Raw genomic sequence first — 115,343 nt, forward strand, 5'->3', positions numbered from 1 at the left:
CTGGGCACGGCTGGAGACGGGACTCACCGGCTCGGACGCCGCCCCGCCATGGGCGGCGGCGGTCGCGCTGGCCGATCTCACCTACGGGATCGGCGCGGCCCTGCCGCCCGACCGTTACCGCTGCGTGAACGTGGATCTCACCGTTCATCTCCTGCGACCGCCCGTCGGCGAATGGATCGCCCTGCGCGCCCGTACCCGCACCGGTCCCTGCGGACGGGGAATCGCCGAGGCCCTGCTGCTCGACGACTCGGGCGCCTTCGGCCGTTGCGTACAGACCCTGCTGATCAGCGAGGAGTGAGATGTCGACAGGTCTGGACCGAGCCGCCGCCGTCGCGGCGATCGGCTCGATGCTCCGGCGGACCAGGTCCACCGCACAGGCGGTGGGGGACCGCTTCCCGCTCTATGCCGACCCTGCCGGCGGACGCTGGACCACCACGCGGCGCGGATCGTGGACGGGCGGTTTCTGGGGCGGGTTGCTGTGGCTGGCGGCTGAGGAGTACGGGGACGAGGCCGAGGACGCGAGCGGCCGCGCCGAGGCCCTGCAGCGGGCGAGGGACGTCACCGTACGGCTGCGCGAGCGGGCCCTGGACGACACCGACACCCGGGGCATGACGTTCTGGTACGGAGCCGCCCAGGGGCAGCTGCGCTGCGGCGACCCCACCGCGGCGCGCGTCGCCGCCGAGGGAGCGGCCGCCCTGGCCGCGGCCGCGCACCCCCGGTACGGCGTCGTCCCGGCCGGTACGGCCCTGGGGCGCGGAGCGCGGGGCTCGGCGGAGCTGACGGTGGACTCGGCCGCCGCCGTGCTGGCCCTGCTGTGCTGGTCGGGCCGGGAGCATGGGCACCAGGACCGGGTGGACCTCGCTCAGCGGCACGCCGCCGCCGTACGCGACCGCTGCCTGGCGAAGGACGGTGGCGTCCGCGCGGGCGTCCACCTGGACGAGGCGACGGACGAGGCGCCCGCCGGTCACTGGGCACGCGGCCAGGCGTGGGGCCTCCTCGCCCTCACCACGGCCGCGGCGGCCGAGCGGGACTTCCCCGTCCAGGACGGCGGATACCTCGAGGCGGCCCTGCTGGCGGCGGACCACTGGCTGGACCGGACAGGCGACGCCGTTCCCGCCTGGAACTTCGAGGAGCCCGACGGGTTGCGTGACACCTCGGCCGCCGCCATCGCGGCGCAGGCCCTGCTGGAACTGGCGGACCTCACGCCGGGCCCGCGTGGCCGCGCCCTCAGGGACACGGCGACGCGGCTGCTGGGCCGGCTCGTCTCCGGCCACCTGACCGGAACCGCGGGCATGCCGGACGGTCCCCCGCCCGGCATGCTCCTCGACGGCTGCTACGACATCGCCTCGGGCACCGCGGTCGCCCACGAGCTGATCTGGGGGGACTACTTCCTGCTGTCCGCTCTCAAGCGCCTCGCGTACGAGCACCCGGCGCCGACCAACTCCCCGGACGCCCGGGGAAAGGGCCCCGGCTGAGTCCGACGGCCGTCTCCTGAGCCGGTGCCGGGCCCTGTCCGATCCCCCGTCGGGGGCCCGGCACCTCTTCTCCTTCCGGCCGCGCGCTCCCGGCGCCGCGCCCGGACGGCTCACCGGCCGGTCAGAAGACGTCCGCCTCGATCTCCGGGTCACCCGCGTACGCCTTCAGCAGGCGCTTGGCCACCGTGTGGACGTGGAGTTCGTCGGGCCCGTCGTAGATCCGGGTGGCCCGCGCCTTGCGGTACATGCGGCTGAGCGGGGTGTCGTCGATCAGCCCCTCCGCTCCGTACACCTGCACGGCCCGGTCCAGCACCTGGCAGAGGGCCCGCGACGCCAGCACCTTGGCGGCGGCGACCTCGGCGTAGGCACGGCGTCCGGACTGCACGGCCGCCGCGGCGCGCAGCACCTGGGAGCGGGCGGCCTGGATCTCCACGTACGAGTCGAAGACGTGCTGCTGCATGAGCTGCTTGGCCGCCAGGCGCTCCTGGAAGGCGGTGCGCTGGTGCAGCCGCCGGCACAGCAGGCCGAAGGCGCGCCGGGACTGCCCGAGCCACTGGACCGCACGCAGGGTCCGGCCGAGGTCGAGCCGCTCACCGGCGACGGCGAACCCCGCTCCGCGCTGCCCGATCATGTGCTCGTCCGGCACCAGCACGTCGTCGAGGCGGACCTCACGGTGGTCACCATCCGTGCCCAGCACCGACAGCTCCCGGACCTGCTGGAAGCCCGGTGTGTCGGTGGGCACCAGAAACATGGTGAACGCCTGGGAGTTCGACAATCCGAGCGGCTCCGTGCGGCAGATGACAGTCATGAAGTCGGCCTTCGCCGCGCGGCTGAACCACTTGCTGCCCCGGATCTTCCAGCCGGTCGCCGCGGGCTCGGCCCGCGTGGTCATCAGCGAGGGGTCCGAGCCGGAACGGCCCGGCTCCGACATGCCGTAACACGGGGTCGTCCGGCCGTCGAGCACACCCGGCAGATAGCGGTCGCGGACCGCCGGAGTCGCGTGGCGGTGGAGCATCAGGGCGTCGAGCAGATGCTCCGAGCCGAGGACGGCCGGACCGAACTCCGACTCGCCCTCGGCCTCGCCGATGTGCACGTAGTCGGCCAGCGGCAGGCCCCGGCCGCCGATCTCAGCAGGGTGGGACAGACCCCACAGCCCGTTGGCCCGGGCCTTGGCGCGCAGGTCGTCGAGGGTGGTGCGGGCGGTGTCGCCGCCGCTCAGGAGCGCAGGCTCGGCGGGAATCACCTCGCCCCGCACGAACTCCCGTATGCGGTCGCGCAGAACGCGCACGTGGTCCGGGAGAGCGAAAGGATCAGCGGTGATGACCGGCTGCGATGCTGTGTCCATGAGGTGCGTGTCCTTCGGCAGGGGCCCGCGGCCGTCTCCGGTCGGCAGCCGCGGGCGGTGGAGAGGGAACGGGAGGTGCCGGGCCCCGCCCCGGGGGAAGACGGGACCCGGCACCGGCTCAGAGGGCGGCCGTCACCGGCTCAGGAGGTCTCCTTCGCGGTGACCGACGCGCGCAGGGCGTGCTTGTCGACCTTGCCGGCCGGGCTGATCGGCAGCTCGTTGATCACGTGGAACACCTCGGGCAGCTTCGCCCGCTCCAGCCCCTGCTCCTCGTACAGGTAGCGCCGCATGCCTTCCAGGTCCGGCACCTCTTGCCCCGGGAGCGGGACCACCCAGACGCAGACCCGCTCGCCGAGCGTGTCGTGCGGGACGCCGAGGCAGACGGCGCTCTTGACGGAGGGGTGGGTGTTGACCATCTGCTCGACCTCGGCAGGGCTGATGTTCAGTCCGGCGCGGATGATGATCTCCTTCTTGCGTCCGGTGACGTTGAGCCGGCCCGACGCGTCGATCCGGCCGAGGTCACCGGTGCGCACCCACCCGTCCGGGGTGCGGTACTGGCGGTCCAGCTCGGGCGCGTTGACGTAGCACAGCGGACTCATCGGCCCCCGGGACCAGATCTCGCCGATCTCGCCGGGCGCGGCCTCCCGCCCGTCGTCCCGGGTGATCCGGATCGTGGTCACCTTCGGGTTCGGGCGGCCGGCAGTGGTCTGCACGGTGAGGAGGTCGTCTTCGATCTGCGTATGGCAGTTGACGCCGTCCGCCGATCCGTACAGGTTCACGAAGGCGCAGCCGAAGGCACTGACGCAGCGCTCGACGGTGTGGGGGTCCACTCCGGCCCCGCCGCACACGAGGGCGGTCAGCGAAGAGGTGTCGACGCGGTCCGGGGCGCCGGGCTTCAGGCGCGGGTCGGCCAGCATCTCCTGGAACATGGTCGGCACGCCCATGATGTGGGTGGGCCGGTGCTGTCCGATCGCGGTGACCGCCTCGGCGGCGTCGAACCTCGGCAGCACCACCAGGGTGCCGCCCAGCACCGCCAGGGTGACCGACGTACCGGTGGAGCCGAACGACGAGGCCAGCGGGACCAGGAACATGATGCGGGGCGGTGCCTCAACCCGGACCAGGGAGCGCACGAACTCGCCGCGCCCGCCCGCCAGCGCGTTGTGGGAGTACGCGACCATCTTGGGCTCGGCTTCCGAACCGGAGGAGACCAGGATGCGTGCGGCGGAGTCGGGGTCCGGGCGGAACGAGGGCCGGCAGGGCTCCGGCGGATCCGCCAGCACCGCGTCCAGCGACCGCATACCGGCCGACGGCCCGCCGAGTACGAACACCTGGCGCAGGTCAGGGAGTTCAGGCCGCAGCTCGTCCAGCATCAGGCCGTAGTCGGTGCTGCCGACGTGCCGGGTCACCACGGCGACGGCGGCCCGGGAACGGCGCAGCATGGCGAGCGTGTCCTGGCGGCGCCGGCCCACCGGGTACGGCAGGCACACCGCGCCCAGGGCGGCCACGGCCAGGTCCACGGCACAGGCCAGCCGCCCGTTGGCCAGGTTCACCGCGACCACGTCACCGGGCCGGGTACCGGCATCGGCCAGGGCACGGGCCAGCCCCAGGGCGGTGCGGTGCAGGTCGGCATAGGTGATCGTGCCCTCGCCGTCGACCACCGCGGGCGCCAGGGGGCGGGCGCGGACCTGCTCCTCGAACAGCTCGAAGAGGGTCTTGCCCGGATAGCGCCCCTGCTCGGCCCACTGGGTGCGCAACTCGGCGGGGATCAGGTCGTGGAACACGGTGCTCATGCCTCGAACCTCCAGGGTGCGGTGACGAAGACGCACTCGGCGCGGGTGAGCGCGTGACGGGCGACGGGAGAGCGGTCGAGTCCGCAAAGGTCCGTGAGGACCTCGGTGGCGGTGACGCCGGCCTCCGCCAGGAGCGCGGCCCATGAGCCGGCGGACCGTTGCAGCAGCCGAGCGGCGAGCGCCGTGCGCAAGTCCTCCGCGGTGAGCGCGGCGTCGACGCCGAGCGCCGAGCACAGCCGGCCGACGGCGGTGTGCGACGTGGCCGACAGCGCGAGCCAGCCGTCGGCCGTGGGCCACGGTCCGGTCAGGTCGGTCAGCGGAGGGTTCGCACAGCCGGTCGGGCGGTGCTGAGCCCCCTGCTCCAGTGCCTCGTACTGGAGCACGGTCGAGGCGGACAGCAGGGAGGAGTCGACGCGCGTGCCACGGCCGGTGCGCTCGCGCAGCAGCAGCCCGGCCAGGACGCCCTCGGCGGCCACCAGGCCGCCCAGCACGTCGATCAGCGTCATCAGGGAGGGGCGGGGCACGCCGTCGGCCGTCATCATGTGCGCGAGCCCGGAGTGCGCCTGGGCCATGAAGTCCGTGCCCAACGGCGGCTCGGGCCCCAGGGCGTCGCCCCAGCCGGACGAGTAGGCGTACACCAGGCGTGAGTTGACGGCGGACATCTCGTCCGAGTCCAGCCCGAAGACCGCGGCTTTGCCCGGCGCCCAGTTGTGCAGGAAGGCATCCGCCTCGCGGACGAGGTCCAGCACACCGGCCCGTCCCTGAGGGGTCTTCAGGTCGGCGTGCAGAACACGCTTGCCCCGGTTGAGGGCGAGGAAGCGCGCCGAGCAGTCGCCGGCCACCGGGGGCATGCCGCGCAGCGGATCGCCGCCCGGCGGCTCGACCCGGACGACGTCCGCCCCGAGCAGGCCGAGGACGTGCGTGGCGAGCGGGGCCTGGATACGGCGGCCCGCCTCCACGACGGTGATCCCTTCCAGGGGACGGTCCGTGGCGGGGGCCCGGACCGCCGAAGCGGGCGGGTTCCCGGTCGCGTTGTCGTACGGAGCGATCCGCCACGGTGCGACGACGGTGCCGTCGACCACGAGGCCCGGGTCGGTGCGGCGCTCGGCCACAGTGCGTACCCGGCACAGGCTGATGCCCGCCCGGGCCGCCACCTCGGAGATCTCCGCGAAGTCCCGGGCCGCGACGGCCTCGGACAACGAGCGGGGCAGAGGAGAGACGGCCTTGGGGTAGCGCAGTACGAAGGGCTGCCAGCCGCGGCCGATGTCCGCGATCGGAACGCCCAGTTCGGACCAGAAGGAGCGCCAGGGGCGCGGATCGAGGGCCTCCGCCTCGAACCAGACGCCGTCGCGGCTGCGGAACGGCGGGCCCGCCTCCGGGTCGTCCTTCGGCAGCACCTCGTCCTCTTCAGCGGTGGCGGCGGCCAGGTACTGCGACACCGTCAGCAGCGCGGCATGGCTGACCGAGGTGCCGGTACCGCTCAGGGCGGCGCCGCGTTCCCGCGCTATGAGCGCGGCCAGCACTCCCTGGACCGCCAGCACGCCGGCACAGGCGGAGGCGTAATCCAGCGGAAGCCGTGCGGGAGCTCCCCGGCGCCGGCCGTGCACCGCCATGATCCCGGTAGCGGCCTGCACGGAGATCTCGTCGCCGAGGTGCGGGGTGTCGCCGCACGACCAGTCCACGCGGCACCTCAGGGCGGGTTCGCCGTGGCCGGGAGGGACGATGTCCAGCGTCTTGGGATCGCCCCCGGCGTCCGGACGGCTCAGCGTCCGGGCGCCGAGACAGGACAGATGCCGCAGAGCCACGTCCAGCGCTCGGGAGCGGCTGGTGTAGAGCACGGTGTAGCCGGACAGGGGCCCCGAGACCGGCACGTCACGGGGGCGAGGAACCCTGACATCGATTGCTTCAGCGAAGTCTTTCTGTGTAGTCGTGCTCATCTGCAAGAGAATTCCCTTCACCGAGCTGTCGCCCGTTTCTCACGGATGATTCAGAGGTGGAAATCAGATCTCGGCTCCGCGAAAGGCGCATGGCGGAGCTCAGAAAAAAGGCGCAGGGCGAAACGTTGACAGACTTCCGCGACGGGTATGCCGACCGGATACGACGGCGCACTGCGGAACAGGCCATGCGTGTGTGGAGACCAGGAGTACGGCGGCGAGGAGCCGCGTCAGCCCAGCGGCAGGCCGTCGGCCAGCTCCAGTGAGCCGTCCATGCGCAGCTGACCGAGCCGCCCGGAACGCAGGGTGTGGTCGCTGAGGCTGCGCACCACGGTGCCGTCGCGCAGCAGGAGCTCGTGCGGCAGCGCGCTTCCCTCGGCGCACACCTCGCCCATGAGGCCGGGTGGCAGGGAGCGCCCCGACTCGTCCAGGACGCGCACATGGACGTTGGCCGACGGCCGGCCCGCCCCCGGCAGCAGCCTGCACTCCGCGTCCGCGGGCGCCAGCTCACGGGCGGTCCAGGGCAGCGGCCCGCCGTCACCGGCGAACTCCGCCAACAGCCGGGTGTCCGAGGACCGGGCGAAGTGCTGCTTGACCAGGTCCGCCGAGCAGGGGGCGCCGCACACGACCACGGAGCGGAACGTCTCCAGTCGCCCCGCCGGGTCGAGCGTGTCGAGCAGGCGCCGGTACCACTCGGGTGAGAAGAGGGCATCGGGGTCGGGGCCCCGGGAGGCCCGGCGAGGCACCCAGGGAAGGGCGAGCGGGTCCTCGGAACCCAGTGGCCGCAGCCTCGCGCCGCAGGCGAAGGCCCACCACATCGCGGACAGGGCGACGGGGCCGGCCGGATCGCCGCCGGTGACGACTTCGGCCGACACATGGCCGACGCGCTGGATCCGCGCGGCGATGGCGGAGGTCCACGCCGTGTGGGCCGACAGCTGGGCCCTCAGGGGGCGGCGGGTGCCGCCCTCGACGAGCAGGAAAGCGGCCTCGCTGAAGTCCGACCGCGGAAGGGATCCTTCCACCGGAGGTTCGTCACGGCCGGGCACGACCCGGGGAACACCCAGCACCCGGCAGTGGCGTTCCCAGACGCTGCGTGAGGCCGCGTCGCACAACGCCCAGCGGGCCCCGCTGAGCGCGGCGATCCCGCGGGCCTGCTCCGGGGTGACCCGGCCGACGGGAACGCAGACCGCGCCGGCCTTGAAGACCGCCAGCTGATCGACGACCGTACGAGCCACGTTCTCGCAGACGACGACCACGGGCTCGCCCAGCTGCACCCCGGCCTTCACCAGCACCGAGGCCAGACGCATCGCCTCCGCCTCGGCCTGCCCGTAGGTGAGCCGCCGCGCCGCAGGCGCCTCGCCGGGGCCGACCGGGAACTGCACGGCGGTCCGCCCGGGACAGGCCCGCGCGATCCTGGCGAAGGCGCGGTCCAGCGTGGTGGCAGGCGCCGGGGCCGGGTTCCGCTCCCAGGTGAGCAGGTCTTCCTCGTCGGCCGGGCAGGCGACAGGGACCTCCCGGACCGTGGACTCCGGGCGGTACTCGTGGCGCAACGCGTGGACCAGGCGGTCCATCTGCCGCTGGGCACAGGTGCCGCGCAGCGCCAGGCCGCCGTCCTCCCCCGGTCCGATCTCCAGTTCGATCTGCTCAGGGAAGTCGGACTCGGGATTGGGTGTGGTGGCCGTGATCCGGGTGGCACCGGCCAGCTGCCGGCCGATGCGCCCGGCCGCCTCACCGAGCGGGAGTCCGGGCGGGAACGCCAGCCGGACGGAGGCTCCTTCACCGGCCCTGACATGGGTGGCGCCGTCAGCCGTCTGACGGGACAGTGCGGCGAGCACCACCGTGAGGGCAACCTGGGTCCGTGTGGTGTTCCAGCGCGCGGCGAGGACGCCGAGGCGGTCCGTGCAATCGCTGAATAAGTTCCTACAGTGGCCAGCTATTTCGGCATCCTGGCTCATCTGTGTAGCCCCCCGGTATGTCGCTCTGCATGACTACTGATGGATGTCGTTCATCTGCATCGCTGACGAGGCTGCGCGCCGCCTCAGTTGTGACTAAATCTCTACTCTAGTGGGCGGATCCAGTCAAGAAGTTTATAAGTTTACCTGTGCGAACACTTGACGCCGAAAGCAAATCGGGTCCGCCCGCCCAGGCGCTTGAATAGTGCCTCACTCTAGTGACATTCTCTAGTGCGAGACTCGCATGAGGGATGGCCGACTGGGAGGAGGGGCCGTGACGGCCGTGCTGCAGGGCAAGAGAGGTGTGCTGTTCTTGCTCACCTCGGTGGAACTCGTGGTGTTCCTGGACGTGTCGATCGTCAACGTGGCGCTGCCTGCCATAGGGACCGCCCTCGGGCTCACCGTGGTGGGGCTCGCCTGGGTCGGCACCGCCTACCAGGTGACCTTCGGCGGTTTCCAGCTGGGCGCCGGCCGGGCAACCGACGTGCTGGGACGCCGCCGCCTGTTCCGGGCCGGACTCGCCGTCTTCACCCTCGGGTCGCTGCTCGCCGGCATCGCCGCATGGCCGTGGCTGCTGATCGCGGCACGCGCCCTGCAGGGCGTGGGGGCCGCGATCCTGGTGCCCGCCGAGCTCTCCCTGCTCACCGCGATCTTCACCGATCCGGTCGCCTATCGGAGGGCGTTCGGCTGGTGGAGCGCGATGGGAGCGGTCGGGGCCGCCGGCGGCGTCGTACTGGGCGGCCTCATCGTCGAACTGCTCAGCTGGCACTGGATCTTCCTGATCAATGTGCCGATCGGCGTCACCGGGCTGGTGCTCAGCGGCCGGCTGCTGCCCGCCGACGAACCCGTGACCGGCTCCCGGGCACGCCTGGACCTGCCCGGCATCGCGGCGGGCACAGGGGCCCTCCTGCTGCTGGTGTACGTGGTCACCGTCGCGGCCGAGGGAAACCTGGACGGCTTCACGGCCGTCCTCGCCGTGGCCGGGCTGGCCCTGGGCGCTGCCTTCGTGTGGATCGAGATCCGGTCGAGCGATCCGCTGCTGCCCTTCCGGTTCTTCCGCAACCCCGACGTCTCCGGATCCACCGTGGCCAGCGCCATCGTCGGTGCCGCGCATGTACCCGCCTTCGTCTTCCTGGCCCTGTACTTCCAGGAAGTCCGCGGCTACAGCGCCCTGGAGAGCGGACTGGCGGTTCTTCCCGTCGCGGCCGTGAACCTGGTCGTGTCGCGTACGGTCGTACCGCCCGCGCTCGCCAAGTGGGGCCCACGATGGGTCCTCACCGCGGGGATGGCCCTGCTGTCCCTGGGGCTGCTCCTGCTCGGCGGGCTCCCGGTGGACGGCTCGTTCCTGACCGACTACCTGCCGGGCGCGCTGATCTTCGCCGCCGGTCTGCCGGCGGTGTTCGTCGGATCGACGATGCCCGCGGTGAAGGCGGTGGCGGAGCACGAGACCGGCGTCATGTCCGCGGTCGTGAACACCGCACAGCGCATCGGCGCCGGCCTGGGCGTCGCCGTGCTCGCGGCACTGGCGGCCGACCGCACGGACGCGACCGGCGGCCCGCACCGGGCCGCTCTCAACGAGGGCTACCAGTTCACCTTCCTCGGTGCCGCCGCGCTCGCCGCCGCCGGCGTCCTCGTGGGCCTCTGGCTGGTCCGCCGCGGCCGCCAGGCCGACACCGCCGACGGCCCTCCGGCGAGGGAGACCACCGACTCGGCCGACCCCGCTCGGGCGCGAACTCGGCTCGGCCGCTGAAACACCGTGTCGGACAGATGACGGACGCACGCCCGAGGCCCGCACTCCGTACGACGTCGTCACATCAGGTCAACGCACCGCTCGCCCCCAGACAGGTGACCGCCGGCAGGCGGCACCCCGGTGAGACCGCGCGGGGAGACAGCAGATGAGCAACAGCCACGAGCCGGACTTCCGACGCGATCGTCCTCGGCGCCGGGTTCGCCGGAGTCACCGCCGCCCGTGAACGGCGGGCCCGAGGTGCGCAGTGCCCTCCTTCTGGAAGCACGGCACCGGCTCGGCGGGCGCACCTGGACCGACACCTTCGCCGGTCGGCAGATCGAACTCGGCGGTGCCTGGGTCCACTGGAGCCAGCCGCACATCTGGGCCGGACTCACATCCCCATCGTCGAGGACGCCTTCCCGGAACGCGCGGTCCTGCCGGGCAAGCAGCTCACCGTCAACAAGGCATCCGGCCCCAGGGTCGGGGAGCGCGTCAGGAAATGGGGAACCAGGTCGAGAGGCGCTTGGCGATGACCGGTACATCGATGGTGTCCTGTGCGACCTCCTCGACGAACGGGCCGGCAACGGAGACGGGTGGCGGGACGGTACTGGCACTACCGCCGTTGAACCGCAGGCAGACACGCATGGCGAGCCAGGCGGTGCGCTTGTTGCCGTCGATCAGCGCGTGATGGCGGGCCACGGAGTGCAGCAGCGCCGCCGCCTTCTCGTGCAGCGTGGGATACAACTCGGTCCCGAACACGTTTGTCCGAGGTCGCTCGACGGCTGACACGAGAAGTCCCATGTCACGCACGCTGTGCTCGGTACCGTTGACCGTGCGGGCGATGGCCAGGATCTCGTCGATCTGGACGTAGCGCACTTTGGTCACTTCAGGTAGTCCAAAATCTCCGCATCGCTGTCCATGAGTTCCGCGAGAACGTCCTCGACCTTCAGCTCAGCCCGCTCCTGAGCGTCGCGAATGGCCTCGATGGCGAGTTCCTGCTTGCTGCGGCCCTCCCGACGAGCACGTTCGGTGAGCTTCGCGTCAAGGTCGTCGGGGAGTCGGAGTGTCATTGCCATGCAGCCATGATACCGAACTGGTATCAAGGCGGCCGGGATGGCAACTCGCACCGCCGCTGGGGAGGCGAAGCGGGACGCCCCGTGTCAGGCGCCCTTCCCCGCAGGCTCCAGAATCGCCACGCACTCCACGTGGTGCGTCATCGGGAACAGGTCGAACGCCCGCAGTGTCCGCACCCGGTAGCCGCCCTCGCGGAAGTACGCCAGGTCGCGCGCCAGGGCCGCCGGGTCGCAGGCGACGTAGGCGATGCGGCGGGCGCCGAGGCCTGCGAGGTGGGAGACCGTCTTGCGGCCCGCGCCGACCCGCGGCGGGTCGAGGACGATCAGGTCGACCTCGGTGATGCCGGTGCGCGGCAGGACCGACTCGACCTTGCCCTGCTCGATGCGGACGCGGGGGAAGTCCGCGAGGTTGTGCCGGGCGTCCTCCACCGCGCGCTTGCCGGACTCGATGCCGAGCACCGCGCCCTGGTCGCCGATCCGGTCGGCCAGCGCGCCCGCGAAGAGGCCGACGCCGCAGTACAGGTCCAGGGCCATGTCGCCCTTGCGCGGCAGCAGGCCCTGCATGACGGCCTTCACCAGGGTGTCCGCCGCCTTGGGGTGGACCTGCCAGAAGCCGCCGCCGCCCACCCGGTAGGTGCGGTCGTCGGCGCGCTCGCGGACGAAGGGGCGGCCGTGCACGCGGTGGACGCCGCCGGTGCGCTCGTCGACGCGGAGCACCGACACCGGCCGGTCCAGTTCCACCAGCGGCAGCCGGGCGCCCGGCTTCGGCGTGAGGACGACCTGCCGGTCCTGCGAGCCCGCCGCGGCGATCGCCTCGACGGAGTCCATCCCGGTCCAGTCGCGCTTCTCGATGCCCAGCTCGCTGACGCCCTCCGCGGCGATCAGGCAGCGCTCGATCGGCTCCACCTCGTGCGAGCGGTGGCGGCGCAGACCCGCCCGGCCGGCCGGGTCGACCGCGTAGGTCACGCGCGTGCGCCACTGCGGGACCTCCCCCGCCGGCACCTTGTCGCCCTCGGCCGGCACCACGGTGCCGTCCCAGCCGGCCTCCTCGGGGGTGAGGCCCGCGAGCCGCCGCAGCTGCTCGGCGATCACCTCGCCCTTGAGCCGGCGCTGCGCCCCCGGCTTGGCGTGCTGCCAGTCGCAGCCGCCGCAGCGGCCGGGACCGGCGTACGGGCAGGGCGCGTCGATGCGGTCCTTGGACGCCTCGAGCACCCGCACCGCGTCCGCGCGCAGGAAGCGCGCCCCCTCCTCGCCCTCGGTGACCCGGGCCACGACCCGCTCGCCGGGCAGCGTGTGCCGGACGAACAGCACCTGGCCCTCCGCGGTGCGGGCGATGCAGTGGCCGCCGTGGGCGACGGGACCGATCTCGACCTCGTACTCCTCCCCCACCAGGGACTTCCTCGGTTCTGCCTGCATGGCGGGGTGACTCCAGATCGATGACGGGGGAACGGGCGGACAACAGCCCACCAGTCTACGTGCTCGCCGCGCGCCTCAGCTCCGCGTGCCGCTCTCCCGCTGCGGGTGGGAGCCGGCCTGGGCCGGGCCGCGCCGCACCGAGCCGGGCGCGTTCCACTCCTGCCGCCTGCGGGCGCGCAGCTTCGCCGCCTCGGACGAGGCCAGCTGGTAGGGCACCGAGGTCACCATCACGCCCGGCGTGAACAGCAGCCGGCCCTTCAGGCGCAGCGCGCTCTGGTTGTGCAGCAGGTGCTCGTACCAGTGGCCGACCACGTACTCGGGGATGATCACGGAGACGGCGTCGCGCGGGGACTCCCGGCGCAGGCTCTTGACGTACTCGATGACCGGCCGCGTGACCTCGCGGTAGGGCGAGTCCAGCACCTTCAGCGGTACGTCGATGCCACGCCGTTCCCACTCCTCGCGCAGCGCCTTCGTCTCCGCCGGGTCGACGTTGACGGTCAGCGCCTCCAGGGTGTCGGAGCGCATCAGCTTGGCGTAGGCCAGGGCGCGCAGGGTGGGACGGTGGATCTTGGAGATGAGGACGACGGAGTGGACGCGGGAGGGCCGCACCATGTCGTCGCTCGGGCCCTCGGGGGCCGCGATCTCCTCGGCGACGCGGTCGTAGTGCTTGCGGATCGCCGTCATCGTGGCGAAGAAGATGCACATGCCGAGCAGTGCGACCCAGGCACCGTGCGTGAACTTCGTGACGAGGACGACGACCAGCACCAGGCCGGTGAAGAAGGCGCCGAAGGTGTTGATGGCACGCGAGCGCACCATGTGGCTGCGCCTGGCCGGGTCCCGCTCGGTGGCCAGGTGGCGGTTCCAGTGCCGGACCATGCCCGTCTGGCTGAGCGTGAAGGACACGAACACGCCGACGATGTACAGCTGGATCAGCCGGGTCGAGTCGGCGCCGTAGAGGACGACCAGCAGCATCGCCGCGCCCGCGAGGAGCACGATGCCGTTGGAGAAGGCCAGGCGGTCGCCGCGGGTGTGCAGCTGCCGGGGCAGGTAGCGGTCCTGGGCGAGGATCGAGCCGAGCAGCGGGAAGCCGTTGTAGGCGGTGTTGGCGGCGAGGAAGAGGACGAGCGCGGTGGCCGCGGCCAGCACGACGAACAGGAAGCTGCCGTTGCCGAAGACGGCCTCGGCGACCTGCGAGATCACCGGGTCCTGGACGAAGCCGGAGCCGACCGGGACGCCGCCGCGCAGCAGGTCCGCGGCCGGGTTCTCGGCCATGCGGACGTTCGTGGCCCTGGCGAGGCCGATGATGCCGCAGAACATGGTCACGGCGAGCAAGCCCATCATGGCCAGCGTGGTCGCCGCGTTCTTCGACTTGGGCTTGCGGAAGGCGGGGACGCCGTTGGAGATCGCCTCGACGCCGGTGAGCGCGGCACAGCCGGAGGAGAAGGCCCGCAGCAGCAGGAAGACGAGGGCGAACCCGGCTAGTCCCTGGTGTTCGGCCTTGATGTGGAAGTCGGCCGTGGGTGCCCGCATCGTGTCGCCGAGGACCAGCCCGCGGAACGCCCCCCACAGGATCATGATGAAGACGCCCGCCACGAAGACGTACGTGGGGATCGCGAAGAGGGTGCCCGACTCCTTCACTCCGCGCAGGTTCATCAGCGTGAGGAGGACGATCACGGCGACGGCGCAGAACACCTTGTGCTCGACGACGAACGGGATCGCGGAGCCGAGGTTCTCGATGCCGGAGGAGATGGAGACGGCGACGGTGAGGACGTAGTCGACGAGCAGGGCGCTCGCGACCGTCAGACCGGCCTTGGGCCCGAGATTGGTCGTCGCCACCTCGTAGTCGCCGCCGCCGCTCGGGTAGGCGCGCACGTTCTGCCGGTAGGAGGCGACGACGGTGAACATCAGCACGACGACCGCGACGGCGATCCACGGGCTGAAGTGGTACGCCGACACGCCCGCGACGGACAGCACCAGCAGTACCTCTCCGGGGGCGTAGGCCACGGAGGACAGCGGGTCGGAGGCGAAGACGGGGAGGGCGACGCGCTTCGGCAGGAGCGTTTCACCCAGCCGATCACTGCGCAGTGCGCGCCCGATCAGGAGGCGTTTGGGCACGTCGGTCAGTTTGGACACAAGAAAGGATCGTAGGCCTTCGAACAGAGGGTCGCCCACCCGCCACCCGAGATCTGCCTCACGGGTGAAATCCGGGCCGGTCGGCGCTACGGATCCCGCAGGTGGCGGACGCGCCGTGGCTGGATGGCCGCACCCCGCACCACGTCGGCCCCGGAGGTTGCCATGCCCACGACCGCAGAACTGATCGGCGCCGCCGCCGGGCTGCTCGGCCTCGGATTCCTGACCCTGTTCAGCGTGCGCAGCATCAGTCGGCGCGGGGCCTCCGGCGCCGACTGAGACGGTGGTGGGGACCGCCGCGGCGGGTCCTGGACCGGCCGCCGGGGTACGAGGGTGCCCACCCCGTACCGCGCATGTGTAGCTTGTCCCTCTGTCTGAGACCCTGATGTGGCCGAGCAGTAGCTGTTGACACCGGAAGGACGGTCGTGCACATCGTCATCATGGGCTGCGGGAGAGTGGGTTCCGCTCTGGCCCAGACCCTGGAGCAACAGGGGCACACGGTCGCCGTGATCGACCGCGACCCCACCGCCTTCCGCCGACTGGGTCCCGGGTTCGGCGGCCGCCGGGTCACCGGGATCGGCTTCGACCAGGACACCCTGCGCGAGGCGGGCATCGAGGAGGCCGGCGCCTTCGCGGCCGTCTCCAGCGGTGACAACTCCAACATCATCTCCGCGCGCGTGGCCCGGGAGATGTTCGGCGTGGAGAACGTCGCGGCCCGTATCTACGACCCCCGCCGCGCCGAGGTCTACCAGCGTCTCGGCATCCCGACCGTGGCCACGGTCCGCTGGACGGCCGACCAGATGCTGCGCCGTCTGCTTCCCTCGGGCGCCGAGCCGCTGTGGCGCGACCCCACCGGCGGCGTCCAGCTCGCGGAGGTGCACGCCTCCCCGAAGTGGGTCGGCCACAAGATCAGCAGGCTGCAGGAGGAGACGGGCGTCCGGGTGGCGTTCGTGACCCGCCTCGGCGAGGCCGTCCTGCCCACCTCGCAGACGGTGCTGCAGGAGGGGGACCTCGTGCACGTGATGATGCGGACGGACGACGTGGAGAAGGTCGAGGCGGCGTTCGCCGAGGGCCCCGAAGAGGAGAGCGGTCACTGATGAGGGTCGCCATTGCCGGTGCCGGCGCGGTCGGTCGCTCGATCGCGGGCGAGCTGCTGGAGAACGGCCACGAGGTCCTTCTCATCGACAAGGCGCCGACCGCGATCTCGGTCGAGCGCGTCCCGCAGGCCGAGTGGCTGCTGGCCGACGCCTGCGAGATCACGTCCCTGGACGAGGCGGCGCTCCAGCGCTGCAACGTGGTGATCGCCGCCACGGGCGACGACAAGGTCAACCTGGTGGTCTCGCTGCTGGCGAAGACCGAGTACGGAGTGCCGCGGGTGGTGGCCCGCGTCAACAACCCGAAGAACGAGTGGCTGTTCAACGAGGCCTGGGGCGTGGACGTGGCCGTGTCGACCCCGCGCCTGATGTCGGCGCTGGTCGAGGAGGCGGTGAGCGTGGGCGACCTGGTCCGCCTGCTCCGCTTCAGCCACGGCGACGCCAACCTCGTCGAGCTGACGCTGCCGCCCGAGTCGGCGCTGGCCGGCACGCAGGTCGGCGACGTCGAGTGGCCGCAGGACACCTCCCTGGTGACCATCATCCGCGGCGCGCGGGTGCTCACCCCGTCCCAGGAGGACTCCCTGGAGGCGGGCGACGAGCTGCTGTTCGTGGCCGCCCAGGCCCGCGAGGAGCAGCTGGAGGAGCTGCTGTCGGTGCGGCGGGCGGACGAGGCGGGCTGACCCGCCGGGCGGACGACGAAAGGGGTGCCCCGTCCTGACGGGGCACCCCTTTTCCGTACCGCGTCGGGGCCTCCTGCGCGAAGAGGCCCGGGAGGGCGAGGGCGGGGCCGTCCGCCCTGGAGGAGGCCGGTCGCTCAGGGCTCGCGCCGGTGGCGGCCCGGCGCCGCCCCCTGCGCCCCGCCGGCGGCCGCCCGCTCCTGCTCCGCCTTCTCCTCCGCCTCCATCTCCGCGAACACGTCGATGGGCGCGGGCGCCTTCGCCAGGAACAGCCAGGTCAGCCAGACGGCCAGCAGGAACGGCGGGATCTTCAGGGCGATCAGGACCCAGCCGAGCTGGGTGGTGTCCGCCCACCAGTACAGCGGGAAGAGGATGGCGCACTTGGCGAGCAGGATCAGGCCCCAGGCCCAGCTGGCCTTCGCGTAGGCCTTCTTGCGGCCCGGGTTGCGGGTGCGCCAGGAGAGGTTCTCCTTGAAGACCGGTCCGAGGATCAGGCCGATCAGCGGGACCCCGGCCAGCGTGCTGACGATGTACGCCAGCGCAAGGCCCAGGGTGTAGAGCATGCCGGGCAGGTAGAAGTCCTTGGCGTTGCCGGTCATCATCGCGAAGACCACGCCGAAGGCCACGCCGAAGACGCCGCTGAACGCGTGCTTGACGGTGTCCCTCATCGCCAGCCGGACCACGACCAGGACCAGCGACACGCCCAGCGCCGCGAGCGCCGACCAGTGCAGGTTCTTGTTGATCGTGAAGATGGTGACGAACAGCAGGCCGGGGAGCACCGTCTCGACCATGCCCCGCACCCCGCCGAACGCCTCGAACAGCGCGGCCTCCGTCACCGCCCGGGCGTCGTCCGCGGATGTCTCTTCGGTCGGCTTGTCGAGGGACGTCACCGGCTACTCCCGTCCGAGGGGTCGCAGTTCGTACTTCGGGTTGAACAGCACCCGGCGGCCCCGGCTCATCGAGATCCGGCCCGATGCGATCAGCTTGCGCCCCGGTTCTATCCCGACGATGGAGCGCCTGCCGAGCCACACCACGTCCAGGGCGGCGGTGCCGTCGAACAGTTCGGCCTCCAGGGCCGGGACTCCGGCGCGCGGACGCAGGGTGACCGTGCGCAAGGTACCAGTAACGGTGACGATCTGCCGGTCGTGGCAGTCGCCGATGCGCGTACAGCCCGTGGTCTCGGCGTCCTCCCGCAGCTCCTCCGACTCCAGGTCCTCCTGGGACGTGGAGAGCCGGTCGAGCATGCGCCGGAACCGGCCCACCGGCTTCTCGGAACGAGGGACAGCACTCATATCTGAAGCGTACCGGGACGCCCCCGGGGTGACGCACCCGCGGCCGGGCCCGCCGGTGCGGCCCGGGTCAGCGCTCGACGATCTCACCGTCGCTCAGCTCCAGCACCCGGTCGGCCAGATCGAGCAGGGTGCTGTCGTGCGTGGCGACCAGCGCGGTGACGTTCTCGCTGCGTACGACGGCGCGCAGCAGCTGCATCACCTCGTGCCCGGTCTCCGCGTCGAGCTGCCCCGTCGGCTCGTCGGCGATCAGCAGGGCGGGCTCGTTGGCGAGGGCGCGGGCGATCGCGACCCGCTGCTGCTGGCCGCCGGACAGCTCGCCCGGGCGCTGCGCGGCGTGGCCGGCGAGCCCGACGAGCCCGAGCAGCAGTCCGACGCGTTCCTCCCGCTCGCGCGGCGGGATCCGGCGCAGCCGCATCGGCACGCCGACGTTCTCGGCGGCCGTGAGGATGGGGATGAGCCCGAAGGACTGGAAGACGAAGCCGATGCGGTCCCGGCGCAGCGCGAGCAGCCCGTCCTCGCCGAGGCGCGACAGGTCGGACCCGTCGACCTCGACGCGTCCGCGGTCCGGCTCGTCGAGCCCGCCGACGATGTTCAGCAGGGTGGTCTTGCCGGATCCGGAGCGCCCCTTGAGGGCGACGAGCTCGCCGCGCGGGACCTCGAACGAGACCCCGCGCAGGGCGTGCACGGCGGCCGCTCCGTGCCCGTGGGACTTGTGGACGTCCTCGACCCGCACCATGGTCCCGGTGGCGACCTGGCTCATGTTCCCTCCCCGGTGGTCCCCCGTGGACCGGGCGCCAGTATCACCAGGGCGCCCGGTCCGTTCAACGGTCCAGTCTTCCACCGCGTGGATCCGCACGGCGGGCGGGACCGCCGGCCGGCGGCTCAGGCGGGATCGTCCCCGTGCGTGCGGGTCTCCCAGGCGGCGAACAGGTTGTTGCTGCCGGCGGGGCGGTTCTGCTCGGTCAGCGCCTGGGTGTTGGTCATGGCGACGCCCAGCCGGTTGTGCAGGGCGTTGTAGCCGACCTCGGTGACCGGGCCGAGCCCGCGGTTGACGGAGCCGCCGCACAGCCGGCTGGGGACGGCGGCGCCCAGCTCGTACCCGGCCTGGAACCCGAGCGCCTGCCGCAGCCGCTCGCCGACGTCGGTGCCGTACAGGTCCTGGCCCTGGATGCGGCTGGTCTCGGCGATGTGGGAGATGGCGGAGATGCCGTATCCGGTGTGCGTGACGTCGCGGCAGGTGTCCTGGGTGAGGCCGGTGACGAAGGTGGACTGACCCTGCCAGTGGGCGACGATGGGGGGGGTCGCGCGCGGCCGTGGGGCGGGACGCCGTTCACCTGCCGGGCCCGGACGTGACGAAGGGCCGCATCCCCGCGGGGTGCGGCCCTTGCGTGTGCCGGTCAGCGGACCTCGGTGATCTCCGGTCCGCGCTGCAGCTGACCCATGCCGCCCGCGAAGCGGGACTGGCCCTCGTCCTGCTGGACGCCCTCCGGCACCATCTGGGCGTCGTTCGGCAGCTTCAGGACGATCGGGTCGCGGGGCGCCATCGGCCCCTCGCCGCGGACCACGACGGTGTCCCGGAAGATCTGCTCGAGCAGTCCGGCCGCCTGCGGCTGCACCGCGCCCTGCCCGGAGATCACCCCGCGCAGGAACCAGCGCGGGCCGTCCACGCCGACGAACCGGACGACCTGGAAGCCGCCGGTGCCGTCCGGCAGCTGAACGGGCACCTGGGCCCGCAGCTCCCAGCCCAGCGGGCCCTCCACCTCGTCGACGATGCCGCCCTGCTGGGTGATCCCGGAGGCGATCTCCTCGCGGACCTCGCCCCAGATGCCCTCGCGCTTGGGCGCGGCGAAGGCCTGCAGCTGGATGGCGCTGTCGCGCAGCACGACCGTCGCCGCCACGATCGCGTCACCGGCGACCTCCACCCGCAGCTCCATGCCGTCGACGCCCGGCACGAACAGACCGCCCAGGTCCACGCGGCCCTCGGCCGGGTCGCGCACCTCGGAGCTGTCCCAGGGCCCGTCGGGCCGCGGCTCGGGCTCGAGCCTCACGCGCTCGCGCTCGCCCTCGTCGTCCGCCTCGGTGTCGACACTGTCGACGACCTGCTCGGCCTCGCCGGCCGCGCCCTCGGCGGCACCCTTCTTCTTGCGACGTCCGAACACGTCACTGTCCTTCCCGGTCGGATACGACCGAAGCGTATCGATACCCACCCGCCTCGCCGCCCACGGCGGCCTGACCGCTGGTGCCGCCCTTGCCGTCCACCGCGGCGTGGCCGCCGGTGGACCCGAAGCCGCCCTCGGCCCGCGCGGAGCCGGGAAGCTCCGCGACCTCCTGGAAGCGGACCCTCTCGACCTGCTGGACGACCAGTTGGGCGATCCGGTCGAAGCGCTCGAACCGCACGGACTCGCGCGGGTCGAGATTCACCACGATCACCTTGATCTCCCCACGGTACCCGGCATCAACCGTCCCCGGGGCATTCACGAGGGCGACACCGCACCGCGCGGCAAGCCCGGAGCGGGGATGCACGAAGGCCGCGTACCCCTCCGGCAGCGCCACCGACACCCCCGTGGGCAGTACGGCCCGTTCACCGGGTCCCAGTTCGCAGGCCCGCGTGGTGCGCAGGTCCGCCCCCGCGTCGCCGGGATGGGCATACGTCGGAAGCGGCACCTCCGGATCGACGCGCCGGATCAGCACGTCCACCGGGTCGCGGCTCACGGGTTCACCTCGAAGGCGCGGGCCCGCCGGACCTGGTCCGGGTCGCTCATCGCGGCCTGGATCTCCTCCTCGCGGCCGTGGTCGACGAAGTGGTCGACCTTGACCTCGATGAACAGGGCCTCGGCGCGGACCGCGACGGGCCCGTCCGGACCGCCGACGCGGCCGGTGGCCCGCGAGTAGATCTTCCGCCCGGCCACCGCGGTGACCTCGGCCTCCAGGTACAGCGTCGTACCGACCGGGACCGGCCGCACGAAGTCGGTCTCCAGCCGTCCGGTCACGGCGATCGTCCGCAGCAGCCAGTTCAGCGAGCCGAGGGTCTCGTCCAGGGCGGTCGCGAGCACTCCCCCGTGCGCGAGGCCGGGCGCTCCCTGGTGGGCGGGCTGCACGGTGAACTCGGCGGTGATGCCGACGCCGTCGCCGGCCCGGGCCTGCAGGTGCAGTCCGTGCGGCTGCTCTCCGCCGCAGCCGAAACACCGGTCGTAGTGCGCGCCGAGGAGTTCGCCGGGAGCGGGGGCGTCGGGATGCCGCACGGGCCGCGCGGCGTCGGCGGGGGGCTGAAGAGCCGGGGAGGTACCACTCACAGCCGCAGACCTTACCCGTCCGGCGCTCCCGGGCCGCCGCCCCGCCCGGCGCCGGCGGCCCTGACCGGGGTGGCCCGCCCCCACCGTGCCAAGCTTGGCTCCATGCAGCTCTCCGCCCCTCCGTACGAAGAACGCCTCACCGCGCCCCGCTCCTGGTGGGTGATCAGCTTCCTGACCGGCGTCGCCTGCGCCCTCATCGTGCTGCCCTTCGGCACCCTGCCGATGCTCGGCGGCCTGGTCGGCGGCACCGCGGTCGCGGCCGTCGCCGCGAGTTCGTACGGTTCGGTCCGTATCCGGGTCGTCGGCGGCTCCCTGATCGCGGGCGAGGCGAAGATCCCGGTCACCGCGCTCGGCGAGGCGGAGGTGCTGGACGCGGAGGAGGCCCGCGCCTGGCGCACCTACAAGGCGGACACCCGCGCCTTCCTCCTGCTGCGCGCGTACATCCCCCGGGCGCTGCGCGTGCAGGTCACCGACCCGGACGATCCCACGCCCTATCTGTACCTGTCGACGCGGAACCCCGAGGGCCTGGCGGAAGCCCTGGAGAAGGCACGCGCGGCCGCCGTGTGAACGGCTGACCGGGCGCGCGTCCCGGCTGGGGTACGGGACCCGAGGCTGCTCATGGCTCGGGCTGCGGCTGCGGCCCCGTTCCGGGCTTCGGCTGCCGTCCGGACTCCGGCGCCGGTCACGGCTCGGGCTCCGCTCCGAGCGGCTGCGCCCCACGGGCTCCGGGGCGCGCGGGACCGGCCGCGGTCTGGGGCGGGGCGGGCGAGATCCGCTGCGGTCGGGAGCAGGGCGGGCCGGACCGGCTGTGGTCGCCCGCTCAGGAGCGGGACGTGCGGGACCGGCTGCGGTCAGGAGCGGGGCGGGTCGGCCGCCGACCAGAAGCGGGGCAGGTGCGGTCGGCCGCCGGTCAGAGGCGGGGCCGGTGCGGTCGGCCGCCGGTCAGAGGCGGGGCCGGTGGGGCGGGCGAGGTCCGGCCGCCGGTCAGGTGCCGGGCGCAGGGGTGTCACCCAGGTCCAGCGCGTCCGCCGGCCGCTCCAGGGGCGAGAGCTCGGGCAGCGCCTCCCAGGGCACCCGCACCTTGCGGAGATCGTCTCGGATGCGCGCCGCGAGTTTCCTGGTCTCCCGCCGGTTCATGATCGCGCCGACGGCCGCGCCCACCATGAACGGCAGCAGGTTCGGCACGTCGCGCACGGTCCGCTTCATGATCTGCCGGCGCAGCCGGCGTCTCATCCCGCCGCCCAGCGCCGTGCTGATCGTCGACGGCCTGAGCACGTCGATCCCGCGCTCCCCCGACCACGAGGACAGATACGCGGTGCTGCGGTCCTTCAGCTTTCCGGGGGGCCGCACCCCGTACACCTCGTGGAGTTCGGCGATCAGCTTCAGCTCGATCGCAGCGACCGAGATGATCTCGGCGGCCAGTTCGGCGGGCATCGCGGGCGGCACGGGCAGCATCGCCGCCGCCCCGACCCCGGCACCGACCGTCGACGTCGCCTTCGACGCGCCCGCCACCAGCTTGTCCGCGAGCTGCTCGGGGCCCAGGCCCGGGAACTGCCGGCGGAGCGTCGCCAGGTCGCGCACGGGCACGCGGGGGGCGATCTCGATGATGCGCTCGGTGACGTACGTCAGTCCCGCACGGCCGCGGGCGCCCCTGCGGGCCGCCTCCCGGACCCTGTCGCGGATCTCCGCGGACCTGCCCGTCCGGTGGGCGGGCGCGGGATCCGGTGGGGGTGCCGCACCCTCACCGCGCCCGGACACGGATGCGAGCGAGGCCGGTCCTGCCGTACCGGACGTGCCGGATGGACGGGACCGGCCTCGCTCGTCGTCACGCGCGCCGTGGGAGCCGTCGGACGGCTCCGGGTCCGCCTTCCCGCGGGAAGAGCGGCGCTTCCAGGGAGGGGTCGAGCCGGTCACGGCCGACCCTCCCTCAGTCGCAGTCGCGGCAGATCGGCTGGCCGTTCTTCTCCCTGGCCAGCTGGCTGCGGTGGTGCACCAGGAAGCAGCTCATGCATGTGAACTCGTCCTGCTGCTTGGGCAGTACCCGGACGGCCAGCTCCTCGTTGGAGAGGTCGGCGCCGGGAAGCTCCAGGCCTTCGGCGGCCTCGAACTCGTCGACGTCCACGGCGGAGGTCGACTTGTCGTTCCGCCGGGCCTTCAGCTCTTCAAGGCTGTCCGAGTCGACGTCGTCGTCGGTCTTGCGTGGGGTGTCGTAGTCGGTTGCCATGTCGCTCTCCCCCTCTGGGTGTCTGCGGTGTCTCCAGCGCACGTAACGCGTGAGAGGCCGGACTTGTGCCCGACCCGAGGCGGAGATTTTGCCTCACATCAAGGTCTGTTACTCAATCGACACCCAACCGGACCCCTCAAGAGTGATCGGCTTGGATGGCGATGGGGACCGTACACGGTCCGGATGCCGTACTTCAAAGCGGCCCCACCGTGTACTTCCCGTGATGGGTACCCCTGAAAACCAGGAGTTTCCCGGCTTTCCGACCCCTCACATGATCACTGAGAGTGGATGGCCGGAAAACCGCTCATGTGATCGATCACACAGGGCGGAGCGTGTCGCGCGCCCGGAAAATTCCGCGCAGGGCGGAAACCGCCGGGTGTCGCGGCTGGACCTCAGAGGGGCAGGGTGACCCGCATCACCAGGCCGCCGCCCTCGCGCGGCAGCGCCGAGATGTGGCCTCCGTGCGCCCGCGCGACGGAGCGGGCGATGGACAGGCCGAGGCCCACTCCCTTGTCGCTGCCCGTGCGCTCGGTCCGCAGCCGGCGGAAGGGCTCGAAGAGGTTGTCGATCTCGTACGCCGGCACGATCGGCCCGGTGTTCGTGACGGTCAGCACCGCCTGGCCGTGCTGGACCTGGGTGGCGACCTCGACCCAGCCGCCGCCCTCCTCGCCGCCCATGTTGTACCGCACGGCGTTCTGCACCAGGTTCAGCGCGATCCGCTCCAGCAGCACGCCGTTGCCCTGGACGACCGCGGGTTTGCACTCGCCGCGGATCTCGACGCCCTTGGCCTCGGCCTCGGCGTGCACCTGGTCGATCGCCTGCGTGGCGACCTCGGCGAGGTCCACCGGCTTGCGCTCGACGATCTGGTTCTCGCTGCGGGCCAGCAGCAGCAGCCCCTCCACGAGCTGCTCGCTGCGCTCGTTGGTGGCCAGCAGCGTCTTGCCGAGCTGCTGCAGCTCCACGGGCGCGTGCGGATCGGACAGGTGCACCTCGAGGAGCGTGCGGTTGATCGCGAGCGGCGTGCGCAGCTCGTGCGAGGCGTTGCCGACGAAGCGCTGCTGCGCCGTGAAGGCCCGCTGCAGCCGCTCCAGCATCTCGTCGAAGGTGTCCGCCAGCTCCTTGAGCTCGTCGTCCGGGCCGTCCAGCTCGATCCGGCGGGACAGGTCCGAGCCGGCCACGGCGCGGGCGGTGCGGGTGATGCGGCCGAGCGGGGACAGCACCCGCCCGGCCATGGCGTAGCCGAAGGCGAACGCGATCACGGCGAGGCCCAGCAGGGCCAGCAGCGAGCGGCTGAGCAGGCTGTCCAGAGCGTGCTGGCGCTGCTCGTTCACGCACTGGTTCATCGCGTGGTTCAGCTCGGTCGCGGTCGTCTCGGCCGGGAAGTTGCAGGTGTCGCTGGTGACCCGACCGGAGATGATCTTGAAGGGCAGCTCGCTGCCCACGTTGAGCGCGTTCGCGGCGAGCAGGTAGATGATCGACAGCAGCAGGATGCCGGCGATCAGGAACATGCCGCCGTACAGCAGCGTCAGCCGTATCCGGATGGTCGGGCGCAGCCACGGGAAGGGCGGCTCCGGCCTTCTGGGGTCCCAGGTGGGCTTCGGGGGCGCCTGGACGGGCGCGGGTGTGGCGGCCACGGCGGATCAGATCCGGTAGCCGGAGCCGGGCACGGTGACGATGACGGGGGGCTCACCGAGCTTGCGGCGCAGGGTCATCACGGTGACGCGCACGACGTTGGTGAACGGGTCGGTGTTCTCGTCCCAGGCCTTCTCCAGGAGCTGCTCGGCCGAGACGACGGCACCCTCGCTGCGCATCAGTACCTCCAGGACGGCGAACTCCTTCGGCGCAAGCTGGACCTCCCGGCCGTCGCGGAAGACCTCGCGGCGGTTGGGGTCGAGCTTGATGCCGGCCCGCTCCAGGACGGGCGGCAGGGGCACGCTGGTGCGCCGGCCGAGGGCGCGCACGCGGGCGATCAGCTCGCTGAACGCGAACGGCTTCGGCAGGTAGTCGTCGGCGCCGATCTCCAGGCCCTCGACACGGTCGCTGACGTCGCCCGAGGCGGTGAGCATCAGCACGCGGGTGGGCATGCCCAGCTCGACGATCTTGCGGCAGACGTCGTCGCCGTGCACGAGCGGGAGGTCGCGGTCGAGGACGACCACGTCGTAGTCGTTGACGCCGATGCGCTCCAGGGCGGCCGCACCGTCGTACACGACGTCGACGGCCATGGCCTCCCGGCGCAGTCCGGTGGCCACCGCATCGGCGAGCAGCTGCTCGTCCTCGACGACGAGTACGCGCACGTCGCTTGTCCTTCCTCTGTCCACCCGCGTAGCGCCGCTCGGGCGCGCGCGGGCAGGGGTCTTCCTGGGTGTGTGCCTCCATCCTGCCCTTTTCGGCCATAAGTCGGCTGTAAGCCGGGGAGGCGGCCGCCGCGGGACGGGTGCGACGCGGGGGAAGCGCCGGGAAATGCCGAATTTTCTCGGGCGGCCGAGGTTTCCCCGGCATGCGGCGTGGGGAGGACGGCTTTACACCCCGCGATCACGCTCTGCATGTGCCGTACCACCATGCGGCACGCCGCGTTCCGCTTTGCCGCAGAGTGGGCGTGGGTGTCCGGCACCGCCGCCGCCCGGCCTGGGCAGCGCTGGGCACCCATGGGAGACGTGATCGCCCCTTCCGCAGGCACACCCCCGTGCCACCGACCCACCCGACCCAGGACGAGGGGGCGCAGCATGGACGCATTCACCGCAGGACTTCTGCAGCGCATAAAGGCGACCGAGTCCGATCTCACCCGGGCACGTGACGAGGGCGACGACTTCCTCGTCGACGTGGAGCTGGCGGAGCTCGACGACCTGCGCCGCCTCGCCGCCGAACACGGTGTCGAAGTCGGCGTGTTCGGCGTCTGATCCACCAGCGCACAGCGGCGGGACCCCGGCGAATCCAGCGCCGGGGTCCCGCCGTGTGTGCGCCCGGGCACGAGCCCGGCGTCAGCCGGACGTGTGCCCGTCGGACGTCCGGCGCCCCACCCGCCCCCGTCGCGCATCGCGCGGGTGGCCGTCCCGCGCCCCACCCGCCCCCGTCGCGCATCGCGCGGGTGTCAGTCGTGCCAGGCGCCCAGGTCCTCCAGGAGGGCCTGGAGCGGTTCGAAGACGCCCGGGGTACCCGCGACCGTCAGGTCGCGCGACGGACGCTCCCCCGGGCGCCCGCCGGTCAGGACGCCCGCCTCCCGCGCGATCAGGTCGCCCGCCGCGTAGTCCCAGGGGTGCAGGCCGCGCTCGTAGTAGCCGTCCAGCCGGCCCGCCGCCACGTCGCACAGGTCGACCGCGGCCGAACCGCTGCGCCTGATGTCGCGCACCCGCGGGATCAGCCGCCGGGCCACCTCCGCCTGGTGCGCGCGCACCTCGGCCACGTAGTTGAACCCGGTCGAGACCAGGGCCTGGTCCAGCGGCGGGGCCGGACGGCAGGCCAGCTTGCGCTCGCCCGCCCAGGCGCCGGTGGCCCACGCCCCGCGGCCGCGCACCGCGTGGAACGTCTCCGAGCGCATCGGCACGGCCACCACGCCGACGACGGTCTCGCCGTCCTGCTCGGCCGCGACGGACACGGCCCAGGTCGGCAGGCCGTACAGGTAGTTCACCGTGCCGTCGAGCGGGTCGACCACCCAGCGGATCCCGCTGGTGCCCTCCGTGGCGGCGCCCTCCTCGCCGAGCAGGCCGTCGTCGGGACGGCGGCTCGCGATCAGATCGGTGATCAGCTTCTCGGCCGCGATGTCCATCTCGGTGACGACGTCGATCGGGCTGGACTTGGTGGCGGCCACCGCGAGGTCGGCCGGGCGGCCGGTGCGCAGCAGGTCCCCGGCGCGGCGGGCCGCCTCCCGGGCGAGTTCGAGCAGTTCGGCGGTCAGGGCGTCGATCACGGGGCTCCTCACGCGTAGGGGCTGTCGGCCCCGGCGGCGGCCGGGCGGGGGGTGCGTGCCGGGCAGCAGCCCACCGGGCAGACGTCGTGGCTCGGGCCCAGGGCGCCCAGGGCACAGGGCGTGACCCGCTGCCCGCGCTCGGCGGCGGCGCGCTCCAGCACGAGGTCGCGGATGGCGGCGGCGAACCGCGGGTCGGCGCCGACGGTGGCCGAGCGGCGCACCGGCAGGCCCAGCTCCTCCGCCTTGGCGCCGGCCTCGGTGTCGAGGTCGTACAGGACCTCCATGTGGTCCGAGACGAAGCCGATGGGGGCCATCACGACGGCCGGCACCCCGGCCGCGTGCCGCTCCTGGAGGTGGTCGCAGATGTCGGGCTCCAGCCAGGGGATGTGCGGGGCGCCGGAGCGGGACTGGTACACCAGCTGCCAGGGGTGGTCGACGCCGGTGCGCTCGCGGACGGCGTCGGCGACGAGCCGTGCCACGTCCAGGTGCTGCCGTACGTAGGCGCCGCCGTCGCCGTGGCCCTCGACCGGGCCGGAGGTGTCCGCGGCCGAGAGCGGGATCGAGTGGGTGGTGAAGGCGATGTGCGCGCCGTCGCGGACGTCCTCGGGCAGGCCGGCCAGGGACTCGATCACCCCGTCGACCATGGGCTCGACGAAACCCGGGTGGTTGAAGTAGTGGCGCAGCTTGTCGACCTGCGGCAGGTCCAGGCCCTCGGCCTCCAGGGCGGCGAGCGCGTCGGCGAGGTTCTCGCGGTACTGCCGGCAGCCCGAGTAGGACGCGTAGGCGCTCGTGGCCAGGACCAGGATGCGGCGGCGGCCGTCGCGGACCATCTCGCGCAGCGTGTCCGTCAGGTACGGCGCCCAGTTGCGGTTGCCCCAGTAGACCGGCAGGTCCAGGCCGTGGCCGGCGAAGTCCTTGCGGAGGGCGTCCAGCAGGGCGCGGTTCTGGGCGTTGATCGGGCTGACCCCGCCGAACAGGAAGTAGTGCTGCCCGACCTCCTTCAGTCGTTCCTTGGGGATGCCGCGTCCGCGCGTCACGTTCTCCAGGAACGGGACCACGTCGTCGGGCCCCTCGGGGCCGCCGAACGAGAGCAGGAGCAGGGCGTCGTAGGGGCTGGCATCGAGCGCGTCTGGCATGTCTCGATCCTGCCACCCGGCACGGACAGCCGGGAAACGGCGGGGTGTCGGGCCCGCGGCCCCCCGCCTTTTTCACCGGTGCGCCGCAGGCCGTCCCGCCCGTAAGCTGTGTCAGCCATCTTCACGCCTTACGAGCCCTCTGCGTCCCGCGCGCGATCCGTCGTGCCCGCGGGACGGGACCCACCGGAGACCCCGTGCCCAGCCCCTACCGCGCCCTGTTCGCCGCCCCCGGCTCCCTGGCCTTCTCCGCCGCGGGGTTCCTCGGCCGGATGCCGCTGTCGATGATGGGCATCGGGGTGGTCACGATGATCTCCCGGCTCACCGGGCGCTACGGGCTGGCGGGCGCGCTGTCGGCCACCATCGCGCTGGCCGCCGCGGTGATCGGCCCGCAGATATCCCGGCTGGTGGACCGGCACGGGCAGAGCCGGGTGCTGCGGCCGGCGACGGCCGTCGCGCTCACCGCGGCGGCCGGGCTGCTGCTGGCCGTCCGCCTGGGGTGGCCGGACTGGACGCTGTTCGTCTGCGCCGCCGGCATCGGCTCCGTGCCGAGCCTGGGCGCGATGGTCCGGGCCCGCTGGGCGGCCGTCTACCACGGCACTCCCCAGCTGCACACCGCGCACTCGTTCGAGTCCGTGGTCGACGAGGCGTGCTTCATCATCGGGCCGATCATCTCGATCGGCCTGTCCACGGCCTGGTTCCCGGAGGCGGGGCCGCTGCTGGCCGCCTGCTTCCTCGCCGTGGGCGTCGGCTGGCTGACCACGCAGCGCGCCACCGAGCCCGCGCCGCACCCGCGCGAGCAGCACGGCGGCGGTTCCGCCCTGCGCTCGCGGGGCCTGCAGGTGCTGGTGACCACCTTCGCGGCGACCGGGGCGATCTTCGGGGCGGTCGACGTGGTCACCGTGGCCTTCGCCGACGAGCGGGGGCACCAGGGCGCCGCGAGCGTCGTGCTCGCCCTGTACGCGGCCGGATCCTGCCTGGCGGGGGTCGTGTTCGGGCTGCTGCGGCCGGTGGGCGCGCCCGCGCGCCGCTGGCTGCTGGGCGTGTGTGCGATGGCCGTGAGTATGATCCCCCTCCTACTGGTCGGAAGCCTGCCGTTTCTGGCCGTGGCGCTGTTCGTTGCGGGGCTGTCCGTCGCGCCCACGATGGTGACGACGATGTCCCTCATCGAAGAGCACGTACCACGCGCGTACCTGACCGAGGGCATGACCTGGGTGAGCACCGGGCTCGCGGTCGGCGTGGCGCTCGGCTCCTCCGTGGCCGGCTGGGTGATCGACGCCGCCGGCGCCCGGGCCGGGTACGGGGTTCCGGCGGTGTCCGGGGCCGTCGCGGTCGCGGTCGGTTTCCTCGGGTACCGCCGGCTCAGCAGGCCGGCCGCGGGTCGGGGAGGCTCCGTTGGGCAGCACGGCGAGCGCGAGGAACGGCACGTGGCGTAACTGGGGCGGCAACGTCGTCGCGCGGCCCGCGCGGGAGGTCAGGCCCGCCTCGGTCGACGAACTGCGCGCCGCCGTGCGCAGGGCCGCGGAGGACGGCCTGAGGGTAAAGCCGGTGGGGACGGGGCACTCCTTCACGTCGATCGCCGCGACGGACGGTGTGCTGATCCGCCCCGACCTGCTGACCGGGATACGCCGGATCGACCGCGCCGCCATGACGGTCACGGTCGAGGCCGGCACCCCGCTCAGGCGGCTCAACGTCGCCCTGGCGCGCGAGGGGCTGTCGCTGGCCAACATGGGCGACATCATGGAGCAGACGGTGTCCGGCGCGACCGGCACCGGCACGCACGGCACGGGCCGCGAGTCGGCGTCGATCGCCGCGCAGATCAAGGGCCTGGAGCTGGTGACGGCGGACGGCTCGGTGCTCACCTGCTCCGAGGAGGAGAACGGCGACGTCTTCGCGGCCGCCCGCATCGGACTGGGCGCGCTGGGCGTCGTCACGGCCATCACGTTCTCGGTGGAGCCGCTCTTCCTGCTCACGGCGCGCGAGGAGCCGATGCCCCTCGACCGGGTCCTCGCCGAGTTCGACCAACTGTGGGCGGAGAACGAGCACTTCGAGTTCTACTGGTTCCCGCACACCGGCAACACCAACACCAAGCGCAACAACCGCAGCTCCGGACCCGAGCGGCCGGTGGGGCGGCTGGCCGGCTGGTTCCAGGACGAGTTCCTCTCCAACGGCGTGTTCCAGGCGGCCAACTGGGCCGGCCGCGCGGTGCCCGCCGTCGTCCCGGCCATCGCCCACGTCTCCAGCCGCGCCCTGTCCGCCCGCACGTACACCGACATCCCCTACAAGGTGTTCACCTCCCCGCGCCGGGTGCGCTTCGTGGAGATGGAGTACGCGGTGCCGCGCGCCGCCCTGGCCGAGACGCTGCGCGAACTCAGGGCGCTGGTCGACCGGTCGGGCCTGCGGGTGAGCTTCCCGGTCGAGGTGCGCACCGCGCCGGCCGACGACATCACCCTGTCCACGGCCTCCGGCCGCGAGAGCGCCTACGTCGCCGTCCACATGTTCCGGGGCACCCCGTACCAGCGGTACTTCACCGCCGCCGAGCGCCTCTTCACCGCCCACGGGGGCCGGCCGCACTGGGGCAAGCTGCACACGCGGGACGCGGAGTACCTCGAAGGGGTGTATCCACGCTTCGGCGAGTTCACCGCGCTGCGCGACCGCCTCGACCCGGACCGGCGCTTCCAGAACGACTACCTGCGCCGGGTGCTGGGGGCGTAGCGGGCGTCCCGGAGGCGGGCATCCGGGACCTTTCCGGACCCCCGCGCCGTTTACGCCTTTTCATGAACGTACCTGGTCGGCCCGCCACTTCACCGGCCCACCCGGGCAACCGGCCCCCGTCCGGGCGAAACCGTCACTTCCGTTTCCTGGGGGTACGTGAAGTACGCCACCGTCACGGTCGATAAAAGCGGCCATGGGTGGCCAAGTCCCGCCCCTCGCGGGAACTTCGGCGGCGCGCCAATCCACGCAGGTGGCCCGAATGGAGTACTCTGGCGAGCCCTGGGTACGGTCTCCCACCAGGGCGTCCGGACCTCGCCGGACCCGCCGGGAGGGAGCTGGTTGCACAGGGTGACGCAGTTGGTCACTTAGCGTTGTGAACAGGTAACCGTGCCATAACGGCGGTCCGGGGCCCGCGCCCGACACGCCGGGCAACTCGGCAAGGTTGTGGCAGGCTGCACCCGGGCAGGCCACACTCGACTAGCGGAAGCAGCGACGCACGTGACGTCGGCAGGCACCACCCGGGAGGTCCCCATGCCCGAACTGCGTGTCGTGGCCGTCTCCAATGACGGCACACGGCTGGTGCTGAAGGCTGCGGACAGCACGGAGTACACGCTTCCGATCGACGAACGGCTCCGCGCCGCCGTGCGCGGCGACCGTCCCCGCCTCGGCCAGATCGAGATCGAGGTGGAGAGCCATCTCCGCCCCCGCGACATCCAGGCGCGCATACGAGCCGGCGCCACCGCGGAAGAAGTCGCCCAGCTCGCCGGCATCCCCGTCGACCGGGTGCGGCGCTTCGAGGGCCCGGTCCTGGCCGAGCGTGCCTTCATGGCCGAGCGGGCCCGCAAGACGCCCGTGCGCCGCCCCGGTGAGAACTCCGGCCCCCTGCTCGGCGAGGCCGTGCAGGAGCGGCTGCTGCTGCGCGGCGTCGACAAGGACACCGTCCAGTGGGACTCCTGGCGCCGCGACGACGGCACGTGGGAGGTCCTGCTGGTCTACCGCGTCGCGGCCGAACCGCACTCGGCGAGCTGGACGTACGACCCGCCCCGGCGGCTCGTGCAGGCCGTCGACGACGAGGCGCGCGCCCTGATCGGCGAGTCCGACGACCTCGGCACGCCGGAGCCCAGCTTCCCGTTCGTGCCGCGCATCGCCCGGCTGCCGCGCGAGCGGTCCTTCGACCGGGACCGGCCGGCCGTGCCCGCCCAGGCACCCGAGCCGGCCGAGGAGAGCACGGGCGAACGGGACTCGCTGACCAGCCTGCTCGAGGCGGTGCCCAGCTTCCGGGGCGACATGGTGGTGCCGGAGCGGGTGTCCGAGCCGGACGAGGAACCCGACGACGAGGCGGTCGCGGAGGAGCCCCCGGCGCCCGCGGCCTCCGCCGGTTCCGCCTACGCGGACGTCCTCATGCCGCGCTCCGTCGGCAGCCACCGCGACCGACTCATCGGGGCCACCGACCGCCAGGCCGAGGCGGACGGCGTCCGCCCGGGCCGCCGGGCGGCGGTCCCGAGCTGGGACGAGATCGTCTTCGGCACACGCCGCAAGAAGCAGGAGTAGCCCGGCCGCCGGGCCGTACGAGCGGAATGCACCCGGCCGCCGGGCCGTACGAGCAGCAGGGCCGCCCTCGTCGGGGGCGGCCCTCCGCGCGTGGGCGCGGGCCGGCCGCGCGGAGCCCGCACCGGGGACCGGCCGGCCAGTGCAGGCCGGGGCCCGCGGGCGAACGACACCGGGGCGAGCACCCGCGCGCACGGTCAGGGCCCACGGCAGCGGCACCCTGCGGGCCGCCGCACCTACGCACGCCGGCCTGCGCCGTCGGCAGCACGCCGGCCTACGCGATCCCCGTCGTCCGGTCGACCAGCGGCAGCAGGACGCATGCCACGGTGCGGGCCCGATCTCCGCGGGCCGACGGCCCGGGGCCCGGACCCTCGGAACCGGCCGGCTACGGCGGGCCGAGGCGGACCCACCGGCGCGGGCCGGAACGCTGAGGGCCGGCGGCGCGGAGCCCGCACCCGGGGAACCGGACGGCTACCGCGGGTCCAAGCGGACCCCACCGTCGCAGGCGGGAACACTGCGGGCCGGCCGCGCGGATCCTGCCGGCCACGGAAACGGCCGGCTACTGCGGGTCGGGGCCCGTCGCGATCGGGCGGGCCGGGTCCGAGGACCATTCCGACCAGGAGCCGGCGTACAGCGCCGCCGGGATGCCCGCGACCGTCAGCGCCAGGACCTCGTGCGCGGCGGAGACGCCGGAGCCGCAGTAGACGCCGACGTCCCGGCCGCCGTCCGCCCCCAGCGACTCGAACCGCGCGCGCAGTGCGTCGGCGGGCAGGAACCGCCCGTCGGGCCCCACGTTCTCGGTGGTGGGCGCCGACACCGCCCCCGGGATGTGGCCGCCCACGGGGTCGATCGGCTCGACCTCGCCCCGGTACCGCTCCCCCGCCCGGGCGTCGAACAGCAGCCCGGAGCGGGCCAGCGCCCCGGCCGCGTCCGCGTCGAGCAGGGGCAGCGCGCCCGGCGCCGGGGAGAAGTCGCCCTCGGCCGGCTCGGGCACGGCCGTCTCCAGCGGCCCGTCCCAGGCCGTCAACCCCCCGTCCAGCACCCTCACGTCCGGGTGACCGGCCCAGCGCAGCAGCCACCAGGCGCGGGCCGCCGCCCAGCCCTGCCCCCCGTCGTACACGACGGCCGGCCGCCCGGACGACACCCCGGCCCGGCGCATCGCGGCGCCGAACGTGTCGGCGTCGGGCAGCGGATGCCGGCCGCCGGCCCCCGGCGGCGCGGCCAGCTCCCGGTCCAGGTCGACGTACACGGCGCCGGGGAGGTGCCCCGCCCGGTAGTCGGTACGTCCGTCGAAGGGCGGCTCGCCGGCCGCCTTGCCCGCACTGAGCTGCCAGCGGACGTCGAGCAGGACCGGCGGGTTCGGTCCCGCGAGCTCGGCCGCCAGGTCCGCTGCGGAGATGATGGCGTTCATGGCGACCATCCTCGCGCACGGGGTGGCCGTGCCGCCCGCGTCCGGCTACTGTGCTCGGCCGGGCACGTCCGATCACGAGGTGTACCGGCTCGGCCACATGCCGTACAGGTGGCCGCATCGGACGGTCAGCGCGCGAACACGAGCAGGACACGGCACACCGGGCGCCTGCCGGGCCGGCGACCGTCGCCCAGGGCGCCGCGGTTCCCGGTGGTGCGGGCAACCGGCTCGTGGGCAGGGAAGCGGAAGCGACGCGGCCGCCGCGAGGGGCCGGGAGAAGAGTGACGATGACCGAGGCAGCGCGGCCGCGCGACTCCAGCGACGGGGAAGACGCCCGGTATGCACCCGGCGTGCCGTGCTGGGTGAGCCTGATGGTCCGCGACCCGGTGTCAACGCAGGCCTTCTACGGGGCACTCTTCGGCTGGCAGTTCGAGCCGGGGCCCCGGCAGTTCGGGCCCTCGGTGCGGGCGCTGCTCGGCGGCCGGGACGTCGCGGGCATCGGCCGGCTGTCGCCCGACCGCCCGCGCCCCGTGGCCTGGACGCCGTACTTCGCCTCCGGCGACGTGGAGCGGACGGCCGAGCGGGTGCGCTCGTGCGGCGGCACGATCGGGGTGGGACCGCTCGACGCGGGCGGCGCCGGACGGCTGGCGATCGCCTGCGACCCCTCCGGCGCCGTCTTCGGCATCCGGCAGGCGGCGGCACCGCGGGCCTCGGCGGTCACCGGGGTGCCCGGCTCCCCCGGCCGGCACGAGCTGCTGACCTACGAGGCCGCCGGCGTCGCCGCGTTCTACGCGACCGTGTTCGGCCTGGAGAAGACGCCGGGCGCCGACGGGCAGGCGGACCCGGCCGGTGACGGGCAGGCGGCCCTGTCCCTGAGCGGCCGCCCCGTCGCCGCCGTCCACGGTCTCGGCCGCGCCCTCCCCGCGGACCTCGGCCCGCACTGGCTGACCTACTTCGACGTGGCCGGCCTGGACGACGCGCTGGGACGTGTCGTCCGCCTCGGCGGCCAGGTCCTCGTACCGGCCCACGACGGGGCCCACGGCCGCGTGGCCCAGGTGACGGACCCGGACGGCACGCGGTTCGCGCTGCTCCAGCGCCCCCGCCGACGTCCGGGCCCCCAGATGGCGACCAGCCGTTGAAGGGGCCGGCCGGCCTGCGCACGACCGCGGGTGCGGCACGCACGGACGTACGCCGTGGCCTCAGGAGCCGGTCCGCTTCTCGATCCGCTCCAGGGCCTGGCCGAGGTACTGCGCGAAGCGCGGGTAGTTCTCGCTCATCGGGAAGTGGCCGATCTCCTTCATCTCGATGAACTCCGCTCCGCGGATGGCCTCCGCGGTCCGGCGCCCGTCCTCGGGAGTGGTGAGGTAGTCGTACTCGCCGGTCAGCATGATCACGGGGCACCGGTCGCCGTCGATGTCGTCCAGCCGGTCCCTCAGATCGTGGTCGACCGAGTAGAAGTACAGGTCGCCCTTGAAGGCCTCCGATCCCTGGGTGTAGTAGAACCAGGTCGCCCAGCGGTCCCGCTCCGGGGACTGCGGTGCCATGAGGTCCCACACGCCGCTGGCGCACACCTGGGCGGCGTTGGCGTGGGGATGCTGCCACCAGTCGAGGTAGAAGCCGGGTGAGTAGTCCGCGCCCTCGACGGGGATCACCGCCTTGAACCGGTCGGGGTGCCGCAGGGCGAGCTGCAGGGCCACGTTCCCCCCGAACGACGACCCCATGAAGATCGGGTCCCGCAGTTCGAGGGCGTCGCAGAAGGCGACGATGAAGGACGTGAAGTGGTCCGCGGTGAGCCGGTACTCCTCCTTCCACCACTCCTGGTTCCACGGCGGGTCCGACTTGCCGTGCCGGGCGAGGTCGTAGGCGATCACCCGGTACCGGCCGGTGATCTCCTCGTCCTCCAGGAGGTCCCGCCACTGGTGGTTGTGGCAGCCCGCGGTGTGCTGGCACACCAGGGGCGTGCCCTGCCCGTTCTCCAGGTAGAACACCCTGTACTGCGCGTCCTCCACGTCGATGGTGACGTAGTGGCCGGTGACCGGGGAGATCCTGCCGCTGGCCATGGGGAGCTCCTATGTCTCACGAAGAGGATGGGGCGGGCCCGGCCTCGTCCGCCGGCCCGAGGGGGCCCGTGACGCGCAGCAGCTCCAGCTGCCGGGTCACGCAGCGCAGGTTCTGCATGAGCACGAGCAGGTCGCCCTCCAGGCGCATGCCCCGCCGGAACGTGGCCGCCCAGATGCCGTGGCACATCGGCGGGGGCGTCTCCTGGCAGAAGCCCTGCCAGGTCTCCGCGTCCGCGCGGATCGCGAAGTCGTAGGCCACCAACGGCTCGGGGTCGGTGACCAGTTCCTCCACCTTTCCCCTGTGCATCCGCACGAGGAACCGGTGGGGGTCCATGTCCAGCAGGAAGCTGCACGAGTAGTACGTGCCGTGGGCCCGCAGTTCCGGGTCGTCGTCGCTCAGCCGGCGGAACTCCTCCGCCGCGTCGGTCGTCGTCGCTGATGTCATGTGCCACCTCGGGACGTGTCGCCGCTGCCGTACACCGGGCACCGGCACGGTGACCGGCCGGTCGCCGGACGGCGCGGCCGGCGACCGCTTCCCGGCCTCGCTCCTTCCAGCCTGGGCATCCTGTCGGCCGCCTGCAATCCGGGTGCGGGCCCGCCCCCGGAGCCGTCGCACGACGGCAGTGACGACGCCGGGGATCCTCTCCTCGGGGCGAGCGGGGTCCCGGCTCACTGCCGGGGCGGCGACGGGAGCGCGTACTCCGCCCAGACGGTCTTGCCCGGTCCGTCCGGGCGTGGGTGCCAGGACCAGCGGACCGCGAGTTGCGACACGAGGAGCAGCCCGCGACCGGCCTCCTCGGTGCCGGCGACGCCCTCCGGAACCGCCGGCCGGCGGGGAAGGCGTTCGGTGCGGGTGTCGGTGACCTCGACGCGCACGACCCGGCCGCCGGGCGCGGCGTGGAGGCGGAGGTGGAAGTCCCGGCCGGGGACGTGCCCGTGCCGCACGGCGTTCGCGGTGAGCTCCGCGACGATCAGCACGATCGCGTCGTGGGGTTCGGCGCCGTACGGGATGCCCCACGCGTCCAGGCGGACGGCGGCGAGGCGGCGGGCGAGACGGGCCCCACGGGGCGTGGAGGTGAAGCACATCGCGAAGTCGCGGTCCGGCGCGGGGGCCGGCGCGGGGGTGAGGGCGGCTCTCAACGGGGTGTCGGGCGTGGCGGGGCGGAGGTCGCCGACGGGAGGGACGGGTCGGGTCGTCATGCCGTCCACGGTGCCGCCGGTCGCACAGCGTGACCACCGGTGACGCGGCGACAGGGGGCCGCTGTACGCGGGGTGTCCGCGCGCGTACGTGCCGCGCACCGTGACGGCGTCCCTCGACTCGCCTCGTTCCTGCTGTGGGCAAGATCCGTTCGAAGACGGACCCTAGATCCGCCGGTGGCCGGGGTCGCCCGCCGCCGGGCCGCCCTCCAGTACCGGGCGCCGGCACAGTCGTACGGCGTTCAGTATGTGCTCACCCAAGGGGTCGGATTCCAGGTGGGGATGGGCGTCGATCCGCAGGCGGTGCCCGTCACGGGTGATCACGTGGTAAGCGAGCACCTTGCCGCCGAAGAGATTGGCTCCGTGGGCCTGTCGTGAGAGCACTAGGCGGTCGACATCGTTCCAGGTCACAGCGCGAGGGCGGCCGTAGGAGGTGTACACGAGCCCGCCCGCGTACAGATGCGTGCGAACGAATCCCTTGGGCGTTCTCCACAACAGAACCGGGAGCGCGATGATCAACAGGACGAGCGCCGCGAGCAGACAGAGCACCACGGTGGTCACCAGTTTCTGGAGGCCGGGGATGTCGGTCCCGGTCTTGCCGAGGACCCAGTTCACGCCCCACAGCGCTCCCACTATCACGGCGCCGATGGCCACCGTGCCGGCCAAGATATCCAGCGGGCTGGTGTTCTTGCGGGTGAAGACGTGATCGCCCATCGAACGTTCGGCCGCCAGGCGGGTGACGCGTGCCGACGGGGCGTATCCCTTCGTCTCCACGGCATTGGGGAACCGCTTGATGACGGCGACGCCCAGGACCGAGGCGGCCAGGCCCGCGAGGAGGACGGTGACGGCGGACGAGGCCGGGGTGTCGCCGAAGATCAGCACTCCCAGCCCGTACAGCATCGTCGCCAGGCCGCCGAACACCACCAGCAACATCAGGCAGCCCAAGTTCAACAGGGGCCCAGGCTCGGAGTGTTGCTGCGGTTCATCTGTCATGGCATCCCCCAGGAACTCGTGGTTGGCGTGCCGAATCTAGCCGTTGCAGAGGAGGCTCCCCACTTCAGGCCTGCCTCCGAGCAGTGCACCTTGTCCTTGCTCGTGCCGATCTGGGACAGCTTGCCGATGCCGTCCCTCAGGGAGGGCGCTGTCGGCCTGAATGGCCAGGGCCCGGCGCCCTCTGGCCTTGATCTGGTCCACCACCTGGGTGGCGCGTTCCGCGCTGTTCTCATAGGCCAGGACGACGTCGGCGCCTTCTTCGGCCAGTCGTAACGCCACAGCGGCACCGATGCCCCGGCTGCCGCCCGTGATCAGGGCCACGTTTCCTTCAAGTCGGTTGATGACGTCGAGCATGGCCGGCGCCGGCGGCTGGCGGGAATCCGACCTGGTATTCGACCTCCGGGAAGGCAACACCATTCTGATCACGAAACCGCACTGGAGTACTAGGAGCTCGTAACACGATCTTGGAAGTGGTCGTCGAGGGATGGCGATCGTCGGATCCGTGCCGGCCGCTCTGCTGAGGTGCCGACCGTTCCTGGAGCGTCGCTCTCCGATGGGTGGCCCGATGGCTTCTTGGTGCTGCGGCTCAGGCTTCCGATACCTTGCGTGGCATGAGTGGCAGCTTCGACGTGGCCGAGGCTCTGGACGGCGGGATTTCCGATCGGGAGCGGGTCTGGGCATGCATCCGCAGTTTTGCTGGTGCTTGGGGTGATCCGTTGACCGAGGGCGACGGCACGCCCGGGGTGGAACTGGCGCAGGCGGAGGCGGTTCTCGGCTGCTCGCTGCCGACTGCGCTGCACGAGTTCTATACGCTCGCCGGAGCCCGGACCGACCTGGTCGCCAACCAGGACCCCCTGCTGCCGCCTCATGAGATGTTCGTGCATGACGAGTGCGGCGGTGTCCTCGTATTCCGCAGCGAGAACCAGGGCTGCGCCTTCTGGGGCGTGCGCCTTACCGACCTTGACCAAGACGATCCCCCAGTGCTCCTCCAGGCGCGGCACGGCTGGGTGCCGTTCATGGACCAGGTATCCATGGCCTGCGTCGAGCTCGTACTGAGCGAGGCGCTGTTCGGCGGCGGGGGACGGCTGTACAACGCCTGCGAGCTGCCGGCAGACCTGCTGGATGCGGTGCCCGAACACTTTCAGCGGATCCAACTGCCGGACTACCCGATGTGGACCGGTCCGGAAGAGTTTCCCGTGCGTTGGTTCTCTGCCCCCGGCAAGCTGCTGCGCCAAGACGGCCTGGGCGTCCACAGTTGGCTTCACGTCCGGGGCCGGACACGCGCCGATTTGGATGCGATCTGCGAGATCGTTCCTGGACGGTGGTCCCTGGGATACACCGAGTCACTCAGCTCCGAGCCGCCGCCCTTCTGATCTGGTGCGGACCTTCTTGAGACGTCTCCGCAAATGAGGCCGCAGGCAAGTGAGACGAGGGCCTCGTGCAGGTCGAGGCGTGGGGCAGCGGAGGCGATGACGGGCCGGAGGGCGCCGGGGGGTGGGGTGGGGTACGTCGACATGCCGACCACGGTCCCGGCGGTCCCTCGATGTGACCAGCGGTGACGCGGTGACAGGCCCGGGTTGTACGAGCGCTGTCCGCGCGCGTCGGAGCCGCGCGCCGTAACGGCATCCGCACCGGGGGCGTTGGGGCAGGGAGGCGGTGATGCACATGAAGCAGCGCGAGGGCGCGGAGGCGGTCGCCGAGGCGACGTCCGGCGAGGATGAGGGCGACGGCGCGGGCGCGGTGGTGAGTCTTGGAGACGGGTGGGACACCGACGACCGGTCCTCTGCCGGGCGGCGGCCCGAGGACGAGGCCGGGCGGGGCGTCGTGGCCGCGTTCGGGCAGACCATGAAGACGCTTCGGGTGCGGGAAGGGCTGGAGCGCGAGGAGTTCGGCCGGCGGCTCGGGTACTCGGCGTCCACCATCGCCTCGTTCGAGCAGGGGCGGCGGATCCCGTCGGCCAGGACGATCGAACGGGCCGACGAGGTGCTGGGGGCGGGCGGGTTGCTGTGCCTGTGGAAGGAGCAGGTGGAGCGAGCGCAGTATCCGGCGTTCTTCCAGGGGATGGCCTCCTTGGAGAAGCAGGCCATGGAACTTCTCGTGTACGACACCCTTGTGGTCAACGGCCTGCTTCAGACCGAGGAATACATGCGAACGCTGCTCACCATGCGACGTCCGCCGCTGAAGCAGGACACCATCGAGCAGCGAGTGGCGGCGCGACTGACTCGGCAGGACCTCCTCGACCGGGAGCCGGCCCCGCTGCTGAGCTTCGTGATGGACGAGTCGGTGCTGCGACGCAGGTACGGCGGGACGGACGTGCAACGGGGGCAGTTGGAGCACCTCCTCCTCATCGGACAGAAGCGCAACGTCGAACTGCAGGTCATGCCGCTCAGTTGCGTGGAGAGTGCAGGTGTGGACGGGCCCTTCACCGTGGTCGTCCGCCACGACGGCAAGCAGTTCGCCTACGCCGAGGCGCAGGGGAACAGTGCGCTTGAGACGGACCCTTCACGCGCTGCTCTCGCGGCTTCCCGCTATGGGATCATCCGATCGCAAGCTCTCACTCCGCGAGAGTCGATGGCGTTCGTCGAAGGGTTGCTGGGATCGCTATGAACAACGCTGAGTCCTCAACCGCCGCTTCTGGCCTCCTCTGGTTCAAGAGCAGTTACAGCGGGGCCGAAGGCGGGCAGTGCGTGGAGGTGGCACCTGCCACGGCAGTGGTGCACGTCCGGGACTCCAAGGTTGCCGCCGGCCCCCTGCTCACCGTGTCCCGTGAGGCCTGGGCCGGGTTCGTCGCGCTGGCCTCGGCGGAGTCGCGCGTCTGACGTTCGTACCGTCGCGCCGGTGCGGCTGGCCGGGACTGCCCGTTTCGGACGGCCGTCCGGGGCTATGGTGCTGGACATGGGGCTGGGACAGCCGCCGGGGGGCGGGCGGGACCTCAACGACCACGATTCGTATGGGCAGCCCGGACGGCCGCGGTCGCCCGGCGGAGGGAAGCGGGCCAAGGCCGCCGCGGTGGCCGCGGTCACGACCGTGGTCGTGGCCGCCTGCGTCACCGGTGTCCTGCTCCTGCGCGGCGGTGAGGTCGACGCCGCCGGCGGCGGGAGCACGACGGCGCCGGTGAGCGCCTCGGACGACGCGACCGCGACGGCCCCGGCGTCCGGCGGCCCGCCGGCCGGCGCGCTGGGCAGGCCGACCGTCCCGGGCTGGAAGGTCGTCGTCAATCCCAAGTGGGGCACGATCTTCGACGTGCCCCCGGACTGGGACGTCCGGTCGCCGGACCTGCTGCTGGGCTTCGACGACGACGCGGTCGACCAGAGCGACCCCGACAACTGGGGCAAGCTGATCATCGTCATGGGCGCACCTGCGGTCCTCCGCGACGACTGGTGCCTGTCCGACAGCGACAAGGACGGGCGGGTGGACGGCGCCCTGCTGGCGGCGGCGGGCACCAAGGGCGCCGAGGGTGCCAGGAGCACCGGCGACATCGCCCTGAGCCAGTCGGAGCGATGGGTGTACGGCGGTTACACGCAGCCGGACACGAAGAGCGTCGTCACCGATCCCAGGGCGAGGCCGTACACGACCCGGTCCGGCGTCAAGGGCAGCATCGCCTGGGCCAGGTCCAGGAACGCGCCCCGGGACGACAGGTGCGCGACCGACGGCAAGGCCCTCACGTTCGGCTTCAGGAACCTCTCGGGGGGCTTCGTCGCATGGAGCCTGTTCAGCGCCACGGGCGTGCGGGACGAGGTGCCGGACGCGACGGCCATGAGGATCCTCAGCACGGTGCGCCTCCTCGGACAACCGGGACCGTCCCGATCGGAGGCCCCAACTCCCCTGCGCTGAGAACCGTTTCGGACCGCCGGCTCTGCCTCCGTCGGTGCACCCGTGAGTACAGTGGGACGGGCGACGACGGGGGCGGACGGACATGGCGAGGCAGACGGACTCCGGCGACCGGCCGCACATCGTCAACACCGCGGTCGACTGCACGGCCGAGTACCTGATCCAGATCGGCGTCCTCCAGGGCGACCTCAACCTGACCCTGCGTCAGCAGGCCCCGCCGCCCGACGACGCTCCGCTGGCCGCGGCCGAGCGGAGGCTCGCGCGCAGTCTCCTGCACCGGTGGCGGGCCGAGGCCGACGCCTGGGACATGACCGACCCCGAGCCGCTGCCCGTGCGCTGGACGGCCAGCCGGCGCGTGGCGTCCGCCGGGGAGCACGTGCCCGCGGGGTCCGGGGCGGACACCATCGCCGGGACCTTCCTCGGGCTCCGGCCCCGGCGGCGGCTGGTGGTGCTGGGCGCCGCCGGGTCCGGCAAGACCGTGCTCTCCGTCCTGCTCACCCTGGAACTCCTCGCCCGCCGGCTCACCCAGGGCGAGGACGACGTGCCGGTCCCGCTCGTGCTGTCGCTGGAGTCCTGGGACACCCGGCGGCAGCCGCTCACCGAGTGGCTGGTGGACCGGCTGCGCCAGGACCACCCCGGTCTGCCGCCCGTGGACGGCGTCCACCCGGCCCGGCGGCTCGTCGTCGAGCGGCGGGTGCTGCCCGTCCTGGACGGCCTCGACGAACTGCCCGCGCACCGCCGCACCGAGGTCCTCGACGCGCTCAACGCAGGCCTGGGCGGCACGGGGGACGCGGTGCTGGTGTCCCGCACGGCCGAGTACGAGCACCTCGACCGGGAGGGCCGGGGGCTGCGGCACGCGACGGTGATCGAGTCGCTGCCGCTGCGTCCCGACGAGGTGGCGGACCACCTGCGCAGGGCCCGGCCCCCGGCCCGCGCCGCGGTCTGGGCACCGCTGCTGGAGACCCTCCGCGGGGAACCGTCCGCGCCGGTCTCCTGGGCCCTGACCAGTCCGCTGATGGTGTGGCTGGTACGCCGGTCCTACGAGCGGCATCCGGCGGATCCGGGTGAGCTGACGGACCGGGAGCGGTTACCGGACCGGGAGGCCGTCGAGGCGCACCTGCTCGACCGGATCGTGCCCGCCGCGTTCCCGCCGCGTCCCCCGGACCCCGCCCGGCTGCACCCGCCCCGCACCTGGGACGCCGAACGGGCCGGTGCCTGGCTCTCGCACCTGGCGCTGCTGCTGAGCCGCCGCGAGGAGTCCGAACTGGCCTGGTGGCGGCTGTACGCGGCGCCGCTGCCCCGTCTGCTCACCCTGCCCGCGCTGCTCGCGGCCGGCATCCTGCTCTCCCTGGTCATCAGGGCGGCCATGTCGGGTGTCGCCCGGGACGCCGTGCTGGGCGACCTGAGCGTGACGATGTACGTGACCGGCGGGACCATCTTCGCCGGCATCGCGCGGCAGGTGACCGCGATGTGGTTCGGGCAGCGGTTCGCCGAGCCGCGGCGCAGCGCGAACCCGCTGCTGTTCGTCCACGCCCTGCGCTCCCTCGACCGGCACGCGCGGGTGGGCCCCCTGGTCCGTCTCGCGGTCCTCGCGGGCGGTCCCGCCCTCGTTGCCGTCATGCTGTGCTCGTACCTGCTGGTGACGCCGAACCCCGCGCTGGTCTGGTTCTCCGTCGGCGGCCTGCTGCCCGTCCTGCTGATGATCGTGTACGCGGCTCCCGCCGACACCGTGGACGCCGCCACGCCCGACGAGCTCCTGCGCGGTGAGCGCAGCGCGCTCGTCACGACGCTGACGCTGGTGGCCCCGCTGATCGGAGCCGGCGCGGGCGCCTTCTTCTGGCTCGGCGGCGCGAGCGGCGGCTGGGGCGCGGCCGTCGGCGCCTGGGCGGGCGCCGCCGCGGTGCTGGTGCTGCTCAGTCCGTGGAGCCGCTGGATCCTCGCCAAGTGCTCCCTCGCGGCGGCGGGCCGCGTGCCCTGGCACCTGATGACGTTCCTCGGGGACGCGCGCACGGCGGGCCTGCTGCAACGGTCGGGAGGCACCTACCGCTTCCGCAACCGCAGGCTCCAGGACCACCTGGCGGGCTCGCCCGCCGCGCGGCGGCACGCCCCGCTGGGGGAAGCGCTCTCGGCCGTGACCGGGACCGTCCGCGTCCCCGGCCTGGCGGATCCCCGGCACGCGACGGTGGAACGCACCGCGGACCACTGCCGGTTGCGCAGCCGGCCGCGGAGGCTGCCGCTGGCCCACTGGGCCGCGCTCGGCCCGCTCATGGGCGTCTTCGCCACCCGGATGACCGTGTCCGGGCAGTGGCGGGACCCGCTCGCCTGGCTGGCGCTGCTGTTCTGGCCCTTCGTCGGTGCCCTGATCACCGGGTCCGGGTTCGTGCTGCCACGGCAGCGGCTGGAGCTGGAGGTGACCCGGGACGGCGTCACCTCCGTCAGCGGGCGCGGGCGGCTGTCCTACGAGTGGCGGCACGTCGAGGAGATCGCCGTGCGCCGGGCGGCACTGCCGGGCAACCTGCACCTGCACGCGCTCCAGGTCCGGCTGCTCGCCGATGCCCCGCGCCAGCCCCGCCGGGCCCGTACCGGCCGGGGCTGGTTCCTCGTCCTGCCGCTGGGCCTGTCGCCCGTCCTGGATCCCCGGATCGACGCGGCCCTGGCCGACTTCGCCGGACCGCGCTGGACGTCGTCGTCCGCTGGCTCCTGACCCTCAGCACAGCGGCTCGGCGGCCCCGGAGGCGGTGAGCAGGGCCAGGCAGCGTGACGTGACCGTCCGGCCGTCCTCGGTGACGTCGACGGCGTAGGCGACGGGGACACGGCCGGTGGCTCCCCGCGGGGCGGTGATCCGCCAGCGGGCCTGGTAGGTGTCATGCGCCTTGAGCGTGCGGGGCGGCCGTCCGACCAGGGTGGCGTGCCAGCCGGCGGGCAGCAGGGGCGGCCGTACGGTGAGGGCGAGGTCGCGTGCGGTGGTGTTCTCCACGGTGAGCCGGCCGCCGTCCGCCGGGCGCAGGCGCAGCGCGTCGGAGCTGCGCCAGCGGAGGGTCAGCCGGCGCAGGTGGAGCCGCTCGGCACGGTCCTTGTCCAGCGCGGAACTCAGACCGACGCGGACGGAGTCGACGGGCTCCGGGACGGTGACGTCATGGCCGTGGATCTGGGTGACGAACGGCCCGTCCTTGCGCTGGCGCTGGTGCCGTCCCGTGAAGTGGACCGTGCGGACGCCGACCTGGCCCTCCAGGGTCGCGCCCATCCCATAGACCACGTACTCGGGGTCGGGGTCGTAGTCCACCGAGACCTCGCTGAGCGGCAGCGGCATGCCGAAGTCCAGCCTCAGCCAGTTGTCCTGGTGCGGGGAGCCGTTGGGCGACCAGTACCCGGCACGGCCGGACAGCACGGCGGACGGCGGATGGCCCGGCGCGGAGTAACTGGCGCTGAGCCTGGGCCAGTCCGAGGACGCGCCCAGGGCGGTCTGGTGAACCGAAGCGGTCAGTGGGTGGCGCCACTTGTCATAGGCGCCGGGTATGCCGAAGAGGGCGGCCGGTGGCAGGGTGCCCGCCTCCAGGAGCAGCAGGGCCAGCGGCACGGCCAGGTACCCGGCGAGATGGGCGAGCAGGAGGGTGCGGCGGGCCACGGGGTGCCGGGGGAGGCGGAGGAGGTTTTCGGGCGCGCGCGCGGGCGGAGGCGCGATGCGCTCAGCGGGGCCCGTGGTGCCCGTAATCCCGGCGAGCCATCCCAGCGTTCCCGCCGGCGCGGAGGCCGGGACGCAGCGGAGCGGGATGTCCGTGGCGTCCAGCGCGCGCAGCAGGTGCCCGCCGCCGGCCGCCTCCAGCCGGGCCCGGACGGCGGCGTCGTCACCCTCCGCGGCGCGGGTGTACAGCAGCGCGAGCGCGCGCGGACGGCGGCGCGCGGGCAGGGCGACGAGGACGTGCAGGACCCGGGTGACGGCGCCGGCCGCGTCGCTGTGCGCACCGGGGTCGTCCACCACCAGCAGCAGTCCGCGGGCCCGGCGCAGGACGTCGAGCGCCGCCACCGCGTCCTGGCTGCCGTAGGCGTCACCGGGCGGGTCGTACCACAGGACGGGTGTCCCGCCCGCGCGCACGAGCGGCGGCTCGGTCCCGGGCGGGACGCCCAGCTCGGTCAACCCCCGCAGGTGCACTCCTTGGCGCTGCGCGTCCGGGCCCCCGACGAGCACCACGGCCCGTGCCCGTTCGTATCCGGCGGGCAGGGCCTTGCCGCAGTGCGGGCAGCAGGCGTCCAGGCGCCGCACGCCGAGGGCGGCGGGCAGCCGGGTGCCGCAGCGGCAGCGGCGGTACAGGGCGCCGTACCGGCCCGGCACCAGCCGCCGGTGCCGGGCCCCGCACACCGGGCACAGCCTGACCGGGCGGTCGACGGTGCGCCCGCAGCCCGGGTACGGGCAGGGCGCCGGCCCGTGGCGCAGCGTGCGCCCCGCCCACGCGACGGCCGCCCACACCGCCCACCACAGGGTCCACAGCGCGCAGCACAGCGCCCACAGCACCAGTGCGAACAGCAGCGGGAGGACGCTGAGCGCGGTCGCGGTCAGCACGACGGCGACCGCCGTGAGCAGGAAGGCCGGGCGCAGGAAGACCATCAGGCAGCCCTGCCCGCCGCCCCCGCCCGGCCGCGCCGGGTCGGAGCCCGCCTCGATCCGGCCGGCCAGGAAGCGTTCGGCGTCGCCCATCAGCCGTTCGTACTGCTCCAGTCCGTCCCACCAGGCCGCGCGCAGTTCGCGGGGCGCGGTGCCGCGGAAGTAGGCGGGGGCGGCCGGCTCGCCGTGCGGGTCGGGCGGGGTGGGGGCGGCCCGGCCGAAGGTCCGCCAGAGGGTGCGCAGTTGGGTCCACACCATCCGGGGCAGGGTGACGGCGACGCCGTGGCCGACGGTCAGGACGATCAGCAGGGCGGCCGCGAACAGCAGCACCACGGGATTCTCCATGGCTCACCCCTCCTCCGGGGCCGGGCCGCGCCGCCAGGACCGCCGCGGTGCCCGCCGCTTCGCCGCCGGCTCCGCGCGCAGCAGGTCGTACAGGACGTCGCAGGTCTCCGTGTCGTCCCACAGCCCCCGCCGGTGCAGCCGCAGGACGCGCAGCGCGGCCGGGCGGGGCTCTCCGGGTGCGTGGCGCAGCACGTGCAGTGCGGTGGCGGGGGCGGCGGCGAGCAGGTCCGGTGCCTCATCCGCGAGGGAGGCGAGGAAGGCGCACGCCCGCGCGTCGAGGGCGTCGGCACGCAGCGCGGCGGAGGTCTCCAGGGCGTCGAGCAGTCCGGCGAGGACGGCCGACCGGTACGGCTCGGGCAGGGGGGCGAGCGTGGCCCGTACGTCGCCGAGGGGCGCCGTCCCGCCGGCGAGGCGGTGCGCGGCGGTCTCCCGCAGGCGGTCGGGCGCCAGGCCCGCCGCCTGGAGCCGCAGCTCCGCCACGGCCCGCACCAGGTCCGCGAGGCGGGAGCCGTCCCCGCCCGCCGTGCCGGTCCCGCCGTCCGGTGCCAGCAGCTCGCACCCGGTGCGCAGCCGCCGTACGCCCGCCTCGCCGCCGTCCGCGTGGCCGGCGTCCCACAGATCCGCGACGGCGTCCAGGACGTCGAGGCGCCCGTCGCCCAGCGCGTCCGCGAGGAACCGCGCCGCCGGGCTCGGTTCCGGGCAGCCGTCCCAGGCCGGCCGGTCGAGGTGGAAGACCGGGCCCGGTGCCCGCTCCCCGGTCTCCGGCCGTGTCCCGGTCAGATGGCGGTCGCCGTCCTGCGGCCGCGCGGTGTAGGTCGTGAACGTCAGCCGGGCGGCCAGTCCGGCGGGCAGGGTGTAGGAGACGGCGGCGATCCAGTCGACGATCCGGTCCGGGTCCCCGGAGACCAGGACGGCACCGGGGCCCTCGCCGGCCAGGGCCCGCAGGGCCGCGGTGAGCAGCCGCTGAAGGAGGCGGGCGCCGGGCTCGCCGAGGCCGGCCAGGACGCGGCTCACCCGGTCGGGGCCGACGGCGCTGCCGGGGACGAGCTGCGGGAGGTCGGGCAGGTCGTCGCCGTGCGCCGGCTCCGCGGCCCAGTGCGGCGCGTCCCACAGCTCGACGGGGCGCAGACCGGCCAGCTCGCCCGGGGCGGCGTACAGGACGTGGCAGAAGTGGTTGCCCCAGCGGCCGGTGTAGTCCCGGCCGGTGAGGCGTGTGCGGGTCAGCACGGCCGTGTCCTCGTCCGGCCGGTCGTAGGCGAAGGCCACGGGGAAGCCGTGGTGGTCCTCCGCGCCGGGAGGACGCGCGTACGCCGTCAGCGGGCGCAGGACGTCCAGAGCGGGGCGCGCCGCCGGGGAGACGGCGGTGAAGCGGAAGCCGCCGTGGGGTGCGCCGGCCGAGGGCGGGGCGGACGTGTAGTGCGCCTGTCCTGCCACCCTCCTCACCCCCGTGCCCGGTCGAGGGCGCCGAAGCGGTGCAGCAGCCACATCAGGGGGTCCTCCACCCGGTGCGGGCGTACGACGCCGCCGAGCCCGAGGCCGCCGTCCCGCGCGGGCGCGGTGCCGAGCGTGGACAGCGCGAACAGCTGGTGGTCGGCGCAGAACCGCTGGAGCCGGGCGTCGAGCTGCTGTTCCTGCCAGCGCCGCAGCAGGGCCCGCAGCTCGGCGTGGACGGCGGCCCGGTCGTCGGCGTCGAAGACGGGGCCGGGGCGGCGGGTGCGGTGCAGCGGGGAGCTGTCCGGCAGGTGCGGCCACAGCAGGTCGGCCTTGGTGAGGGCGACCGCGACCGGCACGGTCACCTTCCCTCCGCCGCCGAGGTGGCCCAGCACCCGGGCGAGCACCTCGCCCGACCGGCCCGGCACCCCCGCGCCGGCCTCCACGGGGGCGCCGGGCAGGTCCTGCGGGTCCACGAGGACGACGACGGCGTCGGCCGCGAGCAGGTAGCGAAGCTGGGTCTCCATGCGGGCGCGTGAGGCGAAGTGCTCGCCCGCGGTGTCCAGGAAGACCAGGGTCAGCACGTGCTCGCGAGCGCGCCCGAGACGGCCCCGGCGGGTGCGGCTGAGGCGGTACACGAGAGGGCGGCCCGCGTCGTGCTCGGCGGTCTTGGGGACGGTGCGCTGCCCGTCGTACAGGTGCTGTTCGTACTGTTCGCGGTAGTCGGCCATCGTGTCGTCGTCGCAGGGCAGCAGCGCGGCGTCGAGTTCGGCGCCGAGGCGGTGCAGCAGTTCGTGGACGAGGACGCCGACGTAGGTGCTCTTGCCGGAGCCGACCGGTCCGGCGAGCGCCACGAGCTTCCCGGGGGTGCGCAGGTAACCCTCCGGCAGCCGGCCCGCGCAGGCGGTGCAGCGCAGCCGGGTGGTGGTGCGGCCGCAGGTGCCGCACACCGCCGCACCGGCCCGGGGGTCGGCGGAGGCCAGGTGCCGGTCGTCGGCGCAGGCCGCGCCGCTCGGGCAGACGTACGCGATCCGCGCACGGGAGATGCTGCGGAAGCAGTGCGGGCACACCCAGGTGCGGCGCCACGGCGTTCTCACGTCCACTTCCCCTCAGGAGACCTCGAGCGTGCGCTGCGGCGGGTCGCGCAGCACGAGCGCCTCGCCGACGGCGAAGCAGCGCAGCGGGCCGCCCGGGCCGCGGGCCAGGCGCGCCGACAGCCGCATGTCCCGTCCGGGGCCGAGCGTGACGTCGGCGGCCTCCGCGAGGACGTCCCCGTCGGCGGGGTCCAGCGGCCGGAGAGGGCCGCGGGCGCGCACCAGCAGCAGCCGCTCGGCGCGTACGGTGGCGCGGGCCGTGAACACGGCGGTGACGGTGCGGCGCCCGGGCAGGCCGTGCCGCTCCAGCCGGTAGTCGACGTCGGTGCGGGCCGGCAGGGCCGCCGTGCTCGGCGGGCCGTACGCGGGCAGGCCGCCGAGCACCGCGACCGGCCGCACCTCGACCTCCACCCCGGCGCCGTCCGCGACCGGCAGCCGTACGCCCGCCTCGTGCCGGTACGCGGCGCGGGTGACGACGCGCCGCGTGGCGGCCTCACCGCCGGGGGTCCGCCAGGTGACCTCCACCTCGCCGCCGCTGTCGGGCGGCCAGTCGAAGACGGCCGTCACGCCCGTGCCCCCGTGCCGGGTCAGCGTGAGGGCGCCGAGCGCCGGCACGGCGGCCGCGGCGTGCGCTCCCACGACGGCGCGGTCCCCGGCGACCGTGACGGCGAGCACCAGGGTGGGCCGGTCCGGCGGCGCGAACCGCAGCCCCCGCGGGTCGGGCCGCGCCACGATCGGGCGTCCGGGGAGCTCGGCCGTGCGCAGCCGGGTGCCGGCCGGCCACGGGGGCACGTCCGCGAACCCGTACAGGCGCACCTCGCCGCCGGGCGGCGGGTCGAAGCACGCCAGGAGGTGGCCGTCGGCGAGGCGGACGTCCAGGCCGGTGACCGGCTCGGGCGGGGCGAGCGGTGTCGCGGTGCGCCGGACGCCGTCGGTGCGCACGGGCCGTCCGTCGTCGGCGCGGTGGACGACGCGGATGCGGTAGCGGTACGTCGTGCCGTTGGCGAGTCCGCCGTCGGTGAAGCCGTCGCGGCGGACAGTGACCCGCGCCTCCTCGCCGTGCGGTGAGCTGCGCGTGACCTCGACGGCCAGGGCCCGGTCCGGGCAGGTCCAGCGGGCGGCGACCTGGCGGTCACCGGAGTGCAGGCGGACGTCGGTGACCTCGGGCCAGTGCACGACGGGCCCGCGCGTCACGAGCGGCGAGGGCGCGCCGCCGGGGTCGGCGGCCCGGCGGACGGCGACCGCGTAGTACAGCGGGACGCAGGCCGGGGGCGAGGCGTCCGTGTACGAGGTGGCACGCGGCGACGGCAGCGGCAGCACCGTGCCGTCGGTGACGTCGCGCGGCGGGCGCCGTTCGGTGCGCAGCAGCACGTACTCGGGCTCGCCCGCCGTGGACGGCGAGGGCCGCCACAGGACGGTGACGCCCGCGCCGTCCCCGCTCGCGGTGAGGCCGGACACCGGGCTCACCGCGAGGCCGCGGCGCACGGCGTCGATCTCCGGCAGGTCGCGGACGGCCGCCTCCGCCTCCTCCAGCAGGTCCCAGGCCCGGTCCGCCTCGGCCGGCGGCAGCCGGCGCGCGCGGTCCACCGTGCCCCGCGCCTCGGCGAGCTTCCCGCGCAGGTGCTCGGCCAGTGCGCGCGCGTCCGGGGTGAGCGCGTCCGCCGGCAACCGGTCCGCCACGGCCGCCGCCTCGGCGAGCCGCCCGGCCGCGGCCAGACGGCGCAGCCGCTCCGACACCGGATCCCCGGCCGCCTCGTGCAGCACCGCGAACACCAGCCGCCGCGCGTCGTCCTCGGCTACGGACAGCTCGTCCACCGCGCAGGCGAGGAGCGTGGCGGGGGTGGCGCGGGCAGCGTGCCGGGTCCGCAGCGGCATCGCCAGTTCGTGGAGCAGGATCCGGGCCGGTCCCGCGGGGCCCTGCTCGGCCAGCACGGTGCGGACGGCGGTGACCACGGCCTGCGCCGCCGTGTGCGCGGCGCCGTGCGGCAGCCGTCCCCAGCGGCGTGCCGCCGCCTCGACGGCGGGCCGGTCGGCCGGTGCCGCGCCGAAGACGCGCACGGGCTGCCCGGTCCGCCCGCCGGGCGTGCCCGTCGCCAGGAAGTCGGCGAGGTGCCGCAGTCCCAGGACCTCCAGGTGACCGGCGCAGCGCGCGTACGCGGGGTGCGGCACCGACCACGGCAGCGGGTCGGGCTCGGCGACGCGCAGCCGGAGGCCGGGCAGGAGGTCCCGTACCGCGTCCTCGGGGGCCCGGTGGGCGGCGGCGATCTCCGCGAGCGTGCCCGCGGCGAGTAGGCCGAGCCCGCCGGCGGCCTCCTCCAGGGCCGTGCGCAGCCGGGCCCGTTCGGACTCGGCGTGCCGGCCGTGCGCCTCCAGCGCGGCCCGCAGCGGTCCGGGGTCCCCGGCGGCGGCCGCGTCCAGCAGCGGCCGGTGGACGAGGTAACCGGCCTCAAGCTGCTCGATGACCGCGCGGTACTTCAGCCGGTTCCGGTTGCGGCGCCAGCAGGCGCGGACCGCGGCGACCGCCTCGGCGACCGCGGGCCCGTCGACGCGCCGCGGCAACTGGTAGCGCGTGCGCAGGTCCTCGGTCACGGGCACCCCGGCGTCGAGCACCTCGCGCCGGTAGCGCACCTCGTCGAAGTCCACGGCCCCGCTCCCCCGTCCTGCCGGTGATCAGCCGATCCGCTGGCGGCTCATCGCGACGCGCGCCTCGTCGACCGCTTCCTGGGACAGACCCCCGATCTGCACGGAGATCTCGATCTGCTCGCCGGTCTCCCGCTCGGTGGCGACGACGGTGAGGAGTCCGGAGGCGTCGAGCGTGAAGACGCACTGGAAGGGCCAGCGCGCGGGTTTGCCGGGCGGGATCCGCAGCGTTCCCCGCGCGACGGCCGTGTTGTGCTCCAGTTCCTCCGACTCCACCGCGCCCGACTGTTCCATCACCTCGATCCGGACCTGGCGCTGGCCGTCGCGAAGGGTGTGGAAGTCGTCGGTCACCGACGCCGGCAGCGTGTCGTTGGCGTGCACGAGGTGGGTGACGTACTCCCGGCCGGTGTCGATGTCGGTGACCCGGATGCCGTAGCCGCGCGAGGCGACGGTGGAGATCTCGTACGGGCGGTGGGTCAGGCCGGTCTCCGGCACCTTTGGTGCCTGCCCGGCGGGCAGTTCACCGCTGGAGACGATGTAGGCCGCCCGGTCGAGGGCGTAGAGCGCGGCGCCGCGGGCCACCGCGAGGTCGGGGTTGTGCAGCCGGGGTTCGAAGCCGAACTGGGCGCGCAGGGCGGCGGCGACGGCGGGCATCTTGGTGGCGCCGCCGACGAGCAGGACGTCGTGGAAGGCCGACACGCCCCGCTCCGCGGCCAGTTCGACGGTGCGGCGGGTGATGTCGACGGTGCGGTCGAGCAGGTCGCGGGTCAGTTCCTCGATCAGGTCCCGGGTCAGTTCGACCGGTTCGACCCGGCCCTGGTGCATGACGCGCACGGTGTAGCGCTCGCGGAAGGACAGCGCCTTCTTGGCCTCCTCGGCGTCCTTGCGCAGCTGCGTCTCGGACTGCGGGTCGGACAGCGGGTCGCCGGCGTCCGGGAAGCGCTCGCGGAACCGCTCCACCAGGTGCATGACGACGCGGTCGTCGAAGTCGCTGCCGCCCAGTTCCTTCGCGCCGTCCGTGCACAGCACGGTCAGCTCGCGCCCGCGCAGGGTGAGCACGGTGGTGTCGAAGGTGCCGCCGCCCAGGTCGTAGACGAGGACGGCCCGGTCCCCGCTGCTCTCCTCGCCCTCCAGTGCCCCGTAGTCGAGCGCGGCCGCGATGGGCTCGGCGACCACGTCCAGGACGCGCAGTCCGGCGATCTCGCCGGCCTTGCGGGTGGCGTCCCGCTCGGCCAGCCCGAAGTAGGCGGGCACGCTGATCACCACGTCGCGCACCTCGCCGCCGCCGGCGGCCTGCGCGTCGTCGACGAGTTTGCGCAGGATGCGGGCGGAGATCTCCTCGGGCGTGTAGGTGCGGCCGTGGAACTCGCGCGGCACCGTGTCGCCCATGTCCCGCTTGACGAGCTGCACGACGTGCTCGGGGTCGAGGACGGCGGCGTCCTTGGCGCTCTGGCCGACGACGACGCTGTCGGCGCTCTCGAAGTAGACGACGGACGGGGTGGTGTCCGTCCCTTCGAGGTTGCGCAGCACGGTCGGTCTGCCGACGTCGTCGATGCGCGCGACACACGAGTAGGTGGTGCCCAGATCAATGCCGTACACGGCCATACGGTCTCCCGCCACCGGGACGGCCGCGCGGTGCGCCGGCGCCGTCCGTTGTCCGTCAGTTGTCCTTGCCGGCCCGGCCCCGTGCCGGTCGCGCCCGGCAGGCGCGCCGGGGGCGGAGGCGCTCACTCTGCATCCGGCTCCCACCGGGACACCACGACCTCGGCCTTGCGCACGACCCGCTCGCCCTGGCGGAATCCGGCCGCCACCACCCGCGCCACCGTCCGGTCCGCCTCGGGCCCCTCGGCGGCGGCGCGGCCCACCGGACGCTGCACCGCCCTGTCGAACGGCTCGCCCGGCCGGGGGACGTACCGCTCCACGCCGGTCCTCGCCACGGTGTCCGCCGCCTCGTCGGCCAGCGCGGTCAGCAGGGCGCGCAGCTCGCCGGCGTCCAGCGGGCCGGTGATGTGCTCTGCCTGGCGCAGGATCTGGTCGTGGAGCCGGATCAGGGAGTGCCGCACCAGGTCGAGCGCCGTCTCGATCTCGCCCCGGCGCAGCCGCTCGACCTCGTCGTGCAACCTGGTGACGATCTCCTCACGGCGCTCGGCGAGCTGTTGCTGGCGAGCGAGTGCTGCGGTCAACTCGCTTGCGAGAGCGCAGGGTTCGACCCGTTCCGACACGTCGCTCACAGTAGACCAAGAGGCCACGGCCTGTCAGCGGGAGCGTGCCCCGCGGCCGTCCGCCCGACGAAGCGGCCGCGCCGCCCGGTTCCGCCGCGGGCGCCACCGCCCGGTCGTGCGGCGCCCCGTCGCGCGGCGCCCCGTCGCGCGGCGCCTCGTCAGCCGCCGAGGTTGATGCCACCGTGGACGTCCCGCGCCTGGACGACCGTGCCCTGCGTGCCCCCGGAGACCACGTTGCGCACGTCGCCCGCGCCGCTGCGCGTGCCCTCCAGCGCGTCGGCCTCCCGCCGCCAGGCCGCGAGCGCCTCGGCGAAGGCGGGGTCCTGCCGGGCCCGCAGGGTCAGGGCCTCGGCCAGCTCCGCGGCACGGTCCGCCCGGTCGGCGCCCTCGGTGAGGGCCGTCAGCTCGCCCCCGTCGTGCGCGGCCGCGTCCGGCGACCGCCGTCTGACCAGGTTCAGCAGGGACGTCCAGAGCTGCTCCCCCGCCGCGCCGGCGGTGCCTCCGGCGAGGGCCATGAGCAGTTCGGGTGCGATCGGGACCACGACATCCTCCACCGTCTCCCACACGGGCCGTGGGTCGAGCGTAGAGCACGGCGGGCCCGCGGGGGGGCGCGAAGCCGGAGGCGGAACCCGCCGTCAGGCGGAGGCGACCGGCAGCACGTCCGGTGACAGCGCGCCCGCACGGGCCGTCGCGGCCGTCATGCGGCGGCGGTGGTGCCGGCGGCACAGCACCTCGTAGCCGACCTCGTCCGGCGACCGGCTGACGTCGCCGACGACGACCTGGGCGCCCTCGACCACCATGACGCCGCCGACCGTGCGGGCGTTGTGCGTGGCCCGGGCGCCGCACCAGCACAGGGCCTCGACCTGGAGCACCTCGACCCGGTCGGCGAGTTCGACCAGGCGCTGCGAGCCGGGGAAGAGCTTGGAGCGGAAGTCGGTCGTGATGCCGAAGGCGTAGACGTCGATCTCCAGGTCGTCGACCACGCGTGCGAGCTGGTCTATCTGCTCCGGGGCGAGGAACTGCGCCTCGTCGGCGATCACGTAGTCGGCCCGCCCGCCCCGGGAGAGGTGGTCGACGATGTAGGCGTACAGGTCCGCCCCGTCCTCGACCTCCACCGCGTCCGTGACCAGGCCGAGGCGGGAGGACAGCTTGCCCTCGCCCGCGCGGTCGTCCCGGGTGAAGATCATGCCCACGAGCCCGCGCGCCGAGCGGTTGTGCTCGATCTGGAGAGCCAGCGTCGACTTCCCGCAGTCCATGGTTCCGGAGAAGAACACCAGCTCGGGCATGGGAGAAAAGGAACCTTTCGGCAAGTTCGGGGGCGGACACGCTCGCGGGCGCCGCGCGGGTGACGGCGTCAGGAGCGTACTTCGAGCAGGGGGACGAGCTGCTCGGCGGGGGTCATCGAGCCGTGGTTGCCCACCATCGACGACTCCTTGGGCTCCCGCTCGGAGGCGATGAGCAGCACGTCGTCGCGTGCCGCCGCGATCACGTCGCCGAGCCGCCCGTACACGCGGTCGTCGATCCGGGGCCCGAACCAGCCCGCCGCGATCGCCTCGTCGCGCGACGCCACCCAGAACTGCTCGCCGAGCACCTCGCGCCAGCAGGTCAGCACGTCGTTCTCGGCGCCGGGATGGGCGTACACGTGCCGGGCGCGTCCCTCGCCGCCCAGCAGGGCGACCCCGGCGCGCAGCTCCCAGTCCTCGTCGAAGTCGATGCGGTGGTGCTCGTCGAAGGGGATGTCGAGCATGCCGTGGTCGGCGGTGACGTAGAGAGCGCTGCGCGCCGGGAGCTGCTCGGCCAGACGCTGGACGAGCCGGTCGACGTGCATGAGCTGACCGCGCCAGGTGTCGGAGTCGACGCCGTAGCGGTGGCCGGCGCCGTCGAGCTCGGAGTAGTACGTGTACACCAGGGACCGGTCCCCGGCGGCGAGCTCCTCGGCCGCGACATCCATGCGGTCCTCGCCGGTGAGCCGCCCGCGGAACGTTCCGCCACTGAGCGCGATCCTGGTCAGCGGGGTGTTCTGGAAGGTCGGGGACGACACCTGGGCGGCGTGCACCCCGGCCGCGTCGGCGAGCTGGAACACGGTCGGGTACGGCTGCCAGGCGTGCGGGTCGGTCCACGGCTGCCAGCGGAGCTGGTTCATCAGCTCGCCGGTCGCGGGGTCGCGCACGGTGTAGCCGGGCAGGCCGTGCGCGCCCGGGGGCAGGCCGGTGCCGACGGAGGCGAGGGAGACCGCGGTGGTCGCCGGGTAGCCCGCGGTGATCGGGCGGCCGGTGCCGCCGCGCGAGCTGCCGAGCAGCGAGGTGAGGAAGGGGGCGTCCTCCGGGTGCGCCCTGAGCTGTTCCCAGCCGAGGCCGTCGATCAGGAAGACGCAGTTGCGGTCGGCGGGCGTCAGCTCGGGCATGGCGGCGGACGTCCCGGGCACACCCATGCCCGCGGCCAGCGTGGGCAGCAGGTCGGCGAGCGAGCCGGAGCCGTACTCGGGGACGGGAGCGGTCCCGACGGCGAGGGGTTCCGGGTGCTCCCACGCGGTGATCTGCGTCATCAGCCGGCCAGGTCCGCGGTCGCCTCCGAGACGGCCTGGGCGAAGGCGAGCGCCTGGCGCACCGTCTCGGGGCCGTCCCCCGCCTCGCTGACGCGCAGGCTGAGGTCGTCCGCCGTGGAGTTGCCCGTGTAGCCGTGGTCCGCCTCGCAGTCGGGGTCGCCGCAGGCGGCGGGCTCCAGGTCGATGCGGGAGACGGCGCCCCAGCCGATGGTCAGCACGACCTCGCGGGGCAGGGTGCCCGGCTTGTACTGCTCGGGGTTGGCGACGACACGGCTGACCACGACCGACGAGATCCGGCCGAGCTTCACCGACTCGGTGGAGGTCGTCGCGTACGGCGTCGGGGAGGTGCTGTCGGCGGCCTGCTCGTCGGTGTGGCTGACGATGAAGCGGTTGCCGGTCAGGACGAGCACGGTCACGTGCCGCCGCACCTCGTTCTGGTCGAACGTCGTCTCCTGGTGGACCAGGTACGACCGGACGGGCTCGCCGCCCACGGCGGCCTCGACCGCCTCGGCCACGAGAGCCGGGTAGTAACCGCTGCGTTCGATCGCCGCCCGCAGCCCCTGGGTCGTCGTACTGGTCTTGGCCATGCCGTCCATCCTACGGGGGCGCGCCGACTGCGAAGCACCGCCGCGAGCGGGGGAGGTCACTCAGTACACCGGGAGCGTACGCGGGCCGAGGTCGTCACGGGCGGGCGGCGGCGCGAGGCGCACGCTGGCGCCGAGGACGCTCAGCCCCTGCGGCGCGACGACGACCGGCTCCAGGGTGACGGCGACGACCTCGGGGTGGTCGTCGACGAGCCGCGACACGCGCAGCAGCAGCTCCTCCAGGGCGGGCGTGTCGACCGGCGCGGAGCCGCGCCAGCCGAACAGCAGGGGCGCCGTGCGGATGGCGCGGATCATCGAGGCCGCCTCGCGGTCGGTGACCGGAACCAGCCGGTGCGCCATGTCCCCGAGCAGCTGTGAGGGCGCCCCGGCCAGCCCGAAGGAGAGCACCGCGCCGGCCGCCGGGTCGATGACCGACCGTACGACGGTGTCGACGCCGCGCGGTGCCATGGCCTGCACCACCGGGCGCAGTTCGTGCGGGTGTCCGAACAGCTCGGACAGCTCGGCGTAGGCCCGGCGCAGCTGCTCCTCGTCGGCGAGGTCCAGGCGCACGCCGCCGAGGTCGGCGCGGTGCCGCAGGTGCGGGGCGGTGGCCTTGAGGGCGACGGGGTAGCCGAGGGTGCGGGCGGCCTCGACGGCCGCGTCCGGGGAGGGCGCGGGGATGGCCTCGCGCAGGGCGATGCCGTAGCGCCCGAGGAGTTCGCGGGTCTCCTCCGTCCCCAGCGTGAGGCCCTGCCCGCGGGCGAGCAGCCCGTGGATGAGTCCGGCGGCACCCTTCTCGTCGATGTCGTCGTACTCGGGCACCTTGCCGGGGTCGGCGGCCTCCCGCCGCCACTGGGCGTACCGCACGGCCTCGGCGAGAGCCCGCACGGCACGCTCGGCGGCCGGGTAGGCGGGGATGAGCCGGGACCGGGTACCGGCGTCCGCGGGCGCGCCGGGGTCGTCGGGGGCGGGTGCTCCGGGGCCGGTGGAGGCTGCGGAGCCGGTGAGGGTTCCGGGACCGGCGGGGGTTACGGGGCCCGCGGGGGTTCCGGGGCTCGTGCGGGTTACGGGTCCGGTGGAGGCTCCGGGGCCGGTGGAGGCTGCGGAGCCGGTGAGGGTTCCGGGGCCATCGGGGGTTAGGGGGCCCGCGGGGGTTCCGGGGCTCGTGCGGGTTACGGGTCCGGTGGAGGCTCCGGGGCTCGTGCGGGTTACGGGGCCGGTGGAGGCTCCGGAACCGGCGACAGGAACGGAGGAGGCCGCGGCCGGCGGCTGGGCGGGGACGGCGACCGGAGCCGGACCGGCGGCCGGAGCCGGACCCGCAACCGGACCCGGACCCGGACCCGCAACCGGAGCCGGACCCGCAACCGGGCCCGCAGCCGGAGCCGTGTCGCTGCCGGAGTTCCGCCGGCCGCTCGCACGGGCCGTCGACACCGGGCCGGTCTGCGGACCCGTGCTGGCCGCGGCCGACAGCGCCTCCGCCAGTCCGCCCAGCTCGACGTGGACGACGAGCACCGGCTTGCCGGGGAACGCCTCCGCCGCCGAGCGCAGCGCCTCGGCGAGGGCCGCGTCCTCCGCGGCCTTCTCCCCCACCGCCGGGATGGCCGTGACGACCACCGCGTCGTTCCTGTCGTCGGCCAGCGCGCGCGTGAGCGCCTCGCGGAAGTCGTCCGCCGAGGCCGCCGTCGTCAGGTCCACCGGGGGATGGGGCCGCAGCCCCTCGGCGAGGCAGCGGTCGTAGGTGAGCACCCCGAGCGACTCGGAGTTGCCGAGGATCGCCACCCGGGGCCCGGTCGGCAGCGGCTGCCGGGCGAGCAGCAGACCCGTGTCGACCAGCTCGGTGATCGTGTCGACGCGGATCACCCCGGCCTGCCGCAGCAGCGCGGACACCGCCGCGTGCGGCAGCCGCGTCGCCCGCACGGCGTGCCCCTGGGGGACGGAGCCGGCGCTCTGCACCACCACCAGTGGCTTGGCGGCCGCGGTCCGCCGGGCCAGGCGGGTGAACTTGCGCGGGTTGCCGATGGACTCCAGGTACATCAGGGCGACGTCGGTGTCGGGGTCGTCGTACCAGTACTGCAGGACGTCGTTGCCGGAGACGTCCGCCCGGTTGCCGGACGACACGAAGGTCGACACGCCGGTGACGCCGGTGACCCCTCCCCCGCGCCGGTGCAGCCGGGACAGCAGCGCGATGCCGATGGCCCCGGACTGGGCGAACATCCCGATGCGGCCGGGCCGGGGCATCTCGGGGGCGAGGGAGGCGTTGAGCCGGACGTCCGGCGAGGTGTTGACGACGCCGAAGGCGTTGGGCCCGACGATGCGCATGCCGTACGAGCGGGCGTGCCGGACGAGCGCCCGCTGGCGCTCGCGGCCCTCGGGGCCGCTCTCCGCGTACCCGGCGGAGATGACGACGAGTCCCTGCACGCCGTGCTCGCCGCACTCGGTGACGACCTCCGGGACGCGCTCGGCGGGCACGGCGACGACCGCGACGTCGACGGGGGCGGGGATGTCGCGCACGGAGCGGTGGGCGGGCACCCCGTCGATCTCCCGCTGCCCCTCGGGGAAGGCCCGGTTCACGGCGTGCAGCCGGCCGGTGAACCCGGCGTCGCGGAGGTGGTCGAGCAGGCTGCGGCCCACTCCTCCGGGCGTGCGGCCGACGCCGATGACGGCGACCGAGCCGGGGGCGAGCAGCCGCCGCACCGACCTGGCCTCGGCGCGCTGTTCGCGTGCGCGCTGCACCGCCAGGGAGCGGTCCGTCGGCTCGATGCCGAACTCCAGGTGGACGACGCCGTCCTCGAAGCTGCGCTTCTGCGTGTAGCCGGCGTCCGTGAACACCTTGATCATCTTGGTGTTGGCAGGCAGCACCTCGGCGGTGAAGCGGCGGATGCCCCGCTCGCGGGCCACGGCCGCGATGTGCTCCAGCAGGGCGGAGGCGACCCCGCGGCCCTGGTGCGCGTCCTGCACCAGGAAGGCGACCTCGGCCTCGTCGGAGACGGCGGGGGGCTCGGATCCCCCGTCGGCTGCGGGCGAGGGGTGGGACGAGGCGGGCCTGCCGTCGGCGCCGATGCGGTCGTAGCGGACGGTGGCGATGAACTCCCCGCCGACCGTGGCCGCGAGGCCCACCCGGTCCACGAAGTCGTGGTGCGTGAAGCGGTGGACGTCCTTGGCGGACAGGCGCGGGTAGGGCGCGAAGAAGCGGTAGTACTTCGACTCGTCCGAGACCTGCTCGTAGAAGCTGACCAGGCGGTCGGCGTCGTCGGCGGTGATGGGGCGGATGCGCGCGGTGCCGCCGTCGCGCAGCACCACGTCGGCCTCCCAGTGGGCGGGGTATGCGTGCCGGTCCGGCGAGGTCTGCATGGGCCCCAGCGTAAGGCTCGCGCCGGACGGCGCGGCGAGGCAGTCTGCTGGGGGAGGCGGACGCCGATCGAGGCCGCGGTCCGGCGCCGCCCGTGAGCGGGCACCGGCCGTTCACGGCCCACTCCCACAGGTGTGGGAAACTGGTCTAGACAACCCTGGACACCTGAAGGGCAGCATCGCATGGCTGAGCGCCGCGTCAACATCGGCTGGGCCGAGGGCCTCCACGCCCGCCCCGCCTCCATCTTCGTCCGGGCCGCCACGGCCTCGGGCGTCCCCGTGACGATCGCCAGGGCGGGCGGCGCCCCCGTCAACGCGGCGTCCATGCTGGCCGTGCTCAGCCTGGGCGCCCAGGGCGGCGAGGAGATCGTCCTCGCGTCCGACGCCGACGGCGCGGACGCCGCGCTCGACCGGCTGGCCAAGCTGGTGGCCGAGGGTCTCGAGGAGCTTCCCGAGACCGTCTGACCGGATTGGCTCGTTCCAGCGGCGAGGCCGCGTCGTCCCGTGCACGGGCGGCGCGGCCTCGCCGCTCCTGCGCTACAGGGAATGCGCCGTTCCGGACACTCCCGCGCTGCTCGTCGGTCCGGACACTCGGGGGCATGTACCGGCCCGGGCGCTTCGGGGCCGTCCTCGTTCCGGGCGCTCCGGAGCATTCGGGCGCGGTCCGGGAAGCGGTGCATTCACCGGGTATTCCCCGTCCGGAATTCCGCACGGCACGCCGCCGCCGCTCATACGCGGGCGCGCGAGATGAGCAGCCCGGAATTCCACCCGCGTCGAATTGCCTCTTCTTGCACGTCCTGTATACGGCCCTCCTGTTAATTACGGGGACCCGGTATGTTGACGGGCCGTTGCGAGGTCCTCACGCGGGCGGCGCCCTCGTGCCGCCCGGGGACGCGCAGCCGGTGCGCGGCGGCCGCGCGCTCGGCGTGCAGGGCGGTGACCGCCCGCGCCCGCTCCCCGTCGCCGCGGGCGACGGCGTCCACGATGGCGCCGTGCTGCGCCCAGGACTCCACGGGGTCGGCCGGCGCCTGCACCGTGTACATCCAGGCGATCTTGTGCCGCAGCTGGGTCAGCACCGACGTCAGCGCGGGACTGCCGCAGGCCTGGGCCAGCGTCTCGTGGAACCAGCCGCCCAGCGAGCGCAGTTCCTCCCGGCTGCCCCGCCCGGCCCGCTCCTGCCCCAGCCCGACCAGGCCGCGCAGCACCTTCAGATGGGCCTCCGTGCGCCGCTGCGCCGCCCGGGCGGCCCCCAGCGGCTCCAGCAGCGCGCGCATCTCCAGCAGGTCCGCCGCCTCCCGCTCGGTCGGCTCGGCGACGCACGCGCCCGCGTGCCGCCGGGTCACCACGAACCCCTCCGCCTCCAGCGTGCGCAGGGCCTCGCGCACGGGGACGCGCGAGACGCCGTAGCGGCGCGCGAGGACCTCCTCGGTGAGCCGGCCGCCGGGCCGGTGAATGCCGGCGACGATGTCGTCCCGGATCGCGGTGCACACCGAGTGCGCCGGAATACGCATACCGACCTCCGCCTCGATTCCGCCGTGAAACGCCGACGCTGGACGCTTGTTCCGTGACTCTATGGCACCGGGCCGGAATTTCCGACGGCGCGACGAAATCCGTGCACGTTCCCGGACAGCGGACGTGCGGGGCACGACGGACGTCCGGAAAACACGAAGCCCCGGCCGGGCAGCCGGGGCGTTCGGAGTGTTCGGGGCGTTCGCGGGGTCAGACGTCGAGGCCGTGCTTGCGGAGATAGGCCACGGGGTCGATGTCGGAGCCGTACTCCAGGGACGTACGGGCCTCGAAGTGCAGGTGCGGTCCCGTGACGTTGCCGGTGGCGCCGGAGACGCCGATCTGCTGGCCGGGGACGACCCGCTGGCCCACCGAGACGCCGATCGACGACAGGTGGGCGTACTGGGTGTACATGCCGTCGGCCATCCTGATCACGACCTGGTTGCCGTACGCCCCGCCCCAGCCGGCCTCGACGACGGTGCCGGCGCCGACCCCGTGCACCGTGCTGCCGCTCGCGGCGTGGAAGTCGATGCCGGTGTGCGAGCCGGACGACCACAGGCTGCCGCCGGTCTTGTAGCCGGTGGAGACGTAGGAGCCGGAGATCGGCAGGACGAACATGTTCAGGCGCCGGCGCTCCGCCTCCCTGGCGGCCCGCTCCTTGGCCTCGCGCTCCTTCTTCGCCAGCTCGACGGCCCGCAGGCGGGCGGCCTCCTCGGCCGCCTTCTCCTCGGCCGCCTGCTGCTGGGCGGCAGCCTGGGCGTCGATCTGCGCGGCGACGGAGTCGCCGATGGTGACCACCGGGGTGAGGCCCGTGTCCTCCGGGCTGGGGGTCTCCGTAGCCAGCGCCGGGGCGGCGGCGAGACCGCCGAGGACGCCGGTGGTGGTGAGGGCCGCGACACCCGCCGCGCGGGCGGTGGTGCGGTGTACCCGGCTGGGCCGGCGGTGCTTGCCGGTGGCACGGCTGAACGCCATGGACAGGCTGGTCCTTTCCTTCCCTCTCGCCTACCGGGTTAGCTGACGGGTTCGGAGCAGGAAGGTCTCCTACGGGCCCCCTCGCACCAGGCGCGGGCGTCCGATTCACCCCAGGGACGGTGGGTCCCCGGCTCCCCTGGCTCGCGCCGTACGGGGACTCGGCGATGGCTGTCCGGTGCCGCGGGTGCGGCGCACTGCCTGACGGACAGCCGGCATGACGCTAATCGGGCCCGCCTTCAATTCCCAAACGGAAGACGGGTTTTGTAGCGCACGCCACAGCGCAGACAGGCAGCCTCTCCCTCAATTCGGACAACAGGGAGCCCTGGTGACACTCCGGTCACCAGGGCTCCCCGCGCGCGTGCTCCCCCGGCCCGCCATGACCGGGGGACGCGCTTCTAGTCGGCCGTCACCACCGAGACCGGGCCGATGCCGAGGTCCTGGAGGGGCGCCTTGATCTGCGCCGCGTCACCGACGAGGACGGTCACCAGGCGGTCCACCGGGAAGGCGTTGACGACGGCCGCCGTGGCCTCGACCGTGCCGGTGGCGGCGAGCTGCCGGTACAGCGTCGCCTGGTAGTCGTCGGGCAGGTGCTGCTCGACCTGGTCGGCGAGCGTGCCCGCCACGGCCGCCGCGGTCTCGTACTTCAGCGGCGCCACCCCGACGAGGTTCTGCACGGCGGTGTCGCGCTCGGCGTCGGTGAGGCCCTCGGCGGCGAGCTTGCGCAGCACCGTGAACAGGTCGTCCAGGGCCGGGCCGGTGTTCGGCGTGTCGACGCTGCCGCTGATCGCGAGCATCGCCGCGCCCGAGCCGTCGGGGGCCGAGCGCAGCACCTGGCCGAACGCCCGCACGCCGTAGGTGTAGCCCTTCTCCTCGCGCAGGACGCGGTCCAGGCGGGAGGTGAGGGTGCCGCCGAGGCAGTAGGTGCCGAGCACCTGGGCGGGCCAGACCCGGTCGTGCCGGTCCGGGCCGATCCGGCCGATCAGCAGCTGGGTCTGGACGGCGCCGGGCCGGTCCACGATCACCACGCGGCCGGTGTCGTCGGCGGTGACCGGCGGCACCGGCCGCGGCTCGGCCGGTGAGCCGGTCCAGGTGCCCAGGGTCTCGCCGAGCAGCGCGTCGAGGTCGACCCCGGTGAGGTCGCCGACGACCACGACGGTGGCCGTGGCGGGGCGGACGTGCCGGTCGTAGAAGGCGCGGACGGCCGCGGCGTCGATGCTGCGGACCGTCTCCTCGGTGCCCTGCCGGGGGCGTGACATGCGCGAGTCGGCCGGGAAGAGCTGCCGGGACAGCTCCTTGGCGGCGCGGCGGGAGGGGTTCGCCATCTCGTGCGGGATCTCGTCGAGCCGGTTGCGCACCAGCCGCTCGACCTCGCTGTCGGCGAACGCCGGGGCCCTGAGGGCGTCGGCGAGCAGGCCGAGCCCCTTGGCCAGGCGGGAGGCCGGCACCTCCAGGCTCAGGCGGACCCCGGGATGGTCGGCGTGCGCGTCGAGGGTGGCGCCGGCCCGCTCCAGCTCGGCGGCGAACTCCTCGGCGGAGTGCTTGTCGGTGCCCTCGGAGAAGGCGCGCGCCATGATCGTGGCGACGCCGTCCAGGCCGGCCGGCTCGGCGTCCAGCGGCGCGTCCAGCAGCACCTCGACGGCGACGACCTGCTGGCCGGGGCGGTCGCAGCGCAGCACCGTCAGGCCGTTGCGGAGGCTGCCGCGCCCGGGTGCGGGGAAGGCCCACGGCTTCGCCTCGCCGGCCTCGGGCCGGGGGTGGAACTCCATCGTGGTGAGCTCGGTCACTTCGCCGCCTCCTCGGTGTCGTCGGTGGCCGCGGCCTCGGCGGCGTCCGGGTTGTCGGTGGCGTCCGCCTGGCCGGCGACGGGCTCGTAGACGAGCACCGCGCGGTTCTCCGGGCGCAGCCGGGCCTTGGCGATCTCCTGGACCTCCTCGGCCGTCACCTCCAGCACCCGGTGGACGGCGGTCAGGGCGAGCTGCGGGTCGCCGAACAGGACGGCGTAGCGGCACAGTTCGTCGGCGCGGCCCGCGACCGTGCCGAGCCGGTCCAGCCACTCGCGCTCCAACTGGGCCTGGGCGCGCTCCATCTCCTCGGCGGTCGGGCCCTCCGCGGCGAAGCGGGCGAGCTCCTCGTCGATGGCGGTCTCGATGACGGGCACCTCGACGTCGCCGGAGGTCTTCACGTCCAGCCACCCCAGCGAGGGCGCCCCGGCCAGCCGCAGCAGGCCGAACCCGGCCGCGACGGCCGTGCGGTCCCGGCGCACCAGCCGGTTGTACAGGCGGGAGGACTCGCCGCCGCCGAGGATGGTCAGCGCCAGGTCGGCCGCGTCGCACGCACGTGTGCCGTCGTGCGGGAGCCGGTAGGCGGCCATCAGGGCCCGGGCCGGGACCTCCTCCTCGACGACCTCGCGCAGCTGCCCGCCGATGACCTCCGGCAGCGAGCCGTCCCGCGGCTCGGGCTTGCCGTCGTGGGAGGGGATGGAGCCGAAGTACTTCTCGATCCAGGCGAGCGTCGCTTCCGGGTCGATGTCGCCGACGACGGAGAGGACGGCGTTGTTCGGCGCGTAGTACGTGCGGAAGAACGCGCGCGCGTCCTCCAGCGTGGCCGCGTCCAGGTCGGCCATGGACCCGATGGGCGTGTGGTGGTAGGGGTGGCCCTCCGGGTAGGCGAGGGCGGTCAGCCGCTCGAACGCGGTGCCGTACGGGACGTTGTCGTAGCGCTGGCGGCGCTCGTTCTTGACGACGTCGCGCTGGTTCTCCATGGACTCCTCGTCGAGGGCGGCCAGGAGGGAGCCCATGCGGTCGGCCTCCAGCCAGAGCGCGAGCTCCAGCTGGTGGGCCGGCATGGTCTCGAAGTAGTTGGTGCGCTCGAAGCTGGTGGTGCCGTTGAGCGAGCCGCCGGCGCCCTGCACCAGCTCGAAGTGACCGTTGCCCTTGACCTGGGCGGAGCCCTGGAACATCAGGTGCTCGAAGAGGTGAGCCAGACCGGTGCGCCCCTTGACTTCGTGGCGCGAGCCGACGTCGTACCAGAGGCACACCGCCGCGACCGGGGTCAGATGGTCCTCGGAGAGCACCACGCGCAGGCCGTTGGCCAGGCGGTGCTCGGTCGCTGTCAGGCCGCCGGAGCCTGCCTCGGCTGTGGCCGTGTGACCCATGGGCATGTACGTCCCTTCGATCGCGGAGGCGGCTTGTGGAACCGCCGTTTTCCTGCCGTCCTGCCACTGTATGCAAGCGCGCGCACGCTGGCGAAGTTCCGCGGGCCCGTACGCCCAGAGCGAGAATGCCGGACGCGGGCGGCGCCGGCCCGGTCACCCCGCGCGAGCGTGCCGGCGCCCGCCGGGGAGGCGGACCGGACGGCCTGAGCCCGGGTCCTGGTCCGCGCTGTCGGTGCCGAGGTCCACAATGGTCGGCGTCAGATCCCGTTTCCACGCCCCAGCAAGGAGCCGGCAGCGATGGCCCGCCGCAGCACGAAGACCCCGCCGCCCGACGACCCGTACGAGGAGAAGATCCTCGACATCGACGTCGTCGACGAGATGCAGGGCTCCTTCCTCGAGTACGCGTACTCGGTCATCTACTCCCGCGCCCTGCCGGACGCCCGGGACGGTCTCAAGCCGGTGCACCGCCGCATCGTCTACCAGATGAACGAGATGGGGCTGCGGCCCGAGCGCGGCTACGTCAAGTGCGCGCGCGTCGTCGGCGAGGTCATGGGCAAGCTGCACCCGCACGGCGACGCGTCGATCTACGACGCACTGGTGCGCATGGCGCAGCCGTTCTCGATGCGCGTGCCGCTGGTCGACGGCCACGGCAACTTCGGCTCGCTGGGCAACGACGACCCGCCCGCGGCCATGCGGTACACCGAGTGCCGGATGACCGCGGCGACGAGCCTGATGACGGAGTCCATCGACGAGGACACCGTCGACTTCGCGCCCAACTACGACGGCCAGGAGCAGGAGCCGGCCGCCCTGCCCGCCGCCTTCCCGAACCTGCTGGTGAACGGCGCGTCGGGCATCGCCGTCGGCATGGCCACCAACATGCCGCCGCACAACCTGACCGAGGTGATCGCGGCCGCGCGCCACCTGATCCGCCACCCGAACGCGGACCTGGACGCGCTGATGAAGCACGTGCCGGGCCCCGACCTGCCGACCGGCGGGCGGATCGTGGGCCTGCCCGGCATCCGCGACGCCTACGCGACGGGCCGCGGCACCTTCAAGATCCGGGCGACCGTCTCCGTGGAGACGGTGACGGCCCGCCGCAAGGGCCTGGTCGTCACGGAGCTGCCCTTCACGGTCGGCCCGGAGAAGGTGATCGCCAAGATCAAGGACCTGGTCGGCGCCAAGAAGATCCAGGGCATCGCGGACGTCAAGGACCTCACCGACCGCGAGCACGGACTGCGCCTGGTCATCGAGATCAAGAACGGCTTCGTGCCCGAGGCGGTCCTGGAGCAGCTCTACAAGCTGACGCCGATGGAGGAGTCCTTCGGCATCAACAACGTCGCGCTGGTGGACGGCCAGCCCCTCACGCTGGGCCTGAAGGAGCTGCTGGAGGTCTACCTCGACCACCGCTTCGAGGTCGTGCGGCGCCGCAGCGAGTACCGGCGCGGCAAGAGGCGCGACCGGCTGCACCTGGTCGAGGGCCTGCTCACGGCCCTGGTGGACATCGACGAGGTGATCCGGCTGATCCGCTCCAGCGAGAACTCGGCACAGGCCAAGGAGCGCCTGATGCAGCGCTTCTCGCTGAGCGACGTCCAGACGCAGTACATCCTCGACACCCCGCTGCGCCGGCTCACGAAGTACGACCGCATCGAGCTGGAGGCGGAGAAGGACAAGCTCACCACCGAGATCGAGGAGCTGACCCGGATCCTGGAGTCGGACGCCGAGCTGCGCAAGCTGGTCTCCGCCGAACTGGCCACGGTGGCCAAGAAGTTCGGCACCCCGCGGCGCACGCTGCTGCTGGAGGCGGCCGACGTCCCGGCCGCGGCCGTGCCGCTGCAGGTGGCGGACGACCCGTGCCGGGTCCTGCTGTCCTCGACCGGTCTGCTGGCCCGCACCGCGACCGGCGAGCCGGTCCCGCGGGACGCGGGCGGCAAGCGGCACAAGCACGACGTGATCGTCTCGGCCGTCCCGGCGACGGCCCGCGGCGAGGTCGGCGTGGTGACCTCCGCCGGCCGGCTGCTCCGGCTGAACGTGGTCGACCTGCCCCAGCTGCCGGAGACGGCGTCGGCACCGAACCTCTCCGGAGGGGCGCCGCTCGCGGAGTTCGTCTCGCTGGAGGACGACGAGACGGTGGTCTGCCTGACCACGCTGGACGAGTCCTCGCCCGGGCTGGCGCTGGGCACGGAGCAGGGCGTGGTCAAGCGCGTGGTTCCGGACTACCCGTCCAACAAGGAAGAGTTGGAGGTCATCACCCTCAAGGAGGGCGACCGGATCGTGGGCGCGATGGAGCTGCGCACCGGCGAGGAGGACCTGGTCTTCATCACGGACGACGCCCAGCTCCTGCGCTTCCAGGCCTCCCAGGTCCGCCCGCAGGGCCGCCCCGCCGGCGGTGTGGCGGGCATCAAGCTCGCCGAGGGCGCCAAGGTCATCTCGTTCACGGCCGTCGACCCGGCCGCGGAGGCGCTGGTCTTCACGGTCGCCGGTTCGCGCGGCACCCTGGACGACTCGGTCCAGACGACGGCCAAGCTGACCCCGTTCGACCAGTACCCGCGCAAGGGCCGCGCCACCGGCGGCGTCCGCTGCCAGCGGTTCCTCAAGGGCGAGGACTGCCTGTCCCTGGCCTGGGCGGGTCCCGCGCCGGCCCGGGCCGCGCAGAAGAACGGCAACCCGGCCGAACTGCCGGAGCTCGACCCGCGCCGCGACGGCTCGGGCGTGTCGCTGGCGAAGACGGTGTGGGTGGTGGCGGGACCCGTCTTCTAGGCCGTCCCGGCCGGAACGGCCTGAGCCGTAGGCCCGTGACCGCCGGTCCGTCCTGCGGCCCGCGCCGCGGGACGGACCGGTTACCGGCCGCTCCGAGTCGTCCCGAGCCGTCCCGAGCGGTCCCGGGCCGTTCCGTCCGTCGGGTCCGGGGCCCGGGGTCCGGGGCCCGGCTAGGAGAGGTCCGCCTCCTCCGGGCGGAGCTCCCCGAAGTCCAGGTCCTCCGGGTTCGGCTCCCCGGAGGCCGGGTCCTGCGGGCGCCGCTCCCGCAGGTCCTGGTCCTCAGGGTCCTGCACGTAGCGGAGGACGCCCCACATGCCGTGCTCGTCGGCGTGCGGGGCGTCGCTCGTGCACGCCTCGAGTTCCCCGCCGAGCGCGGAGGCGTCGATGCCCGACCCGATGAGCACGAGCTGGGTGAGCCGGTCGTCGCCGGCGGGCCAGGGCTCGGGGTAGAAGCGCAGGAACCGCCCGACGGCGTGGACGGTGTAGCGGTTGCGGGGGTCGTGCGGACCGAAGTCGACGAACCCCTTGATGCGGTACAGCCCGGCCGGGCGGCTGTCGAGGAACCGGATCAGCCGACGCGGATCGAGGGGCCGGCCGGAGACGAAGGAGACGCTGTCGTAGCCGGCGTGCAGGTGGCCGGCGTGCCCGGACGCGTCCCGGTGCCCGTGCTCGTGCTCCTGCTGGTCGGCGGGCTCCTCCGTGCGGTGCAGGTCGTCGAAGGACAGTTGTCCGACGCGCTCCTCGCTGGGCCGGCAGTCGAAGAGGAACTCGGGATCGACGCGGCCGTAGGAGGCGGGCACGACGGCGGCCCGGTCGACGAGCGTGCGCACGAGGCCGAGCACCCTGTCGCCGTCCGCGACGCGATCGATCTTGTTGACGACGACGAGGTCGGCCAGGGCGAGGTGCCGGTCCAGCTCGGGGTGGCGGGCGCGGGTGTCGTCGAACTCGGCGGCGTCGACGACCTCGACCAGCCCGCCGTAGACGACACGGGGGTTCTCGCTGGCCAGGACCATGCGCACCAGCTCCCGGGGTTCGGCGAGCCCGCTGGCCTCGATCACGACGACGTCGACGCCGGTGGACGGCCGGGTGAGCCGGTCGAGGTAGAGGTCGAGTTCACTGACGTCGACGGCGCAGCACAGGCATCCGTTGCCGAGGGAGACGGTGGAGTCGCCGAGCGCGCCCGCGACAGCCATCGCGTCGATCTCCACGGCGCCGAAGTCGTTGACGACGGCACCGATGCGGCTGCCACCGCTGCGGTGCAGGAGGTGGTTGAGGAGCGTCGTCTTGCCGGCGCCGAGGAACCCGGCGAGAACGACGACGGGGATCTGCCGGGTGCCGGGGAGCGGGCCGGGGGCGACGGAGCCGGCGTCGGTTCCGGCTCCGGGGCTCCGGTGCCACGAGGCGGTGTCCGCCGCGGTGCCGGGACTCGCGTCCCACGAACCGGCGTCCGCGTCGGCGTCGGCGTCGGGACCCGGGTCGCACGAACCGGTGTTCCCGTCGGCGTCGGGACCCGGGTCGCACGAACCGGCGTTCGCGTCGGCGTCGGGGCTCGCGCCCCAGGAGCCGGCGTTCGCGTCGGCGTCCGGGGCCACGCCCGGGCTCGGCGGGCCCGTGTTCCCGTCGGCGTCGGGGCTCGGGCTCGGCTGGCTCACCGTGCGACCTCTCTCACGTCGACCGCGCGCCGGCTCACGCCGCCGGTGCGCCCACCAGGACTGAATGCCGACCCAGGATACGAGCGGTCACCTCCGGGCCGGCACGGGAACCGGCGCGTCGGGACCCGTGCAGCGGGCCGCCGTGAGCCGGTGCCCGAAGCGACTGCCTGTCAGGGAGCCGGCGGTGCGGCCGGTCCGATGACGACTTCGGCCGCCCGGCCGGCCTGCCGGACCACCCGCCGCCTCCGGCGCCGCAGCCTGGAGCGAGCCGCTGCTACCAAGGGCCGGCGGAGCCGAACGGCCGTCCCCTCGCGGCCCGGAGCGGTCCGCCTCCCACCGCCGCCGAGGTGCGGTTCGTCCCCGTACAAGCCCGGAGGCGTCCGCCTCCCACCGGCGCCGGAGTCGAGCGGCTCGCCCCTCGCGGCCCGGAGCGGTCCGCCACCCACCGGCGCCGAACTGGAGCGGCTCACCCCACCACGGGCCTGGAGGCGTCCGCCTCCCCGGCTGCCGGACGGGCCGCGGCTCCCCTCCCCCGCGGCCGACGCGGAGGCTCGCCCCCATCCCCTGACGGTTACCGAGGGCCGACTCAGGTTAGGCTCACCTGTGTGAGTACGTGCGCGAACGTCTCCCGGGACCTCGACGAGCCGATCTCCGGGACTGCGGCCACGGCGACGACGTGGCTGCTGCTGGAGCAGCCCGGGCCGTGGGGGCCCAAGGCTCTCACCTCCAGCCACCTGGACCCCGCTCTCGGACGGGCCCTGGAAAGGGCGGCGGAGGGCACCGGAGTCCGCATCGCGCTCATCCGCCGTCCCGGGCGGCACGCCGACTGCCGCACGCCGTCCGTGCGCCAGGTATTCGCCGCCCACACCCTGCCGGGCAACGCGTGGCTGCACAGCGCCACCACGTGCGACCCGGAGGACCTCCTCCGGCTCGACTTCGACGCGCTGGGCAGGGGTGACCGGCGCGCCTTCGACGAGGCGCTGCGGGGCGGCCCCCACACCGGCGATCCGCTCGCGCTGGTGTGCACCAACGGCAGGCGCGACCGGTGCTGCGCTCTCCTCGGCCGCCCGCTCGCCGCCGAGCTCGCCTCCTCCGGGGTGGAGGGCGTCTGGGAGGTCACCCATCTCGGCGGCCACCGCTTCGCGCCGACGCTGCTGGTGCTGCCCCACGGGTACGCCTACGGCAGGGCGCAGGCCCACGCGGTCAAGAACGTCCTGCACGCCGTGCAGGAGGGCCGGATCGTCGTCGACGGCTGCCGGGGCCGCTCGGCCTGGGACCGGCCGGCTCAGGCCGCCGAGCTGGCGGTGCGCACGGCGGCGGGCGAGTACGCGGCGGACGCGCTGACCGTCGTCTCCACGGACGGTGCCGCGCCGCACTGGGAGGTGACCGTCGGCCACGTCGACGGGCGCCGCTGGAGCGTGCTGGTGTCCCAGGGCGCCTCCGAGCCGCCCCGCCCGGAGAGCTGCGGCGCCTCGGTGCTCGGCACCCCCGGCCGGATGGACGTCGTCGCGGTGCGCGAACTGGCGACGGTGCGGAGCTGACGGCCCGCCGCCCGCGAGCGGCCCCCGGCCGTGCGCCGGCCCGTGGCCACCGGCCCTCCCCCGGAACCTGCCGGAGATCCACACCCCACCCCCTGGGGCAGCCGGGGGCCGCCCCCGTACCGTCGTCCGCATGACCCGCACTCCCCCCTTGCGCCGCCGGCGCCTCGGTCTGCCCCGGCGGGTGTTCTCACAGGTGCTGCTGATGCAGCTGGTGATCGCCGCGGGCGTCGCGGTGCTCGCGACCGGGCTGTTCCTCGCGCCGCTCAGCCACCAGCTGGACGACCAGGCGATGCGCCGCGCACTCGCCATCGCGCAGACCACCGCCCAGAACCCGCGGATCACCGAGGACCTGCTGCGCACCTCCCCCACGGCCGGCGGGCCCGTGCAGCGGGAGGCGGAGCGGATCCGGCGGGCCACGGGGGCCGAGTACGTCGTGGTGATGGACGCACGAGGCGTGCGGTGGTCGCACACCGACCCGGCGCGCATCGGCGGGAGGGTGTCCACGGACCCCGCCCCGGCCCTGGCCGGCCACGAGGTCATGCAGATCGACAGCGGCACGCTCGGCCGCTCGGCCCGCGGCAAGGTGCCGCTGCTCGACGCCCGCGGGCGGATCGTCGGCGCCGTGTCGGTGGGCATCGCCTACGAGAGCGTGCGGGCCCGGCTGATCAGCGTCATCCCCGGCCTGCTCGCGTACGCGGGCGGAGCCCTGGCCGCCGGCGCGGCGGCCGCCTGGCTGATCTCCCGCCGGGTCCAGCGGCAGACCCGGGACCTGGCCTTCTCGGACATCGCCGCCCTGCTCGCGGAGCGCGAGGCGATGCTCCACGGCATCCGGGAGGGGGTCGTGGCCCTGGACCGCGCGGGCCGTATCCGCCTCCTCAACGACGAGGCGCGGCGCCTGCTCGGCATCGGCGACGAGGCGGCCGGCCGGACGCCCGAGGAGGCGCTCGGCGCGGGACGCACCGCCGATGTCCTGGCGGGCCGGGTCACGGGCACCGACCTGCTCACCGTGCGCGGGCACCGCGTCCTCGTCGCCAACCGCATGCCGACGGGCGACGGTGGCGCCGTCGCGACCCTGCGCGACCGCACCGAGCTGGAACGGCTCGGCCGCGAACTCGACTCCACGCACGGCCTGATCGACGCGCTGCGCGCCAAGGACCACGAACACGCCAACCACCTGCACACCCTGCTCGGGCTGCTGGAACTGGAGCTGTACGACGACGCCGTCGAGTTCGTCGGGGAGGTCGCCGGCGACCACCGGGCCACGGCGGAGCAGGTCACCGGGAAGATCCACGACCCGTTGCTGGCGGCGCTGCTGGTGGGCAAGGCGACGGTCGCCGCGGAGCGCGGGGTCGCGCTGCGGGTGTCGGACCGGACCCGGCTGCCGGACCGGCTGGTCGACCCGCGCGGGCTGGTGACCGTCGTCGGCAACCTGGTGGACAACGCGCTCGACGCGGTGGCGGGCACCCCGCACGCGCGGGTGGAGGTGGAGCTGCGCGCCGAGGGACGCACCGCCGTGCTCCGGGTGCGCGACACGGGACCCGGGATCCCCGCGGACCGGCGCGAGGTGATCTTCACGGAGGGGTGGTCGACCAAGACGCCGCCCGCGCACGGCAAGCGCGGCATCGGGCTGTCGCTGGTCCGCAGGTTCGCCGAGCGGCAGGGAGGCACCGTGACGGTGGGCGAGGCGGCCGGTTCCGGCGCCCAGTTCACGGTGGTGCTGCCGGAGGCACTGGCCGAGCCGGGCCTGGCGGCACCGGCCCGCACCGCCGCCGACTCCGTCGCCGACACCGCCGAGGAGGCCTCGCGATGATCGGCCCCCCCTGGGCGTGGACGGCGCCGCCCGGGCCGCGCGGCTGCCGCCTTCGCCGCCTTCGCCGCCTTCGCCGCCTTCGCCGGGAGCTTCCAGCCTTCCGCGTCGTCGCGCGGCACCGCCACAAGTGGGCGACCCGCGTCTCACCGGGCCGGACCGCACCGACGGACGGACGGGGGCGCCGGGCACGGGAACGGCCGCGCCCGAGCGAAGCGGACCGGGGACGGAACCGGCGCGCGATCGGGCGGACCGGGGATGGAACCGGCGCGCGGTCGGGCGGACCAGGCTGGAGACGGGCCGGCCTGCGCCCGAGCGCACCGGACCGGGCACGGACCGCCCCGCGCCCGAGCGGACCGGACCGGGGACGGGACGGGCCCACGCCCGGCGGACCGGCCGGGGCGGGAACGGCCCCGACCGGGCCGGCCGGGCCGGGGACGCCATGGCCGCGTCCCCGGCCTGCCGCGTGGCAGGCCGATGCCGAAGGTCTGCTTCACGGTCACGGGGCCGGCCACGCGAACCGGCCGCCCGGCCACCAGCCAGGGCTTGGCGGCGTAGCGGGAGGCGGTCCAGCACCTCGCCGTCGGTGGGTTCCTCCAGGCCGCTGACCAGGGTCAGTGTGGTCGACTTGCCGCAGCCGGTGGGGCCGACGACGGCCACGAACTCGCCGCGGGCCACGGTGAGGTCGAGGTCCCGGACCGCCGTGTGCAGGCCCCCGACGGGGTCCTGAACGTCTTGCTCGCGCCCCGCAGTTCGATGGCGGGGCTGGTGTCCGCGCTCATGGGCCGGGACGGTAGGACCGGATCCGGCCACCGCAGCAGTCTTGTAGGCGCAAGCCGGTCTTTTGCTCGCAGGCACCTGTTGTGCTCGTTTTGCTCGCGCTACAACAACGAAGCCGAAACGCGGGCCGAGCGCTCGCCCGGCCTTGGAGGAAGACGCCCGATGATTGACGTCCTGGTGGTCGACGACGACTTCCGTGTCGCCGAGATCAACGCCAAGTACGTGGGGAAGGTCCCCGGCTTCCGGGTGGCCGCCCGCGCGCACAGTGCCGCCCAGGCCCTCACGGCCGTGCAGGGCGGGGGCATCGACCTGGTCCTGCTCGACCACTACCTGCCCGACCGGACGGGCCTCGAACTCGTCCACCGGATGCGCGAACAGGGCATCGGCACCGACGTCATCATGATCACGGCGGCATGCGACGTGACGACCGTTCAGCAGGCCATGCGCCTGGGCGCGCTGCACTACCTGGTCAAGCCCTTCACCTTCGCCGCGCTGCGCACCCGTCTGGACTCCTACGCCGCCCTGCGCCGCACCGTCGACCGCGTCGGCTGCCACGGCGTCGCCCAGGAGCAGGTGGACCGCATCTTCGGCGCGCTGCGCACCACGCCGGCGCCGTCGGCGCCGGGCCTGCCCAGCGGCCACTCCGAGCCGACCACAGACCTCATCTGCGGCGTCCTCCACCGCGCCGACCACCCGCTGTCGGCCCACGAGGTGGCCGCCCGGACGGGCCTGAGCCGCTCCACGGCCCAGCGCTACCTCCGCCACCTGGAACAGGCCGGCCGCCTGCGCCTGTCGCTGAGGTACGGCGACACCGGGCGTCCCGAGCACCGGTACGCGTGGGTGGCGCCGTAGCGCAGCCAGTGCCGGTGCGACCGGCGGCTCCTCGCGGAAGTGCCTCTCGCGAGTCCTATCCGCTCAAGGCCCCTAGACAGCACCCGCCCCCGTCAGCGACCGCACCTCGGTCTCCGCGTGCTTGGCCTCGTCCGGCGGTTCGGCCGAGGTGACGGTGCCGAGCCAGCCCGCGAGGAAGCCCAGCGGGATGGAGACGAGCCCGGGGTTGTCCAGCGGGAAGAACTGGAAGTCGGCGCCGGGGAACAGCGCGCCGGGGCTGCCGGACACCACCGGGGACAGCACCACCAGGACCAGCGCCGGGAGCAGCCCGCCGTACACGGCCCACACCGCGCCGCGGGTGGTGAAGCCGCGCCAGAACAGCGAGTACAGCAGGACGGGCAGGTTCGCCGAGGCGGCGACGGCGAAGGCGAGGCCGACCAGGAAGGCGACGTTGAGGTCCCGGGCGAGCAGCCCCAGCCCGATCGCGAGCACGCCGATGCCGACGGCGGCGACCCGGGCCACGGCGACCTCGCTGCGCCGCCGGGAGCCGCGCCGGCGCAGCGAGGCGTACAGATCGTGGGCCACGGACGCCGAGGAGGCGAGCGTGATGCCCGCGACCACGGCCAGGATCGTGGCGAAGGCGACGGCCGCCACCACCGCGAACAGCACGGTGGCACCGGTGGAGTCGGCCCCTCCGCCGAGGTCGAGGGCGAGCAGGGGGACCGCCGTGTTCCCCGCCGCGTTCGACCCGCGCACGGCGTCCGGGCCGACGATCGCGGCGGCACCGAAGCCGAGGACGACGGCCATCAGGTAGAAACCGCCGATCAGGCCGATGGACCAGATCACAGAGCGGCGGGCGGCCCGCGCGGTCGGCACGGTGTAGAAGCGCGAGAGGATGTGCGGCAGCCCGGCCGTGCCCAGCACCAGCGCCAGCCCCAGGCTGATGAAGTCCAGGCGCGCGCTCCAGTCGCCGCCGTACTTCAGTCCGGGGGCCAGGAAGGCCGCCCCGTGGCCGCTGCGCTCGGCCGCGGTGAGCAGCAGCCGGTCGACGTCGCCGTGGAAGCGGACCAGCACGAGGACGGTCAGGACGACGGTGCCGCCGAGGAGCAGCACCGCCTTGACGATCTGGATCCAGGTGGTGGCCCGCATCCCGCCCAGGGACACGTAGATCACCATGAGCGCGCCGACGCCGATGACGGCCCAGGCCTGCGCCGCCTCGCCCGTCCGCCCGAGGAGCAGTCCGACCAGGCTGCCCGCACCCACCATCTGCGCCACCAGGTACAGGACGGACACGGTCACCGAGGAGGTGCCCGCCGCGATACGCACCGGCCGCTCGCTCATCCGTGCCGCGACCACGTCGGCGAGGGTGAACCGCCCGCAGTTGCGGACCAGTTCGGCGACCAGGAGGAGCACGACCAGCCAGGCCACGAGGAAGCCGACCGCGTACAGCAGCCCGTCGTACCCGAACAGCGCGATCAGCCCGGTCACGCCGAGGAAGGAGGCGGCCGACATGTAGTCGCCCGCGATGGCAAAACCATTCTCCATGGGCGTGAAGAGCCGCCCGCCCGTGTAGAACTCCTCGGCCGAGCCGTGCCGGTTGCGGCCCACCCAGGTGGTGATCGCCAGCGTGCCCGCCACGAAGACGCTGAACAGCAGCAGTGCCAGGGTCTGGTGATCGCCGGTCACGAGGCACCGCCCCGCACGCCGCGGGTCAGCTCCTGGGTGTCCCAGCGCAGTTCGAGCGCGGCCCGGTCACGGCGCAGCCGGGCGTGCCGGGCGTAGGCCCAGGCGAGGAGGAAGGTGCTGAGGAACTGGCCGAGGCCGGCCAGCATCGCCACGTTCACCGCGCCCGCCACCCGCCGCGCCATGAACTCGGGCGCGGCCGTCGCGGCCACGACGTACCCCACGTACCAGACGAGGAAGGCCGTGGCCGCCGGGACCACGAATCCGCGGTACCGCCGGCGCACCTCCTGGAACGCGGCGCTGCGCTGCACCTCGAGGTACACGTCGGCCGCCGCGCCGGCGCCCGGGCCGCCGCACGGCTCACGGCGCGAGGCCTGGGCCGGTGCCGTGGCCGCGCCCGTGCTGTCCGCCTCGCCCCAGCCGGAGGCCAGCGCGTCGTACCAGGGGTCGCGGTACCTCATGTCCGCGGGCCGGGGGGCCAGGGGCCGTCCGGCGTAGTGCTCGGCCACGTCCTCACCGCCGCCCCCTCGGGGACGACCGTTGCTTGACTGCATGCCCAAGCATGGACAGACCGGGAGGACCCGTGCCGTCCTTTCACCCTGCTCTTCACCCCATCAGGTGACCCGCCCCTGACCAGCACCCACGGCACCGGCAACGCGACCCGCACCGGACCGGGCGTCGCGCCGCCCGGTGGCGGCCCCGCCCGGCCGAGCCCTCCGCCCGCCCGGCCCGGGCCGGCCCGCTACGCGGGGCCGATGCCGGGCGGACCCGGCCCGGCGGCCCCGCGGCGGCTACGCGTCGATGCGCGAGCGGTCGAGCGTCGCCGCCGAGCCCGCGATGAACTCCTTGCGGGGCGCGACGTCGTTGCCCATGAGCAGGTCGAAGACCTGTTCCGCGGCCTCCAGGTCGGAGAGGTTGATGCGGCGCAGGGTGCGGTGGCGCGGGTCCATGGTCGTCTCGGCCAGCTGGTCGGCGTCCATCTCGCCGAGACCCTTGTACCGCTGGATCGAGTCCTTGTACCGGATGTTCTTGCTCTGGAACTCCAGCAGCTTGTCGCGCAGCTCGCGGTCCGAGTACGTGTAGACGTACTTGTCCTGGCCCTTCTTCGGCTGGACCAGCTCGATGCGGTGCAGCGGCGGCACGGCCGCGAAGACCCGGCCCGCCTTGACCATGGGCCGCATGTAGCGGTGGAACAGCGTGAGCAGCAGCGTGCGGATGTGGGAGCCGTCGACGTCGGCGTCGGTCATCATGATGATCTTGCCGTAGCGGGCCGCGTCCAGGTCGAAGGTCCGGCCGGACCCGGCTCCTATGACCTGGATGATCGCGCCGCACTCGGCGTTCTTCAGCATGTCCGTCACGGACGACTTCTGGACGTTGAGGATCTTGCCGCGGATCGGCAGCAGGGCCTGGAACTCGGAGTTCCGGGCGAGCTTGGCCGTGCCGAGCGCGGAGTCGCCCTCCACGATGAACAGCTCGCTGCGGTCCACGTCGTCGCTGCGGCAGTCCGCCAGCTTGGCCGGCAGCGAGGAGGACTCCAGGGCCGTCTTGCGGCGCTGGGCGTCCTTGTGCTGGCGGGCCGCGATGCGCGTGCGGGCGGCGGCGACGGCCTTCTCCAGCACCACGCGGGCCTGCTGGGCGGCGTCGCGCTTGGTGGAGGTCAGGAACGCCTTCAGTTCCTTGCAGACCACGTTGTTGACGATGCGCCGGGCCGCCGAGGTGCCGAGGACCTCCTTGGTCTGGCCCTCGAACTGCGGTTCCGCGAGGCGGACCGTGACGACGGCCGTGAGACCTTCCAGGGCGTCGTCCTTGACGATGTCGTCCTCGGCGACGCGCAGCAGCTTCTTGGCGCGCAGCACCTCGTTCATCGTCCGGGCGACGGCCTGCTCGAAGCCGGCGACGTGGGTGCCGCCCTTGGGGGTGGCGATGATGTTGACGAAGGACCGCAGCGTCGTCTCGTAGCCGGTGCCCCACCGCAGCGCGACGTCCACGCCCAGTTCCCGGGTGACCTCGGTGGGCGTCATCTGCCCGTGTTCGTCGAGGACGGGGACCGTCTCCTTGAAGGTGCCCTGACCGGTGAAGCGCAGGACGTCGCAGACCGGCCTGTCGCTCGCCAGGAACTCGCAGAACTCGCTGATGCCGCCGTCGAAGCGGAAGGATTCCTCGCCCTTGCTGCCGCCCTCGCCGAGCCCGAACTCGTCGCGGACGACGATGGTCAGGCCGGGCACCAGGAACGCGGTCTGGCGAGCACGCTGGTGCAGGTTCTCCAGGGAGAGCTTGGCGTCCTTGAGGAAAATCTGGCGGTCGGCCCAGTAGCGCACGCGCGTGCCGGTGCGGCTCTTGGGGATCTTCCTGGCCTTGCGCAGGCCGCCCTTGGCCTCGAACGTGGCGTCCGGTCCCCTGCCGCCGAACGCCCCGGGCACGCCGCGCCGGAAGCTGATGGCGTGGGTGTGGCCGCCGCGGTCGACCTCGACGTCCAGCCGGGCGGAGAGGGCGTTGACGACGGAGGCGCCCACGCCGTGCAGGCCGCCGGAGGCCGCGTAGGAGCCGCCGCCGAACTTGCCGCCCGCGTGCAGCTTGGTCATGACGACCTCGACGCCGGACAGGCCGGTCTTGGGCTCGACGTCGACCGGGATGCCGCGGCCGTTGTCCCGCACCTCGACGGAGCCGTCGTCGTGCAGGACGACCTCGATGTGGTCGCAGTAGCCGCCGAGGGCCTCGTCGACGGAGTTGTCGATGATCTCCCACAGGCAGTGCATCAGACCGCGGCTGTCGGTGGATCCGATGTACATGCCCGGGCGCTTGCGTACGGCCTCGAGCCCCTCGAGGACGAGCAGGTGCCGCGCGGTGTAGTTGGAACCGTCCCGGTCTGCTCCTGCCAGCAGCGCTGTGGACGGCACGGACGTCTCGGCGGTCACGCGGTTCGCTCCTCGCTGAATTTCGGATGAGGCCCTCTGGGGTAAGGCCGCGGCTCGGTGTGCCGCTCAGAGGGTACCGAGGCCTGGTAGAGCCCTTGTAACGCCACCCTCGGCAGGGACCCAGAGTAGTAGACAGTCGTATGGATGTTCGATCCTTCGATGGAGTGAAGCGGGAATCACGTTCCCTTCCAGGCATGAACCATTTAGGCTCCGGGCACGTCCTCATGCACAACCGGCAACCCGGCCGGGAGGACGACCTTGACCGACAGCGCGAAACCGTAAGACACACAGACACGCAATACGGCACATTCGCCGCCACACCGGCGACAGACAGCCGCCTCGGAAAACTTTTTTCGAGGAAAAGCCGCGATCGGGAACGTTTGGGGCTGGTTGGATGTTGACCCTGGTACGACAGCTCGTCGAGCTAGAGAAGAGGCGACGTGACTACTGTTCTGACCCCCGCGAGCCCGCTGACGGCCGCTGATCGCTGCGACCGCTGCGGCGCCCAGGCATACCTGCGCGTCGTCCTGCTGAGCGGCGGAGAACTGCTCTTTTGCGCCCACCACGGCCGCAAGTTCGAGCCGGAACTCAAGAAGATCGCCGCTGAGATACAGGACGAGACAGAGCGCCTGACCTCCGTTACGACGACGGCCACGTCCGACGACGAGCGCTGAACCCCTCGCACGACGAGCAGCGCCGGCGCAGGCCGGCCACGGGCGGCCACCCCTGGGAAGCAGGAGCGGCCGCCCGTCGTCATGCCCGGCGGGCCCCCGTCCCGCCACGGGCCGCAGCGGTCAGGTGCCCGCGGCCATCCGGCCGGGCGTGCTCGCGCGGGCGGCCGGGCTCAGTGCGCGGACCACCTCGGACACCCGCGTGTAGACCCCCGGGCTGCCCGCGCGCCCGCAGCCGATCCCCCACGACACCAGGCCGATCAGCTTCCCCCGCGCGACCAGCGGCCCCCCGCTGTCCCCCTGGCAGGCGTCGTGGCCCCCTGCCTTCTCCCCCGCGCAGAGCATGGTCTCGGGCACGTAGGCACTGTCGGCGACGCCCGGGTACGCCCGCCGGCACTCGGCGTCGGGCAGTACGTGGACGGGGGCGGCGCGCAGGGTGCGCGCGTAGGCTGCGGTACCGGTGGTGTCCCCCCAGCCGTAGACCAGGGCGCGCGTGCCCGGTACGTACGCCGGGTCGCCCGGCCCCGCCATCCCGATCACCGCGCTCGCGGGCACGGCCTCGGCGAGGGTGATCACGGCGAAGTCCCCGGAGTTGCCGGCGCCGTCGTAGCGCGGATTGACCCACACGCGGCGCACGGGTATCTCCCTGCCCTGGCGCGAGAACAGATCCGTGCGGCCGGAGATGATCCTGAAGTCCGGTGTCGGTGGCGCGCCCAGGACCTCTCTGCCCAGACAGTGGGCGGCCGTGAGGACGGTGGTGCGGCCGACGGCCACGCCTCCGCAGAATTGCCCGGCCCGGGTACCGCCGAACCGGTCACGGCTGGAGAGGGCCACCGTCCACGGGCTTTGCGAGACGTCGACGGGGAACCCGCCTATGACGATGCTGTCGGCTCCCGCGGGGGAAGCCGGCCCCAGCGGTATCGCGGCTCCCGCGGCCGCCAGCACCAGCGGCCGGGCCAGAACCCGGGCAATGCGGCGTCGCATGCGTGCTCCTTGCTCCCAGTGGTCATGGGACACCCAGAGTCATGCAGAGCTGTGCGGCCCGCAGCACGAAGGCCCGGTCCCCACGGGGGGAACCGGGCCTTTCCGTGCGTACCGGCCGCGACCTAGTCGAGGTAGTCGCGCAGCACCTGCGAACGCGACGGGTGGCGCAGCTTCGACATGGTCTTGGACTCGATCTGGCGGATGCGCTCGCGCGTGACGCCGTACACCTTGCCGATCTCGTCGAGGGTCTTCGGCTGACCGTCGGTGAGACCGAACCGCATGGAGACGACGCCCGCCTCGCGCTCGGACAGGGTGTCGAGCACCGAGTGCAGCTGCTCCTGCAGCAGGGTGAAGCTGACCGCGTCGGCGGGGACGACGGCCTCGGAGTCCTCGATGAGGTCACCGAACTCACTGTCGCCGTCCTCACCCAGCGGGGTGTGCAGGGAGATCGGCTCGCGGCCGTACTTCTGGACCTCGATGACCTTCTCCGGGGTCATGTCGAGCTCCTTGGCCAGCTCCTCCGGGGTGGGCTCGCGGCCCAGGTCCTGAAGCATCTGGCGCTGCACGCGCGCGAGCTTGTTGATGACCTCGACCATGTGCACCGGGATGCGGATGGTGCGGGCCTGGTCGGCCATCGCGCGGGTGATGGCCTGACGGATCCACCAGGTGGCGTACGTGGAGAACTTGTAGCCCTTGGTGTAGTCGAACTTTTCCACCGCGCGGATCAGACCGAGGTTGCCCTCCTGGATGAGGTCCAGGAAGAGCATGCCGCGGCCGGTGTACCGCTTGGCCAGGGAGACCACCAGACGGAGGTTGGCCTCCAGGAGGTGGTTCTTGGCGCGGCGGCCGTCCTCGGCGATGATCTCCAGCTCACGCTTGAGCTTGGGCGCGAGCTTGTCCGAGTTCGCCAGCTTGTCCTCGGCGAAGAGGCCCGCCTCGATGCGCTTGGCGAGCTCGACCTCCTGCTCGGCGTTGAGCAGGGGGACCTTGCCGATCTGCTTCAGGTAGTCCTTGACCGGGTCCGCGGTGGCGCCGGCCGCGGCGACCTGCTGCGCGGGCGCGTCGTCCTCGTCCTCGTCGGAGAGCACGAAGCCGGCGCTCTCGGTGCCCTCGGGCTCCTCCGGACCCGCCTTGGCGTCCTCGAGCACCTCGTCCTCGACCAGCTCGACGTCGTCCTTCTTGGCGGCGGTGGTCTTCTTGGCCGCCGTCTTCTTGACCGCGGTCGTCTTCTTCGCCGCGGCCTTCTTGGCGGCGGTCGTCTTCTTGGCTGCGGCCTTCTTCGGCGCGTCGTCCTCGACGGGCGTGTCGGCGGCGGGCGCCGCAGGCGTGGCGCCGGCGGTGGCCTTCCTCGTGGTCACCGTCTTCGCCGCGACCGTCTTGGTGGTGGTGCGCTTGGCCGGACTCTTCGCTGCGACGCTCTTTCGGGTGCGCTTGTTTGGCTCGGCGGCACTGACCATCAGCGTCACACCCTCTTCCTCGAGGATCTGGTTGAGGCTGCGCAGTACGTTCTTCCACTGAGTGGCCGGAATCTGGTCGGCTTCGAAGGCCCGACGCACATCGTCGCCGGCGATCTGCCCCTCAGCCTTTCCCCGCTCAATGAGCGCCATGACAGAGACGGACTCGGCGATCTCCGGCGGGAGCGTACGGGATGTGCTGGCCGACACGAACAACCTCTCGGAACGTTGGAAAACGGCTTCCGGCCCCGTCCACGGCGGACAGGAGCCGACCACCGGCCTGTGGATGGGCCGACGGCGCGGGCGGGGGCCGGGAAGAGGCACAGCGCCGTGAACGGCGTCCGTATTCCTCCGCGGCTGTCACCTCTTAGGTCATCGCGCTGTCTCCGCGAGCGTTACGCCCAATCTGCGTGGCCCGAGTCACACCCCGTAAGCACTCAAAAACGGTCAGACAGGGTCACATACGCTCACTCTGCCGATCCCGGCGACCCGTCGGCGGGCCCGGCCCCCGTCGTCATCGCACGCGGACCCCGCCGGCTTCCCGGAGGATCCGACGGGGTCCCGCGAGACGTCCACCAGGCCGGGCGGACCGCGGCGCGACGGCACGGGCCGGGCCGGACCGGGCCGCCGTCCACGCGGACAGGCGTTCGTGTGCGCGTTGGCGCGTGCTCAGTGCTCGCGCGGCGCGGGGACCACGCGCTCCACCTCGGGGTGGACCGTGAGGAGCTGGCGCATGGCGGACTCGGCCGCCGATCCGTCGCCCGCCGCGAGCGCGTCGACGATCCGGGCGTGCTGCGCGAGGGCGGTCTCGTTCGGGCGGTCACAGCCGGTGACCGGGCCGCCGGAGACCTGGAGGGCGGCGGAGACGATCCCGGACAGGTGCTCCAGCATGCGGTTGCCCGCGACCTGGATCAGCAGCGTGTGGAACTCGGCGTCCGCGCGCGAGAAGGTCAGCGCGTCGCCCTGCCCCAGGGCGTGCCCCATGATCTCCACCATGTCGGCAAGGCGCTGCTGGACGTCCTCGCGCCCGTGCCCGGCGGCGAGACGGGCGGCCAGCGGCTCGATCGTCCAGCGCAGCTCGCTCAGCTCGCGGCGCTGGTCGTCGCGCTGCGGCCCGAAGGCCCGCCACTCGATGATGTCCGGGTCGAGGAGGTTCCAGTCACTGACCGGCCGTACGCGCGTGCCCACGTTCGGGCGGGCGCTGACCAGGCCCTTGGCCTCCAGAACGCGGAGCGACTCGCGGACGACGGTGCGGGACACCTCGAAACGCTGCCCGATCTCCTCGGGCACCAGCGGGCGATCGGCGCCCAGGTCCCCCGACACGATCATCTGTCCCAGTTGCTGAACGAGTTGGCCGTGCAGTCCGCGGCCGCGGCTGCCCGCGGCACGCCGGCCCACCCGGCCCAGCTCCGGTTCGGCACTGCCCTCCCAGGCGGGCGGGGCGACGCGATCGGGGACGGGGGTATCGGTGTAGGGATAGCGGTCGAGTCCGCCCGGGCCGGCGAGACCTGAGTCCGAGGAGCGGGCGGCGGTCATCATGGTGTGCGCAAGGGTACTCACGAGTCCTTTGTCGGCGCTGTCTCCAACTCCCTTGAGGTCTTTGCTGAAAAGCACACGAAAGGGTGATCGCCCACTTCGTCGCAATTGACGTCTTATCGAAAAGAAACCGCCCCTCCGTGGGAAGTTACGAGCATTCCGTGACCGAAACGACACGCGTTGTGATCACTGGGCCCGGCTGCGCAGCACCGTGAACAGATAGGCACACGCCAGCGTGACCAGGGACAACGTCAATGCGGCACCCAAGGGTTGAGCGATCAGGCGGGCCGCCGCGACGAGATAACGGTCTCCGCCGAAGGGCCACTGCAGCAGGAGCATGTGGCGCAACCGGACGGGCAGGCCGGGCGCGAGCCGCGTCGCCGCCGACCCGCCCAGCGCCCACTGCAGGAGCGGTGCGACGATCACGGGCACGGCGAGCACGGCCGCGACGCCCGCCGCGGTCGAGCGGAACAGACCCGCGGCCAGGACACCGGCCCAGGCACAGCCGACCACGAGCCCCGTCCAACTGGCACCCAGCCAGAGCCAGTCGCCCGGCACCCCGGTGAGTTCCGCCCCGTAGACGACGTAGAGCACCTCGGCGTCGCAGCCGATCGCGAGGAAGGCCAGGGCGAGCGCGGTGGCGGTGGCGACGAGGAGTTTCGCGGCGAGCAGCCCCAGCCGCCGGGGCACGGTGCCGCGGTCCGCCGCCAGCGCGGGATGGCGGAACTCGTCGCCGAAGGACAGCGCGCCGAGCAGGCCCGCGCCGAGGGCCGCGGGCGGGAGCGGCAGCAGCTGCGGCCAGCCGGCCAGCAGCCGCGGCTGCGGGGTGTGCCCGACCCGGCCCAGGAGCAGCGCCGTCAGGGCGGAGAGGGCGAGGACGACGGCCCCGGTGACGAATCCAGTGCCGATACCGGCGGCGCGGCGCAGCTCGTAGCGCAGGGGGCGGAGAGGGCCGGCGCCGGGCCGGACGCAGATGGGTGGCGGCACGGCGAACCCGTCCCACCTGGCCGCCTCGGCCGGACGTGGCGTCGGGATGGGTGTCTGCGCGGTGGCGGAAGGGGGCGCCCCGGGGAGGTTCCGGTGGCGGAGCGGCCAGACCGGCCGGCCCGTACGCGCCGGGGCTTCCCGGGCCGCCGGGCGCCAGGGTGCGGTTCGGGTGCCGCGACGGAGCGAGTCGGCGGCCGGGACCGATCCGGCCGCCGGGAGGGGGGTGTCCGCGAGCGTGCGCCATGTTCGATCTTGCGTTCGATTGGACCGCGGATCTGTACGAGCGGATCCGGCCGGGGCATCCGCGTGCGCGGAACTGGCGGGTGCCCGCCTGCCGACGGGTCCGGTCGGTAGGTCGGCGCGGACGGGTGCAGTCGGGGAGCCGGCGCCGGCGGGCCCGGGGCGAAGGTCGCTGCGGGCGGACGCGGCCTGCGGGCCGGCATGGGCAGGCCCGGCGTCAAGGTCGCTGCGGGCGGACGCGGCCTGCGGGCCGGTACGGGCGGGCCCGGGCCGAAGGTCGCCACGGGCGGACGCAGCCTGCGAGTCGGCATGGGCAGACCCGGGGCGAAGGTCGCTGCGGGCGGACGCGGCCTGCGGGCCGGCATGGGCGGGCCCGGCGTCAAGGTCGCTGCGGGCGGACACGGCCTGCGGGCCGGCATGGGCGGGCCCGGCGTCAAGGTCGCTGCGGGCGGACGCGGCCTGCGGGCCGGCATGGGCGGGCCCGGCGTCAAGGTCGCTGCGGGCGGACGCGGCCTGCGGGCCGGCATGGGCGGGCCCGGCGTCAAGGTCGCTGCGGGCGGACGCGGCCTGCGGGCCGGCATGGGCGGGCCCGGGCCGAAGATCGCCACGGGCGGACGCAGCCTGCGAGTCGGCATGGGCAGACCCGGGGCGAAGATCGCCACGGGCGGACGCAGCCTGCGAGTCGGTGTAGGCGGGCCCGGCCTGGAGATGGCTGCGGGCGGGTGCGGTCTGGAGGCCGGCGCGGGCAGGCCCGGCTTGGACGTCGGCGCGGGCAGGTTGGGCCTGGACGTCGGTACGGGCGGGCGCGGTCTTGAGGTCGGTTCGGGCCGGCGCGGTGGGGACGTACGCGCGGTCGGGCTCTCCCTTCCCGACCGTGCCGCCGGAGCCGTTGAGGGACGGTGCGTGCACGGGTGCCGACGTGCCCGCCTCTTGCCCCGGCGCCCCGGGGTCCACGCGGCGTGCGTGCGCGGGAAGGGCCCGGGCGGCGGGTGCGTGAGGGGAAGCGGCCGCCGATTCCGCGGTGGCGGGCGCGTCGCCGGCGCGGTCGGCCCCCGACCGGCTGTCCGGACGGACGGTGACGGCGCCGTCCGCGGAACACGGCGTGGCAGGGGCCATGTCCTTGCGTACGCCGGAGGATGCCGCAGCGCCTTCGCCCCCGTGCGCGGCGGTGCGGGTGTTGTCCCCGCGCTCCGCCGCGGGCGTTTCGGCGGTGGGTGCGATCGCACCGGCGTCCTCCGCCCGTACCTCGACGAAGACGTCGTCCGTCCGTCCAGTACCGGGGGCGCGGGCCGCACGGGCCGGTACCGGCGCCCCATGGGAACACCCGCCACCGGCGCCGTCCGGGCGTGCGGGGACGGGGCCGTCCTGCGGACGAGCGGGGGCGGGGGTCTTCGGGTCGCGTACCGCGTGGGAGGCCGTGGGCGTCGGCGTGGTCCCGGGCCGCTCCGTTCCGCTCCGCTTCTCCTCGCCGCCGGGGAAGCGGGGGTCGACGGGACGGCGGTCTCCGGCGGCGGGCTCCCTCACTCCCGCAGGGGCGGCCTGCCCGGAGACCTGCACCTTCTCGGGGGCCACCGACGGCACCGCCGGCACCTCGGGCCGTTCGGCGGTCTGTGACGCACTCGCGGGCGCCGGTCCGGCACCGGGCCCCATGTCACCCACCTCGTCGGCGAGTTGGTGGACGAGGATGCCGTGCCGGAACGCGGCCTCACCGACGTCGGCGCACGTACTGCCGTAGACGGACAGCCGGTTGTCGTCCTCCCTGACGACCTCCACCGAGCGGCGCTGGGTGCGGGCCTCCTTGGTGAGCAGGGCCGCGAGGCGGGTGGCATGGGGGCTGCGGACGGCGACCCGGGGGCGCAGCCGGTGGCGGCCGAAGTCCGCGGCGGCCTGGTCGGCGACGATCCTGCCCCGGTCGAGCGTGACGACGCGGTCGGCCGTGCGCGCGGCCTCCTTGGGATCCGCCGTCGTGTAGAGGACCGTGCCGCCCTGGGCGGCGTGGGCCCGCAGCATGCCGTGCAGCCAACGCCTTTCCCGTCCGGAGATTCCGTCGGCCGGTTCGTCGAGGACGAGGGTGTGCGGGTCGGCCAGCAGCGCGCAGGCCAGCCCGAGGCGGCGGTCCGTTCCGCGGGAGAGGGTGCCCAGGCGCTCCTCGCGCAGGCTGACGAGGCCGACCACCTCGAGGACTTCGTCGGCACGCCGGGCCGGGACACCGGCCGCGGCGCACAGCATGCGCAGGTGGCCGCGGACCGTGCGGGACGGGTGTCCCGGGACCTCACCCAGGAGGACACCGACCTCATGCGACGGATGCGGGATGCGGTGCAGGGGTCGGCCCTTGAAGTACGTGATGCCACGGCCCGGTTGGAGTTCGAGCATGAGTCTGAGCGTCGTCGTCTTGCCCGCGCCCGACTGCCCGAGGAGCGCGGTGACACGACCCGCGTGCGCTTCGAACGAGACGTCGTCGACTGCGGGCGGAAGGTCCTTGCGGTGGTCGCTGGTCAGTCCGAAGGCCTGGATCACCCGCAGCAAGATAGCGCGTTATGCCCCTTTTTCCCGGTATCGCGACGCATCTTTGGTCGGCTCCCGCGCCAGCACTCGGCCCCGTGTTCGCCGTTCGCAAGGAGGATCGGCACACCGGGCCGGGATCGCCGGCCCGATTCCGCCTGGCCGCGCGCGCCGCGGTCAGACCTCGGGGCGCAGCATCGGGGGGTTCAGATACGTGGCGCCGCCGGCCCGGAAGAGCTGGGCGGGCCTGCCGCCCTGGCGCGTGGTCGTCCCGCCGGTCGGCACCAGGAAGCCCGGGGTACCCGTCACCTTGCGGTGGAAGTTGCGCGGATCCAGCGCCACGCCCCACACCGCCTCGTAGACGCGGCGCAGCTCACCGACGGTGAATTCGGGCGGGCAGAACGCGGTCGCCAGCGACGAGTACTCGATCTTGGAGCGGGCACGCTCCACTCCGTCCGCCAGGATCTGCGCGTGATCGAAGGCGAGCGGCGCCACCGGCTCGCCGTCACGGCCGTACCCGTCCTGCGCCAGCAGTTCCTCGACGGGCGCCCAGCGCGCGTTGCTGGCGTCGCCACCCGCCCGGGGCGCGGGCAGGTCGGGGGCGAGCGCGAGGTGGGCGACGCTGACGACGCGCATCCGGGGGTCGCGCTTGGGGTCGCCGTAGGTGGCGAGCTGTTCGAGGTGGGCGCCGTGGTCCTGGACGGGGACGGAAGGGTCGTGCGCGCGCAGCCCGGTCTCCTCGGCCAGCTCGCGCGCCGCGGCCTGCGCGAGATCCTCGTCTGCCCGCACGAAGCCTCCGGGAAGCGCCCAGCGCCCCTGGAAGGGCTGTTCGCCCCTGCGGACCGCCAGCGCGCACAGGGCATGGCGGCGCACGGTCAGCACGACCAGGTCCACGGTCACGGCGAAGGGCGGAAAGGCTGACGGGTCGTAGGGCATGCCGCGATCATAGTCGTCTGCCTGACGATAAACACGCCCTTCGTGCGACGCTTCGCCGACTGGTCCGCATCGGCCGCGCCCATGGTCCGTACCCGCGGCCGGCCGTCGCGCGCTCCCGTTCCGTCCCAGGCCACGTGTTCGTTTGCAGGCCTTCCGCCGCCTCCTCCACCAGCGCGGCCCCGTGCCGGCCGACCCGTACGGAGAAGGGGGCGCCGGCGACCCGCAGCCCGGTCAGGCGGACCTCCCCGCACGGTGCCGTGCGCACGGGACGGAGCGTGACCGTCCGGGCCGGGACGTCGGGGCGGACGCCCGCGAGGGTGGTCAGCAGCAGGATCCCCGCGGCCGCGGACGTGGCCGCGGGGCGGCACGCGGCGGGGTGGGGAACGGGGACGCCGAGGCCGGTGCGCTGCTCCCCCGCGTACATCCCGGGCAGCCGGTGCCCGAAGGCCTCGGCGGCGGCCCGTACGCCCCGCAGCAGGGAGCCCGCCTCCTCTGCGTAACCGGCGGCGGCCAGACCGGCGACGGCGACGGCCGTCTCCTGGACGCGCACGGCACCCGTGCGATGGCCGAACGGGTTGCAGCCCGGCTCCTCGGCCCCCGCGCGGTGGAGATCGCCAGGCCGGGAAAGGCGACGCGGATCAGGGCCGTGCGTGCCGATTCCTCCCGTCTCACGCACCCCTCATCAGGACCTCCCTCCGGCACCTTCCGTGGCGTCGTCGCCGGTGTCCCCCTGCGGTCGAACGGCATCGCGGCGCCGTACCCCGTCCTCCGCGAGGGCTCGCGGACGGACAGGGGCGGTCCGCGGACCGCCCGGGTGGGCGCCGTCGGATCGTGCGGTGGCCGGACGCTGGCCGTCCTGGCAGGGAAGACCGGGGCCCGGCCGGTTCAGCCGTGTCCGGCGCCGGCGACGGGGCAGCGAGGACAGTCCAGGCACCTGAGCTGTGCTGTCACGACCGGTCGCGTCCCGTCGTCCGCCGGCCTCCCCGCCATCCCCGCCATCGCCGCACTCGGCGTTCACGCTCGCCGGGGCCGCCGCGGCGCGATGCGTCATACCGGCGGACTTTCCGCCTGCCGGGGCCTCGGCTCGCGCCTCGGAAGGCCCACCCGGCCCTTCGTTCGCCGCGGTACGGTCTTCTCCGCTCGCCGGGCAGCCGGCTCCTCCGGGTACCGGGGTACCGCCCTCCCCCGGCTCCGGGCCGTCGGCGCCCATGCCACCATCGGCGTCCCTTCCGGCCGTCCGCCGTGTCCGTGCCTCCCGTTCGGCGCGCAGGCAGCGCCGGACGGACTCCGGGTCCAGACCTTCGTTGCAGGCCTGGTGCAGGAGGCGCGCGAACAGGTAGTGGGGGTCCGCGCCCAGCGCCATCGCCAGGGCCTCCCGGGCCTCGATGCCGTCGCCGGTCGACCAGGCTACCCAGCCCGCCAGCGTGAGCGGTGCCGCCGCGTGCTCGCCGTACGGACCGACGCAGCGGCGGGCCAGGGCTCGCCAGAGACGGAGGGCGGCACCCGCCTCGTCGCCCTCCATCCACTCGGCCGCGCGGTCGCGGGTCGTGCGGTCCTGCAGGCCGAGGATCAGCGCCGCGGCCTCCTCACAGGAGAGCAGGGCGTCGTCGCGCAGGTCGGCCGGGGCGATACCGGCGACCCCGGGCGCTTCGGCGAAGCGCCGCATGACGCCCTCGGCGAGGCACAGGGTCTCCTCGGCCACCTCCGCCCGGCTCGCGTCGTCGAGGATCCTGGGCACCAGTGCCAGCCCGGCGGCGTCGAGTGCGATCTCCTGCTCCCGTGCCGCGAAGGTCTCGCGGGGAAGCAGCCGGGCGCGCAGTTCGCTCAGGCTGCCGCGCACCTGGATACCGGCGTAGGCGGCCGCCGCGGCGAGCACGGAGGTCCCGGGCAGGCCCATCGGCAGCCCGTCCTCGGGACAGCAGGAGTCCGTCGGGCAGCAGTAGGACCAGAAGCGGCCGTCGGAGATGCACAGCGCCTCGATCACCGGCACGTCGAGGCGTCCGCACTCCAGGCGCAGTTTGTGCGCCAGGGGTTCCAGTCGCCGCATGACCTGCCGTCCCGACTCGCCCGCCGCGGGCTCCTGACAGAGGAAGGCGACCATCTGCCCGGGCTTGGCGCCCTTGCGCTCGCTGCCCGTGATCAGACCGTGGGCGAGCTGCCGGGCCGCCGACGGCCAGTCGTCCACGCTCGTGGGGATGCCGAGCCTTGCCCTGCCGCCGAACCGGCCACGCCCGCCCTGGTCGTGCAGGGCGACCAGGACGACGCTGTCCTCCGGCCGGTAGCCGAGCAGGTACGGCAGGGCGTCCGCGAGCTCTGCCGGGGTGCGGAGGGTGACCTGGTGTTCCGCGCCGTGTCCGTCGTACGTGAAGCACTCGGCCCGCACCTCCGGGCCGCCCTCGGGGCGTCCGTTCGCCGTGGTCCCGCCGTCCGCGTGGCGCGACACGGGCGCCGTCGCCGCCCGGCCGCCCGCCGGTTCTCCGTGCACCGCGGGACCGCCGCCCGCTGCCGCGCCACGGACCGTGGCGTCGCGCGCATGGCCCCCGGCTCCGTCGTGTACCGCGACCCCGTCGCGTACTCCCCGCCGGTCCCGCGGTTCTCGCTCGTCCCGCGCTTCCCGCCCGTCGCGTACCGGATACCCACTCGGGCCGGTTCGCGCCGCGATGTCGCCGTTTTCAGCAGTTTCGGATGATCCGGTCGTTTCGCCGTGGTTCGTCATGCGCCGACGATCTCGCGAAACGACGGACTCCGCTTCGCCCTGTGGACAACTCGGACCAGGGACACGTCAAACCGGGCCGGCGGCTCGGCGCCGCGCGGGTTGTCCACAGGCCCAGGTCCCGTTTGTCGGCGCCGTCCTGTTGTATGGAACGCATGGAGCACACGAGCAACGCGGATCTCCGAGCGGCGGCCGACGCGGTCCTCGCCCGGCTCGTCGGCGACGACACCGGCACCGCCCGGCTGCGCGAGGACCAGTGGCGGGCGATCGAGGCACTGGTCGCCGAGCGCCGCCGCGCCCTCGTCGTCCAGCGCACGGGCTGGGGCAAGTCCGCGGTCTACTTCGTGGCGACCTCCCTGCTGCGGGCGCGGGGCAGCGGCCCCACGGTGATCGTCTCCCCACTGCTCGCGCTGATGCGCAACCAGGTGGACGCCGCGTCCCGCGCCGGCATCCACGCCCGGACCATCAACTCGGCGAACACCGAGGAGTGGGACACCGTCCAGGGCGAGATCGCCGCCGGCGAGGTCGACGTCCTGCTGGTCAGCCCGGAGCGGCTCAACAACCCGGACTTCCGCGACCAGGTCCTGCCCAAGCTCGCGGCCGCGACCGGCCTCCTCGTCGTGGACGAGGCCCACTGCATCTCCGACTGGGGCCACGACTTCCGCCCGGACTACCGGCGGCTGCGCACGATGCTCACCGAGCTGTCCCCGGGCGTCCCCGTGCTGGCGACGACCGCCACGGCCAACGCGCGCGTGACCGCCGACGTCGCCGAGCAGCTGGGCACCGGCGGGACCTCGGACGCCCTGGTGCTGCGCGGCCCGCTGGACCGGGAGAGCCTCAGCCTGAACGTGCTGCGCCTGCCGGACGCCGCGCACCGGATGGCATGGCTGGCCGACCACCTCGACGACCTGCCGGGGTCCGGGATCGTCTACACGCTCACCGTGGCCGCCGCCGAGGAGGTGACGGCCTTCCTGCGGCAGCGCGGGCACGCGGTCGCCTCCTATACGGGCAAGACGGAGAACGCCGAGCGGCAGCAGGCGGAGGACGACCTCCTCGGGAACAGGGTGAAGGCGCTGGTCGCCACCTCCGCACTGGGCATGGGCTTCGACAAGCCCGACCTCGGCTTCGTCGTGCACCTCGGCTCGCCGTCCTCCCCCATCGCCTACTACCAGCAGGTGGGGCGCGCCGGCCGCGGTGTCGAGCACGCCGAGGTGCTGCTCCTGCCGGGGAAGGAGGACGAGGCGATCTGGGAGTACTTCGCCTCACTGGCCTTCCCCTCCGAAGAGGTGGTGCGCCGCACGCTCGACGTGCTGGCCCGCGCGGACAGACCGCTGTCGCTGCCCGCTCTGGAGCCCCTGGTCGAACTGCGCCGCTCCCGCCTGGAGGCCATGCTCAAGGTCCTCGACGTGGACGGGGCGGTCAGGCGGGTCAAGGGCGGCTGGGTGGCGACCGGGCAACCGTGGACGTACGACGCGGAGCGGTACGCCTGGGTCGCCCGGCAGCGGAAGACCGAGCAGCAGGCGATGCGCGAGTACGCGGCGACGACGGACTGCCGGATGGAGTTCCTGCAGCACCGGCTCGACGACGAGAGCGCCAAGCCGTGCGGCCGGTGCGACAACTGCGCGGGCGCCCGCTTCACCGCCGACCTGTCGACGGCCGCGCTGGACGCGGCGCGCGTCGATCTCGGACGGGCCGGCGTCGAGGTGGAGCCCCGCCGGATGTGGCCGACCGGCCTCCCGGCGATCGGCGTCGACCTCAAGGGGCGTATCCCGGCCGCCGAACAGGCCGCCCCGGGACGCGCGCTGGGCCGTCTGTCGGACATCGGCTGGGGCAACCGGCTGCGGCCGATGCTCGCGCCCGACGCGCCCGACGGCCCCGTGCCGGAGGACGTGGCGAGGGCCGTGGTCGGCGTGCTGGCCGACTGGGCCAGGGGACCCGGTGGCTGGGCCACGGGGGCGCCGGACGCGCCGCCACGCCCGGTCGGGGTCGTCACCGTGGCCTCGCGGACCCGGCCCCGCCTGGTCCACTCCCTGGGCGCGCACGTCGCCGAGGTCGGGCGGCTGCCGCTCCTCGGCACCCTGGAGTACGCGGCCGACGGGCCCCGCCTGCCCCGCAGCAACAGCGCCCAGCGCCTGAAGTCACTTCACGGGGCACTGACCGTCCCGGCCGATCTCGCCTCCGCGCTCGACGGCGTCCCGGGACCGGTGTTCCTCGTGGACGACTGGACCGAGACCGGCTGGACCCTCGCGGTCGCCGCGCGCCTGCTCAGGAGATCGGGAGCGCAGGACGTGCTGCCACTGGTCCTGGCCGTGCGGGGATGAACGCAGTCGCGGCCCGTCCTCGGCCGAGGCTGCTGAGGGTCCCAGCTGCCGGCCCCCGCTCCGCCGCGCCGCGAGGGCGCGGCGGTGCGGAATTCCCCCGTTCCCGCGCTGCCCGTGGGGCGGACTCTCCGACCGGGCTGCCGGCACGGCGGGAACATGCCGGACCCGACACGGCAGGCGTCACACGGAGGCTCCCTGGGTAGGGATATAAGCCACGGGTCAGCCGAAAAGGACCGGCGGCTTCAATTGCTCGTTGCCGCATCCCAGTTCGACAGGAAGAATTGAAGTCCGCTCCCCGCACGGCCCGGCCGTGTCCGGTAGGGCTCTGCTGCGGTGCGCGGTCCCCCGAATCCGACCCCGCCCGCAGTGTGGGCGCGTAGCCGAAGGGAGGAACGTGACCTTCGGATTCGCTCCGTCCTCGGCGGCGTCGTTGTCGACGTCCGCCGCCTCCGCCCACCGTGTGCTCGAACCCGCGGAGTGGGCCGCCGCGGGCATCCCCCTGCTGCGCGACCCCCGGGACGTGGTCAGCGGACTGCACGCCCGGCACCATCCCAGGCCGGGAACCGCCGTCATCGCGGTGCTCGACCCGGACGAACGACTGCGGGCGAGCGCCTCGTTCATCCCGCGTCCGGCTCCCGCCGACGGCTGGATGTTCCGCAACGTGCTGCTCGCCCAGTTGCGCCGGGTCATCCCGCACGACCTGCGGCGCCGCACTCCGGTGCGCACCGCCGTACTCCTCTACTGCCGCGAGGGCGACGCGCGTTGGACGGAGGAGGACGGGGCCTGGATGTGGGGACTGCGTGACGCCTGCACGCTGCACGGGCTGCGCTGCGGGGCGTACGTCACGCTCACCCGGGACGGCTGGCAGGTCCTCGGCGAGGGGCGCGGAGGCCGCCGGCCGAACGCCGACTCCCCGCCGGAGCCCCTCGGCAGCGCCGAGACACCGCCCCCGCCGCCGCGCACCGGGGGCGCGCCGTCGGACGTCCTGCGCCGAGCGGCGGCCCGCTGAGGCAGGCGCCCGGGGCCCGTCCGGCCACGGCCGTCATCGCCGTGGCCCGCACGTCCGCCGTCGGTGCGGCGGACCCTGTCCGCGCCGTCCGGAAGGGAGCGGCCGGCGAAACGGACGGTCCGCAGACACGGTCCGCGTTTCCCGCCGCGCTTCGCCGCCATGTCCGGCGGCGTCGGCTCCGCCGTCACCGCTGCGCGCCCCGCGTCCGGGCGACCGCTCGACCGCGGTCGGGGTCCGGCCCGGCAAGGGGTCGTCGGCGGACCCGCCCCCGCGGGTCCTGTGGTCCGGCCGGGTGAACGGCCCGCCGGACCATGGGAACCGCCGGGCACGGGAAGCGCCCGGCACGCACCGCCCGCCCCACCCGGGTTCCGTGTTCAACGCCCTTCCGTCTACACGGGAACCGGGCGAATCCGGGCTTCCAGGGGAAACGGTTCCGCACCGCCCACCGGACGTGCCACGCCACCACCCGCTCCGGTCACGCCGGAACCGGCCGGCCGCCGCACCCTGGAGAGTCGGGCGACCCGGGCGGCCCCGGCGACAGCGCGCCGTACGGCTGCCCGCACGGCGCGGACGCGGCTCAGACGCCCGCGCCCAGCACCGCGTTGATCTGCTGCGGGTCGCCGCAGACGATCAGCAGGGCACCGGCCCGGGTGTGCGCCAGCGGCAGGACCGTGGCGGCCGCCGTCTCGGGGCCGCCGTTGACGGCGACCACGACGACCGGACGGGACCCGGCACGGGAGGCGAGGGCGGCGTCCGTGTAGAAGACGTCGTCGCCCGCGTCGTGCTGCGCCCAGTAGGACGCCTCGCCGAAGGACAGCTCATGGGCGGCCCACGGGTGCGGCTCGCCGGTGGTGATCACCAGGACGTCGCCGGGGGCGCGGCCCGACTCCAGAAGCAGGTCGACCGCTTCCTCGGCGGCGTCGAGGGCGCCGTCGACGGGGGCGGGGATCAGCTGGATCTGCGGGGCCGCCGGTGCCGCCGGAGCGGCGGGCCTCGACGGTCCGGGCCTGGCCGCCGCTCCCTCCCGCGGCGCACGTTGCACCGGCGGCGCGGGGCGCAGGGGCCCGGGACGGCCGGGGCGCGGCGGAGCCGCGGGGCGGGGGCCGGGGACGGGACGGGGGGTCGGCGCGGTGCGGCCGGTGGCCGGAGTGGCGCGGGGACCCTGGGCACTCTCGTGAATCTGAGGCTCCTCGGGAAGGAGAGGCATGGGCTGATGTCTATCAAACGTCGGTACGGCCCGCGTGGGCGGGTGGCACATCGGAACGGGCGGAATCGTCAGAAGTCGAAGCCGAGCTGACCCTCGATCCCCGGAACGTTTCCCTCCGCCCAGCTGCGGACCTTCTTGAGGTGCCGCCACCGGGGCAGCGCATCAAGATACGCCCACGACAGCCGGTGGTACGGGGTGGGCCCCCGCTCCGCCAGCGCCGCCCTGTGCACGGGCGACGGATAGCCGGCGTTGGCCGCGAAGGCGAAGTCTGCGTGGTCCGCGCCCAGTTCGGCCATCATCTTGTCGCGGTGGACCTTGGCGATGACCGAGGCGGCGGCGACCGCCACGCACGACTGGTCGCCCTTGATGACCGTGCGCACCTTCCAGGGCGTGCCGAGGTAGTCGTGCTTGCCGTCGAGGATGACTGCGTCGGGGCGCACGGGCAGCGCCTCCAGGGCGCGCACCGCCGCCAGCCGCAGCGCGGCCGTCATGCCCAGGTCGTCGATCTCCTCCGGGGAGGCGTGCCCGAGGGCGTAGGCGGTCACCCACGCCTGCAGCACCTCGGCGAGTTCGGTCCGCCGTTTCACGGTGAGCAGTTTGGAGTCGGTGAGGCCGACGGGCGGCCGGCGCAGTCCGGTGACCGCCGCGCAGACGGTGACGGGGCCGGCCCACGCGCCGCGCCCCACCTCGTCGACACCGGCAATGACCTTCGCTCCGGTCGTGGCCCGCAGGGAGCGCTCGACGGTGTGGGTAGGGGGTTCGTACGGCATGGCGCCCCTAGCGTACGCCGCCCCGATCCGGCCGCGACACCCCGGTTTCCCCGCGCTCCCCGGCGAGGGTGCGCGCGTGCCGTCAGGGACCGGCCGGCCGCAGCAGCGGAAGCATCAGACGGTCGATCAGCTCCTCCAGTTCCGGGTCGCTCCATTCGCTGCCGCACATCTTGGAGCGGTACATCATCATGACCGGGATGGCGTCGAGGGCGTAGCCGTCGACGGCGTCGCGGCGGACCCATCCCCTTGCGATCCCCCGGGTGATCACGTCTCGGAGCAACGTGACGGTGGGCTGGGCCACCCCTTCGACGATCACGCCGTGGAAGCGTTCCACCTGCGCAGGATGCATTCGTGAATCACAGCGCGAAGGGCGAAGCCGGGCAGCGAGAACATGGCCGCGCGGGCCCGGCGGCACAGCGCGAGGAGGTCCTCCCGCACGCTGCCCAGGTCCGGCGCCTCGTCGAGCCGGGGCAGGCCGGCCTGCAGGGCGTCCGCGACGAGAACCTCCTTGGAGGGCCAGCGGCGGTAGACGGCGGCCTTGCCGGTCTGCGCGACGGCGGCCACCCCGTCCATGGCCAGGCCCTTCCAGCCGACGGTGCCGAGCTGCTCCAGCGCGGCGTCGAGGATCGCGCGTTCGAGCACGGCGCCGCGTCGGCGCGGGGCGGCCGGCCGAGCGGGGGCTGCCGTCCGGCGGGAGGTGACCATCTTCGCCTACACGTTGACCCTCGGCGGCACGGCGGGGCCGGGCATCGGCTGGTCCCGCCCGGCCCGCGGCGAGCCTCACGCGGACGCCGGCACCCACCGCGGCAGGGGCTCCGTGCGCCGCACCCACTCCTCTGGCGGGGCGCCCGCACCGGACGAGGCGAGCACCCCGCCCACGACGGCGCACGTGGTGTCCACGTCACCGCCGGCCCGGACGGTCGTCCAGAACGCTTCCTCGTAGTCGCCGCGGGCCCGCGCGGCCGACCACAGCGCGAAGGGCACCGTGTCGTGCGCCGACGTGCGCCGTCCGCAGCCGAGGACGGCGGCGACGGTGGCCACGTCCGCGTAGTCGAGCATGTCGCGGGCGCGCCGCAGACCGGCGCCGACGGCGCTCCTGGCCGGCACGAGGGCGATGACGCCGTCGAGCAGCGCCCCGGCATCGGGGGGACCCGCCGGGGACGCGTTCAGCGCGGCGGCCGCCGCGACGGCCATGGCGCCGACGACGGCCTCGCGGTGCTGGTGCGTGGGGTAGGCGGAGATCTCGGCCTGGTGGGTGGCCTGCTCCGGGTCGTCCGCGTACCAGGCGCCGAGCGGGGCGATCCGGGTCGCGGCTCCGCTGCCCCACGATCCGAGGCCCTTGAACAAGGCGGGCGCGAGGACCTTCCAGTCACCGCCCTCGCGCAGCCGGTCCAGCAGCCTGGCCGTCCCCGCGCCGTAACCCCGGCCGGCGCCGTGGTGCTCGGCGAGCGACCGGGCCAGGGCGTCCTGGTCGACGCGCTGGTGCGCGGCCAGGACGGCGACCACGGAACACGCCATCTCCGTGTCGTCCGTCCACCGCCACGGACCGGGCGGCAGCGCACGGCTGCGGAGCAGCGGGTAGTGCGCCGGGACGAGGAACCGCGAGCCCAGCGCGTCTCCCACCGCCAGTCCGCGCAGGCTCGCCAGGGCACGCTCCAGGCGCCCGCCGGGGAAGGGGTCAGAGGTCATCGCTTCGCCACTTTATCCGGTGATTCCGTACGGTTCCGGATCCCGCCACCGGTCGAACGGCCGGTCCAGCGTGTACCGGCCGTCGTCCCCGAGGACGAGGGTGCGCATCTCGCCGTTGCCCGGGTTGGACAGGGACTCGAACTCGGCGACCGTCCAGTGGAACCAGCGCATGCAGAACAGCCGCATCGCCAGGCCGTGCGTCACGAGCAGCACGTTGGGCGGATGGTCCGGCGCCTCGAAGCTGCGGAAGAGGCTCTCCAGGAAGCCGCCCACCCGGTCGTAGACGTCGGCGCCGGACTCGCCCTGGGCGAAGCGGTAGAAGAAGTGCCCGTAGGCGTCCCGGTAGGCCTTCTGCAGGCGCACGTCGTCGCGGTCCTGCCAGTTCCCCCAGTCCTGCTCGCGCAGCCGGGGTTCCTCCCGCACCCGTACGAGGTCGGGGTCGAGGTGGAAGGCGCGCAGGGTCTCATGGGTGCGGCGGTAGGGCGACACGTAGACGCTCACGCGCTCCCGCCCGAACACCTCCCGCAGCGTCTTGCCCGCCTCCTCTGCCTGCTGCCGGCCGCGCTCGGTCAGTGCCAGGGCGTGGTCGGGCTCGCGTTCGTACACGGAGTCATCAACATTGCCCGTTGACTCGCCGTGCCGGACAAGGACGATGCGCCGTGGTCGTGCCATGCCAAAACACTAGATCGGGTGACGGCCGATCGAAGACTCGAAGCGGCCCCGTACGGCGTAGGTCACACAGTGCGGTAGCCGTGCGCCACACAGCGCACACGGCCACCGCACGGAATCCCACCCTCCGCGGTCATACCGTCCAGCTCGGTTCGAGCTCGACGATGTCGCCCGTCATGGCCGCGACGTCGGCCTCCGTCTGGGCCCGCAGCGCGAGCCGCTCGATGCGCTCGGCGCGGTACTTGCCGTGCTCGGCGGACGACTGCCACATCGACAGCACCAGGAACTCGTTGCCCGGCGCCTCGCCGAACAGACCGCGGACCATGCCGGGCGAGCCGGCCATCGCCGGGTTCCACACCTTCTCCTGCATCAGCGTGAAGTGCTCGGCGCGCTCCTCGTGCACCCGGCACAGGGCCACCCGCAGCAGGTCGGCGTCCGTGAAGCGCGGCTCGAAGCCCGTCTTCACGTCGAAGCGGTGGTCGAAGAGCCTGACCCGCGCGTCCTTGAACGTGCCGGCCTGGGCCGCGGCCAGCCGGTCGTGGGAGCGGGCCATGAAGGAGTCGTAGAAGGCACGGCTCTCCCAGAAGGCGACGATGTGCGCCACCCCCGGCCGCACCCGGCTCCACCCGCCGCCCTGTCCCCGGAAACCCGGCTCCCCCGGCAGCCCCGCCCACTTCCGCTGCCCGCGTTCAAAACCGCGGCGGTCCACCACGGTGCAGCGAATCCACTTGACCAGCACCGCGCCATGGTAAGGCCAGGGAGCGCGACGCCGGCCACGCTCGCGGGGACAGCACCCGCGCACGGGCACCCGCGTACGTGGCACGATGGACAACGAGCCTCTGGCGCCGGGAAGTTGGGGCAGGGGGAGGCACAGGACCGGCGAGAAGGGGGAGTCCGTGAGCGGGCTCAGCAAGGGAATCCGCAAGGTCGAGGTCGCGCTGAGGTGGGATCCGAGTCCGTCGGGGCAGCCGCCGACCGACCTGGACCTGGTGGCCGCGACCTACACGGCGGGCGACATGCACGGGACGCCCGCCTACGTGGTGCACTTCGACAGCCGCTCGCCCGACGGCACGATCTACCTCAACCGGGACAGCACGGACGGCCAGGGCTTCGGCTGGGACGAGGTGATGACGCTGGAGCTCGGACGGCTCGACGGCCGGTACGCGCGCGTGCTGGTCGGCGCCGTCATCCAGCAGCGGAACGGACACCGCACCTTCGTCGACGTCCTCAACCCGGGGCTGCGCATCCGCGAGGGCTACTCCGTGCTGGCCCAGGACGACTTCGGCGGCATACTCGGCGCGACCGCGGCGACCGTGGCGGAGTTCGTGCGGGACGAGGACGGCAACTGGGTCTTCCGGCCCGGTCTGAAGGGCTTCGACGACGACCCGGCCGACTTCGTGCGCACCATGGGCGGCGCGCACCCGTCCTGACCGGGCAACGGGGAAGGGGCGCCGGCCGAAGCCGGCGCCCCTTCTCACCTCGCGGCCGGATCAGCTGCAGCCGCTGGTCGAGCCGCAGCCCTCGCAGATGTAGCACGAACCGGCGCGCTGCATCTTCGTGCCGCAGGAGAAGCACAGCGGGGCGTCGGCCTGGATGCCCAGCTGCATCTCCACCAGTTCGGCGCTGGTGTGCGCCTGCTGCGGGGCCGGCCTGGCCGCCTCGGCGTCGGCCTTCGGCGTGGCGACGGCCTTGAGGTCGGTCTGGCGCGGCGCCGACTGGGCCAGGCCCTCGACGTCCACCTCGTCCTCGTCGATGGACGGCTCGTACGAACCGGTCTCCAGGTGGCGCTGGCGCTCCTCGGCGGAGTGGATGCCGAGGGCGGAGCGCGTCTCGAACGGCAGGAAGTCCAGCGCCAGGCGGCGGAAGATGTAATCGACGATCGACTGCGCCATCCGCACGTCCGGGTCGTCCGTCATGCCGGCCGGCTCGAAGCGCATGTTGGTGAACTTCGAGACGTACGTCTCCAGCGGCACGCCGTACTGCAGGCCCACCGAGACGGCGATCGAGAAGGCGTCCATCATGCCCGCGAGGGTCGAGCCCTGCTTGGACATCTTCAGGAAGACCTCGCCGAGACCGTCGTCCGGGTAGGAGTTGGCGGTCATGTAGCCCTCGGCGCCGCCGACGGTGAAGGAGGTGGTGATGCCGGGACGCCCCTTCGGGAGACGCTTGCGCACGGGGCGGTACTCGACCACCTTCTCGACCGCGGCCTGCGGCTCCTCGGCGGTCTCGGTCTTCGTCTCCTCCTTCTTCTTGGCGGAGAGCGGCTGGCCGACCTTGCAGTTGTCGCGGTAGATCGCGAGCGCCTTGACGCCCAGCTTCCACGCCTCGAAGTAGATCTCCTCGACCTCCTCGACGGTCGCCGTCTCCGGCATGTTGACCGTCTTGGAGATGGCGCCGGAGATCCAGGGCTGGATCGCGGCCATCATGCGGACGTGGCCCATCGGGGAGATGGCGCGCTCGCCCATGGCGCAGTCGAACACCTCGTAGTGCTCCTGCTTGAGACCGGGGGCGTCGATCACGTTGCCGTGCTCGGCGATGTGGGCGACGATCGCCTCGATCTGCTCCTCCTGGTAGCCCAGGCGGCGCAGGGCCTGCGGGACGGTGCCGTTGACGATCTGCATCGAGCCGCCGCCGACCAGCTTCTTGAACTTCACCAGCGCGAGGTCCGGCTCGACACCGGTGGTGTCGCAGGACATGGCGAGGCCGATGGTGCCGGTCGGCGCGAGGACGGAGGCCTGGGAGTTGCGGAATCCGTTCTTCTCACCGAGGCGCAGCACGTCCTGCCAGGCCTCCGTGGCGGCGGCCCAGACCGGGGTGTCCAGGTCGTCCATGCGCACGGCGGTGGCGTTGGCGTCGGCGTGCTGCTCCATCACGCGCAGGTGCGGCTGGGCGTTGCGGGCGTAGCCGTCGTACGGGCCGACGACCGCGGCCAGCTCGGCGGAGCGCTTGTACGCGGTGCCGGTCATCAGGGAGGTGATGGCACCGGCCAGGGCCCGGCCGCCGTCGGAGTCGTAGGCGTGGCCGGTCGCCATCAGCAGGGCGCCGAGGTTGGCGTAGCCGATGCCGAGCTGGCGGAAGGCGCGGGTGTTCTCGCCGATCTTCTGGGTCGGGAAGTCGGCGAAGCAGATGGAGATGTCCATCGCCGTGATGACCAGCTCGACGACCTTCTGGAAGCGCTGGACGTCGAACGACTGGTCGCCCTTGCCGTCGTCGTCGAGGAACTTCATCAGGTTCAGCGAGGCCAGGTTGCAGGACGTGTTGTCCAGGTGCATGTACTCGCTGCAGGGGTTCGAGCCGTTGATGCGGCCGGACTCCGGGCAGGTGTGCCAGTGGTTGATGGTGTCGTCGTACTGGATGCCCGGGTCGGCGCAGGCCCAGGCGGCCTCGGCCATCTTGCGGAAGAGGGACTTGGCGTCGACCTCCTCGATGACCTCGCCGGTCATGCGGGCCCGCAGGCCGAACCTGCCGCCCTGCTCGACCGCCTTCATGAACGTGTCGTTCACGCGGACCGAGTTGTTGGCGTTCTGGTACTGGACGGACGTGATGTCGTCGCCGCCCAGGTCCATGTCGAAGCCCGCGTCGCGCAGGGCGCGGATCTTCTCCTCCTCCTTGACCTTGGTCTCGATGAAGTCCTCCACGTCGGGGTGGTCGACGTCGAGGATGACCATCTTCGCGGCGCGGCGGGTGGCACCGCCGGACTTGATGGTGCCGGCGGAGGCGTCGGCGCCGCGCATGAAGGAGACGGGACCGGAGGCGTTGCCGCCGGAGGAGAGCAGCTCCTTGGAGGAGCGGATGCGGGAGAGGTTCAGGCCGGCGCCGGAGCCGCCCTTGAAGATCATCCCCTCTTCCTTGTACCAGTCGAGGATGGACTCCATGGAGTCGTCGACGGAGAGGATGAAGCAGGCGGAGACCTGCTGGGGCTGCGGGGTGCCGACGTTGAACCAGACCGGGCTGTTGAAGCTGAAGATCTGGTGCAGGAGGGCGTAGGCGAGCTCGTGCTCGAAGATCTCGGCGTCGGCGGGCGAGGCGAAGTACTTGTAGTCCTCACCGGCCTTCCGGTAGGTCTTCACGATGCGGTCGATCAGCTGCCGGAGGCTGGTCTCGCGCTGCGGGGTGCCGACGGCACCGCGGAAGTACTTGCTGGTGACGATGTTGACCGCGTTCACCGACCAGAAGTCGGGGAACTCGACGCCGCGCTGCTCGAAGTTGACCGAGCCGTCGCGCCAGTTGGTCATGACGACGTCACGGCGCTCCCAGGCCACCTCGTCGTACGGGTGCACGCCGGGGGTCGTGTGGATGCGCTCGATGTGCAGCCCCTTGGTGCCCGTCCTGCCGCCCTTGGCGCGGGCACCTCGTGCCGGACCGCTCGCCGTCTCTGTCATGCCGCCTCCCTGTACGGGCGAAAACGCCCTGAAGTGCCCCGTTCTTCCAGGGCACGGTGTTCTGTCTGGTGCTGCGGACGCCCTCACGTCTCCGCCCGCAACAGGTCCTGTCTCGCCGCCGCACGGCCGGTCCGGACACGCCCGGGCCGGCCCGCCGATCAGTCGGCGGCACTCGCGGGCAGGGGGACCTCAGCCGTCCCCGCGGACCCGCGATCGTCTTCCCGGCTCCCCGCGCCGGCGTCGCCGCCGTCGTCGCCGTACGGGCGCCGCGCGCCCTCCCTGAGTTCCGCGACGGCGGCCTCGAAGTCCTCGAGCGAGTCGAAGGCCCGGTAGACCGAGGCGAAGCGCAGATAGGCGACGAGGTCGAGCTCCTGCAAGGGACCGAGTATGGCCAGTCCCACGTCATGGGCGGCCACCTCGGCGCTTCCGCTGGCCCGTACGGCCTCCTCGACCCGCTGGCCGAGCAGCGCGAGCGCGTCCTCCGTGACCGGCCGCCCCTGGCACGCCTTGCGCACGCCGTTGATGACCTTGGTACGGCTGAAGGGCTCGGTGACCCCGGACCGCTTCACCACCATCAGTGAGCACGTCTCCACGGTCGTGAACCGGCGGGAGCACTCGGGGCACTGGCGGCGCCTGCGGATCGACGTGCCGTCGTCGGTCGTACGACTGTCGACCACGCGGCTGTCGGGGTGCCTGCAGAAGGGGCAGTGCATGGACTCCAACCCTCCTCACAGCAGACTCAATAGCCTCGTCAGGGCTCAGGAGCCCCGCGAAGCAGCCCCAAGCATAGGCGATGATCGAGGGGCCGGAGACCCGGGGGACCACAACACTTGGGCTGCTGTAGCCATCCAACCACTACATGTGGGGGATTGGCTCGCACATACGTGTGAAGGGCCCCGTGTCGCGGACGGAACGGCGCGCCGGCGCACGTCCCCGTCCGGGCGCGGCGGGCATCGTCTGCCCCCGGGGCGCCGCGGGAAACACGGCGGTGCGCACCCGTACCGCGCGGCGGTCCGGCGGGGATACCGTGAGCGCCCCACGAAAGATCCGTGCCACTCGCCAACACAGCGGGAGCGGGTCCCCGGCGAAGGGGGCACCGGATGGCAGACTGGGGCGGCACCCACGAGGTCGCCACCCCGGCGGTGAAGAGTACAACCATGCGCCCTTTCGCACGCCGGGCACCGTAGGCCATACACCAGCACACATGATCAAGTCAGACGATCCGCCGTTTTTCACTCGAACGTGTGTTTGGCGCAACCTTTCGAAACCATCTACCGTTGTGCAGCAGGGAGACCATCGAGAGGGGCCGACGTGACCACCACCGCAGACAGTGCCACCATCACTGCCCAGGACCGCTCCCAGGGCCGACTGGAGCCGGTGCACGCGATGAACGAAGCCACGAATCCCGAGGGGCACAAGCGCTCCCTGCCGGGCCGACCTCCAGGGATCCGGGCGGACAGCTCCGGACTGACCGACCGGCAGCGCCGGGTGATCGAGGTCATCCGGGACTCGGTGCAGCGTCGTGGCTACCCGCCGTCGATGCGGGAGATCGGTCAGGCCGTCGGCCTCTCCAGCACCTCCTCGGTCGCGCACCAGCTGATGGCGCTCGAGCGCAAGGGCTTCCTGCGCCGCGACCCGCACCGCCCCCGGGCGTACGAGGTCCGCGGCTCCGACCAGGCCGCCACGGTGCAGCCCACGGACACGGCGGGCAAGCCCGCCGCGTCCTACGTCCCCCTCGTGGGCCGGATCGCGGCCGGTGGCCCGATCCTGGCCGAGGAGTCGGTCGAGGACGTCTTCCCGCTCCCCCGGCAACTGGTCGGCGACGGCGAGCTGTTCGTCCTGAAGGTCGTCGGCGACTCGATGATCGAGGCGGCGATCTGTGACGGCGACTGGGTCACGGTCCGCCGCCAGCCCGTCGCGGAGAACGGCGACATCGTGGCCGCCATGCTGGACGGCGAGGCCACCGTCAAGCGCTTCAAGCGCGAGGACGGCCACGTGTGGCTCCTCCCGCACAACTCGGCCTACGAGCCGATCCCCGGTGACGACGCGACCATCCTCGGCAAGGTGGTGGCCGTACTGCGGCGCGTCTGACCCCCCGAGACCGGGCCCCGGAACCTCTGCGCCGGTTCCGGGGCCCTGTGCTGTGCTGAAGTGCTGTGCCGGGACCGGATGAGGTGCCGTGCCGGGGCCGGCGACGGACCTCCTCCCGGTCGTGGGGTGGCGCGTCCCGGGCCTGCGGACGCGCCACCCCACGATCACTTCTCCTCCGCCTGCCGCGCCGCCGCGTCGATCGCGGCCAGCGACCTGCGGACCTGGTTGCGGTCCGTGGTGAACCAGAAGTCGGGCAGCGACGCCTTGAGGAAGCCGCCGTAGCGGGCCGTCGCCAGCCGCTGGTCCAGCACCGCCACCACACCGCGGTCCCCCGTGGCCCGTACGAGACGGCCGGCGCCCTGCGCCATCAGCAGCGCCGCGTGCGTGGCGGCCACCGCCATGAAGCCGTTGCCGCCCGCGTCCTCCACGGCCTTCTGCCGGGCGCTCATCAGCGGGTCGTCCGGGCGCGGGAACGGGATCTTGTCCATGACGACCAGCTGGCAGCTGGGGCCGGGGACGTCGACGCCCTGCCACAGGGACAGGGTGCCGAACAGGCAGGTCCTCGGGTCCGCCGCGAAGTTCTTGATCAGCTCGCCCAGTGTCTCCTCGCCCTGGAGGAGGATCGGGAACTCGGGGATCCGGGTGCGCAGCTCCTCCGCGGCCAGCTGGGCGGCGCGCATCGACGAGAACAGGCCCAGCGTCCGGCCGCCCGCGGCCTGGATCAGTTCCGTGAGCTCGTCCAGCATGTCCGCCCGGTCGCCGTCCCGCGCCGGACGGGCCAGGTGCTTGGCGACGTACAGGATGCCCTGCTTGCGGTAGTCGAACGGCGAGCCGACGTCCACACCTTTCCACGTCGGCAGGTCGTCCCCCTCCGTGCCCTCCGGGGCGAGGCCCAGGGAGGCACCGACGCCGTTGAAGTCGCCGCCGAGCTTGAGGGTGGCCGAGGTCAGGACGACGGAGCGGTCAGCGAAGAGCTTCTCCCGCAGCAGACCCGACACGGACATCGGGGCGACGCGCAGCGAGGCGCCGAACCGGTCGTGGCGCTCGTACCAGACGACGTCCCACTCGGACCCGTTGGTGATCCGCTCCGCCACGTCGTGCACGGTCTCCACCGAGGCCAGTGCCTGCTTGCGGACCGCGTCCTCGTCCTGGACGGACTTGTCGCGGGTCGAGCCGAGCCCGGAGATCACGTTGCGGGAGGCGTCGCGCAGCGCGAGCAGCGCGTAGCCGAGGTCCTCCGGGATCTCCTCCAGGCGGCCCGGCAGGGCGAGCTCCATCAGCCGCTCGAAGCCCTCGGCCGCGGTCTGGAGCTGGTCGGCGACCTTCTCGTCGACCAGCTTCGCCGCCCGGCGCACCGCGCGGTTGACCTGGCCGGGCGTGAGCTCGCCGGTGGCGACCCCGGTCACCCGGGAGACCAGCTCGTGCGCCTCGTCGACGATCAGCACCTCGTGCTGCGGCAGGACCGGTGCGCCCTCGATGGCGTCGATCGCGAGCAGCGCGTGATTGGTGACGACGACCTCGGCGAGCTTGGCACGCTCGCGGGCCATCTCGGCGAAGCACTCGGCGCCGTAGGCGCACTTCGAGGCGCCCAGGCACTCCCGGGACGACACCGATACCTGCGCCCAGGCCCGGTCGGACACGCCGGGCGTCAGGTCGTCGCGGTCGCCGTTCTCCGTCTCGTCCGCCCAGTCGCGCAGGCGCAGCAGGTCCTGGCCCAGCTTGCTGGTGGGCGCGGCCGCCTCGAACTGGTCGAACAGGCCCTCCTCCTCGTCCTGCGGCACGCCCTCGTGCAGGCGGTGCAGACACAGGTAGTTCGACCGGCCCTTGAGCATGGCGAACTCGGGGCGGCGGCGCAGCAGCGGGTGCAGGGCCTCCACCGTGCGCGGCAGGTCCCGCTCGACGAGCTGGCGCTGCAGGGCGAGCGTGGCGGTCGCCACGACGACCCGCTCCCCTTGGGCGAGCGCGGGCACCAGGTAGCCCAGTGACTTGCCGGTGCCGGTACCGGCCTGGACCAGCAGGTGCGAACCGTCGTCGATGGCGTCCGCGACGGCTTGGGCCATGGTCACCTGGCCGGGGCGCTCCGTGCCGCCGACGGCGGTGACGGCGGCGTGCAGGAGATCGGGGAGAGAGGGCTTCGTCATAGCGCGACCACCCTACGGCGCGGGACTGACAAACGGGCGATCAAGGCGGGGTTCGAGCGGAACGGATCGGACCGGCTCACAGCCGGTGGCGCAGGGACCGCTCCCTGATCACGAGCGCCGCCCGCTTCGCCGGCAGCTCGGCCTCGCCGAAGAACCGGAAGCCGGCGCTCAGGAAGGCGGCCACGGAGGGCGTGTTGCGCAGGTCGGGCTCCGCGACGACGCGGACGCAGGCGGCGCGCTGGTCCAGCACCAGGTCGGCCACGGCTCTGAGCAGGATGCCGCCCAGTCCCCGGCCCCGGTCGGCGACCCGGCCGAGGAGGAGGTGGACACCGGTGTCGTGCGGCCGGGCCGGGTAGTACCGGGCGAGCGGGTCGAGGTCCGCCCGGTAGATCTCCCAGTAGCTCATCGGTGCGCCGCCGATCAGGCCGAGGCAGGGCACGCTGCGTCCGTCGCCGTCGAGTTGGGCGCGCAGATGGGCCTCGGTCACGCTGCGGGGCCCGGCCAGCTGCCAGAACGCCGCGACGGCGGGGTCGTTCATCCAGCGGCTGACGACCGGGAGGTCGCGGTCGAGGCGGACGCGGACGAGTTCGAACACGCCGGCGGGCGTGTCGACCGGCCCCCAGTCGCCCACGCCGTCGAGCAGGTCCTCCGTGAGGGGCGTGCGGGCGAAGGGGTGCGGTGCGGAGTGCGGCGGGAGCGGGCTGCCACCGCCTTGCGCCACGGCGCCGGTGCGTACGGGGGCCGGTACGGCGGCCGGGCGCTCCGGATCGGCCCCGGGATCGGTGCCGGTCCGGGTCGGGCCCCTGAAGAGCGCGAGGAACTCGTCGGGCAGGTGCAGGTCGAGCGTGTCCTCGACGTCGCCGTCGCTGTGGCCGTCGCTGTCGCTGCCGCCACCGCTGTCGCTGCCGCCCGGCTGGGCAGCGGCAGGGATGTCGGGCACGGCGCCGGCTGCGTCCGAGCCGGTGTCGGGCACGGCGCCGACTGCGTCCGGGCCGGTGTCGGGCACGGCGCCGACTGCGTCCGAGCCGGTGTCGGGCACGGCGCCGACTGCGTCCGAGCCGGTACGGAGGACCGGGTCCGCCGTGCGAAGGCCGGGCGCGGCGCCGGTCGTGTCGGGACCGGGGGTCACCGGGCCCTCCGCGCCGGGGCCGGCGGGCAGCGCCGTGCTCGCGGCGTCCGGGCCGGCGAGGAAGGCCGTACCCGTCTTGTCCGGATCGGTGCGGGAGGACGCGCCGCCCTCCGCGCCGGGGCCGGCGGGCAGCGCCGTGCCCGAGGCGTCCGGGCCGGTGAGGAGGGCCGTGTCCGTCGGGTCCCGGTCGGTGGGGCGGGCGGTGCCGTTCTCGTTCGGGGCGCCGCCGGGAACGGCACCGGGTGGGCCCGCGGGAGCGGTTCCGGAGGCGGGGGCGTGGCCGGCGCCTGTGTCGGCGGGAGGCATGGCGCGCTCCTCTCGGGAGACGGGTGGGGCGTGGCCCTCGGGGACGAACGGAGGCGGGGCAGGGCGCGCGCTAGGTGCGTGCCGCCGGCTCGCGCGCCGACTGGCGCCGCGGGGCGCCCTCGTGGGCACGTGCCCGCGTGGACACGCACCCGTCGGGCGAAGAATCCGTCACGGTCACGGCTCCCTGTCCTCCGGCTCTCCAAGGGCGAGTTGCCGCCATCGGCACGGGAGTCCCGGCCGCGGGCAGCGGGACCCCCACCGCTACAACCCCGGACCGCCCGCACGGTTACGGGTCGCCTCAAGATCCTTGCCGTGACGCAACCGTTGCCGTTCCGTCGGAAGGCCCCCACAGCGAGCGCATAGGGTGTGATGCCGTTCCCGCTCGCCGTGGAAAGCCCTGGGCTCGACCCGAGTCCGGCGGCAGCGCACGGCCGCACCACCGAGTTCGCCGACCTCAGGGGGAGTCAGACCATGCGCCCGATACGCCCGTTCTTCGCCGCACGCCGAGGAGGCGCACGCCGCGGGACCTCCCCCGTGCCGGCGGCCGTCGCCCTGGCCTCGGCGCTGGCGCTCACCGCCACCGCGTGCGACTCGGGCGGCGCCGAGGCGGACGGCAAGGCCACCGCCTCCGCCACCGCCACCGCCGGCGACGACGGGAAGATCAAGATCCCGGACGACCTGAGGCAGAAGCTCAAGGACCACGGGATCGACATCGACAAGTGGAAGAACGGCGCCTGGAAGAAGTGGGACCGGGACGACTGGCTGCGTGAGGCCGACGAGTTCATCAACCCGATCATCAAGGGCCTGTGGGACCCGGACCGCATGCGCCGGGCCGAGGACCCGGACCGGGGCGTCGACACCAGCGGCCTCTCCGGTGACCAGGGCGTCACCGATCCGACGCCGGCGCCGGTGCGGGCGCAGTCCGTGCCGCCGACCTACCACGCCAACGCGGCCACGGCGGGCAAGGTCTTCTTCGACTCGCCCGAGGGCACGATGGTCTGCTCGGCGACGGTCGTGAAGGACCCGGCCCACCCGGGCAAGTCGAACCTCGTGTGGACGGCCGGCCACTGCGTGCACGCCGGCAAGAAGGGCGGCTGGTACCGCAACATCGCCTTCGTGCCGTCGTACAACGACTCGGGCCTCGGCGTCGCCGAGCTGCAGGACGCCGCCCGCGAGGAGGTGGCTCCGTACGGCGTGTGGTGGGGCGACTGGGCGCAGACCTCGCAGCAGTGGATCGAGCAGGGCGGTTCGACCGGCGGCGACGGCGCGGCGTACGACTTCGCCGTCATCCACGTGACGCCGGAGAAGGGCGGCACGGGCACGTCGCTGGAGGAGACGGTCGGCGCGGCGCTGCCGGTCGGCTTCGACGCCCCGGCCGTGCCGGAGGTGGAGAGCGTCACCGCGACCGGCTACCCGGCCGCACCGCCGTACGACGGCCAGCGGCTGTACCGGTGCCAGGACAAGCCGGGCCGGCTGTCCATCGACACGGCGGCGCCGACGATGTACCGCATCGGCTGCACCATGACCGGCGGTTCCTCCGGCGGCGGCTGGGTGGCGACCGGGCGGGACGGCAGGCCGACGCTGGTCTCCAACACCTCGATCGGTCCGGTGACGTCGGGCTGGCTGGCGGGTCCGCGCCTGGGCCCGGTGGCCAAGGGCGTGTACGACTCGGTCAGCGGGAAGTTCGCCGGGCGGTGATCGCCGGACGGCGGGGGGATTCCTGCCCCGGCGGAGGCCGCAACACGCCGCCGGGCTCAGGTTTCCTGCGCTGACGGCGGTATGCCGAAGGCCCGCCCCCTCGCTGAGGGGGCGGGCCTTCGTGCCGTCGGTCAGAGCGCGGCGGCTGGTACGTACGGTGAGAGGTCCGAGGCCAGCTCCTCGTGCACCCGCGCCTTGAGCAGCGTGCCCTCCGCGGTGTGCTCCTCGGAGATCACCTCGCCCTCGGTGTGGGCCCGCGCGACCAGCTTGCCGTGCGTGTACGGCACGAGCGCCTCGATCTTCACGGACGGCCGCGGCAGCTCGTCGTCGATGAGCGCGAGCAGCTCCGCGATACCCCGGCCCGTGCGGGCCGAGACGGCGATGGAGCGCTTCTCGATCCGCAGGAGCCGCTGGAGGACCAGCGGGTCGGCCGCGTCCGCCTTGTTGATCACGACGATCTCGGGCACGTCGGTGGCGCCGACGTCCCTGATCACCTCGCGCACGGAGGCCAGCTGCTCCTCCGGGTCCGGGTGCGAACCGTCCACCACGTGCAGGATCAGGTCGGAGTCGCCGACCTCCTCCATGGTGGAGCGGAACGCCTCGACCAGGTGGTGCGGCAGGTGCCGGACGAAACCGACCGTGTCGGCCAGCGTGTAGAGCCGGCCGCTCGGGGTCTCGGCCCGGCGCACGGTCGGGTCGAGGGTCGCGAACAGGGCGTTCTCGACCAGCACACCCGCGCCCGTGAGGCGGTTGAGCAGGGAGGACTTGCCGGCGTTGGTGTAGCCGGCGATGGCGACGGACGGCACCTTGTTGCGGCGCCGCTCCTGGCGCTTGATCTCGCGGCCGGTCTTCATGTCCGCGATCTCCCGGCGCATCTTCGCCATCTTCTCGCGGATGCGCCGCCGGTCCGTCTCGATCTTGGTCTCACCGGGACCACGCGTCGCGAGGCCGCCGCTGCCGCCGCCCATCTGCCGGGACAGCGACTGACCCCAGCCGCGCAGCCGCGGCAGCATGTACTGCATCTGCGCGAGCGCGACCTGCGCCTTGCCCTCACGGGACTTGGCGTGCTGGGCGAAGATGTCCAGGATGAGCGCCGTACGGTCGATGACCTTGACCTTGACGACGTCCTCGAGGTGGATGAGCTGGCCGGGGCTGAGCTCACCGTCGCAGATGACGGTGTCCGCGCCCGTCTCCAGGACGATGTCGCGCAGCTCGCCGGCCTTGCCGGAACCGATGTAGGTCGCCGCGTCGGGCTTGTCGCGGCGCTGGATCACACCGTCGAGCACCATCGCGCCCGCGGTCTCCGCGAGGGCGGCGAGCTCGGCGAGGGAGTTCTCCGCGTCCCGCACGGTCCCCGAGGTCCAGACGCCGACGAGCACGACCCGCTCCAGACGGAGCTGCCGGTACTCGACCTCGGTGACGTCCTCGAGCTCGGTGGAGAGGCCCGCGACACGGCGCAGGGCCGCGCGCTCGGAGCGGTCGAACTGCTCGCCGTCCCGGTCTCCGTCGATCTCGAGGCTCCAGGCGACGTCCTCTTCCATCAGGGCATCGGCCCGAAGTCCTTCGGGGTGGGTGTGCACGAGGCGCTTGGTGGCCTGGGAAGAGGAAGAAGAGGAGGTCATTGGGTCCTTACGTCGTTGGGGGTGGCGTCGTGCGGCGGCGAGCAGCGGCCCGCCGGCCCGCACGGCCGGTCCGTCACTGATCACAACGCACAGGCACCCCGGGACATTCCCGTGTGCCGTGCCGCGCCGGCCTGATGATGGTCGCACGGCACGGCCCGTCTCGTCACGGTGTTATCGCCGGGCTCCGCGGTGCGCGGCCGTGTGCGGGGTCTCCCCCGCCGCCTTGACGGCCGCCGGCCTCCAGTCGGGGTGGCCGGGCATCGGCGGGGTCTTCGCCCCGTAGAGCCAGGCCTGGAAGAAGCCGCTCAGGTCGCGGCCGGAGACGTCCGACGCCAGGCGGACGAAGTCGGCCGTGTCCGCCGTGCCGTTCCGGTGCTCCCGCACCCACGTCCGCTCCAGGCGGTCGAAGGCGGGCTCGCCGATCTCCTGGCGCAGCGCGTAGAGGACGAGCGCGGCGCCGTCGTAGACGTTCGGGCGGAAGATGCCGATCTTCCTGCCGGGCTCGGGCGGCCTGGGCAGCGCCGGCGGGCCGCCGGCCGCGCGCCAGCCGTCGGAGGCGCCGTAGGCGGCCTTCATGCGGTCCTGGAGGGACCTGCCGGCCGCCTCCTGGGCGTACAGGGCCTCGTACCAGGTCGCGTGCCCCTCGTTGAGCCACAGGTCGGACCAGGTGCGCGGGGTGACGCTGTCGCCGAACCACTGGTGGGACAACTCGTGCACCATGATCGACTCGATGTACCAGGCGGGGTGGCCGGGCTTGGTGAACAGCTCCTTCTCGAAGAGGGAGAGGGTCTGTGTCTCCAACTCGAAGCCGGTGGCGGCGGAGGCCATGAGCACGCCGTACGTCTCGAAGGGGTACGGCCCGACCTTGCTCTCCATCCACGCGATCTGACCGGGGGTCCTGGCCAGCCACGGCTCGAGCGCCCGGCGGTCCGCGGTGGGCACGACGTCGCGCACGGGCAGCCCGTGCGGTCCGGTGCGGCGCAGCACGGTGGAGCGGCCGACGGAGACCTGGGCCAGTTCGGTCGCCATGGGGTGCCGGGTCCGGTACGTCCACGTCGTCGCCCCGCCGTGCCGGTCGACGCCGGCCGGCAGGCCGTTGGCCACGGCCGTGTAGCCCTCGGGCGCGGTGACGCGGAGGGTGAACATCGCCTTGTCGGAGGGGTGGTCGTTGCAGGGGAACACCAGGTGGGCGGCGTCGGCCTGGTTGGCCATGGCGAGGCCGTCGCGGGTGCGCACCCAGCCGCCGTCCCGGCCCTGGGCGGGGCGCGGGTCGCTGGTGTGGCGCACGGTGACGCGGGTCCAGCCGCCCTGCGGCAGCGGCGTGCCGGGGGTGACGACCAGGTCCTCGCCGGCGCTGGTGAAGTCCGCGGGCCGGCCGTCGACGGTCACCGACTGCACCGTGCCGTGCGCGAAGTCCAGGTTGAGGCGGTCCAGTCGCCTGGTGGTCAGGGCGTCGATCGTGGTGACGGCCTGCAGCGGCTCGCTGTTGCTGCCGGAGTAGGCGAAGGACAGGTCGTACGAGGCCACGTCGTACCCGGGGTTCCCGAGGTACGGGAAGAGCCGGTCGCCGACGCCCAGCGGTTCCGCGGGGGCGCTCGCGGCGACGAGGCAGACGGCGACGGCCGGGGCGAGGAGCACAGCCCGCAGACGGCGGGCCGCGGGACGG

General features: G+C 73.5%; 88 protein-coding genes, 6 pseudogenes and 1 riboswitch (2 of these 95 cut by a window edge). Of the genes and pseudogenes, 28 read left to right on the plus strand and 66 right to left on the minus strand.

Annotated features, from left to right (window positions below; all coding sequences use genetic code 11):
- Positions 1–298: the 3' portion of a thioesterase family protein gene (locus tag ABZ920_RS10125; RefSeq protein ID WP_361501127.1), read on the plus strand. Its footprint begins 518 nt before the window's first position; only the last 298 of its 816 coding nucleotides appear in the window; its start codon lies beyond the left edge, outside the window; it ends in the stop codon at positions 296–298.
- A 1-nt stretch (position 299) separates the two neighbouring features.
- On the plus strand, positions 300–1,475 hold the full coding sequence (locus ABZ920_RS10130; RefSeq protein WP_361501130.1) for a sugar ABC transporter permease: 1,176 nt from the start codon (positions 300–302) through the stop codon (positions 1,473–1,475).
- Positions 1,476–1,596: 121 nt separating this feature from the next.
- Here the strand turns inward: ABZ920_RS10130 and ABZ920_RS10135 are convergent, their stop codons facing one another.
- The 4 genes from ABZ920_RS10135 to ABZ920_RS10150 form a co-directional block, all read right to left on the minus strand.
- Positions 1,597–2,820 (minus strand): acyl-CoA dehydrogenase family protein, encoded by a 1,224-nt coding sequence (locus ABZ920_RS10135; RefSeq protein WP_361501133.1) that lies wholly within the window; start codon positions 2,818–2,820, stop codon positions 1,597–1,599.
- A 140-nt stretch (positions 2,821–2,960) separates the two neighbouring features.
- On the minus strand, positions 2,961–4,610 hold the full coding sequence (locus tag ABZ920_RS10140) for a class I adenylate-forming enzyme family protein (protein ID WP_361501136.1): 1,650 nt from the start codon (positions 4,608–4,610) through the stop codon (positions 2,961–2,963).
- Entirely contained in the window at positions 4,607–6,547 is a 1,941-nt protein-coding gene (locus ABZ920_RS10145; protein WP_361501139.1) for a CoA transferase, read from the minus strand. The genes ABZ920_RS10140 and ABZ920_RS10145 overlap by 4 nt, the downstream gene beginning before the upstream one ends.
- A gap of 227 nt (positions 6,548–6,774) precedes the next feature.
- Positions 6,775–8,499, minus strand: coding sequence for an AMP-binding protein (locus tag ABZ920_RS10150; RefSeq protein WP_361501143.1), 1,725 nt, complete (start codon positions 8,497–8,499; stop codon positions 6,775–6,777).
- Positions 8,500–8,770: 271 nt separating this feature from the next.
- Here ABZ920_RS10150 and ABZ920_RS10155 point away from each other — a divergent pair, with 271 nt between their 5' ends.
- Both ABZ920_RS10155 and ABZ920_RS10160 read left to right on the plus strand, forming a co-directional pair.
- On the plus strand, positions 8,771–10,246 hold the full coding sequence (locus ABZ920_RS10155; protein ID WP_361501146.1) for an MFS transporter: 1,476 nt from the start codon (positions 8,771–8,773) through the stop codon (positions 10,244–10,246).
- Positions 10,247–10,483: 237 nt separating this feature from the next.
- Positions 10,484–10,555, plus strand: a pseudogene (locus ABZ920_RS10160) (FAD-dependent oxidoreductase); the annotation flags it as partial.
- 162 nt (positions 10,556–10,717) lie between these two features.
- Here ABZ920_RS10160 and ABZ920_RS10165 read toward each other — a convergent pair.
- From ABZ920_RS10165 to ABZ920_RS10180, 4 genes are all read right to left on the minus strand, one after another.
- On the minus strand, positions 10,718–11,110 hold the full coding sequence (locus ABZ920_RS10165; protein WP_361501149.1) for a Fic family protein: 393 nt from the start codon (positions 11,108–11,110) through the stop codon (positions 10,718–10,720).
- Positions 11,107–11,301, minus strand: coding sequence for a ribbon-helix-helix protein, CopG family (locus ABZ920_RS10170; RefSeq protein ID WP_189531445.1), 195 nt, complete (start codon positions 11,299–11,301; stop codon positions 11,107–11,109). The genes ABZ920_RS10165 and ABZ920_RS10170 overlap by 4 nt, the downstream gene beginning before the upstream one ends.
- 84 nt (positions 11,302–11,385) lie before the next feature.
- Positions 11,386–12,714 (minus strand): TRAM domain-containing protein, encoded by a 1,329-nt coding sequence (locus tag ABZ920_RS10175; RefSeq protein WP_361501153.1) that lies wholly within the window; start codon positions 12,712–12,714, stop codon positions 11,386–11,388.
- Positions 12,715–12,789: 75 nt separating this feature from the next.
- Positions 12,790–14,847 (minus strand): APC family permease, encoded by a 2,058-nt coding sequence (locus ABZ920_RS10180; protein WP_361501156.1) that lies wholly within the window; start codon positions 14,845–14,847, stop codon positions 12,790–12,792.
- 422 nt (positions 14,848–15,269) lie between these two features.
- Between ABZ920_RS10180 and ABZ920_RS10185 the strand changes: the two genes are divergently transcribed.
- Both ABZ920_RS10185 and ABZ920_RS10190 read left to right on the plus strand, forming a co-directional pair.
- Entirely contained in the window at positions 15,270–15,941 is a 672-nt protein-coding gene (locus ABZ920_RS10185; protein ID WP_361501159.1) for a TrkA family potassium uptake protein, read from the plus strand.
- On the plus strand, positions 15,941–16,618 hold the full coding sequence (locus tag ABZ920_RS10190) for a TrkA family potassium uptake protein (protein WP_361501162.1): 678 nt from the start codon (positions 15,941–15,943) through the stop codon (positions 16,616–16,618). Before ABZ920_RS10185 ends, ABZ920_RS10190 begins: the two co-directional genes overlap by 1 nt.
- 134 nt (positions 16,619–16,752) lie before the next feature.
- Here the strand turns inward: ABZ920_RS10190 and ABZ920_RS10195 are convergent, their stop codons facing one another.
- From ABZ920_RS10195 to ABZ920_RS10225, 7 genes and pseudogenes are all read right to left on the minus strand, one after another.
- Positions 16,753–17,505, minus strand: coding sequence for a DUF3159 domain-containing protein (locus ABZ920_RS10195; protein ID WP_361501165.1), 753 nt, complete (start codon positions 17,503–17,505; stop codon positions 16,753–16,755).
- A 3-nt stretch (positions 17,506–17,508) separates the two neighbouring features.
- Positions 17,509–17,907, minus strand: coding sequence for an OB-fold nucleic acid binding domain-containing protein (locus ABZ920_RS10200; protein WP_361501168.1), 399 nt, complete (start codon positions 17,905–17,907; stop codon positions 17,509–17,511).
- A gap of 67 nt (positions 17,908–17,974) precedes the next feature.
- Positions 17,975–18,667: an ABC transporter ATP-binding protein gene (locus ABZ920_RS10205; protein ID WP_361501171.1), complete on the minus strand. Its 693-nt coding sequence runs from the start codon at positions 18,665–18,667 to the stop codon at positions 17,975–17,977.
- Positions 18,668–18,789: 122 nt separating this feature from the next.
- Positions 18,790–19,200 (minus strand): annotated as a pseudogene (locus tag ABZ920_RS10210) (hypothetical protein); the annotation flags it as partial.
- 104 nt (positions 19,201–19,304) lie between these two features.
- The gene (locus ABZ920_RS10215; RefSeq protein WP_361501174.1) at positions 19,305–20,066 is read right to left on the minus strand and encodes a DUF3710 domain-containing protein; all 762 of its coding nucleotides are present in this window, start codon (positions 20,064–20,066) and stop codon (positions 19,305–19,307) included.
- A gap of 1 nt (position 20,067) precedes the next feature.
- Positions 20,068–20,619, minus strand: a complete 552-nt coding sequence (gene dut / locus ABZ920_RS10220) for a dUTP diphosphatase (RefSeq protein ID WP_361501177.1) — start codon at positions 20,617–20,619, stop codon at positions 20,068–20,070.
- On the minus strand, positions 20,616–21,200 hold the full coding sequence (locus ABZ920_RS10225; protein ID WP_361501180.1) for a PaaI family thioesterase: 585 nt from the start codon (positions 21,198–21,200) through the stop codon (positions 20,616–20,618). Before ABZ920_RS10225 ends, dut begins: the two co-directional genes overlap by 4 nt.
- Positions 21,201–21,302: 102 nt before the next feature.
- Between ABZ920_RS10225 and ABZ920_RS10230 the strand changes: the two genes are divergently transcribed.
- A complete protein-coding gene (locus ABZ920_RS10230; protein WP_361501183.1) occupies positions 21,303–21,767 on the plus strand; it encodes a DUF3093 domain-containing protein in 465 nt (154 codons plus the stop codon).
- Positions 21,768–22,184: 417 nt separating this feature from the next.
- Here ABZ920_RS10230 and ABZ920_RS10235 read toward each other — a convergent pair whose 3' ends face one another.
- From ABZ920_RS10235 to ABZ920_RS10250, 4 genes are all read right to left on the minus strand, one after another.
- Positions 22,185–23,114 (minus strand): hypothetical protein, encoded by a 930-nt coding sequence (locus tag ABZ920_RS10235; RefSeq protein ID WP_361501186.1) that lies wholly within the window; start codon positions 23,112–23,114, stop codon positions 22,185–22,187.
- 13 nt (positions 23,115–23,127) lie between these two features.
- Positions 23,128–23,424: a DUF4193 domain-containing protein gene (locus ABZ920_RS10240; RefSeq protein WP_005481602.1), complete on the minus strand. Its 297-nt coding sequence runs from the start codon at positions 23,422–23,424 to the stop codon at positions 23,128–23,130.
- A gap of 392 nt (positions 23,425–23,816) precedes the next feature.
- On the minus strand, positions 23,817–25,058 hold the full coding sequence (locus tag ABZ920_RS10245; RefSeq protein WP_361501189.1) for a HAMP domain-containing sensor histidine kinase: 1,242 nt from the start codon (positions 25,056–25,058) through the stop codon (positions 23,817–23,819).
- Positions 25,059–25,064: 6 nt separating this feature from the next.
- Complete coding sequence (locus ABZ920_RS10250) at positions 25,065–25,718, minus strand: response regulator transcription factor (protein ID WP_010353034.1); 654 nt, start codon at positions 25,716–25,718, stop codon at positions 25,065–25,067.
- A gap of 429 nt (positions 25,719–26,147) precedes the next feature.
- Here ABZ920_RS10250 and ABZ920_RS10255 point away from each other — a divergent pair, with 429 nt between their 5' ends.
- Positions 26,148–26,321, plus strand: coding sequence for a hypothetical protein (locus ABZ920_RS10255; protein ID WP_361501192.1), 174 nt, complete (start codon positions 26,148–26,150; stop codon positions 26,319–26,321).
- 191 nt (positions 26,322–26,512) lie between these two features.
- Here ABZ920_RS10255 and ABZ920_RS10260 read toward each other — a convergent pair whose 3' ends face one another.
- Together ABZ920_RS10260 and ABZ920_RS10265 are read right to left on the minus strand one after the other, a co-directional pair.
- Entirely contained in the window at positions 26,513–27,328 is an 816-nt protein-coding gene (locus tag ABZ920_RS10260) for an inositol monophosphatase family protein (protein ID WP_361501195.1), read from the minus strand.
- Between the two features lie 8 nt (positions 27,329–27,336).
- Positions 27,337–28,464 carry a ferrochelatase gene (locus tag ABZ920_RS10265; protein ID WP_361501198.1) on the minus strand — a complete coding sequence of 376 codons (1,128 nt, stop codon included), beginning with the start codon at positions 28,462–28,464 and terminating at the stop codon, positions 27,337–27,339.
- Positions 28,465–28,658: 194 nt separating this feature from the next.
- Here ABZ920_RS10265 and ABZ920_RS10270 point away from each other — a divergent pair, with 194 nt between their 5' ends.
- From ABZ920_RS10270 to sepH, 3 genes are all read left to right on the plus strand, one after another.
- Complete coding sequence (locus ABZ920_RS10270) at positions 28,659–29,897, plus strand: MFS transporter (protein ID WP_361501201.1); 1,239 nt, start codon at positions 28,659–28,661, stop codon at positions 29,895–29,897.
- On the plus strand, positions 29,857–31,176 hold the full coding sequence (locus ABZ920_RS10275; protein ID WP_361501204.1) for a D-arabinono-1,4-lactone oxidase: 1,320 nt from the start codon (positions 29,857–29,859) through the stop codon (positions 31,174–31,176). Before ABZ920_RS10270 ends, ABZ920_RS10275 begins: the two co-directional genes overlap by 41 nt.
- Before the next feature lie 531 nt (positions 31,177–31,707).
- Positions 31,708–32,727 carry a septation protein SepH gene (gene sepH / locus ABZ920_RS10280; protein ID WP_361501207.1) on the plus strand — a complete coding sequence of 340 codons (1,020 nt, stop codon included), beginning with the start codon at positions 31,708–31,710 and terminating at the stop codon, positions 32,725–32,727.
- Positions 32,728–33,283: 556 nt separating this feature from the next.
- On the opposite strand, the gene ABZ920_RS10285 is transcribed toward sepH, so the two are convergent.
- Complete coding sequence (locus ABZ920_RS10285; RefSeq protein WP_361501210.1) at positions 33,284–34,135, minus strand: sulfurtransferase; 852 nt, start codon at positions 34,133–34,135, stop codon at positions 33,284–33,286.
- Positions 34,136–34,419: 284 nt separating this feature from the next.
- On the opposite strand from ABZ920_RS10285, the gene ABZ920_RS10290 reads away from it, so the two are divergent.
- A complete protein-coding gene (locus tag ABZ920_RS10290; RefSeq protein WP_361501213.1) occupies positions 34,420–35,271 on the plus strand; it encodes a VOC family protein in 852 nt (283 codons plus the stop codon).
- Between the two features lie 60 nt (positions 35,272–35,331).
- Here ABZ920_RS10290 and ABZ920_RS10295 read toward each other — a convergent pair whose 3' ends face one another.
- The 5 genes and pseudogenes from ABZ920_RS10295 to ABZ920_RS10315 form a co-directional block, all read right to left on the minus strand.
- Complete coding sequence (locus ABZ920_RS10295; RefSeq protein ID WP_361501216.1) at positions 35,332–36,192, minus strand: alpha/beta hydrolase; 861 nt, start codon at positions 36,190–36,192, stop codon at positions 35,332–35,334.
- Positions 36,193–36,208: 16 nt separating this feature from the next.
- Positions 36,209–36,637 carry a hypothetical protein gene (locus ABZ920_RS10300; RefSeq protein WP_361501218.1) on the minus strand — a complete coding sequence of 143 codons (429 nt, stop codon included), beginning with the start codon at positions 36,635–36,637 and terminating at the stop codon, positions 36,209–36,211.
- 224 nt (positions 36,638–36,861) lie between these two features.
- Positions 36,862–37,392, minus strand: coding sequence for an ATP-binding protein (locus ABZ920_RS10305; protein ID WP_361501221.1), 531 nt, complete (start codon positions 37,390–37,392; stop codon positions 36,862–36,864).
- A 162-nt stretch (positions 37,393–37,554) separates the two neighbouring features.
- Entirely contained in the window at positions 37,555–38,322 is a 768-nt protein-coding gene (locus tag ABZ920_RS10310; protein WP_361501224.1) for a DUF6585 family protein, read from the minus strand.
- A 198-nt stretch (positions 38,323–38,520) separates the two neighbouring features.
- Positions 38,521–38,736: pseudogene (locus ABZ920_RS10315) on the minus strand (SDR family NAD(P)-dependent oxidoreductase); the annotation flags it as partial.
- Positions 38,737–38,993: 257 nt separating this feature from the next.
- Between ABZ920_RS10315 and ABZ920_RS10320 the strand changes: the two are divergent.
- The 5 genes from ABZ920_RS10320 (at position 38,994) to ABZ920_RS10340 (ending at position 44,917) form a co-directional block, all read left to right on the plus strand.
- Positions 38,994–39,755 carry an SMI1/KNR4 family protein gene (locus tag ABZ920_RS10320; RefSeq protein WP_361501227.1) on the plus strand — a complete coding sequence of 254 codons (762 nt, stop codon included), beginning with the start codon at positions 38,994–38,996 and terminating at the stop codon, positions 39,753–39,755.
- A gap of 292 nt (positions 39,756–40,047) precedes the next feature.
- On the plus strand, positions 40,048–40,989 hold the full coding sequence (locus ABZ920_RS10325; RefSeq protein WP_361501442.1) for a Scr1 family TA system antitoxin-like transcriptional regulator: 942 nt from the start codon (positions 40,048–40,050) through the stop codon (positions 40,987–40,989).
- Positions 40,986–41,201, plus strand: coding sequence for a DUF397 domain-containing protein (locus ABZ920_RS10330; RefSeq protein WP_361501230.1), 216 nt, complete (start codon positions 40,986–40,988; stop codon positions 41,199–41,201). The genes ABZ920_RS10325 and ABZ920_RS10330 overlap by 4 nt, the downstream gene beginning before the upstream one ends.
- A 76-nt stretch (positions 41,202–41,277) precedes the next feature.
- On the plus strand, positions 41,278–42,216 hold the full coding sequence (locus tag ABZ920_RS10335; protein WP_361501233.1) for a hypothetical protein: 939 nt from the start codon (positions 41,278–41,280) through the stop codon (positions 42,214–42,216).
- 82 nt (positions 42,217–42,298) lie between these two features.
- Entirely contained in the window at positions 42,299–44,917 is a 2,619-nt protein-coding gene (locus tag ABZ920_RS10340; protein WP_361501235.1) for an NACHT domain-containing protein, read from the plus strand.
- A 3-nt stretch (positions 44,918–44,920) separates the two neighbouring features.
- Here the strand turns inward: ABZ920_RS10340 and ABZ920_RS10345 are convergent, their stop codons facing one another.
- The 11 genes from ABZ920_RS10345 to ABZ920_RS10395 form a co-directional block, all read right to left on the minus strand.
- Complete coding sequence (locus tag ABZ920_RS10345; RefSeq protein WP_361501238.1) at positions 44,921–47,158, minus strand: hypothetical protein; 2,238 nt, start codon at positions 47,156–47,158, stop codon at positions 44,921–44,923.
- A gap of 3 nt (positions 47,159–47,161) precedes the next feature.
- Positions 47,162–48,592: a hypothetical protein gene (locus ABZ920_RS10350; RefSeq protein WP_361501241.1), complete on the minus strand. Its 1,431-nt coding sequence runs from the start codon at positions 48,590–48,592 to the stop codon at positions 47,162–47,164.
- Between the two features lie 5 nt (positions 48,593–48,597).
- Entirely contained in the window at positions 48,598–49,686 is a 1,089-nt protein-coding gene (locus tag ABZ920_RS10355) for a hypothetical protein (protein WP_361501244.1), read from the minus strand.
- A gap of 12 nt (positions 49,687–49,698) precedes the next feature.
- A complete protein-coding gene (locus tag ABZ920_RS10360; protein WP_361501247.1) occupies positions 49,699–52,326 on the minus strand; it encodes a hypothetical protein in 2,628 nt (875 codons plus the stop codon).
- 27 nt (positions 52,327–52,353) lie between these two features.
- Positions 52,354–53,928, minus strand: a complete 1,575-nt coding sequence (locus ABZ920_RS10365) for an Hsp70 family protein (protein ID WP_361501250.1) — start codon at positions 53,926–53,928, stop codon at positions 52,354–52,356.
- Positions 53,929–54,050: 122 nt separating this feature from the next.
- A complete protein-coding gene (grpE, locus tag ABZ920_RS10370; RefSeq protein WP_361501253.1) occupies positions 54,051–54,506 on the minus strand; it encodes a nucleotide exchange factor GrpE in 456 nt (151 codons plus the stop codon).
- Between the two features lie 197 nt (positions 54,507–54,703).
- Positions 54,704–55,111 carry a hypothetical protein gene (locus ABZ920_RS10375; protein WP_361501256.1) on the minus strand — a complete coding sequence of 136 codons (408 nt, stop codon included), beginning with the start codon at positions 55,109–55,111 and terminating at the stop codon, positions 54,704–54,706.
- 69 nt (positions 55,112–55,180) lie between these two features.
- Entirely contained in the window at positions 55,181–55,831 is a 651-nt protein-coding gene (locus ABZ920_RS10380) for a thymidine kinase (RefSeq protein WP_361501259.1), read from the minus strand.
- Between the two features lie 68 nt (positions 55,832–55,899).
- The gene (locus ABZ920_RS10385; RefSeq protein ID WP_361501262.1) at positions 55,900–57,090 is read right to left on the minus strand and encodes a nucleotide pyrophosphatase/phosphodiesterase family protein; all 1,191 of its coding nucleotides are present in this window, start codon (positions 57,088–57,090) and stop codon (positions 55,900–55,902) included.
- On the minus strand, positions 57,090–57,686 hold the full coding sequence (locus tag ABZ920_RS10390; RefSeq protein WP_361501444.1) for a DUF5998 family protein: 597 nt from the start codon (positions 57,684–57,686) through the stop codon (positions 57,090–57,092). The genes ABZ920_RS10385 and ABZ920_RS10390 overlap by 1 nt, the downstream gene beginning before the upstream one ends.
- A 51-nt stretch (positions 57,687–57,737) precedes the next feature.
- Positions 57,738–61,025 (minus strand): GNAT family N-acetyltransferase, encoded by a 3,288-nt coding sequence (locus tag ABZ920_RS10395; protein ID WP_361501265.1) that lies wholly within the window; start codon positions 61,023–61,025, stop codon positions 57,738–57,740.
- Positions 61,026–61,205: 180 nt separating this feature from the next.
- Between ABZ920_RS10395 and ABZ920_RS10400 the strand changes: the two genes are divergently transcribed.
- Positions 61,206–61,487 (plus strand): HPr family phosphocarrier protein, encoded by a 282-nt coding sequence (locus ABZ920_RS10400; protein WP_361501268.1) that lies wholly within the window; start codon positions 61,206–61,208, stop codon positions 61,485–61,487.
- Between the two features lie 350 nt (positions 61,488–61,837).
- On the opposite strand, the gene ABZ920_RS10405 is transcribed toward ABZ920_RS10400, so the two are convergent.
- From ABZ920_RS10405 to ABZ920_RS10420, 4 genes are all read right to left on the minus strand, one after another.
- On the minus strand, positions 61,838–62,533 hold the full coding sequence (locus tag ABZ920_RS10405; RefSeq protein WP_361501271.1) for a GntR family transcriptional regulator: 696 nt from the start codon (positions 62,531–62,533) through the stop codon (positions 61,838–61,840).
- A gap of 208 nt (positions 62,534–62,741) precedes the next feature.
- Complete coding sequence (locus tag ABZ920_RS10410; protein ID WP_361501274.1) at positions 62,742–63,500, minus strand: M23 family metallopeptidase; 759 nt, start codon at positions 63,498–63,500, stop codon at positions 62,742–62,744.
- Positions 63,501–63,512: 12 nt separating this feature from the next.
- A riboswitch (cyclic di-AMP (ydaO/yuaA leader) is annotated at positions 63,513–63,674 on the minus strand.
- Between the two features lie 221 nt (positions 63,675–63,895).
- Positions 63,896–65,284 carry a pitrilysin family protein gene (locus tag ABZ920_RS10415; RefSeq protein ID WP_361501277.1) on the minus strand — a complete coding sequence of 463 codons (1,389 nt, stop codon included), beginning with the start codon at positions 65,282–65,284 and terminating at the stop codon, positions 63,896–63,898.
- Entirely contained in the window at positions 65,281–66,654 is a 1,374-nt protein-coding gene (locus ABZ920_RS10420) for a pitrilysin family protein (RefSeq protein WP_361501447.1), read from the minus strand. The genes ABZ920_RS10415 and ABZ920_RS10420 overlap by 4 nt, the downstream gene beginning before the upstream one ends.
- Before the next feature lie 297 nt (positions 66,655–66,951).
- Between ABZ920_RS10420 and ABZ920_RS10425 the strand changes: the two genes are divergently transcribed.
- Positions 66,952–69,411, plus strand: coding sequence for a DNA topoisomerase IV subunit A (locus tag ABZ920_RS10425; protein WP_361501280.1), 2,460 nt, complete (start codon positions 66,952–66,954; stop codon positions 69,409–69,411).
- Between the two features lie 170 nt (positions 69,412–69,581).
- Here ABZ920_RS10425 and ABZ920_RS10430 read toward each other — a convergent pair whose 3' ends face one another.
- Complete coding sequence (locus ABZ920_RS10430; RefSeq protein ID WP_361501450.1) at positions 69,582–70,736, minus strand: GTP-binding protein; 1,155 nt, start codon at positions 70,734–70,736, stop codon at positions 69,582–69,584.
- A 932-nt stretch (positions 70,737–71,668) separates the two neighbouring features.
- Between ABZ920_RS10430 and ABZ920_RS10435 the strand changes: the two genes are divergently transcribed.
- Complete coding sequence (locus tag ABZ920_RS10435) at positions 71,669–72,604, plus strand: sucrase ferredoxin (RefSeq protein ID WP_361501283.1); 936 nt, start codon at positions 71,669–71,671, stop codon at positions 72,602–72,604.
- A 130-nt stretch (positions 72,605–72,734) separates the two neighbouring features.
- Positions 72,735–74,414: a sensor histidine kinase gene (locus ABZ920_RS10440; protein WP_361501286.1), complete on the plus strand. Its 1,680-nt coding sequence runs from the start codon at positions 72,735–72,737 to the stop codon at positions 74,412–74,414.
- Between the two features lie 567 nt (positions 74,415–74,981).
- Here the strand turns inward: ABZ920_RS10440 and ABZ920_RS10445 are convergent.
- Positions 74,982–75,193: pseudogene (locus ABZ920_RS10445) on the minus strand (ATP-binding cassette domain-containing protein); the annotation flags it as partial.
- A gap of 160 nt (positions 75,194–75,353) precedes the next feature.
- Here ABZ920_RS10445 and ABZ920_RS10450 point away from each other — a divergent pair.
- The gene (locus ABZ920_RS10450) at positions 75,354–76,043 is read left to right on the plus strand and encodes a response regulator (protein WP_361501289.1); all 690 of its coding nucleotides are present in this window, start codon (positions 75,354–75,356) and stop codon (positions 76,041–76,043) included.
- Positions 76,044–76,115: 72 nt separating this feature from the next.
- Here the strand turns inward: ABZ920_RS10450 and ABZ920_RS10455 are convergent, their stop codons facing one another.
- From ABZ920_RS10455 to ABZ920_RS10465, 3 genes are all read right to left on the minus strand, one after another.
- Positions 76,116–77,708: a cation acetate symporter gene (locus ABZ920_RS10455; protein ID WP_361501292.1), complete on the minus strand. Its 1,593-nt coding sequence runs from the start codon at positions 77,706–77,708 to the stop codon at positions 76,116–76,118.
- On the minus strand, positions 77,705–78,259 hold the full coding sequence (locus ABZ920_RS10460) for a DUF485 domain-containing protein (RefSeq protein WP_361501295.1): 555 nt from the start codon (positions 78,257–78,259) through the stop codon (positions 77,705–77,707). Before ABZ920_RS10460 ends, ABZ920_RS10455 begins: the two co-directional genes overlap by 4 nt.
- 237 nt (positions 78,260–78,496) lie before the next feature.
- Entirely contained in the window at positions 78,497–80,620 is a 2,124-nt protein-coding gene (locus tag ABZ920_RS10465; RefSeq protein ID WP_361501298.1) for a DNA topoisomerase IV subunit B, read from the minus strand.
- 440 nt (positions 80,621–81,060) lie between these two features.
- Between ABZ920_RS10465 and ABZ920_RS10470 the strand changes: the two genes are divergently transcribed.
- Positions 81,061–81,294, plus strand: coding sequence for a hypothetical protein (locus ABZ920_RS10470; RefSeq protein ID WP_361501301.1), 234 nt, complete (start codon positions 81,061–81,063; stop codon positions 81,292–81,294).
- 120 nt (positions 81,295–81,414) lie between these two features.
- Here ABZ920_RS10470 and ABZ920_RS10475 read toward each other — a convergent pair whose 3' ends face one another.
- The 7 genes and pseudogenes from ABZ920_RS10475 to ABZ920_RS10505 all read right to left on the minus strand — a co-directional run bounded on the left by ABZ920_RS10475 (position 81,415) and on the right by ABZ920_RS10505 (position 92,313).
- Positions 81,415–82,275, minus strand: coding sequence for a serine protease (locus ABZ920_RS10475; RefSeq protein WP_361501304.1), 861 nt, complete (start codon positions 82,273–82,275; stop codon positions 81,415–81,417).
- Positions 82,276–82,397: 122 nt separating this feature from the next.
- Positions 82,398–83,939, minus strand: a complete 1,542-nt coding sequence (locus ABZ920_RS10480) for an RNA polymerase sigma factor (RefSeq protein ID WP_361501307.1) — start codon at positions 83,937–83,939, stop codon at positions 82,398–82,400.
- Between the two features lie 459 nt (positions 83,940–84,398).
- Positions 84,399–85,289: a FadR/GntR family transcriptional regulator gene (locus tag ABZ920_RS10485; protein ID WP_361501310.1), complete on the minus strand. Its 891-nt coding sequence runs from the start codon at positions 85,287–85,289 to the stop codon at positions 84,399–84,401.
- A 162-nt stretch (positions 85,290–85,451) separates the two neighbouring features.
- Positions 85,452–89,009 carry an ATP-binding cassette domain-containing protein gene (locus ABZ920_RS10490; protein WP_361501313.1) on the minus strand — a complete coding sequence of 1,186 codons (3,558 nt, stop codon included), beginning with the start codon at positions 89,007–89,009 and terminating at the stop codon, positions 85,452–85,454.
- Between the two features lie 162 nt (positions 89,010–89,171).
- On the minus strand, positions 89,172–89,930 hold the full coding sequence (locus tag ABZ920_RS10495; RefSeq protein WP_361501316.1) for an NUDIX hydrolase: 759 nt from the start codon (positions 89,928–89,930) through the stop codon (positions 89,172–89,174).
- Positions 89,931–90,072: 142 nt separating this feature from the next.
- Positions 90,073–90,528, minus strand: a pseudogene (locus ABZ920_RS10500) (glycogen debranching protein); the annotation flags it as partial.
- Between the two features lie 84 nt (positions 90,529–90,612).
- Positions 90,613–92,313: a DUF4192 domain-containing protein gene (locus tag ABZ920_RS10505; protein WP_361501453.1), complete on the minus strand. Its 1,701-nt coding sequence runs from the start codon at positions 92,311–92,313 to the stop codon at positions 90,613–90,615.
- Between the two features lie 485 nt (positions 92,314–92,798).
- On the opposite strand from ABZ920_RS10505, the gene ABZ920_RS10510 reads away from it, so the two are divergent.
- Together ABZ920_RS10510 and ABZ920_RS10515 are read left to right on the plus strand one after the other, a co-directional pair.
- Complete coding sequence (locus tag ABZ920_RS10510; protein WP_361501319.1) at positions 92,799–94,964, plus strand: RecQ family ATP-dependent DNA helicase; 2,166 nt, start codon at positions 92,799–92,801, stop codon at positions 94,962–94,964.
- Positions 94,965–95,358: 394 nt separating this feature from the next.
- Complete coding sequence (locus ABZ920_RS10515) at positions 95,359–95,973, plus strand: hypothetical protein (protein ID WP_361501322.1); 615 nt, start codon at positions 95,359–95,361, stop codon at positions 95,971–95,973.
- A gap of 577 nt (positions 95,974–96,550) precedes the next feature.
- Here ABZ920_RS10515 and ABZ920_RS10520 read toward each other — a convergent pair.
- The 6 genes and pseudogenes from ABZ920_RS10520 to ABZ920_RS10545 all read right to left on the minus strand — a co-directional run bounded on the left by ABZ920_RS10520 (position 96,551) and on the right by ABZ920_RS10545 (position 101,047).
- Positions 96,551–97,180 carry a hypothetical protein gene (locus ABZ920_RS10520; RefSeq protein WP_361501325.1) on the minus strand — a complete coding sequence of 210 codons (630 nt, stop codon included), beginning with the start codon at positions 97,178–97,180 and terminating at the stop codon, positions 96,551–96,553.
- Positions 97,181–97,248: 68 nt separating this feature from the next.
- Complete coding sequence (locus tag ABZ920_RS10525; RefSeq protein ID WP_361501328.1) at positions 97,249–97,950, minus strand: ribonuclease HII; 702 nt, start codon at positions 97,948–97,950, stop codon at positions 97,249–97,251.
- A gap of 82 nt (positions 97,951–98,032) precedes the next feature.
- Positions 98,033–98,655, minus strand: a pseudogene (locus ABZ920_RS10530) (TetR/AcrR family transcriptional regulator).
- Between the two features lie 75 nt (positions 98,656–98,730).
- A complete protein-coding gene (locus ABZ920_RS10535) occupies positions 98,731–99,639 on the minus strand; it encodes an ADP-ribosylglycohydrolase family protein (RefSeq protein WP_361501331.1) in 909 nt (302 codons plus the stop codon).
- A gap of 12 nt (positions 99,640–99,651) precedes the next feature.
- The gene (locus ABZ920_RS10540) at positions 99,652–100,311 is read right to left on the minus strand and encodes a histidine phosphatase family protein (RefSeq protein ID WP_361501334.1); all 660 of its coding nucleotides are present in this window, start codon (positions 100,309–100,311) and stop codon (positions 99,652–99,654) included.
- 130 nt (positions 100,312–100,441) lie between these two features.
- A complete protein-coding gene (locus tag ABZ920_RS10545) occupies positions 100,442–101,047 on the minus strand; it encodes a YdbC family protein (protein ID WP_361501337.1) in 606 nt (201 codons plus the stop codon).
- Positions 101,048–101,204: 157 nt separating this feature from the next.
- Between ABZ920_RS10545 and ABZ920_RS10550 the strand changes: the two genes are divergently transcribed.
- Entirely contained in the window at positions 101,205–101,738 is a 534-nt protein-coding gene (locus tag ABZ920_RS10550; RefSeq protein ID WP_361501340.1) for a TerD family protein, read from the plus strand.
- Positions 101,739–101,798: 60 nt separating this feature from the next.
- Here ABZ920_RS10550 and ABZ920_RS10555 read toward each other — a convergent pair whose 3' ends face one another.
- On the minus strand, positions 101,799–104,690 hold the full coding sequence (locus ABZ920_RS10555) for a vitamin B12-dependent ribonucleotide reductase (RefSeq protein ID WP_361501343.1): 2,892 nt from the start codon (positions 104,688–104,690) through the stop codon (positions 101,799–101,801).
- A 158-nt stretch (positions 104,691–104,848) separates the two neighbouring features.
- On the minus strand, positions 104,849–105,403 hold the full coding sequence (gene nrdR, locus ABZ920_RS10560; RefSeq protein ID WP_361501346.1) for a transcriptional regulator NrdR: 555 nt from the start codon (positions 105,401–105,403) through the stop codon (positions 104,849–104,851).
- 598 nt (positions 105,404–106,001) lie between these two features.
- Between nrdR and lexA the strand changes: the two genes are divergently transcribed.
- On the plus strand, positions 106,002–106,781 hold the full coding sequence (gene lexA, locus ABZ920_RS10565; protein WP_361501349.1) for a transcriptional repressor LexA: 780 nt from the start codon (positions 106,002–106,004) through the stop codon (positions 106,779–106,781).
- A gap of 164 nt (positions 106,782–106,945) precedes the next feature.
- Here lexA and ABZ920_RS10570 read toward each other — a convergent pair whose 3' ends face one another.
- The gene (locus tag ABZ920_RS10570; RefSeq protein ID WP_361501352.1) at positions 106,946–108,922 is read right to left on the minus strand and encodes an ATP-dependent DNA helicase; all 1,977 of its coding nucleotides are present in this window, start codon (positions 108,920–108,922) and stop codon (positions 106,946–106,948) included.
- A gap of 76 nt (positions 108,923–108,998) precedes the next feature.
- Positions 108,999–109,862, minus strand: a complete 864-nt coding sequence (locus tag ABZ920_RS10575) for a GNAT family N-acetyltransferase (protein ID WP_361501456.1) — start codon at positions 109,860–109,862, stop codon at positions 108,999–109,001.
- A gap of 966 nt (positions 109,863–110,828) precedes the next feature.
- Between ABZ920_RS10575 and ABZ920_RS10580 the strand changes: the two genes are divergently transcribed.
- Entirely contained in the window at positions 110,829–112,055 is a 1,227-nt protein-coding gene (locus ABZ920_RS10580) for a hypothetical protein (RefSeq protein WP_361501355.1), read from the plus strand.
- Positions 112,056–112,186: 131 nt separating this feature from the next.
- Here the strand turns inward: ABZ920_RS10580 and hflX are convergent, their stop codons facing one another.
- Both hflX and ABZ920_RS10590 read right to left on the minus strand, forming a co-directional pair.
- Positions 112,187–113,677 (minus strand): GTPase HflX, encoded by a 1,491-nt coding sequence (gene hflX / locus ABZ920_RS10585; protein ID WP_361501358.1) that lies wholly within the window; start codon positions 113,675–113,677, stop codon positions 112,187–112,189.
- A 171-nt stretch (positions 113,678–113,848) separates the two neighbouring features.
- On the minus strand, positions 113,849–115,343 hold the 3' portion of the coding sequence (locus ABZ920_RS10590) for a M1 family metallopeptidase (RefSeq protein WP_361501361.1). It continues 95 nt past the right edge of the window; 1,495 of the gene's 1,590 nt are visible here — the last part of the coding sequence; its start codon lies beyond the right edge, outside the window; its stop codon occupies positions 113,849–113,851.

This window comes from Streptomyces sp. NPDC046831, assembly GCF_040645305.1.
In the GTDB taxonomy this organism is placed as follows: Bacteria; Actinomycetota; Actinomycetes; order Streptomycetales; family Streptomycetaceae; genus Streptomyces.

Bases quoted from the DNA above. Each gene is read 5' to 3' on its own strand.
- ABZ920_RS10130 (WP_361501130.1), top strand. From the start codon at position 300: ATGTCGACAGGTCTGGACCGAGCCGCCGCCGTCGCGGCGATCGGCTCG.
- ABZ920_RS10135 (WP_361501133.1), bottom strand. From the start codon at position 2,820: ATGGACACAGCATCGCAGCCGGTCATCACCGCTGATCCTTTCGCTCTC.
- ABZ920_RS10140 (WP_361501136.1), bottom strand. From the start codon at position 4,610: ATGAGCACCGTGTTCCACGACCTGATCCCCGCCGAGTTGCGCACCCAG.
- ABZ920_RS10145 (WP_361501139.1), bottom strand. From the start codon at position 6,547: ATGAGCACGACTACACAGAAAGACTTCGCTGAAGCAATCGATGTCAGG.
- ABZ920_RS10150 (WP_361501143.1), bottom strand. From the start codon at position 8,499: ATGAGCCAGGATGCCGAAATAGCTGGCCACTGTAGGAACTTATTCAGC.
- ABZ920_RS10170 (WP_189531445.1), bottom strand. From the start codon at position 11,301: ATGGCAATGACACTCCGACTCCCCGACGACCTTGACGCGAAGCTCACC.
- ABZ920_RS10175 (WP_361501153.1), bottom strand. From the start codon at position 12,714: ATGCAGGCAGAACCGAGGAAGTCCCTGGTGGGGGAGGAGTACGAGGTC.
- ABZ920_RS10190 (WP_361501162.1), top strand. From the start codon at position 15,941: ATGAGGGTCGCCATTGCCGGTGCCGGCGCGGTCGGTCGCTCGATCGCG.
- ABZ920_RS10200 (WP_361501168.1), bottom strand. From the start codon at position 17,907: ATGAGTGCTGTCCCTCGTTCCGAGAAGCCGGTGGGCCGGTTCCGGCGC.
- ABZ920_RS10205 (WP_361501171.1), bottom strand. From the start codon at position 18,667: ATGAGCCAGGTCGCCACCGGGACCATGGTGCGGGTCGAGGACGTCCAC.
- ABZ920_RS10230 (WP_361501183.1), top strand. From the start codon at position 21,303: ATGCAGCTCTCCGCCCCTCCGTACGAAGAACGCCTCACCGCGCCCCGC.
- ABZ920_RS10240 (WP_005481602.1), bottom strand. From the start codon at position 23,424: ATGGCAACCGACTACGACACCCCACGCAAGACCGACGACGACGTCGAC.
- ABZ920_RS10255 (WP_361501192.1), top strand. From the start codon at position 26,148: ATGGACGCATTCACCGCAGGACTTCTGCAGCGCATAAAGGCGACCGAG.
- ABZ920_RS10265 (WP_361501198.1), bottom strand. From the start codon at position 28,464: ATGCCAGACGCGCTCGATGCCAGCCCCTACGACGCCCTGCTCCTGCTC.
- sepH (WP_361501207.1), top strand. From the start codon at position 31,708: ATGCCCGAACTGCGTGTCGTGGCCGTCTCCAATGACGGCACACGGCTG.
- ABZ920_RS10285 (WP_361501210.1), bottom strand. From the start codon at position 34,135: ATGAACGCCATCATCTCCGCAGCGGACCTGGCGGCCGAGCTCGCGGGA.
- ABZ920_RS10290 (WP_361501213.1), top strand. From the start codon at position 34,420: ATGACCGAGGCAGCGCGGCCGCGCGACTCCAGCGACGGGGAAGACGCC.
- ABZ920_RS10295 (WP_361501216.1), bottom strand. From the start codon at position 36,192: ATGGCCAGCGGCAGGATCTCCCCGGTCACCGGCCACTACGTCACCATC.
- ABZ920_RS10300 (WP_361501218.1), bottom strand. From the start codon at position 36,637: ATGACATCAGCGACGACGACCGACGCGGCGGAGGAGTTCCGCCGGCTG.
- ABZ920_RS10305 (WP_361501221.1), bottom strand. From the start codon at position 37,392: ATGACGACCCGACCCGTCCCTCCCGTCGGCGACCTCCGCCCCGCCACG.
- ABZ920_RS10310 (WP_361501224.1), bottom strand. From the start codon at position 38,322: ATGTTGCTGGTGGTGTTCGGCGGCCTGGCGACGATGCTGTACGGGCTG.
- ABZ920_RS10320 (WP_361501227.1), top strand. From the start codon at position 38,994: ATGAGTGGCAGCTTCGACGTGGCCGAGGCTCTGGACGGCGGGATTTCC.
- ABZ920_RS10325 (WP_361501442.1), top strand. From the start codon at position 40,048: ATGAAGCAGCGCGAGGGCGCGGAGGCGGTCGCCGAGGCGACGTCCGGC.
- ABZ920_RS10330 (WP_361501230.1), top strand. From the start codon at position 40,986: ATGAACAACGCTGAGTCCTCAACCGCCGCTTCTGGCCTCCTCTGGTTC.
- ABZ920_RS10335 (WP_361501233.1), top strand. From the start codon at position 41,278: ATGGGGCTGGGACAGCCGCCGGGGGGCGGGCGGGACCTCAACGACCAC.
- ABZ920_RS10340 (WP_361501235.1), top strand. From the start codon at position 42,299: ATGGCGAGGCAGACGGACTCCGGCGACCGGCCGCACATCGTCAACACC.
- ABZ920_RS10345 (WP_361501238.1), bottom strand. From the start codon at position 47,158: ATGGAGAATCCCGTGGTGCTGCTGTTCGCGGCCGCCCTGCTGATCGTC.
- ABZ920_RS10365 (WP_361501250.1), bottom strand. From the start codon at position 53,928: ATGGCCGTGTACGGCATTGATCTGGGCACCACCTACTCGTGTGTCGCG.
- ABZ920_RS10380 (WP_361501259.1), bottom strand. From the start codon at position 55,831: ATGCCCGAGCTGGTGTTCTTCTCCGGAACCATGGACTGCGGGAAGTCG.
- ABZ920_RS10385 (WP_361501262.1), bottom strand. From the start codon at position 57,090: ATGACGCAGATCACCGCGTGGGAGCACCCGGAACCCCTCGCCGTCGGG.
- ABZ920_RS10390 (WP_361501444.1), bottom strand. From the start codon at position 57,686: ATGGACGGCATGGCCAAGACCAGTACGACGACCCAGGGGCTGCGGGCG.
- ABZ920_RS10395 (WP_361501265.1), bottom strand. From the start codon at position 61,025: ATGCAGACCTCGCCGGACCGGCACGCATACCCCGCCCACTGGGAGGCC.
- ABZ920_RS10400 (WP_361501268.1), top strand. From the start codon at position 61,206: ATGGCTGAGCGCCGCGTCAACATCGGCTGGGCCGAGGGCCTCCACGCC.
- ABZ920_RS10405 (WP_361501271.1), bottom strand. From the start codon at position 62,533: ATGCGTATTCCGGCGCACTCGGTGTGCACCGCGATCCGGGACGACATC.
- ABZ920_RS10410 (WP_361501274.1), bottom strand. From the start codon at position 63,500: ATGGCGTTCAGCCGTGCCACCGGCAAGCACCGCCGGCCCAGCCGGGTA.
- ABZ920_RS10420 (WP_361501447.1), bottom strand. From the start codon at position 66,654: ATGGGTCACACGGCCACAGCCGAGGCAGGCTCCGGCGGCCTGACAGCG.
- ABZ920_RS10425 (WP_361501280.1), top strand. From the start codon at position 66,952: ATGGCCCGCCGCAGCACGAAGACCCCGCCGCCCGACGACCCGTACGAG.
- ABZ920_RS10440 (WP_361501286.1), top strand. From the start codon at position 72,735: ATGACCCGCACTCCCCCCTTGCGCCGCCGGCGCCTCGGTCTGCCCCGG.
- ABZ920_RS10450 (WP_361501289.1), top strand. From the start codon at position 75,354: ATGATTGACGTCCTGGTGGTCGACGACGACTTCCGTGTCGCCGAGATC.
- ABZ920_RS10460 (WP_361501295.1), bottom strand. From the start codon at position 78,259: ATGCAGTCAAGCAACGGTCGTCCCCGAGGGGGCGGCGGTGAGGACGTG.
- ABZ920_RS10475 (WP_361501304.1), bottom strand. From the start codon at position 82,275: ATGCGACGCCGCATTGCCCGGGTTCTGGCCCGGCCGCTGGTGCTGGCG.
- ABZ920_RS10495 (WP_361501316.1), bottom strand. From the start codon at position 89,930: ATGCCCTACGACCCGTCAGCCTTTCCGCCCTTCGCCGTGACCGTGGAC.
- ABZ920_RS10510 (WP_361501319.1), top strand. From the start codon at position 92,799: ATGGAGCACACGAGCAACGCGGATCTCCGAGCGGCGGCCGACGCGGTC.
- ABZ920_RS10520 (WP_361501325.1), bottom strand. From the start codon at position 97,180: ATGCCTCTCCTTCCCGAGGAGCCTCAGATTCACGAGAGTGCCCAGGGT.
- ABZ920_RS10525 (WP_361501328.1), bottom strand. From the start codon at position 97,950: ATGCCGTACGAACCCCCTACCCACACCGTCGAGCGCTCCCTGCGGGCC.
- ABZ920_RS10535 (WP_361501331.1), bottom strand. From the start codon at position 99,639: ATGACCTCTGACCCCTTCCCCGGCGGGCGCCTGGAGCGTGCCCTGGCG.
- ABZ920_RS10540 (WP_361501334.1), bottom strand. From the start codon at position 100,311: ATGGCACGACCACGGCGCATCGTCCTTGTCCGGCACGGCGAGTCAACG.
- ABZ920_RS10555 (WP_361501343.1), bottom strand. From the start codon at position 104,690: ATGACAGAGACGGCGAGCGGTCCGGCACGAGGTGCCCGCGCCAAGGGC.
- nrdR (WP_361501346.1), bottom strand. From the start codon at position 105,403: ATGCACTGCCCCTTCTGCAGGCACCCCGACAGCCGCGTGGTCGACAGT.
- ABZ920_RS10570 (WP_361501352.1), bottom strand. From the start codon at position 108,922: ATGACGAAGCCCTCTCTCCCCGATCTCCTGCACGCCGCCGTCACCGCC.
- ABZ920_RS10580 (WP_361501355.1), top strand. From the start codon at position 110,829: ATGCGCCCGATACGCCCGTTCTTCGCCGCACGCCGAGGAGGCGCACGC.
- hflX (WP_361501358.1), bottom strand. From the start codon at position 113,677: ATGACCTCCTCTTCTTCCTCTTCCCAGGCCACCAAGCGCCTCGTGCAC.